Here is a 115,343-nt window from a genome sequence, read left to right on the forward strand (position 1 = left end):
TTTATTACGCTCCAAAAACAAATTTGAGTTTTATTGGCGATAGCAATAATATTGGAAAAAGCACCTTTACATTTGAAGATTTAATGCGTTTTCAAGGCGGTATGAGTAGCTTTTTATCAGAAAGAAAATCGTTGACAAATTTATTTTCTTTTACAAATGATAATTCAGATGTAACACTAAATAAATCTCAATTTAGTGCACTGAATTTTAGTTTTGATACTTCCCCTAAGCTTTCAATTTCTGGATTTGGTATCTTTTCAAATGTATTTATGCGGTCTCAAACGGATAGTAAAAATGAATATTTGCAAAATAGCGCCATAGCTTTTGAAAATAGATTTCAAAAAAATGATACTAAAACAATATTAGGAATTGCAAATATTAAACTTGATTATTCGCCAAACACCAAGGAAAAATGGTATTACAATTCGCAGTTCCAATCGGATTCTAACAATATGTATAATGAACTAAATTCGATAACAAATTTAAACTCAAATACTTTTGAAACTATAAGTAAAACAGATAATGTGTCATTAAAACAATATATTGAATGGCACAAAAGTTATAACGAACATCACACAACAACCCTTGTCGTCAATCAATCGTATGAAAAAAACACACCACAAAATCATTGGTTTACAGACCAACTTTTTTTAGCGGGATTAATTCCACTGCAAACAGATTCAAATTACACAATTGAGCAAATTAAAAAGATAAAAAACAATACAGTTGATGCATTATTTAAGCATTATTGGATAATTAACAACTTTAATCATCTTTATACCAATTTAGGGAACAACTTTATTAATTCAAATTTTGAAACTTCAGAGCGACAAGTGTTGACAAATGGTTCTATTAATGATTTTTCGACTGCAGGTTTTGGGAATGCTGTAAAATATCAAATAAACGATGCTTATATCGGCATAGAATATAAATTCAAAATAGGTAAATGGACAAATAAACCAGGTATTTATATGCACTGGTATCATTTGAATACGTTACAAAATGTCAGTACCTTTTCAATTTCAAAAACACTTTTACAACCGCAATTCAATAGTAATTATGAGTTTAATAAATCGGAAACATTAGATTTTAATTATAAACTCACGAATGATTTCCCTGAAGTAACTCAACTGGCAAATCAATTTACGTTGCAAAGTTACAATGCGGTTTTCAAAGGAAATGCATTATTAGAAAACGAGCAATTTCATACTGCGAATTTAAGGTATTCTAAAATGAATATGTATCGAGGGGTAATTTGGAATGCGATGACGAGTTTTAATAAAAAAGTGAAAACCATAAGAAACAACATTGATTTGTCTGGAATTAATCAATATGCAACTCCCATTTTGACAGATAACCCAGAAACCACTTGGCGTTTTAATGGTTCCGTTAGCAAAAGAGTTTATCGCTTTAGTTTGAAATTTAATTCTAATTTGAATTGGTTCAATTATGTTCAAAAAATAAACAATACCACAGTTATTAATGATAGAAACAATCAAAATGTTGGATTCGCTATTAAAACGGCTTATAAAAAATGGCCTGATTTCAGTATTGGATATAAAAAAGGTTACAGTCAATTTAAAGGAATTGCAATAAGTAATTATCAATCCGACGAATTTACATCGGAAGTAGGATTTACTTTTTTAAAGTTTTTTATTTTCTCATTTGATTATGAAAACTTAAAAAACACGAACAGTTCCAATCAATCTAATTATTATGATATTGCCAATTCGTCTTTGCGATACCAAAAGAAGAATAGTCCTTTTGGTTTTGAACTTTTAGCGAATAATCTTTTTAATAATAAAGTTAAAAATGATTATTCTTTTTCGGATTATATAATTACCGAAAGAACAACTTTTGTTTTGCCAAGGGTATTTATGTTTTCCATTAATTATAAATTATAATTGATATGTCTGCCAAAACACTTAAATTCGAGTAACATAATTCTCTACGAATCGTCTTATAAGATTAAGTTAAATTTAGTTTAAATTGCTAAAAAAAGTTAAATTTGCAGTTGCAACAACCGATTTAGAATTCAGTATTTTATGAAACAAACAATTATTAGTAAAACCATATTCTTTTTTCTGCTTTTTTTAGGTTTGCTTTCTCAAGCACAATCCAAAAAATGGACTTTAGAAGAATGTGTTAATTATGCCATCAAGAATAACATTTCCATTAAGCAATCGGAATTGGATACAAAATCGGCTTCCATTGAAAAATCGGCAGCTGTTGGAAATTTCCTCCCTAGCTTTAATATCAATGGTTCCCATTCGTGGAATATTGGTTTGAACCAAAACATTACAACAGGATTATTAGAAAATCAAACAACGCAATTTACTTCTGCGGGAATAAGTTCTAACGTTGCAATTTATAACGGAATGCAAAATCAAAACCGTTTGCGAAGAGCCAATCTTGCCATTGTAGCTTCGGAATACCAACTTTCAAAAATGAAAGACGATATTTCTTTAAACGTTGCCAATGCATTTTTACAAATACTTTTTAATAAAGAAAACCTAAAAGTTCAAAAAGAACAACTTTCAAATAATGAAAAGCAATTGCTTCGTTCGCAAGAATTAGTAAATGCAGGCGTTGTTCCTCGTGGAGATTTATTGGATATAAAAGCTACGGTTGCCACCAATAATCAGGCGATTGTAACTGCCGAAAACGCCTTGTTAATTTCAAAATTAAGTTTGGCGCAATTATTACAATTAGATAATTTCCAAGATTTTGATATTGCCGATGCCAATTATGATGCCAAAGAAAGTTCAACACTTCTTCAAACACCCGCTGCAATATTTGCAAAAGCAAAAGAAGAACGCATAGAATTGAAAATCGCAAAAACCAACTTGGAAATTGCAGAACGTGATTTGAAAATTGCAAATGGCGCAAACCAGCCAAGTTTACACGGATTTTATAGTTTGAGTACAAGAGCTGGATATTCTGACAGAATTGTTGGAATTGATGGAACAGGAAACCCAATTCTTGCGCCAGCACTACCAGTTTTTAAGCAATTTGACAATAATAAAGGACATTCTTTTGGTTTTCAAATGAATATTCCAGTGCTAAATGGTTTTTCTGTTCGTAATAATGTAGATCGTTCAAAAGTCGCATTAGATCGTTCAAAAATTGCGTTTAGCCAACAAGAATTAGATTTAGAGAGGAATGTTTATACGGCTTTTACCAATGCCAAAGGAGCGATGAAAGCGAATGAATCTGCCATAATAACCTTGGAAGCAAGGCAAGAAGCCTATAATTATGCTAAAGAAAAATTTGCCGTTGGAATGATGAATGCCTTCGATTTAAATCAATCGCAAACATTATTTGTAAACGCACAATCAGAAGTCGTAAGAACAAAATACGATTATATATTCCGAGTAAAAGTAATCGAATTCTATTTTGGAATTCCAATCATAAAAAAACAATAAGTAGTATGTCAAAGAAAACAATTTATATTTTATTAGGTTCAGCAGTAGCTCTTGTAGTGGTGTTATTAGTGCTTTCAAAAACAGGCGTTATTGGTAAAAAAGACAAAGGAATGGATGTTGAAATTGCAACTGTAAATGAAATTACGGTCGTGGAAACAGTTTCTGCAACGGGAAAAATCCAACCAGAGACAGAAGTTAAAATTGCATCAATGGTTTCTGGAGAAATCATCGATTTGCCTATCAAAGAAGGTCAAGTAGTTAAAAAAGGAGATTTATTAGTAAAAATAAACCCAGATTTATATACCTCAGGATTGAACAGAACAGTTTCTAATTTGTCAGGCACAAAAGCAGGACTGACGCAAGCGGAAGCGCAATTCAATGAAGCCAAATCAAGCTATGAACGGAATAAAATCTTGTTTGACAAAGGGATTATTTCAAAATCTGATTGGGACAAAGCCATTGCTTCGTTTGAAGTCGCAAAAGCATCTAAACAATCTGCTTTTTATAATGTTCAAAGCGCATCTGCAACCGTTAATGAAGCGAAAGACAACTTAGGAAGAACCATAATTTATGCACCGGCAGACGGAACAATTTCTGTACTAAATGTGGAACTAGGCGAACGTGTTTTAGGAACGCAACAAATGACCGGAACGGAAATTCTTCGTGTTGCCAACCTGAACAATATGGAAGTGGAAGTGAATGTAAATGAAAATGATATTGTGAAAATCAACGTTGGTGATTCTGCAAAAGTAGAAGTTGATGCCTATCTAAAAAAAGTATTTAAAGGAATTGTTACCAGTATTTCAAATTCGGCAAGTACAGCATTAACAGCCGATCAAGTAACGAATTTTAAAGTGAAAATCAGAATTCTTAAAGAATCGTATATGGATTTATTAGAAGGAAAACCAACTACGTATTCTCCGTTTAGACCTGGAATGACTGCTACTGTGGACATTATTACTACTAGAAAAGAAAATGTTATTGGCGTGCCAATTAGTTCTATAGTTGTAAAATCTGATACAACAGCAACTTCTAAAATTGTGGTTGAAGATTCAAAAGACAAAGAAAATAAAATTGCACCAAAAAGCGATAAGAAATTGGAATGTGTATTTTTGAAAGTCGGCGATAAAGCTAAAATCAGAATTATAAAAACAGGAATTCAGGACGACACCAATATCGAAGTGATTTCGGGACTTAAAAAAGGAGATGTTGTAATTATTGGGCCCTATACAACAGTCACAAAAGAGTTGAATTCAGGTGATAAAATTGTGGTGAGTACTGGAATTAAAAAACCAGAAAAGAAGTAATATAGAAATTTCAACTTTACAAAACGTGTCTTACATCCTCAATTTAGAAACAGCCACCAAAAACTGTTCTGTCGCAATTGCAAAAGATGGGGAAACCATTTTATGCAAAGAAATGGCTGAAGAAGGATATTCTCATGCGGAAAGATTACATGTTTTCATTGAAGAATGTTTGCAGGAATTGCAGCTAACTCCCAAAGATTTATTGGCAATTGCAGTAAGTCAAGGTCCGGGTTCTTATACCGGTTTGCGCATTGGCGTTTCGGCAGCGAAGGGTTTGTGTTTTGCACTCGATATTCCTTTGATTGCAATCGATACATTACAGGTTTTAGCTTCACAATTATCAATTTCAGAAGGCCTAATTATACCCATGATTGATGCTCGAAGAATGGAAGTGTATTCTGCAATTTTCAATTCTAAATTATATAAAATAAGGGAAGTTCAAGCGGAAATTATTACAGAAACCTCTTTTTTAGAAAGCACTGAAACTATTCATTTTGTGGGTGATTGTTCTGAAAAAACAAAAACTGTTTTAACGAAGCAAAACTTTATTTTTCATAATGAAATTGTATATCCGTCAGCAAAAGAAATGAGTTTTTTGAGTTACAAAAAATTTCAAGAAAAAAATTTTGAAGATGTAGCGTACTTTGAGCCGTATTATTTAAAAGACTTTATGATTACCGTTTCTAAAAAATAATTTGAATTTCATTAATTACTTTTTCAAAATTTTCTGTTGGGAGTTGGCAAGTTTGGTTTTGACAAATATAAAACAGGGTTTCATTTTCAACAAATCGGTCTTTTAAAAAGGGTAGGGAAGTTGCTACTTTTGTTCCTGAAATCACTAAATTAGGAAAGTAATTCTGATTGATTTTAGTTATATATTCCCATGCTTTTTCTCCACAAACCCCCAATTCTCTATTTTGCTCTGAATAATTCATAAAAACATTCAACCAATTGGAATATCCAGATGGATAATCAATGTTTGGAATGATTTGTTTAAGCATTTTCATGCAAATAGTTTCATAATAGGGATTATGAAAATAGATACTCAGCTTGAATAAATTATTTGCCATCACCGAGTTGGAAGCCGGTATGACATTGTCTTCAGTTTCAAAATGAGTAGTTATAAGAGGCGCATCGACTTTGGATGTAAAGGCAAAAAACCCTGACTTTTCATCATAAAAAGTTTCAAAACAGTAATCAGTTAATTGCTTGGCATTTTGCAGCCATTTTTCATCTAATGTCACTTCATAAAGCGCTATAAAAGCTTCAATTACAAAACAATAATCTTCAAGATAACCGTTTATCGTGCTTTTTCCATTCTTATAATTATGGTATAAATTGCCGTCGGGCGTCCATTGTTTTTCAATGATAAAATTCCCGTTTTTAGTGGCGATTTCTAAATAATTGGCATCGCCCAAAGCTTTAAAAGCATCTACAAAACCTTTTAACATTATGGCATTCCAAGACGTCAATGCTTTATCGTCTAATCTTGGTTTGCTTCTTTTTTCCCGTTCAATGAAAAGCAATTGTTCCCAGTTTTTTTTCTTAGATTGCAATTCAGAAAGCGTTATTTTATTTTGGATTGCAATGGCTTCCAACTCCTGATTTTGAATTAAAACATAATTGCCTTCTTCCCAATAACCAAATTCATTCACATTGAAAACCTGACGAAACAATTCAAAATCATCTTTCAGAATGTTATGTAATGTTGCTTCTTTCCAAACATAAAAAACCCCTTCTTCCAAGTGTTGCTTTTCGTTTAAACTATCGGCGTCTAAGGCACAATAAAAGCCATTTTCAGCATTTATTAATTCTCTTGAAATGAAAGTCAACGTTTTTTCGATAACTTCTTTGTACAAAGGATTTTTCGTTAGTTTATAGGCGTCAGCATACAACGAAACCAATTGCCCGTTGTCATAAAGCATTTTTTCAAAGTGAGGAACGTGCCATTTCATATCGACTGAATAGCGAGAAAATCCACCATCAACGGTATCGAAAAGTCCACCAAAAGCCATTTTTGTCAAGGTAAGATTTACGAAATTCAACACTTTCTGATTTTGTTTTTGATGCCCGTATCGCAATAGAAATTGATAGTTATTGGGCATCATAAATTTTGGTGCGTGTGCCATTCCCCCAAATTCCAAATCGAAACTTTTAATCCATTTTTCGATTAAAGGTTCAAGGCTATTTTGATTCAAAGTTTCCGATGAAATCTCCGCCTTAGACATTCCCAAACTTTCAATTCCGAGGTGTAATTTTTCAGCGTAACCAATCATTTTTTCGGGTTGCGATTGATACAATTCTTGTAGCTGTTCTAATGTTGAAATCCATTCTTCTTTTCGGAAATAGGTGCCGCCCCAAACGGGTCTTCCGTCGGGAAGTGCCACAATATTTAGTGGCCAACCGCCTCGTCCTGTCATTATTTGAACGGCTTTCATATAAACTGCATCAACGTCGGGGCGTTCTTCTCGATCTACTTTTATGTTGATGTAATGTTGGTTCATGGTTTGCGCCACTTCATCATTTTCAAAACTTTCGTGTTCCATAACATGACACCAATGGCACGCTGAATAGCCAATACTAACGATGATAAGTTTGTTGTGTTCTTGGGCTGTAGCCAATGAGTTAGCATTCCATGCTTTCCAATGCACAGGATTGTTTGCGTGTTGTAAAAGATACGGACTGGTTTCGGAATGTAGTTCGTTCATGGTATGTTTTTTAGCCCAGATAGACGTGAAAATCCCACGCTTTTGGGCGTGGATTGAATCAAATAGCTGGAAATCTTCTCGCCGGCAGGCAGGCAGCTCCTAAAAAAAGCGTTTATAAAAAAGCTAATTTGTTACTAATAAAGTTAAGTAGTAAGTGTAATAAAGTGTCGTATTTTAAAATATGTAATTCAATGAAATTGGCTGATTATATATAGTTTTTTAACTATTTCGAGACTTTTGACTTTACGACATTAAACATTCGACTTACTCAGGCGTTTACGGCTTCTACTTTAATGTCTTCGTCTTTCAGCATGTCTTTCAGCATGTTTTCGATTCCACTTTTTAGAGTAAAAGTTGAAGACGGACAACCGTTGCAAGCGCCTTGTAGGATTACTTTAACCCGTTTTTCTTTTTCATCGTAGGAATCGAATAGAATATTTCCACCATCTGCAGCGACCGCAGGTTTTACATATTCTTCCAAAATATTGATAATTTGTTGCGAGGTTGTGTCTAAACTATCGAAGTTTTTAATTTGCTGTTTCTCCTGTTTTGAATCGGTTACCAATAGGGTTTCGTCTAAAACAGTACCGCCATTTTCGATGAATTGCTTGATGAACGAACGCAATTCCAAGGTAATTTCGTTCCATTCGTTGACTTCATATTTGGTTACAGAAATATAATTTTCGTCGATGAAAACTTCCTTTACATACGAAAAATTGAATAGCGCTTTCGCCAATGGTGAGGCTGCTGTAGCATCAATATTTTTGAATTCGATAGCGTTTTTAGTCAACATTTTGCTCACGACAAATTTCAGAGCTGCTGGATTTGGTGTTGTTTCACCATATACTGTGATGGGTTGCTTCTTAGATTTATTTTCGTCAACGGTGATAATAATACCGCCAGTATTAACAAATTGCTCTATTTGTTCCGCAACGGCATCTTGCACATCTTCCCATTCTACGATTGTGTAGCGTTCAATTGCTATGAAATTCCCAGAAATATATACTGTTTTTACAAACGGCAAGTAGAATAATTGTTGGGCGAGAGGAGATGCTTTGGCTTCGTCAATGTTTTTGAACTCAAAACTTTCGTTTTGGGTTATGAAATCTGGAAATTCAAACTTTAGAATTGCAGAATTTTGGGTGCTTTTTATAGTGATTTTTATCATTTTTTGAATTTAATTTTGTTTAAAAACGTGCTACAAAGATAAATAATTCCAATTGAATTAAATTTATATTTAGTAATTGATTTTTTATTCTGGTTCTAAATTAATCTTTAATTCTAGCTTTATTTTTATTTTTATTATAATATTGTGTTAGTTTGATTAATCACACAAAAATTTATATATTTGACAACTATATTATAATATGATATTTGTATACTTGAATTTTAAAAATCATTTTATATAAAAGATTTTTTAAATCCAATACAGATATTTAAATATTAATACATTTATTAAATAAAAATGAAATTTAAAAAACTATATTTATTAGCATTATTATTTATTGCTCAAATTTCATACTCACAAGAAGGAGTTGCAGTATATTCGGATTATTTATCAGATAATTATTATTTAATCCATCCTTCTATGGCCGGTGCGTCTAGTTGCACAAAAATTAGATTGACTGCGCGCAAGCAATGGTTTGAGCAAGATGATGCTCCGCAATTGCAAACCTTAAGTATCAACGGTCGAATAGACGAAAAATCCGGAATTGGGATGATCCTCTTTAGTGACAAAAATGGATACCACTCTCAAAAAGGAGTAAAGTTTACTTATGCCCATCATTTGATGTTTTCAAGAGACGATATAGATTTGAATCAATTGTCATTTGGAATTAGTGGTGTTTTAATCCAAAGCCAATTGGACGAAACTCAATTTAGAAATTCTGGAAATTATGATCCAATAGTAGATGGAACAATTATTCAAAAAGAATCGTATGTAAACTTTGATATAGGAGCTTCTTATAATTATTTAGAATTTTACACTCATTTAACAGTAAAAAATGCAGTTGAAACAAGAAGAAATATTTATTCTGAATATGAAAGCGATAATCTTAGAAAAGTTATTTTAAGTGCTGGATACACTTTTGGCGAGGCAGATACGTTTTTGTGGGAGCCTTCAATTATGTTTCAAAGTATTCAAAAAACAAAAGAAAGTTCAATAGATTTTAACCTAAAAGGGTATAAAAATTTTGAAGACGGAAAAATTTGGGGAGGTTTATCTTACAGAAGAAGTCTAGATGGGGCACAATATATAAATGGCAATGGTATTGCTGAACAAAAACTACAATACGTTAGTCCGATATTAGGTGTAAATTACAAAAATTTTATGTTTGCTTATACTTATTCACAGTTGTTAGGAGATGTTAAATTTGACAATCGCGGTTTTCATCAAATTACAATTGGTTTAAATTTATTCTGTGATCCAGAAAAATACCACTGTAATTGCCCTGCGATTAATTAGACATTTAAAGAGTATAAATACAGTCCCGATTAAATTCGGGACTATTTTTTTAAACTATGTTGATAAAAACTGTAAATAGAAAATCCCCTTCAATTCCAGGAGATTGTTTTGTAGCTGAAAATGCAACGATAATTGGTGATGTTTCTTTTGGTGCTTCCTGCAGTGTCTGGTTTAACGCGGTGATTCGTGGGGATGTAAATTCCATAACTATTGGCAACAAAGTTAATATTCAGGATGGAGCTATCATTCATTGTACCTATCAAAAACACCCAACTATTATAGGCGATAACGTTTCGATTGGGCACAACGCCATTGTTCATGGTTGCACTATTCATGATAATGTATTAATAGGAATGGGCGCTATTATTATGGATAATTGTGTAATAGAAAGCAATTCAATTATTGCTGCGGGAGCTGTTATAACTCAAAACACTTTTGTAGCATCTGGAAGTATATGGGCTGGAGTTCCTGCAAAAAAAGTAAAAGATATTGACCAATCAGATTTTGCTGGAGAAATTGAACGGATTTCGAATAATTACGTTATGTATTCAAGTTGGTTTAAAGTTGAAGAATAATACCTAAAAATCTTTTTGTATTACGGGATATTTATTTTTTAATATATCACTAAGTACTATCGGATTTCCATTTGAATAAAAAAGAGAACTACTTTTTTGAACGGAAGATATCCCGGTTTTATCTTTTAAAACAGCTAGTGTTTGTCTTGCAACTGCTTCTCCAGAGTCTATAATTTGAACGTTTTTGGGAATAATTTTACTTATTTTTGGCATTAGGTAGGGATAATGACTGCATCCTAAAACTAAGTAATCGATATTTTTTTCAATCATTGGATTAATATAGGAATTTAATAATTCTTCCATTTCAGGAGAATCGATAGCCCCACTTTCTATTAATTCTACCAATCCGTGACCAATTTGCTCTATAATTTTTGTATTTTGGTATTGTGCTATTGTTTTATTAAACAACTCACTACTTAAAGTACCCTTTGTAGCTAAAATCCCTATGGTTTGAGTTTTTGAGTTGGAAGCAGCCGGTTTTATTGCGGGTTCTATCCCAATAAACGGAATGTTATACGTTGCCCTAAGTTCCTTAATTGCATTGGTAGTTGCCGTATTACAAGCTACCACTATAATTTTACAATTGAGTTCTAAAAGTAATTCAGTATTTTTTTTACTTAATGAAATAATTTCCTCATTCGATTTTTCCCCGTAGGGTGCATTTTTACTATCTGCAAGATAAATAGTATTTTCATAAGGCATCAACGCATGAAGGGCTCTCCAAATGGAAGTACCGCCAATACCAGAATCAAACAAGCCTATAGGATTATTGTTAATCATAGAAACAAATGTAAAAAAAAACTGCTCAAATTTTGAGCAGTTTCAATTATTTATTATGAGTTAGATTAAAAACCTAATTCTTTTTTAACATCTAAAGTCAAGTTTGGACCATCAGCTAACAAAAGACTTTCAGAATTCAAAACATATTGAAATCCTTTGGCTTTACCGACTTTTTGAATTGCAGCTTTAATTTTTTCTTGAATAGGCTTCATTAAATCAGTTTCTTTTGTTTGCAATTCTTTTTGTGCAGTTTGCCCGTACTCTTGAATTCTTTTTTCCATATCTTGAACCTCTTTCTGACGCTCGATATTCATTTTTTCAGATACAGTAGCAACTTCACCCTCGTATTTTTTTACTTTGGCTTGGTATTCTTCCCCCATAGTTTTGTAAACTGCTTGATATTCAATACTCAATTTTTCTAATTGTTTTTGAGCTTCAAGAATTGCTGGCATTTTTGCCATAATTTCACTTACTTCTACGTGTGCGGTTTTTGATTGTGCGGAAACTTGGTTTGCTCCTAAGAAAAAAATTGTAGCTATTAATAAGCATTTTAATTGTTTCATCATTTTAAGTATTAATTATTAATTTATTGGTTTTAATTTTAATTTTTCATCTTTCGCCTTTTTTGCTGCTTCTCGTTCTTCAAGAATTTTATTTTTTCTATCTTCAACTGCTTTTTTATTATCTTCAAGCTTTTTAGCTCTAAGCGCTATAGCAGCCTGTTTAATAGCTTCTGCTTTAGCTTTGGCATCAGTATTTTTATTTTTTGTTGAATCAATAACAGGATTATTTTCTGCATTTTTCAACGTTTTTTCTAGTGCTATTTTTTTTCTATTTTCTTCGGCAGTTTTTTTCTTTTCTTCGGCTTCGGCTTTTTTATCTTTCGCGTATTGTACTCGTGCTAGTTTTTTATCATCTAAAATTTTTTGTCTTTCTGCTTTTTCTGGATTTTCCTTTGCAAAATCCTCTTTAGCATCTTTTTCTTCTTCTAATTTGATTTGTTTTTTAGTCATCTGCTCTCGTTTCTCGGCTCTGTTTAAAACCCTTAAAACTTGGTCGCTAATATCATATCTTTTTGCCGCAAATAACATTGTTAAGTCTGACGATTTGTCAAAAATAAAGTCGTATTTTTTTGCTTCAGACAAATCCTGAACTATTGTGAATATTTGATCTTGAATAGGTTTAACTAGAATTGATTTTTGAATTATCAAATCTCCAGTTGGTCCAAATCTTTTTTGATTGTATTCTAACAATGCATTTTCTTGAAATGTTATTTCTTCTTGTTTTTCAGCTATTAGTTCTTTTGTTAATAAAACTTGTTCTGTTTTTAAGGCATCTTTAAGTTTTATAATATCATTTTTTTTAATCTCAATTTCCTGCTTCCATATTTGTGCTTTTTGTTCTAATTGATTATTTGCTTCAGCATAACCAGGAAGATTCTGCAATATGAATTCCATATCTATATATCCAATCTTTACTCCTTTTGTTTGTCCAAACGATACAGTAAAAATTAGAATTGTCAAAATTAGTAAAAAATGTTTTCTCATATCTAAATTTTATTAGAAATATTAAATTTTTTAAAATTGCTGCCCAATAATAAAATGTGTTTCCCATCCGTTAGGCTTTGTTAGTCCTTGAATAGGGAGGGCGTCAAAACCGTATCCAAAATCAATTCCTAATAACCCAAATGCTGGCATAAATACTCTTAAACCAAATCCAGCCGAACGTTGCAAGACAAATGGATTATAATTTTTAAAGGTGTCGTATGCCGCTCCACCTTCAAGAAATGATAATGCATAAATTGATGCTGCCGATTTCAAGGTTAACGGATATCTTAATTCCAAAGAAAATTTATTATACACTGTTGCGCCATTCTGAGCACCTCTACTGTCTGAAGGTGTCAACGATTGATTTGGGTAACCCCGCAATCCAATTACCTCTCTTCCATCTAATGCATAATTTGCCAATCCATCACCACCTACAAAAAATCTTTCGAAAGGAACTAAACCGCGATCTTTGTTATAAGCACCCAAGAAGCCAAATTCACCCAAAGAACGAAGTACTAATTTACCATAAATTTTTGTATACCAATCAGCTTTAAATTTTATTTTATAGTATTCTAACCAATTAAATTTTTTCTGATCTACTTTTGATTGGTCTGCATCCGCTTCCGAAAATGTATCTGCTTTCACTTTTGAACTTAAACCGTTAATTACTATTGTTTTGATATAATCACCATTTCCCACCCAATTATTATTTATGTCGAAATAGCCGTCTCCAGTATTCTTTAATTTATAAGCTTCTTCGTTTCCTAAATTGGCATAATCAATCTTGTTAATTAAGGAATAGGGTGGTGAAAATTTTGCTGAAACACTGAATTCAGAACCGTATGTTGGGAATATTGGATTTACACCTTTGTTATTTCGGCTTAATCCTATTGTATATGCAAAATTTCTCGAAGAGCCATTTCCAAAAGTAAATAAACCGGTATTATAATTATTCAAATCATAATATTGGAAGCTAATTGCATGAGAAAGGACAAAATAGGCATCTGGTACTGTTAGTCTTTTAGCCAGTCCTAAAGATGCTGAGAGAATATTAAAACTTTTATCTTTGTCCACCGATCCGGTGCTGTAATTATTTAAAAATTGCTTGCTATAAGATAAAGATGTGCTAAATTGTATTGGTTTTTTACCTCCAAACCAAGGTTCAGAAAATGACATACTGTAGGTTTGAAAATAGGTACTTCCTTGTAATCTCAAAGAAACTTTTTGCCCATCACCCATTGGTAAAGGCTTGTAAGCTTCTTTGTTAAATAAATTACGCATAGAGAAATTGTTGAATGATAATCCCAATGTTCCAATAAAACCACCACCACCATAACCTCCTTGAAGTTCAATTTGGCTAGATCCTTTTTCTACAAGATTGTACTCTATATCAACTGTCCCAGCTGATGAATCAACATTTTTAAATTTTGGATCGATAGCCTCGGGGTCAAAAAATCCCAATTGTCCAATTTCACGAATCGTACTAACTAATTCTTCTTTACTGTATTTTTCTCCAGGTTTTGTTCGTAACTCACGGTAAATTACTTCATCATGCGTTTTATCGTTACCAACAACTGTAATTTTATTAAAATAGGCAACTGGACCTTCAGTTACTCTAATTTCAAAATCAATAGTGTCGTTTGCTGTTTTAACTTCTACGGCATTAATATTAGAGAATAAGTAGCCGCTATTTTGATATAAATTGGTAATATCGTCACCGTCTGGTTTAGATTTGTCTGCAATTCTTTTTTGAAGCAATACTCCGTTATAGACGTCACCTTTATTCACTCCTAAAATACTTTTTAATCCTTGATCAGAATAGGCGGTATTTCCTAAAAACTTAATATTTCCAAAATAATACTTATTTCCTTCCTCAATATTAATATTTATTGTCAAGTCGTTTTTAGCATTATTAAAAATCACGCTATCAGAAACTATTCGTGCATCACGAAATCCTTTTTCTTTATATTTATCAATAACTTTTGCTAAATCAGTTTTGTATTTCTCTTTTATAAATTTTGAAGATTTCCAAAATCTAATTGGATTTTTCTGCTTGGTATCCGACATTACACCGCGAAGGGTTTTATCTGAAAATTTAGAATTTCCTAAAAAGTTTATTTCGCTTATTTTTATTTTCTCACCTTTATCTATCGCAATAACTAATTTAACTCTGTTAATAGTTGCGGTATCTTGAATGGTATTTATATTTACTTTTGTACTATAATAACCGTCTTTTTTGTATTTGTTTTCGATATAATTTTTAGTGGTTGTTAATAAATTCTCATTAACCACTTTACCTGGAGTCAATCCATTGTCTTTAATTAATGCTTCAACTTTATTTTTCTTTATACCAGTGAACTTTACATTGGTAAGTTTTGGCAATTCATTGATATTCAATTCAAGGAAAATACTATCTCCTTTTATCTGATTTACATAAAAATCAATTTCACCAAACAAGCCTAATTTTCCTAATTTCTTAATGGCATTACTGATTTCTTCTCCAGGAACTGTTATTTTTTGACCTTTTTCAAGTCCAGCAAATGTAACCACAGTTTGCTTATTAAAGCTAATTTTACCAGTAACTGCAACATCTCCAAGGAGGTATTTTTTTCCTTGATCAAATGGAACTCTTTCTTGTGCAGCTATTTGAGTACTAATTCCGAATAATATAATCGTAACGAATAATTGGATGCTTTTATTTAACACTAATAATTTATTTAATTTGTTCACTTGTTTTTCCAAACCTACGTTCTCTTTTTTGATAGCTAATAATCGCTTCGTACAAATCGTCTTCTTTAAAGTCAGGCCATAATACATCTGTAAAATATAATTCTGCATAAGCTATTTGCCAAAGCAAAAAATTACTAATTCGATGTTCACCACTTGTTCTTATCAAAAAATCTACCTCAGGTAAATTTTGCGTGTAAAGATGCTGATTTATAATTGATTCGTCTATGCTGTCTATTGAAATTATATTATTTTTAACTTTATTGCTGATATTTTTAACAACATTTATAAGTTCTTCCCTAGATCCATAGCTTAGAGCCAATGTTAAAACCATTCTTGAATTATCTCTCGTTTTTTCTATTACTGTCTGGAGTTTTTTTTGCGCTGATTTTGGCAATAAATCTATATTTCCAATAGTATTTAATCTTATATTATTATCTTGTAATGTTTTAAGCTCATTTTTCAATGAGTTAATTAACAGATTCATTAACAAATCCACTTCTAATTTTGGTCGGTTCCAGTTTTCAGTTGAAAAAGCATATAACGTCAAGTTTTCAATGCCTAACTTTGCGGATGCTTCTACAACAGTTCGCACGGATTTAGTACCATTTTCGTGACCCATTGCCCGTAACAAACCTTTTTGCTCAGCCCAACGCCCATTGCCATCCATAATAATGGCAAGATGCTTGGGTAGATTAGCTGTATTAATGGTTTCTACTAAATTCATTTATTCACACAATAACAGGGTTTGTTTCCAAAGGTGTACGTGAGCGTAAATCCTGAAAAAACATACCAATCATTACTATTTATATCTCCAAATTTCAATGGCGCTAAATTTTTATTTTTTGGATTACTTCCATCTAAATTATCTGTCATGGTATATCTTGTTCCAACTTCAAATGCTAAGATTAAATGGTCTAATACATTTGATTTTATTCCAATTGTCATTGGAATTGCAATGTCACTACTAGCATAATCTTTCTTTTGTACACCGTTAATATAAAAAAATTCATCGTAGGCAAAATAACTTATTCCACTATAGATGTAGGGCGTTACTTTAGGCATAAAATCATGCAAATTGAAATCAAAAAAATTAAATTCAAGCCCTAAAGATACTTCTTTTATGTTATTTTCAAAATTATATCCTCTTTGTGTTCTTCCGGGCGAACTTGCATTTGCATCATTTGATGTAATTTTAGCTTGTGTGTAGGATAATCTCCAAGAATGACGTGGACTTTTATTCCATTTATATAACAATCCAAAAGCCAATTCATTAGGAGCGATGTATGTCGTTGGACCAATATCTCCAATGTAATTACTTCCGCCAAGAAACACACCGATTTCGTGAATTTGGGCATTTATGCTTGTAAAGCCCATCAGACAAAAAAGAAATATACAAATTCTATTCATTGGTTTTTCAAAATAGCTTGCAAATATAACAATTATAGGTTCTAAATAGCTTGCTAAATAGAATTTCTAATAAAATGATACATTGTTTTGATTAAAAAGGAATTCTTCCAATATTCTAATTAAGGGAAAACGAAAATTAGGCAGTTGTAGTATGTTTTTTCTAAAAAAATAGTACTTAATTTCGCTTGTCTTCTCCCCAAAGTAATTTGTTGCGCAAGGTTTTGAAAAAAGTTTCTTCTTGAATTTCAACCATTTTTATTTTAAAAGGGGTTTTCTTAATGGTCAATATCGATTCGTTTTTAACCGATGCAATTCTGGAATCCAAAGAAACCAAATACTGCTCTTCACGACCCGAAATTTTAAGCCGAATTTCGGTATTATCAGGAATTACCAATGGTCTTGCGTTTAAATTATGAGGTGCAATTGGAGTAATTACAAAACTAGTAACATTTGGAGTTAAAATTGGTCCGCCACAACTCATGGAATATCCTGTAGAACCTGTAGGCGTTGCAATAATCAATCCGTCTGCCCAATACGAATTTAGAAATTCACCGTCTAAATAGGTTTCAATTGTAATCATCGAAGTAGTATCTTTTCGACTTACAGAAATTTCATTCATCGCAAAATTAATATCTTCAATTTCGGAAATCTCGGGTGAACTTGACAAACTAATTAAGCTTCTTTCAGAAATAGTGTATTTTTTTTCAATCACAAATTGAAGAAACTGTGCAATTTCATCTTTTTGAACCATTGCTAAAAATCCTAATCTTCCAGCATTTATTCCCAAAATTGGAATCCCAGAATCACGAACTAATGTAGCGGCTCTCAAAATAGTTCCGTCACCACCGATGCTTATCATTATATCAAAACTCGAATCTAATTCTTTATAAGAATGAAAGGTTTTATATTCTTTTTTTACAATTTGCTTGTCATATAAAAGCTTTAAAAACTCGGCTTCAATAATTATTTCAACATTATTCTCATTAAAAAAAACAAAAATATCTCGGATAATTGGTTCCGTACTGTTTTGATAATATTGTCCGTAAATCGCTACTTTCATTTGTTATAATATTTATTTCTAGTAAATTTAGATCTAAGTAATGAACGTGATAAAATGTCGTGTTTTAGAATATGAAATTAATTGTAATTAGCAAATTTCACATTTTTTTTACCGTTTCTAGACTTTTGACTTTAAGACATTAAAACTTTCGACTTTCTTACATATTTAAATATTTGTCCAAATAATCAGATCGTTCTTTCAAATTCGTAAGGTAAACATCTTCCTTATGTTCCGAAATAATTTCATATCCATAACGCCTAAAAGACTGAATTATCTCATTCATTCCGCCCAAAACAATCTTAATTGTAACTTGAATGGTGTCGGTTGTAGCTCCAGAAACATACAAACCTAAAATCTTTCCTTCGTTGCTTTCAACAATTTGTACCGCTTGACTCATCGAGAAATCAATGATTGGTTTTTCAACAATTATAATGCAGCCAACTTCATTTACAAACGGCGTTTCATAGAAATTTTTTATAACATCGGTAATTTCATAATAACCAACATATTTGTTCAAATCATCAAGAACGGGAATTACATTGGTATTATTTCTTGCGAAAATTTCTAAAACATCAATCCAAAACATACTTGTTCTTGCAAAAAAACCTCCCAACGCATAGCGATAATCTATAATTTTTTTATTGGAATCAAAAGTTTCCACATCATCAGAAGCAATACTACCAATATAAATTCCTTCTTCAATCACTGGAAAGTGAGAAAAATGAATTTCATCAAAGAAATCTTTCACAGTTTCGATGCCTTGCAAACTGTCAATTGCCTTGAAATCATTGTTAATATATTCGGTAATTTCTAACATAGGTATTTAATGTTTAAACGACTGCAAAATAATCAAAATTTAGCATAAATCAACTTGTTTTACTTTGTATTTTTGTCAAGAATTTATAATAATTCTATTTATAAAATAAGTCAATGACAAAATTAAGCGTTAATATCAACAAAATTGCCACTTTACGAAATGCTCGTGGTGGAAATGTTCCCGATTTATTGCAAGTTGCAAAAGACATACAAAAATTTGGTGCTCAAGGAATTACGATTCATCCGCGTCCAAATGAGCGTCATATTCGCTATCAAGATGCCCGCGATTTGAAGGAAATTGTTTACACCGAATACAATATTGAAGGAAATCCAGAGCGAAATTTCATCGATTTAGTATTGCAAATAAAACCAACGCAAGTAACTTTAGTTCCCGATGCCGACGATGCAATTACTTCAAATGCAGGTTGGAATACCATAAAAAACAAGGGTTTTCTAACAGAAATTGTGCAAGAATTTCAAAGAAACGGAATCAGAACGTCTATTTTTGTTGATCCAACTCTAGAAATGATTCAAGGCGCCGCAATTATTGGAACCGAAAGAATCGAATTATATACCGAAAGTTTTGCCCACGAATACGGTTTGGGAAATAAAAACGGAATTGCACCTTATATTGCCGCTGCAAATTTGGCTAACGAATTGCAATTAGGAATCAATGCGGGACACGATTTGAGTTTGGAAAATATTCTCTTTTTCAAGCAAAAAATCCCGAATTTACTGGAAGTTTCCATCGGACACGCCTTAATTTGCGAAGCGCTATATCTCGGTTTGGACAACGTTGTAAATATGTATTTGCAAAAATTAAAATAATAATTTGGGCGTGACCACAAGGGTCGGGCAGTCCGTTGCAATCCACGCCCAAAAGCGTGGGATTTCCACTTCCGTCCCTCACGCAAATCCGAACAGATAACATAATTTCGTTTACAAAATTGAATTTTATCAAATGTCAACATCAACAATATTAAATAGCATTATTATGCCACCGGTTTCAGTTCCCACTTCGGGGGTTAAATCGCTTTTAATTCTCCACGGATTTCTCGGAATGGCAGACAATTGGAAAACCCTTGGAACGCAATACGCACAAGAAGGATTTCAAGTGCATCTCCTTGATTTACGCAACCACGGACGAAGTTTTCACTCTGAAACTTTCAATTATGAAGTCATGGTTCAAGATGTTTTAGACTATTGCAAAGCCAATAATTTAGAAAAAATTGATTGTATCGGACATTCAATGGGCGGAAAAGTAGCGATGCTTTTGGCAACAAAATTTCCAGAATTGATAAATAAACTGATAGTTGCAGACATTGGCCCAAAATTTTATCCGCAACACCATCAATCTATTTTGGAAGGTTTGAACGCAGTAGATTTTTCATTAAAACCAATTAGGGGAGAAGTTGAGGAAATCCTATCTAAATATATTTCAGATTTCGGTACCCGTCAATTCCTATTAAAAAGTTTGTATTGGGTTGAACCAGGACAATTGGCATTCCGGTTTAATTTGGAAGTTTTCAACAAGCAAATCGACCAAATAGGAACTGCACTTCCAGAAAATGCACGATTTGAAAATCCAACATTATTTATACGTGGTGGCAATTCAAATTACATTTTAGAGTCTGATTTTGAAGCTATAAAACAACATTTTCCAAAAGTTGAATTCGATACCATTTCAAATGTTGGGCATTGGCTTCACTCCGAAAAACCGCAAGAATTTTTAGAATTGACCTTGAAATTTTTAAAACAAGCTTAAGAATCAATTTTATTTCATAAATTTATATCTCCTTTAAACCCATTTCAACTATGAAAATTCTTTTTAAAATACTGATTACTGCACTTTTGGTAATGCTAATTTCTCATTTTATGAAAGGCGTTCACGTGGCAAATTTTTCAACTTCTATAATAGTTGCAATAGTTTTAGGGCTGTTAAATATATTTGTAAAACCAATTTTAATCTTATTTACACTTCCCGTAACAATTTTTACTTTAGGATTATTTCTCTTGGCAATAAATGCGATTCTCATTTTATTATGTTCTGAAATTGTTGGTGGTTTTACTGTAGACTCTTTTTGGACAGCGCTACTTTTCAGTGTTATACTTTCAATTTTGCAGTCAATAATGTACGGTTTTTCAAAGGATGAAAAATAATTTTCTTTCTAAAACTTAATATATGAAACACCTCAAATTTGCTAGTGTTATTTCCTTTTTAATTCTATTGAGTATTGCTTTTTATTCATTTGCAACAATCGGCAACAAGAGTAATCCAACTTTTCAACAATCGCCATTTGCCTATTTGCCAACTTCAACCACGCATCAAATTATTAAACATACCTACTATGCGCTTTCGTATAACGAAAAATACGAACAAGCAGAATGGGTTTCTTATTTTTTAAGAAGTTCGGATGAAGGAATTGGACATTTCAAAAGACCAAGATTTATTGATGACCCAAAAGTGAGTTCTGAGTCTGCTTCATCCGATAATTATAAAAAATCCGGATATGATCGAGGTCATTTGTGCGCTGCCGCAGATATGAGATTTTCTGAAGATACTTTTAAAGAAACTTTTTTTACATCAAATATTTCACCTCAAAAACATAATTTCAATGATGGAATTTGGAAACAATTAGAAGAAAAAACAAGATATTGGGCACAAAAATACAATGGGATTTATGTGGTAACTGGAGGAATTCTTCAAAAAGGATTGCCTACAATTGGTTTTGAAAAGGTTGCGATTCCTAATTATTTTTATAAAATACTCTTTTGTAATTATAAAGGGAAGTATAAAATGGTTGCTTTTTTAATGCCGAGTGTTAAAAGCAAAGAATCTTTAAATACGTTTGTGGTTTCTGTAGATGCAATTGAAAAAATTACGGGAATTGACTTTTTTCCACAATTGAATGATGCTATTGAAAATGATTTAGAACGGAAAAGCGATTATAAAGCATGGGCATTTTAAAGAAATAATTATAATTTTTGAAGTTACGCTTCAAATAGTATAACACAGATTTCACTAATTTTCACAGATTTATTTGTGTAAATTTGTGAAATTTGTGTTTTACTTTTGTGTTATTTATCTACCACTCATTCACTTTATTGGCATCCATTTTTAGAAAGATAAATAATAAAATCGTGAAACCCCAAAGTCCCGAACCTCCATAAGAAAAGAAAGGAAGCGGAACCCCAATAGTTGGAAAAATACCTGCAACCATCGCAATATTCACAAAGAAATGGATGAATAAAATACCTGCAACACATTGTCCGTAAATCCTACTGAATTTTGTTTTTTGCCGTTCTGCAAGGTAAATTATTCTCAAAAATAGTCCTAAAAACAATCCGATTACTAGTAGAGAACCGAAGAATCCCCATTCTTCTCCAACGGTTGTAAAAATATAATCCGTGTGTTGTTCTGGGACAAATCCTCCTTTGGTTTGTGTACCTTCAAGAAATCCTTTTCCAAACCAACCTCCAGAACCAATAGCAATTTCTGACTGATTTGTATTGTAACCAATACCTTTCATATCGACTTCTTTCCCCAATAAAATATTGAAACGGTCTCTGTGGTGTTGTTTAAAAACGTGGTCAAAAACATAATCTACGGAAAACACAAATCCTGAAATCATCACAAAAATTAAGGCACTTGCAATGATATTTCTATTTCCTAATCTGCTTTTAATATAGATTATACAAATCACAATTAAAGCCATTAAAGCGACTGCCCAAGGTTCAAAAATTAATGATAAAACAAATAACAAAATTGCTATAAATCCAGTCCAAACATACCAAGAAGGCAAACCCTCTCTATATAAAACTAGAATAAAAATACTATAAATCAAGGCGCTTCCTGGATCGGGTTGCGGTAATATTAGCATTACGGGAAGGAAGACGATAACTAACGCTTGAATTTGTCTGTTTACATCTTTTAAATTGACTTGAACGTCACTTAAATATTTGGCTAAAGCTAATGCTGTTGCGGCTTTTGCAAATTCAGACGGTTGAATTGTAAAGCCTCCAATCGCATACCAACACCGTTGCCCCGCAATAGTTTTTCCAGCTACAAATAATCCCGCTAACAATACTAAAGCCCCGCCGAAAATTACACTTGAATATTTTTCGTAAAATTTTCCGTCGATTGCTAAAATCATAAAAATAAGTGGGACGGTAAAGAAAATAAACATCATCTGCTTGCCGTAAATCTGACTAAAATCAAATAAAGAGGCGTCTTCAACAGAAGAAGAAAGGGAAGAGGAATAAATGTTCAACCAACCTAATATTACTAAAATAATATAGATAGTTACGCTAATCCAATCTAAGTTACTCGTTACGCTTTGGTTTTTCATCGTTATTTAGTCTTCAATTCAGAAATTAGTTTTCTGTATTTTCTTCTGTATTCGCTTCCGTTTTTGGAATCAAAAGAGAATCTACACTTGATTTGAAATATTTATCGTACTCGCTTTGTAAACTTTTGTTCAACATTTTTGTTTCCAAATCGGTTCTGGTGATTTTCCCTTTTAAATATTTTTCAATCATCAAACTTGCAATTGGGCCTGCATTTTGAGCTCCAAAGTGACCGTTTTCAACCAAAACGGCTAAGGCAATTTTAGGATGATCTTTTGGTGCAAAAGCAACAAATATTGAGTGATCTTGAAGTTTTACTCGCTTTCCATTTATTTTAGCAAAATTTTCGGCCGTTCCAGTTTTTCCACAAATATCTATACCTTCGACTTTGAGAGCAAATGCAGTTCCCAGGTTATAAACATCGAAAAGCCCGCTAATCATAGGTTCAAAATATTTTCTATCAATAGTAGTTTTATGTTTAATTCTAAACTTTGGGTCGATTTCTTCTCCTTTAATTTTTTTGATGATATGAGGCGTGTAATAATAACCACGATTTGCAACCGCCGCCATCATATTTGCCAATTGTATTGGCGTCATTAAAACCTCCCCTTGCCCAATAGCATTGGAAACAATTGTTTTGCTGTCCCAATTCCAACCAGGATACATTCGTTTGTAGGTTTTGGAAGTGGGAACTTTCCCTTTTTTACCCGTTGGTAAATCATAACCCATAAATTGTCCGAGTCCAAAACTTTTCACGTGATTACTCCATATATCTACTGCGACTGAAGGTTTTGTATATTTATTTATAGTTCTCATATATACATTTGCAAAATAGGTATTACAAGAATTATAAATACCATTGTGCAATTGATGAGGTCCCGAGCCGTGACATTTCATAAATCGACCTCGTGCATAACTAAAACCGTGGTTACACATAAAAGTGGTTTGTTCGTCAATAACACCTTCTTGTAAACCAATAAGTCCTGTTAATATTTTGAATGGGGAACCCGGTGGATATTCTGCTAATAATCCTCTGTCATAAAGTGGTTTTGCTAAGGAATCATTATATAATCTGGTGTAATTTTTTGAACGCTGTCTTCCAACAAGGATTGCAGGATCATAAGATGGGGCAGTTACCAAAGCTAATATTTCGCCCGTAGAAGGTTCAATAGCCACAATTCCCCCACGTTTATTTACCATTAATTCTTCTCCATATTTTTGCAATTCTGCCGAAATAGTCAAGTTAATATCTTCACCTTGAACGGCAATCGTATCGTATTTTCCTTCTTTATAAGAACCAATTTCTCGGTTGTACTTGTCTTTTTGAATGTATTTTACCCCTTTTACACCACGTAATGTGATTTCGTAACTTTGCTCGACCCCTTGTTTTCCAATAAAATCACCGCTATTATAGTACGGATTTTTTGCAACTTCTTTTTCGCTTACTTGTGTTATAGAGCCGAAAACATTGGCTCCAGCAGAAATTTGATAATCTCTTAAAGAACGTTTTTGAATATAAAAACCTTCAAATTTTCGTATTTTTTCTTGAAAGGCAGCATATTCTAACTTATTCAATTGCGGCAAAAAAACTGACGGAAGTCTTGGGCTGTAAATTTTTGCCTTTGCCATTTTTTCAGTGAAATAGTTCTTTGTAATATTTAATAATTGACAAAATTCAGTCGTGTCAATTTTTTTTAAGTCACGCGGAATGATCATTATATCATAAGATGGCTGATTGGCAACCAATAATTTTCCGTATCGGTCATAGATATACCCTCTTTCTGGATAATCGTATTTTATCTTGATGGCATTATTATCCGATTTTAATTTGAAAGTATCATTGACAACTTGAAGATAAAAAATACGTATCAAAAGCATGGACGTTGCAATGATTATAATTAAGGGCAGTAATGCTTTTCTCATCTTCGACTTGGCTTAAAAACATAAATTAAGACGATGCACATTAGCAATGTAAATAGGGTTCCAAGAATGGTTCTAAGTAGAATATCCCAAAGGGAACTCAATTGAAAAACTTCTAAAATAAATAGTGAGAAATGATGCACAATTACAGCAAGTAACAAAAACGAAAATCGTTCTGGCGTCAACACATCATTGATTCTAACGGTTTGATATTCATAACTTAATCCGAATGCAAATTTAAAAAGATACGGTCTGGAATACGCCAATATCAAACAAGAAGCTGCGTGGACTCCGCCAGAATTACTGAATAAATCCATTGTGATTCCCAACAAAAAACTTGAAATAATCAGCATTGGTTTATTTCCGTTTACGGGATATAAAATTATGAAAAGGATATATGGAAATGGGTTTATATAGCCAAATAAATCAATGTTATTGAAGATAACGATCTGTGCGGTAAGCAACAAGAAAAACCGAACGAAATTCATAATTACCGCGCTATTCATTTTTTGTTTTATTTTCTAGATTGATAATTTCTTCCCGATTTTTACTTTTTATGATATAAACATGCCCTAAATTAGTCATATCATTAAATAATTTCACATTAAGAGTATAATAATTGGTTTGGTTGTCAATAAAAATTTTGTCGATTGTACCAATATTTATGTTTTCTGGAAAAATAACCGATTGACCACCAGTTACAATGGTATCTCCTTTTCTAATAGCTGCCAATCTGGGAACATCAATTAACTGAACAAATCCAGTACTTTTTCCATCCCAAATTAGAGAACCAAAATGATTTGTTTTCTTGATTTTAGCGTTGATTTGTGATTTGCGATTTAAAATACTTACAATTGTAGCGTAATTTTCAGAAGTATAATCTACAATTCCTATAATTCCTAAGCTATTTATAACGCCCATATCTGGTTTTATACCCGCTTTTTCACCACTGTTTATGGTGATGTAATTTTCATAGACATTGTAAGAATTATGAATCACTTTTGAAACAATAATATTTACTTTATCCACACCTTTTATACTGTCGATTTTAGGAACCAAAGTGGAATCTTTGATGTTGAATAATAAGATTTTCAAACGCGCATTTTCTGTTGCAAGAATTTCATTTTGAGTTTGCAAATTTAAGTATTCACTTACACGATTTATTCTTTCGTACACACCACCACTAAGGAAATTTGCAGATGAAATGACCTTGCTTCTGTGAAAAGAATGCGATTGAATTGTTAAGATTAATGAAACTAACAAAAGCAGCAAAAACAGCAAGCGATTACTGTTTTTAAATATAAAATTGAATATTTGCTGCATCTATATGCGTATTATTTTATTAAAATACTTCTAAATCTTGGAATGTCTTTCAACGCCATTCCAGTTCCTCGAACAACGGCTCTTAAAGGATCTTCAGCAATATAAACTGGTAAATCTGTTTTTTGAGAAATTCTTTTATCCAATCCACGCAACATAGAACCGCCACCTGCAAGATAAATACCTGTATTGTAAATATCGGCTGCTAATTCTGGAGGTGTTTGAGATAATGTTTCCATTACCGCATCTTCAATTCTTTGAATTGATTTGTCTAATGCTTTTGCAATTTCTCTATAAGAAACAACAACTTGTTTTGGTTTTCCTGTCAATAAATCACGCCCTTGAACAGAATAATCATCTGGCGGAGCTTCTAAATCTTCTATTGCCGCACCAATTTCAATTTTTATTTTTTCAGCTGTACTTTCTCCAACAAATAAGTTGTGTTGCGTACGCATATAATATACAATATCATTTGTGAAAACATCACCTGCAATTTTCACCGATTTGTCGCAAACAATTCCTCCAAGTGCAATTACTGCAATTTCAGTTGTTCCTCCACCGATGTCAACAATCATATTTCCTTTTGGTTGCATAATATCAATCCCAATACCGATAGCGGCTGCCATTGGTTCGTGAATTAAATATACTTCTTTTCCGTTTACTCTCTCGCAAGATTCTTTAACAGCGCGCATTTCCACTTCTGTAATTCCAGATGGAATACAAACTACCATTCGAAGAGCAGGCGTAAACATTCTTTTTTTCAACGCAGGAATACTTTTGATAAACATACTTATCATTTTTTCCGATGCATCAAAATCTGCAATAACGCCATCTTTTAAGGGACGAATGGTTTTTATATTTTCATGGGTTTTACCTTGCATCAAATTGGCCTCTTTTCCAACAGCAATAATTTTGCCTGAAATTCTATCACGAGCAACAATGGAAGGGGAATCAATGACAACTTTACCGTTGTGAATGATTAATGTGTTTGCGGTACCAAGGTCTATCGCGATATCCTCAGTCATGAAATCAAAAAATCCCATAAGTCTTTTAAGGGTTTAGTTAGTTTAAAAAAAAATTGTTTACAAAGTTAAACAAATTAATGTTTAAAATGACGCGTTCCTGTAAATACCATTGCAACTTTATTTTCATTGCAATAATTGACACTTAATTCGTCTTTTATAGAACCTCCGGGCTGAATAACGGCTGTAATTCCAGCATGTTTTGCAATTTCCACACAATCAGGAAAAGGAAAAAAAGCATCGCTTGCCATTACGGCGCCATTCAAATCAAAACCAAATGTATTTGCTTTCTCAATTGCTTGTTTCAATGCGTCAACTCTTGAGGTTTGACCTGTTCCCGAAGCGATTAATGTTTTGTTTTTTGCGAAAACAATTGTATTAGATTTTGTGTTTTTACAAATTTTAGAAGCAAATATCAAATCTTCAATTTCTTGAGAAGTTGGTGCTGTAATTGTAACCGTTTTTAAATCAGATTTAGTATCCGTAATGTAATTTTTATCTTGTACCAAAAGTCCATTCAAGCAAGTTCTAACTTGTTTTTTAGGTAATTCAACTTCATTTTGGACTAATATAATTCTGTTTTTCTTTTGTTCCAAAATAGTGATTGCTTCCTCATCAAAACTTGGCGCAATAACCACTTCGCAAAATAAGGCATTAATTTCATTTGCAGTAGCAACATCTATTTTTCCGTTTGCAATTAAAACACCACCAAAAGCGGAAGTTGGGTCGCAAGCCAATGCTGCTAAATAAGCTTCTGTCATTGTATTTTTCGTAGCCAATCCACAAGCGTTATTGTGTTTTAATATTGCAAATGTTGGATTTTCATCCTTAAATTCTAATATCAAATTTACCGCGGCATCAACATCTAATAAATTATTATAGGACAATTCTTTTCCGTGTAATTTGGTAAACATGGCATCAAAATCTCCAAAGAAATACCCTTTTTGATGTGGATTTTCACCATATCTCAACACTTGTCCGTTGGCAATACTTTCTTTATAATAGGTTTGCTTCGCCTGTTCGCTATCGCTCGAGTCATCTGTATTGAAATAATTAAAAATTGCGGTATCATAATGAGAGGAAATGTGGAATGCTTTTGTAGCAAATAATTTTCTATCTTCTAATGTAGTTGCGCCATTTTGATTGGTAATTAAATCTAAAAGTTGGCTGTATTCATTTACAGATGCAACAATTACGGTGTCTTTGAAATTTTTTGCGGCAGCACGAATTAACGAAATTCCACCAATATCAATTTTCTCAATACTATCTGCTTCAGAAGCACCCGAGGCAACCGTTTTTTCAAAAGGATATAAGTCAACAATTACCAAATCAATCTGTGGAATGTTAAATTCTTCCATTTGTTGCACATCGCTTTCAATGTCTTGACGGTTTAAAATTCCACCGAAAATTTTTGGGTGCAATGTTTTTACACGGCCACCAAGAATGGATGGATAAGAAGTAACATCTTCAACAGGAACTACTGGAATCCCTAAGTTTTTTATGAAATCTTCGGTTCCTCCAGTGGAATAAAGTGTTACATTTTGTTGGTGTAATTTTCTTACGATTGGCTCTAATCCGTCTTTTGAGAAAACTGAAATTAAGGCAGATTGAATTTTTTTTGTAGTGTTCATTGTGTAGTTAGATTTAAAAGTGCAAAAATAGTTTTTTTATTAGATTTATTGGTAATTTAACGATTAGAAAACAACAACTTATTTCTAAATTTACGACTCAAATTTTTTATGATTTATATGAATTCATAATTTATAACTTATAATTAGTTCCATTAGGTTATTGAGAAAAAAATATGGAATTTTACACTATTAAAACACACACAATATGATTGTTTATCTGCGGTTGCTGAAAGAGAGTTTTAGTTTTGCTATGAATGCGTTGCGAAACAACAAATTGCGAACGTTACTTTCATTATTAGGAGTTACAATTGGTATTTTTTCTATCATTGCGGTGCTTGCTGCGGTGGATTCATTAGATAGAAAAATCAAAAAAGATTTAAGTAGTTTGGACAAAAACACGATATATTTAATGCGTTTTTCTTTCGGTCCTTCTGAAATTCCACAGTGGAAAAGAGAGCAATTCCCGAATGTGAAATACGACGAATACGAATATTTGAAAGGTTCAGTAAACCACACAAACCAAATGTGTTATCAAATGTTCACGGGAAGTCAATCGATAAAATTTGATGCAAATGTGGTCAGCGATGTCAATGTTGTGCCCGTTTCTCATGAATTTATAGACATCCAAGGATTAGAATTTAATGAAGGTCGATTTTTCAACGAATCCGAATCCAATTCAGGAGCTGCTTTAGCCGTTTTAGGATACGAAGTTGCCCAAGGACTTTTTGAAGGCAGTGATCCAATTGGTAAAAAAGTTCGTTTATACGGGCAAAAATTTACGGTTGTTGGGGTTTTGAAAAAACAAGGTGCTGGAATGTTTGGTGATAATAATGATACTTCGGTTTATTTGCCAGTCAATTTTATCCGAAGATTATATGGTGATAATAATGCTACTATGACTCCCGTAATTCTAATCAAGCCAGAAAAAGGCATAGATATGGAAGCTTATAAAGCAGAACTTACCCAAAAACTTAGAAATTATCGAGGAATGAAAACGGGAGACATTGATAATTTTTTCATTAATGTTTTATCAGGATTTACCGATTTGATTGACGGGATTATTTCTAAAATGAATCTCGTAGGTTGGATAATAAGTGGATTCTCATTGTTGGTTGGTGGTTTTGGAATTGCCAACATTATGTTTGTTTCCGTAAAAGAGCGTACGAATTTAATAGGAATTCAAAAATCTTTGGGAGCCAAAAACCGATTTATATTATTCCAATTTCTATTTGAAGCCGTTATTTTATCTGTAATAGGTGGATTAATTGGATTGTTTTTGGTTTGGATAATCTCTATTATTTTAACCAATGTCTTGGATTTTGAATTTGTATTAGGTTTTGGGAATGTCCTTTTAGGAACTGGATTAGCCGCATTAATAGGATTAATTTCAGGAATTTTACCCGCTATTTCGGCATCTAAATTAGATCCTGTGGAAGCGATTAGAACGGGAATGTAGTTGGTCAAAACACAAAAAAACACAAAGCATAACTTTGTGTTTTTTTGTGTCTTTACGATAAAAAAATCTACCTCACATTTATATTCTGAATCAAATCAAACTATGAATTCATCTTATTTCAATGTATTTTTCGATCTAATTTTATGTTTGTTATGGGATGATAAACTAAAGGAATTTGCTCTATTTCAACATCGGATTTTTCCAAACCAAATGCTTTTTCGTCGCTTAATCCCATACGTTTTAAAAGAAAATAACCTTTTAATAGCAATCCTTCGCGTAAAGCAAATTCGTTTTCGATGGATAAAAATTTCTCAATTACAACAAACTTAAAGTCAGGTTCATTGTTGTATTTACTTGAGCCATCGGGACGAATATGTAAATTAAGCTCTTTATTTGCTACTAATTCTTTGACAATATTTTTGAAATAAAGCTCCGTTTTTGGTTGTATTCTAAAACCAACATTGATATTTATTTTTATTACCTTATCATCAACTAATTCTGAAACATCATACGATAACGTGAATGGGTCTTCTGTTCTATTAATGTGTAAAAACCAATAAACATCTGCGCGTTTTGGTTTTTTCGCAAAAATAGATTTGATTATTTTTTCTTCAATTTCATGTCTTCGATTTGCTTTAGACAAATAGATTAAATGCGTTGCAAATTTTGGAATAGCGTCATCTTCGCTCAACTCAGTTAATTGATTACTATATTTACCTAATTCTATAAATTTAATAAAATTATTATTGATTTTTCTGGCATAATACCAAATGTACATCACAGAAAATATAAATAACTCAAAAAACAAGAACATCCAACGTTCTTTAATCTTGGCTACATTGGCAATAAAAAAAGCGATTTCTATAGTTCCAAAAACGGTCAGAAATAGGAAAACCTTAATTCTATTCCATTTCAATCTGTACTTGATAAAATAACTTAAAAGTAACGTAGTCATAAGCATCGTTATAGTGATTGAAAACCCATAAGCGGCTTCCATGTGAGCACTTTCTTTGAAGTAAACCATCATTAACAAACAACCAAACCAAAGAATACTATTTACACTAGGAATATAAACTTGTCCTTTACTATCACTAGGTTGCTTAACTGTAACTCTAGGCCAAAAATTAAGGTTCATTCCTTCACTGATTAAGGTAAAACTACCGCTAATTAATGCTTGTGACGCGATTACTGTTGCGAAAGTTGCAATGATAATACTTGGCAGTAAAAACCAACTTGGTACAATTTCAAAAAACGGGTTTCTGCCATTCAATAAAGTAGCTCCTTGGTGCATCAACCAAGCAGCTTGCCCCAAATAACAAACAACTAAACTTATTTTGACATAAATCCAAGTGATACGAATGTTTTTAATGCCACAATGTCCTAGGTCGGAATACAATGCCTCTGCTCCCGTAGTACATAGGAAAACTGCTCCTAAAAGCCAAAAACCATTTGGATAGTTTACCAAGAGATTATAGCCATAATACGGGTTTAATGCTTTGATAATATCAGGATGGATTGCAATTTCGTGTATTCCAATAATTAGAAGCATTGAAAACCAAATTGCCATAATCGGACCAAAAAACTTGCCTATTACCTGTGTTCCAAATCGTTGAAAAAAGAACAATAATGACAAGATGGCTACAACAATACCAATAGTTAAAGCATTTCCTGCGACGATTGTGTTTTCAAATCCATGAACCATTCCTAGACCTTCTATTGCAGAAGAAACGGAGATTGGAGGAGTAATAATTCCATCGGCAAGTAGTGTAGTTGCACCCAATATTGTTGGTATTACTAATTTTTTCCCATAACGTCTAACTAATGCATATAGTGAAAAAATACCACCTTCTCCATGATTATCCGCTCGAAGTGTGAGCCACACATATTTTATAGTAGTTTGAAAAACAAGTGTCCAAAAAATACAAGAAACACCACCATATACGAGCGTGAGGTCTATTGGTCTATTGCCTATAACAGCTCTTAATGCATATAAAGGGCTTGTTCCAATATCGCCATAAATAATCCCAAGAGCTACTAAAAGGGAGGCAGCAGTAACTTTGTTAACCACACTATTTTTTGTTGTATTCATTATGTAAATTGTTAAAAATTTTAATGATACAAAGTTCTATAAAAGGATATTTGTAGAATATAAAAATGTGGGGACTTGCTATAAAGATTTTATAAAGATTAACTAAAACGATATCCAACACCGCTTTCCGTAATAATATATTTGGGCTGGTTTGGGTTTTCTTCTATTTTTTTGCGCAATGTACCGACAAAAACCCTCAAATATTGTGTTTCTGTTTGATAGCCAGTTCCCCAAATTTCTTTTAGGATGTATTGATGTGTCAAAACCCGACCTTCATTTTTCATAAACAGCGCTAATAAATTATATTCGGTTGCGGTAAGTTTTAGCATTTCGTCTTTTTGTTTTATGATTCTTGCTCCAAAATCTATTTGTAAATCTCGGCAAGTAAATATACTGCAATCATCATTGGTTTGATTTCTGCGAATTACCGAGCGAATTCGTGCTAAAAGTTCGGCACTTCTAAAAGGTTTTGTTAAATAATCAGTTGCGCCATTATCAAGTGCCTTCACAATATCCTCTTCACTATTTTGGACAGATAGAATTATTATTGCTTTATTGTACCAAGTTCGAAGTTCCTTCAGTATTTCATGCCCACTTTTATCAGGCAAACCTATATCTAACAATATTAATTCTGGTGGATGATTTACAGCCATTAGTATTCCTTCTTTTCCCGTTTCGGCAAGCCAAACTTTATAGTCGTTACTTTCTAATGTTATTTCTAATAACTTTCGGATTGGCGCTTCGTCATCAATAACTAATATTTCAGCTTTATTCATTTTTAAGATTGTTTAAATAAGTCGTTTCGGTTGGAATTTTTATAGTGAAACATGCACCTGAATTTATATTAGAGTCTAATTTTATGGTTCCATTAAGGGCTTCAATAAATCCTTTTACAATTGACAATCCAAGTCCACTTCCGCCAGTTTTTGTATTTGGTAATCTATAAAATTTATCAAAAGCAAATTGAATTTCGTTTTCTGGAAACCCATTTCCGTTATCCGAAACAGAAATAATACAAGTATCAGATTCATAAGTTGCATCAATATTTATAATTGTATTTTTTGGAGTATATTGAATTGCATTAGTTACTAAATTTTGAATTACTTCTTCTATCAATCCAGAATCTAACTTTAATAACGGCAATTTTTCATTTGGAATGAAACTAATGATATGATGATTTTTTACCGGCGTTATTTTTTGAATTACCGTAAATATGAGTTCATTTATATCACACCAATCTTGTTTTGGTTTTAACATTCCCGTTTCTAATCGACTCATATTTAACAAATTTTCGACTTGTCTGTTCAGTCGAATACTTGCTTTGTCAATTTCTTCAAGAAGTTCATTTTCATTTGTTTCTGAAAGTTTGGTTTTATTTTCTTTAAGGGTGTCAATCGCTCCAATTATTGTAGATATTGGTGTTCGCAACTCATGAGATAATGAATTGAGTAATGTATTGTAGAGTTTTATTGTTTTTTCTTTTTCGTCTTTATCTCGTGCTTTACTTTCTGCTTCTCGTATTTTGAATGTTAAAACTGCATTTACTAAAGCTATAATGAAATACATTAGAAACAATAAAATGTCCTCAGTATTTGTAATATGAAATGTAAATAGAGGTTGAATAAAAAAGAAATTTAAAATCAAACCACTTAAAACAGCAGTTAACAAGACTGGTAAAATATCAAAAACCATCGCAACAAGAGAAACTGTCATTAGAAGAATTAATGCCGTTATTCGATAATCAATATATTTTGAAGTAATAAAACAGATAATTGACACTATAAATACCATTACAATACTAATAAAGTATTGCATTGGCATTGAATATTTTTTTGTTTTAAATTTTCTCAAAATCGAATTTGTTGCTTGATACAGCAAAAGTAATTGAATTCTTCAAATATTTCTAAAACAGCATCTTTAATCTCTTTAGGTTTAACTCCTCGAAGCGCTGCTTCATTTTTTTCCACAGATTCACGGATTAAAAAGATTTTTGAAAATCTGCGGCTGTTATTTCGTTAATACTTCTGGGGCTATGCCGCGAGGGAGTTTATGGATTAAAAAAGTAAGCAGCCTTGATATAAAATTTCCAATTCGGTATTATTTTCCATAAAAAAAACACAAAGCATAACTTTGTGTTTTTTGTGTCTTTATGATAAAAAAACCTATCTCACATTTATATTTTGAATCAAATCAATATATAAATTAATTTTATCTTTCAATTCTTTTCTTGGAGTAATAAAATCTAGAAAACCGTGTTCCAAAACAAATTCGGCAGTTTGAAATCCTTCTGGCAAATCTTTTCCAGTGGTATCTCGCACCACTCTTGGTCCTGCAAATCCAATCAAAGCGCCTGGTTCAGAAATATTAATATCACCTAACATCGCATAAGAGGCAGTAGTTCCACCTGTAGTTGGATCAGTACATAAAGAAATATAAGGAATTCCAGCATCGGCTAATTGCGCTAATTTTGCTGATGTTTTTGCCAATTGCATTAAAGAATAAGCAGCTTCCATCATCCTTGCACCACCTGATTTTGAAATCATTACAAATGGTGTTTTGTTTTTTATAGCGTAATCAATTCCACGAGCAATTTTTTCTCCCACAACAGCTCCCATAGAACCTCCAATAAAGGCAAAATCCATACAGCAAACTACCAAGTCTTTTCCTTTTGATTTTCCAACACCTGTCCGAACCGCATCTTTCAATTTGGTTTTTTCCATAGCATCTTTTAATCGATCGGCATATTTCTTGGTATCTACAAAATGCAAAGGATCTTTGGAAGTCATTTTTGCATCTAATTCTTTGAATTCGTTGTTGTCGAATAAAATTTCGAAATATTCTTTACTTCCAATTCTAACGTGAAAACCATCTTCAGGGCTTACCCAAAGGTTTCTAGCTAATTCTTCGGCATCGATAATTTTCCCTGTTGGGGATTTATACCACAATCCTTTCGGAACATCTTTTTTGTCCTCTGTTGCTGTAGTAATTCCTTTTTCTGTTCTTTTAAACCAAGCCATATTTTTAATGGATAATGGATAATTGACAATGGATAATTATTAATTGTCAATTATCATTTGTTAATTACAAAGTGTTCACGTTATTCAAATCTGCGAAAGCTTGTTCTAATCTCGCATTGAATGTCATTTCTCCTTCACGAACCCATCTTCTTGGGTCGTAATATTTTTTATTTGGTTGATCTGATCCTGCTGGATTTCCGATTTGAGTTTTCAAATAATCAATATTTTTAACCATATAATCACGAATTCCTTCTGTGTATGCAAATTGTAAATCGGTATCGATGTTCATTTTTATAACACCATAACCAATTGCTTCTCTAATTTCTTCAACCGTAGATCCTGAACCTCCGTGAAATACAAAATCAACTGGGTTTTTCCCTGTTTTGAATTTTTCTTGCACATAGTCTTGTGAATTTTTCAAGATTTTTGGTGTCAATTTCACGTTTCCGGGTTTGTAAACTCCGTGTACATTTCCAAAAGACGCTGCAATTGTAAAACGAGGGCTTACTTTCAACAATTCTTCATAAGCATACGATACTTCTGAAGGTTGTGTGTATAATTTTGAACTATCAACATCTGAATTGTCAACGCCATCTTCTTCGCCACCTGTAATTCCAAGTTCGATTTCCAATGTCATTCCCATTTTGCTCATTCTTGCCAAGTACGTTTTACAAATTTCAATGTTTTCTTCAATTGGTTCTTCGGATAAATCAATCATGTGAGAACTATAAAGTGGTTTTCCTGTTTCAGCAAAATGAATTTCACTTGCGTCCAATAAACCATCAATCCAAGGTAATAATTTTTTCGCACAATGATCAGTATGAAGAATCACGGTTGCGCCATAAGCTTCAGCTAAAGTATGAACGTGTTTTGCCCCTGCAATTCCACCCAAAATAGCTGCTTTTTCATTTGCATTTGACAATCCTTTTCCAGCATTAAAAACACAACCTCCATTAGAAAATTGAATAATTACAGGTGCATTTAGTTTTGCAGCGGTTTCCAAAACTCCATTTATTGTGCTTGAACCCGTTACATTTATTGCAGGAAGTGCAAATCCTTTTTCTTTGGCGTAGCTAAAAATTGCTTGTACTGAATCTCCAGTTGCAACTCCAGCTTTAATGTTGTGTGACATTTTGTGTTGTTTAAAAGTTTAAGCAGGCAAAATTAATAATTTATAAGCTTAGAACGGGTAATTAATTCCAATATTTACTACAGAATTCGCAAAATTGTAATCTCTGAACCATCTCTTGCTTTCTTCTTCGGCTGGATTGTAGGTTTTAAAACCAAAATCCAAACGAATTACGAAAAAATTAAAATCATATCGAAGTCCAAATCCCGAACCAACAGCACTATTTTTCAGAGAATTCAAATTTTTAAACACCGATTTTTCATCGTCAACATTGTCCAAAACATTCCAAATATTTCCTGCATCTACAAATAAAGCGCCGTTTAACTGCCCTATCATATTGAATCGAAGTTCCGCGCTAAATGCTAATTTTAGATTGGCTTCGTTGAAATCATTCATTCCGCCACTCGCTCCTGGACCTAATCCGTAGGACTGCCAAGCTCTATTGTCATTGGTTCCGCCAGCAAAATAACTTCTTGAAAAAGGAATAGTATTAGAATTTCCATAAGGAATTGCTATTCCTGCAAAACTTCTAATAGCAAGAATTCTTTTGCGATGTAAATCCCATAATTTTATAAATTCGCCTTCTGCTTTTAAATATTGAGAATATTGAACTTCAAAAAATTTATTGTTTTCACCTTGATTTTTCAGTTGTTTTGAAGTGTTCGCAAGCAATGATAATAAGTTTCCAGCCGATTCTATTTTTCCTCTAAAAATCATAAAATCATTGTCGTTTTGATCTTTTTTTGTGGTTTCAGAATAGCTATAACTTGACGAAACAATCAAATCATTTTCCGTTAAACGACTACGACGTTCTTCAATACTTCGGATGGTTTTGTAATCGGCAGCACTTGGAATTACAGTAGGATTTGCTCCTAAAATATCATTTAAAAATCCATTGGTTCCGCTTTCAATAATTAAATTATGTACGCTATTAAAATAACTTGGATTTACACTGTAAGTTGAATTTTGCGCCAATGAATTTAATACATTATAGGAAGATTTATAGATATTGAAGTAATTGCTTGTATTTACATTTTTTACAAATTGCACATTCAATAATTCAAAACGGGCTTTGATATTTTGCCTCGGATTCCAATTATAATTCATAGAACTCGTAAAATTTTGCTTGTCTAAACCAATGTTTTCTTGCTTGGCATATCCAATAGCAAAACTCGTAAAGGGCAACATACTTTTCGGAATAATTCTGTCGGTTTTTAATGGAAAGAACAAACTAGGAAAATGCAATTTCATATCCACACCATACTCAGAAACATTGAAAAAGTTGTTTTTTATGTTGGCAACTTCTTTGGATGAACCAATATTTCCTCTCGCAGCAATTTCTAATGTTTCGGCACCACGGAAAATATTTCTAATGGAAACCGAAGTGCTTGCCGTAATTCCGATATCCTGAATGGCAGAATGTGTTAAATCAAAATTATATCCAAAGCTCAATTTCTTCCTTGGCGATAAATAAATGTTGGCAATTAGCGAATTTGCAGTTGCGTCTTTCGGGTCAACAGTATATTGAATTGACGGATAATTAAAAACCCGTAAATTCCCCAAAGCCCTTGATGTCAAAGTTGTTTTTGTATCGGAAAAAATACTTCCTTTAGTAATAAAAACAGCGTCTGTAATTGCTTTTGGTCTGAATTTTAATTTTGATTTGCTAAATAAATTGAAGTTATTATACGTAATACTATCTGTGATTTTTGACTTGTCTTTTGAAGTTAAATTATCTGTATAAATATTAATGTCGCTAATTTTATACAATTTAAATGGCGAAATTTTTGTAGAATCACCTTCTCTGACAGATTGATTTTCAATATTTATGTCAATGTTCGCTTTGTTATTCGAATTCAGAGTGTCAATTGCATAATTTACATAATTTTGTTGAAAATAATAGGCGCCATTGTTTCTGAAATCTGCAGTAATTCGATTTCTTTCAGCATCAAAATCCAGTTTTTTATATTGTTTTCCCGATTTAAGAAATGTCAATCCTTTATTTATTTTATATAAAGAATCCAATAAAGGCGTGTTTATTTTTACTAAAATGGTATCTAAAAGAAATGGTTTCCCAGTTGAAATGGTATAGTTTACGCTGGCTTTCTTTTTGCTTACGGAATCAATTTTAAATTCCCCTTTTATATTGAAATACCCTTTGTCAAAATAATAAGATTTTAATCTTAGCAAAGAACGATTCGTACTTTTATCGTCTAAAATTACAGGTGCTTCACCAGTTTTTTTAAGAAAGGTATGAATTCCAGAATAGTAGAACGAATTTCCTAATCGATCGACTTGTTTTTTGGAAAGCCATTTTGATAATTGGGTATATTTCTCAGGATTTTTAATGTATTTCGACTTATAAATAGAATCGGGATTGGGAGTCGCCAAATTAAAAATATTCAACCGCAGTCGATAACCAAGTAACGAACTATTTGGTTTTTGATACAACTGATTAGTTATGTCCTCATTACTTTCCTTTTTGCTGTTTACTAAAATTTCATTCTTTGTAAGTAGCATTTTTCCGTTTGGAACCCTTTTCAAAGTGTTACAAGCAGATATAATTAACGCAATTAAAATAAATAATGATATTTTTGTAGTCTGGTTTCTCAAAGGTTGTGAAATATTTAATTCAAAAGTACATTATTTCTATGGTTAGTAAAAACCAAATAAAGTTAATCTCGAGTTTGCAACAAAAAAAGTTCCGTTTTGCAAACCAATTATTCTTTGCTGAAGGCGTAAAAGTAATTCAGGAATTGTTGAAATCCAACTTTATATTGGAACATTTATACACAACCGAACCCCTTTTTGATGCCGTTAATGCCGATTTTAAAACCCTAATTTCAGAAAGTGATTTAAAGAAAATAAGTGCGCTTTCAACTCCAAATAATTGTTTAGCAGTTTTTAAAATCCCTTTGGTCAAGCCAATAATTGAGCAGGGATTAATCATTGCTTTAGACGACATTCGAGATCCGGGAAATTTAGGCACCATTTTGAGATTATGCGATTGGTTTGGAATTTCACAAGTAATTTGTTCAGAACAAACGGTTGATATTTACAATCCAAAAGTCGTGCAAGCCACTATGGGTTCTATTGCGAGAGTAAATGTAAGCTATGTAGATTTGAATTTATTTCTCCAAAAAACAACACTCCCAGTTTTTGGAACTTTTATGGATGGCTCCACTATTTATCAAGAAACCCTACCAAAAGAAGCGGTAATTGTGATGGGAAATGAAGCAAATGGAATTTCTGAAAGCATCGAAAAAACTATAAAAAACAGATTGACAATTCCTCGTTTTGGCGATTTGCAACAAACGGAAAGTTTGAATGTAGCAACTGCAACTGCAATTATTTTGAGCGAATTTAGAAGGTTGACTGTGTCGTAAAGCCATTCAAAACACAATAGAAAATTAAACACAATAAAATAAAATAGTTATCTTTAATTAATATTTTAGAAAAAGTATTCAGAACCGCCATGATTTAATTCAAATGTTCGGGTTTAAAAAAATATTAACTCAATAAATAAATCATGAGAATTAAAAATTTATTAAAAAGCATTTTAATTTTATGCTTTACAATTATTACAAATGCACAAGAAAATTCAAAAACATTTCAAAATCAGCAATATGAAAAAATAGACAATCAATGGAAAGTTTTGAACACTTCAGATTTAACATATTATCCTATTCAAAATAATTTGGTATCTATTAAATTTGTTCTAAACACCAGCCAAGAAACAATTTATAGTTTTGCTTCTCAAAATAATTTAACTTTTATAAGAAAAGCAATTACCGGTTGGTGTGATTTTCAAATAAATGACGTTTCTAATGACGTTTTCTACAAATGCACAACCATGAAAACAGTAAATTCAAATATCATTGATAAACTTGAAATTCCAACTCAAGGTTTATATAACACTTCTCCAAATGACCCAAGCTATTCAGCTCAATGGCATTTAAACAGAATTAACGCAAGTGATGCTTGGAACATAACAACAGGAAACCCAACGGTGAAAGTTGCAGTAATCGACTCAGGAACAGACTGGACACACAACGATTTAGGTCAAGGAAATGATACTTTTCAAAACATTTACTTAAACAGTGGAGAGGATGCTTGGTCAAACCCTTATAATCCCTCAACTGGTAACGGTATTGACGATGACGGAAATGGATTAATTGATGATTGGAAAGGCTACAATTTTGACTTAAATAATAATAATTCAAGAGGAATAATCCCACATGGAACGCACGTTGCAGGAATAATTGGCGCGAAAACAAATAATAATCTTGGGGTAGCTGGTGTTGCAGGAGGATTTAATAATGAAGGTGTGAAAATTTTACCAGTTGGTGTGGGTCAAAACGCGCCAAATTCTATAGCAATTGATGATGCTATTTTATACGCTGGCGCCACGGGTTGTAAGATAATCAACTTAAGTTTAAGTATTGGATATAGCCAAGCAGTAAATGAAGCTATTGATTATGCTTACAATGTTTATGGCTCAATTATTGTTGCTTCGTCTGGTAATTATGGATTACAAGTATTGCAGTTTCCATCTTCCAACCCATCCGTAATTTCTGTTGGTGCCACAACACAAAACGATACTAGATTGTTAGGTTCAAATTATAGTGAAAATCTATTCATTACAGCACCAGGAATTAATATTCTTACTACCACATTAAATAATAATTATACAAACTTTGGGCTCACTTCAGCTTCAGCCCCTATAATTAGTGGAGTCATTGCATTGATGTATTCAGTGAATCCTTGTTTAACACAAGAACAGGTAAAAAATATTTTAAAAGAAACTGCAGAAAAAGTGGGTGGATATAACTATCAATGGAATCCAAATAATTTAGGACATTCATTAGAATTAGGTTATGGTCGTGTAAATGCTTTTCTAGCAGTACATGCAGCACAAGGTTTAAATCCATATATTTTAGATTTAATGATCAGAGATGAAATCGATGATATTGGAATTGAGCCAAACACAATTACTAACTACTTTTGGGCAAGTCCAGACATTTGGATTAGGAAGAATGATGATAATGGTTTGGAACATCAAAATCCAGAATATCATCCTACTATCCCAAATTATGCTTACATTAGTGTAAAAAACAAAAGTTGTATTCCATCTAATGGAGATGAAATTATTACCTTAAACTGGGCAAAAGCAGGAAGCTCATTATCATGGCCAACTTCTTGGAATGGTCAAAATTTTTTTCAACCACCAAATGATACCGTAAAACTTGGTGACTTAGCCGGATCAGTTGAAATTCCTGTTTTACAACCTGGGCAGGAAACCATTGTAAAAATTCCATTTTATGTTCCAAATACACAAAATTATAGTTGGTTTCAAGGCTGGGAGCAATGGCATTTTTGTTTGTTGGCAAGAATTGAAGCAATAAATGATCCATTAACAGAAACTACAGATTTAGTTGAGAATGTTATAAATAATAATGGTATAGCTTGGAAAAATATTACAATTGTAGACGTTGAATCTAACTCAACTAGTGGAACAATAGCTGTAGGTAATCCTTCTGAAGCATCTCGAACCTTCTTTTTAGAATTTATAGTTGAGAATTTAGAAACTGGCAAGCCTATTTTTGAAGAAGCTGAAGTAGGCATAAAAATGGACGATATTTTATATGAAGCTTGGGTAAGAGGTGGTAATATATCAGAGCATTTAGATTCCACTTCAGATGTAAAACGAAAAATTATAAAAGGGAATAATGTAATTCTGGATAATATTGCTTTCAATGCAAATGAAATTGGATCACTTACTATTAACTTTAATTTTTTAACTCAAGAGTTAACCGAAAAATCTAATTTCCGATATCATGTTATTCAAAAAGATGCTTTAACAGGTAAAATTATTGGAGGGGAAACTTTTGAAATAAAGAAAAAATCAAGAAGTTTATTTGTAGCTAATGCTCCTGATTTAGAAGTAGATTTACATGAACCAATAACTATAAGCGCTCAAGATATAAATGAACCAGCCATATACAATTGGTATGATAATCAAGGTGTGTTAATTTTTCAAGGCAAAGATTTGCAAATTGCAAGTGCTATTGCAGAAAATTATAAATTGGAAGTAATTTCAACCACGGACGGATTTAAGGATTATAAAGAGGTTGAAGTAAGTTTAAAACCGAGTATTTTAGAAAGTATAACTCCAAACCCAAGTAATAACAATGCAAATATAAATTATAAAATAAATGGAGCAAATTCGGCTTATTTAATGGTAATTGGCTTATTAGGAAACAGCGGAACGTCAAACAATTATATTTTAGATTTAAATTCAACCGAAACCAACCTTAACATCAGCACTTATCCGATTGGATTTTACACCGTAGCACTTATTGTAGATGGTGTAATAACCGATGCAAAAACATTATTTAAACATTAAAAAAAGTAACACCACAACTTTGGCGTGGTTATTTTATTAACTTTAATAATAAAAACTATGAAATTAACAACGTTCAAAAACAAAAGTAACAATTTTTTACTATTTCGTAAATCATCCATTTTATCATTTATTTTATTTTTTATGTTACTATCTTGTAGTAATAATAATGAAGAACCAATCCCAAGTTTTACCCCACAAAACATTCCTTTTACTTTGATTGGAAAAAATCACATGTATAGTCAAACAAATATTCCACAGCAGAATACTATAATTACTAATCAAACACAGTGGACTAATTTACTTAATCAAATGAATCCGTTGATTTGGGATCCATTTACAACAACTACTATTGACTTTACTACTGATATTTTAATTGTAGTAGTTGACATGGATTTAAGACCAAATACTAGTTACGCAATTACTATTAATTCAATTGCTGAAAATCAAAATAATATTGTCGTTAATGTTTCTACTAGCGGCTCTATGTTTGGTTATAATGCAGGAATTCAGCCGTATCACATTGTAAAAATTCCTATACAATCTAAACCATTTGTTTTCCGATAAATACTTTTATTGAGCCCAAGCTGGTGAGCTATTACCTTGTTGTTTTCCGGTTAAAATGAAATTGAAAAGTAAAATAATTCAAAACGTTAAAATAGAATTAGTTGCAACTAAACTGTTACAAGGTTAAATGTGAGCTATGTAGATTTGAATGTATTTCTCCAAAAAACAACACTCCCAGTTTTTGGAACTTTTATGGATGGCTCCACTATTTATCAAGAAACCCTACCAAAAGAAGCGGTAATTGTGATGGGAAATGAAGCAAATGGAATTTCTGAAAGCATCGAAAAAACTATAAAAAACAGATTGACAATTCCTCGTTTTGGCGATTTGCAACAAACGGAAAGTTTGAATGTAGCAACTGCAACTGCAATTATTTTGAGCGAATTTAGAAGGTTGACTGTGTCATAAAGCCATTCAAAACACAATAGAAAATTAAACACAATAAAAATAAAATAGTTACGTTTATCAATTAATGAAAAACATTTTTATCATATTTATTGCTTTTTATTCGATGGGAACGATAGTATTGCCTTCGAGTGATTTTTCTATTATTGGAAATTTGCCAAAAATCTATGAACATTGCAAAACTACCGAAGATAAAGACATGACACCAATGGACTTTATTACGGATCATTTAATGAATATTGACGGGATTTTTGATAAACACCAAAACGGAGACGAACAAAAACCGCATAAATCATTAGAGTATAATATTCACCATTCAACTTTTGTATTTATTCAAGAATTTAAGTATTTTGAATTCAAAAACAGTAATGAATTTGTGTCGCCCGACCAAATAAAAATTTCAAATTATAAAAACACATTGTATTCCTATAATGCTGTTTTTTCAATCTTTCGACCTCCAATAGTTGCTTAAGTAAGTCGAAAGTTTTTAATGTCGTAAAGTCAAAAGTCTCAAAATAGTAAGAAAATAGATAAAATCAGTCTATCACAATAAATAACCTATTTTAAAATTCGACACTTAATTATACTTACTACTCAATAGATAATAAAACGTATCTCATAACAGAGAAAAAAAGAAATTATTTTTAAAATTTAATTAAGCAAAAATGAAAAATTTATTTTTGGCAATCGCAATTGCCTTCAGTGTAACTATGGTTGCACAATCAGAAAAAAAATCAAAAAAAGTAACAGTTCCAGCAACAGTTACTGAAATGTTCAAAAAGGAATTTCCCAACAAAAAGGCAAAATGGGGAATGGAAGATGGAGATTATGAAGCCGAGTTTAAGATAAATGGTTCAGATGCTTCTGCTGTATATAATGGCGAGGGTCATCGAAAAGCACTTGAAATAGACATTAAAATATCGGAACTTCCTGCAGCGGCATTGGAATATTTAAAAAAGAATTATCCAACAAATAAAATAACCGAATCAGCCAAAATAACTGACGACAAAAATGTTGTAACCTATGAAGCTGAAATAAACAAAGATGGTAAATCGTATGATGTATTATTGGATGCCAACGGTAAATTTATAAAAATTGTTGAGGGGGATTAATTATTTGGATTAGTTACAGGGCAATCAAAAATTGATTGCCCTTTTTTTGAATACAAATAACCATAATTTTTTTTGATACAGCTTATTTCATCTAAATAGTTGAAATAAAAAGACTTGACAAAGTAATCCTAATGAAAAGTAAAGTTGACAAGAATGGCTCTTGTTTTTAGCGATTCTATATTCGATGTCCAAGGACTATTTGGGTCATTATCTCGAACTAATTCATCTTTCAAACCAAAAACTCCTCGAATGGAAGGTGAAAATTTGAAATATTCAAAATATAAATCAATACCAAAGCCAATTTCATAATTTGTTGACCATTCTTTCATTCTAAAACGCTGTTGCAAATTGTCATCAGTAGATTTTGAATTACTGCCTAAATTTAAAGTTGCAGAAAGCCCACCTTCAAGATAAGGACGCACATTTCCGGTTCTTAAAGCCGAGAATTTCAGCAATAATGGAAAATGAATATACGTTGATTTCACGTCTCTGAAATAATCTAATTCTCGCGTGAAATTCGGAAAAGTTAGATTTCTTTGTGTGTAATACAATCCGGGTTCAAAACGCAAATTGATGTATTCCTGAATTCTCACATCCCCAACCAAACCCACATTAAAACCCGAGGTATTCTCAACTTCTATATCTTTTTGTTGAAAATTTTTATAATCAATCTTAAATCCATAAGAATTAAATCCTAAAAAATAACCCCAATAAACGTTGCTTTTGTCAAAATTTTCTAAATTCACAAGCGGGTCATAACTGAACATTCCTTTGGTTTGGGAATGTCCAACGCCTGCAAATGCTAATAAAAGTAAAACAACTATTTTTTTCATATTGATGCTGAACAACCTCAGTATTATTTTTTTGAAGCAGAATAAATTGTGGCAACACCAAATGTTTGTGGCATCGATACAACATCTATAAACCCAATTTTTCTCAAAATATTGTTTAAAGCTTCTCCATAAGGAAAAACAGACGCTGATTCTGATAAATATTGATACGCAGAATCGTCTTTTGAGAATAATTTTCCAATTAATGGAAGTATGTTTTTTGAGTAAAAAGTATAACCTTGTTTGTAAGGTGTTTTTTCTGGAACCGAGGTTTCTAAAATCACAAAAACTCCGTTAGGCTTTAGAACACGAAGGATTTCAGCCAATCCTTTTTCTAATGTTTCAAAATTCCGAACTCCAAAAGCAACGGTAATGGCATCAAATGTATCGTTTTCAAAAGGCATATTTTCTGAATCAGCCAAGATCATTTCTATTTTATCAGAAAGTTTTTTTGCTTCAATTTTTTTCCTTCCCACATCAAGCATTCCTGCAGAAATATCCAATCCCACAATTCTCTCAGCACTTGTTGCCGTCATTAATATAGCTAAATCGCCAGTTCCTGTAGCAATATCTAAAACGGTTTTTGGATTTTTATCAGAAACCAATTGCAGTACTTTTTTACGCCATTTTATGTCAATTCCAAAAGAAATTACTCGGTTTAACCCGTCATAATTGCCAGAAATAGTGTCAAACATTTGTGCTACTTGCTCTTTCTTTCCTAATTCTGAATCTTTATAAGGAGTAATATTTTTTGACATTATTTTTTAATTTTGGCAAAGGTAACGATTATTTTAATTTTTGAAATTTCTTTCCAAACCAAAGCTTCTATTTATTGTAATCTTACATAAGTCTGAAAACTGAAATCGTGCCCGTGTTTTTCGTCTTTTGAATGAAATTCTTCATTGGTAAGTTTCCATTCAGAAAAATCAATTTCCGGAAAGAAGGCGTCCGCTTCAAAAGTGTCGTTTATAAAAGTGAGTTCAATTTTATCTACAAATGGAAGTCCCAATTTATAGATTTCTGCACCGCCAATTAAAAAAACATCTTCATTTTTAGGGCAAATTTCAAATGCTTCTTCGATACTATTAACGACAATACAGCCTTCGGGATTGTAGTTTTTTTGTCGTGTAATTACAACATGGGTTCTGTTTGGAAGTGGTTTTGGAAAACTTTCAAATGTTTTTCTTCCCATTATAATATGGTGTCCCGAAGTTAATTCTTTGAAACGTTTGAAATCATCAGGCAAATGCCAAATGATTTTATTGTCTTTTCCAAGGGCATTGTTTTGGGAAGTAGCGGCAATTAATATTCTCATTATATAGTTGTATTTTTTGAAAAATCACTTTCAACTTTGGATTGAAATTCATCGATTTTTTTTTCTTGTTGGGCAATCAATCGTTCAATTTGAGTTCTTTCCCAGTCTTTATTCATAAAACGTTTGGTTATAAAAACATTTATAAAATGAAGAATAAAAAGAAAAAACCAAGTGGAAGAAACCCATAAAAACCAATTATTAGGCTCGCCAATTTTAAATATTTTATTGACCACAAGCATGAATAAACTGCTTATTAAAAACAATACAAAGTGAAAATACAATCTTTTCTTTTGTTTGATTCTAAGACGGGCATATTCATAAAGTTCATGAGGTGTTGTTCCCATAATAAATATAATTAGTCAAATTGATTTTTATTAAGAAATACAAAGTTACGATTTAGCTTTGCAGAAATAGTATTTGTTTTAAATTTTTATACTCGATTCTCTAGCAATAATATTCGTTTGTAATTCTATGATTTTGGGTTTAAATGGCAATTCTTCTTTTCGACATTTCATTTCCTCTAACAATAAATTAAAAGATACAACCCCCATTTCATAACTTGGCTGATCAACGCTGCTCAATTTTGGAGTAATTACTTTGGACATAAACCAATTACTAAATCCAATTACTGCAATGTCTTTTGGAATATTTATTTTTTTTTCATTGAAATAAGTTAGCACCCCAACAGCAACTAAATCGGTAATTACAAAAATTCCATCGACATCAGGATGTTCTTCAACTATTTTTTTAGCAAAGAACAAACCTTCTTCAAAGGTTACATTTTCGCAGGTATAAACCAAACTTGAGTCAAATGGAATTGCATTTTTTTCTAACGCTTTTTTATACCCAATGAATCTATCAATTGCATTTTGTGGATTTATAGGGCCGCGTATGTGCGCAATCCGTTTGCAACCGTTATCAATAAGATGTTGAACTGCTTCCATTGCAGCTTTTCGGTCATTTATTATAACTTTTGAGCTTGGAATTAATTTTGAAATTTTATCAAATTGAACGAACGGAATTCCCCGACGGATAATTTCCTTTAAATGTTCATCATCATTTGATTCGTTAGAAAGCGACATCACAATTCCATCAACTCGTTTGTTTATTAAAAGTTCGACTTGCTTTTTTTCTAACTCTAAAGATTCATTAGATTGCAAAATAATCACGAGATAACCATTTTTTTCTGCTTCGGCAATAATACCATTTATAACATTAGAAAAAAAGTGATGAACGACTTCAGGGACAATTAATCCTATTGTTTTTGACTCTTTTGTCCTTAAATTTACAGCAAAACTATTTGGAGTATAATGAAGTTGTCCTGCTAATTCAAGAACCTTTTCTTTGGTTTTCGAACTAACATCAGGATAGTTTTTTAATGCTTTGGAAACGGTAGTAATCGAAATTCCTAAAGTCTCAGCTATCTGTTTTAAGGTTATTTCTTTCATACTACAAATATCATAAAAAATTAAATATAAAATCGAAAACGTTTTCGGTATTATCGAAAACGTTTTCGGTACTATTTCGTAAAAAAAAGTTGGAATTAAAACTAATTTCGTAAAACTATTAACAACAAATTATTAATCATTCAATTTTAAACTATGAAAAGAATTACTTTACTGAAAAAGTTTGGATTATTGATGGCGCTATTGTTTGCCAATTCAATGTTTTCACAAAATGAAACAAAAATGGTCACAGATACTACTAAAACAAACACTCTTGAAGAGGTTTTTGTTACTGGTGTCGTGAATCCAAAAACTAAAATTAAATCGAGTGTATCGATTACGACTTTAGGAATCAAACAAATTGAACAATCGGCTCCAAGATCTACTGCCGAAATTTTCAGAACAATTCCTGGAATCCGTTCAGAATCTACTGGTGGCGAAGGAAATGCTAACATTGCAGTTCGTGGTGTGCCAATTTCTTCAGGTGGTTCAAAATATTTGCAATTACAAGAAGATGGCCTTCCAGTTCTTTTATTTGGAGATATAGCATTTGCAACAGCAGATATTTTTACAAGATTTGATGGAAATGTAGCTAAAATTGAAGCTATTCGTGGAGGTTCAGCATCAATTTTATCTTCCAATTCTCCTGGCGGAATCATTAACTTTATTAGCAAAACGGGTAAAGTTGAAGGCGGAACAATGAGCACCAGTTTTGGACTAGATTATAACAATTTTAGAACCGATTTAGATTATGGTGCGAAAATTGGAAATGGATTATATTTTCACGCAGGTGGATTCTATAGAGCTGGTGAAGGAGTAAGAAATACTGGATATACAGCAAATAATGGGGGTCAAGTTAAATTTAATGTCACTAAAGAATTTGAAAAAGGAAGTGTAACTATTTATGCAAAATTCTTAAACGATAGAGCGGCAGCTTATATGCCGATGCCAGTTCAAGTTTCTGGAACAAATTCTAATCCTATTTGGGGAAATGTACCTGGATTTGATGCAACAAAAGGAGCTTTACAATCTGTTTTTTTATCTCAAAATGTAGGTTTAGGTCCTGATGGACAATTGCGTAGAGGTAATGTTGCTGATGGAATGCATCCAGTTTCAAAATCATTAGGTATTAATGCGGCTTTTGACCTAGAAGATGGATGGAAAATTACTGAAAATGGAAGATTTACTGCCAATTCGGGTGGATTTATTTCTCCATTTCCTTCCGAAGTTGGAACGGCTTCAACTATTGCAAATTCCTTTGGTGCAGGTTCGACTTTGTCGTATGCAAATACAGGAACTCCTTTTAATACGGCGAATGGCTTAGTTGCAAGAATTCACATGTTTGATACCCAACTAAATGACTTCAATAATTTTATGAATGACTTAAAGTTAACTAAAAAATTCGACAAAGTTGGGGTTACCGCCGGTTATTTTAAATCAATTCAAAATATATCAATGTCCTGGATGTGGAACTCCTATTTACAAGAAGTTTCAGATTCAAACCCTCGTTTGCTAAACGTAACAAATGCGTCAGGAAGTTCATTGTCTGACAATGGTTTGTATGCTTACGGAGTTCCAGCTTGGGGCAACTGTTGTACCAGAAACTACGATACACAATATAATGTTTCTGCACCTTACTTAAATGTTTCGCTTGAAGCAAATGATAAACTTTCTTTAGAAGGTGGAATTCGTTACGATATGGGTAAAGTTACAGGATCGTTTGCAGGGAGTTCCCAATCTTCATTTGATATAAATCATGACGGAATTATCAGTGCACCTGAAAGTAGCGTTTCAGGAATTAATCCAGCTAAAACCACAACAGTTCATTATGATTATAATTATGTTTCTTATTCATTAGGTGCAAACTACGCATTAAGTAATAGTCAGTCATTTTTTGTGAGATATAGCAAAGGAGCTTCTGCAAAAGCAGACCGTATTTTATTTGAAAGACCTAAAGCATCTTATTTAAATGGGGATTTGATTAATTCATTAGATTATCTTGCTCAAGGAGAATTAGGATACAAACAAAAATTCTCAAAAGGATATGTCTATGGAACTTTTTTTTATGCTAAAACAGATGAACAATCAGGATTTGAAGCAACGAATCCAACAATTTTAACCGAAAATAATTACAAATCTTTAGGATTAGAGTTGGAAGCATCATATAAAGTTAGCAAAGATTTTGATTTACGAGGAGGTTTAACATACACTAAAGCAGAAATTACTTCAGGAGCAAATGCAGGAAATGCACCAAGACGACAACCTAAATTAATGTATAGTTTCATTCCTACTTATAAATTCTCTAAATCAAATTCTCTTGGATTAAGCTTTTTAGGACAATCAAAAGCATTTGCTCAAGACAGCAACCAATTGGTTATGAATGGCTTCGTTTTAATTAATGGTTTTGTTGAATTTGGAATTACTAAAGGATTATCGTTAAATGTTTCTGGAAATAATCTTTTGAATACTTTAGCAATTACTGAAGTTGAAGAAGGAAGTATTACTGAAAACACAGTGAATTATGTAAGAGCAAGACCTTTCGCAGGAAGATCACTTTCTATGGCATTGTCTTATAGATTCTAATAAAATTTCATTTTTGTTTTTGTTAGAGCAATTCCTGTACTTTTATAGTATGGGAATTGTTTTTAATATTATTTCTATTTGAATATGAAAAAATTAACTTTCTTATTTTTGTTTTTTCTAATAATGTCTCAATTCAATTTGAACGCTCAAGCAATTGTAAAATCTGAAAAAAGTATCGAAAAAACAAAAAAAACAATCTTTATTTATGGAAGTTCAGATTGCCATTTTTGCATCGCTACAAAACAAAAATTAATTGAAAATAAAATAGATTTTGTTTTTTACGATATTGACACCGATAAAGTGGCACTTAGTGAAATGCTTTCTAAGTTAAAAAATGCAAATATTAGCACTAATAATTTAGGAATCCCAGTTATTGATAAATATGGAGAAATATTTACTAATAATGCCGACTTTAATGACTTCTTAATTAAAATAGTAAAATGACAAATTTAAATAAAGTAAAACTCAATTTTTGGCAAATCTGGAATATGAATTTCGGGTTTTTTGGAATCCAATTTAGCTTTGGTTTGCAACAAAGTAATATGAGTGCTATTTATAAATATTTGGGTGCTGACGAAGCAAGTTTACCAATGCTTTGGCTTGCTGGTCCAATAACTGGTTTGTTTTTACAACCTATTATTGGAGCAATAAGTGACGGAACATGGTCGCCAAAATTCGGACGCAGAAAACCCTTCTTTTTAATAGGCGCTTTAATTTCAAGTGTTGCATTAATTGCAATGCCATTCTCAAGTTCAATTTTTATGGCAGCCAGTTTACTTTGGATTTTAGACGCTGCAAATAACATCGCAATGGAACCCTATCGCGCCTTTGTAGCCGATAAATTACCGAGTAAGCAATTCTCAATTGGGTTTTTAATGCAAAGTTTTTTTACAGGATTAGGAAGTACTTTATCCAATTTCACACCTGCAATTTTAGTTTCTTTCGGATTTCTTGCTATTACAGATAAAATGAATAACGGAATTCCAACCTACACCTATTGGGCATTTTTCATAGGTTCTTTTGCGGCAATAATTTCCATTTTGGTTACTGTTTTATCCACAAAAGAATTTCCGCCAACAGCTGAGGAATTGGGGGAAATGGAAATCGAAAAAAGTAAAGGAACTATTTTATATCGTATTTATAAAGACATAAAAAATGCCTTTTTAGAAATGCCGTTAACAATGAAGCAACTCATTCCAGTAAAGTTTTTTACTTGGTATGCCATGTTTTGTTACTGGCAATATATTACTGGAGCATTATCAATTTCACTTTTCAATACTTCCGATGCAACTACTTCCGGCTATGCAAAAGCGCAAATGTTGACAGGAAATTTGAACGGAACGTACAATATTATTTGTTTTATGATTGCTTTTGCATTAATTCCATGGGCACACAAAATTGGTGCAAAAGGAGTTCATTTTGTTGCATTAACATTGGGCGGTATAGGCTTACTCGCTATTCCATATTTGAATAATGAAACGACCCTTTTTATGATGTGGAACCCTTTCGGAAATGCAATTAAAACAAGCACCATATATTTGTATTCATTTGGTTTAGGAACTGCTTGGGCTTCAATGTTAGCAATGCCGTACCAACTTTTAGCAGGCTCAATTCCAAAAGGTAAAATCGGAATTTATATGGGTATTTTTAATATGTTTATTGTGATTCCAATGATTATACAAATTGTCACAATGCAATATTTTGTCTTTGATTTATTGGGTAAAAACCCTATAAATGTAATTCGATTGGGAGGATTGTTCCTCATTCTTGGTGGAGTTTTCACGCTTTTTATTACAGTAAATAAGCAAAAAGAAAGTATTGACTAATGGAGAATATAAGTTATAACAAAGCGATAGAATTGCTTCAAAGATGTTCGTCTTCTGATGGATTTCTTGCAAGCGCAGAAAATACGTCAAATTACAAAAGAGTTTGGGCTCGTGACGGTGTGATTTGTGGTTTGGCTGCTTTGGCATCAGGCGATGAAAAATTAATACATACTTTCGAAAAAACATTGGAAACATTAGCCAATAATCAACACAAAAACGGCACAATTCCTTCTAATGTTTTGGTTACTGAAAACGAAACACAAGTAAGTTATGGCGGTTTAGCAGGTCGTGTTGACGCTGTTACTTGGTTTGTAATTGGAATTTGTCAATTTGCATATTACAAAAAAGACAGTTCTTTTGTTTCAAAATATGATTCCAATATTCAAAAATGTTTACGCCTTTTAGAAGCTTGGGAATTTAACAACCAGCATTTGGTTTATGTGCCACTTTCTGGAAATTGGGCTGACGAATATATTACGGATGGATATGTTTTATACGATCAATTATTGAGGGTTTGGGCTTTGAGAAGTTATAATTACTTCAAAAAAAGCGATGAAATTACTTCTAAAATTCAAAAGACAGAACATCAAATTGTAGTCAATTTCACTCCAAATGAAACTTTTCCTAAATATCACGAAAGAGCCTATAAAGAAGTAGAATTTAAAGGTTTTATGCCGTGTTCCTTTTCGCCAGCTGGATATAAAACGCAGTTCGATGCTTTCGCAAATGCTTTAGTTCTACTACTAAATATTGGTTCTGATGGCTTTCAAAATAAAATTTTAAAGTCTTTTGAAACTATTAAAAATAAAACCAGCTTAAAGCTAATTCCTGCTTTTTGGCCGCCAATTCAAGAATCCGATTTAGATTGGAATTTGTTGAAAAACAACTGCAAATATGAGTTTCGTAATTATCCTTATGAATTTCATAATGGCGGAAGTTGGGCAATGGTGAATGGTTTTTATGGCTTGGCTTTGCTATCGAAAAATCAAAGAGAAAATGCAACGCAAGTTTTATATTCAATTAATAGTGCGAACGAAAAAGAGAATTTTAGTTTTTTTGAAAATTTCAATACTAAAACTTCAAAGCCTAACGGAGTTGCCTTTTGCGCTTGGAGTGCAGCCGCAGCCGTTTTCTTGCATCAAAATATACATACTAATTTTAAATTTTTATCTTAATTGAAAACTTTAATAGACATAATTTGTGTTGGCGAAGTTATTATCGACTTCATAGGTCACGAACTCAGTACAATTGAAAATACTAAAAACTTTCAACGTTTTTTAGGCGGTTCTCCTACAAATGTAGCAGTTAATGCTACCCGTCTTGGATTGAATGTGGCACTTGTAGCAACAGGTGGGAATGACGGTTTAGGGGATTTTATAGTAGATAATTTAGAATCTAATAAAGTGAATACCACTCATTTTAGAAAATCAATCACACAACCATCTTCCGTAATATTTATTTCTAAATCAAAAGAAACGCCAGAATTTATCCCTTTCCGACATGCAGACTGCGAAATTTTAGAAGAGCAGCTGCCACTTGAATTGTTAGAAAATGCAAAAATTTTCCACACTACTTGTTTTGCTTTGAGCAAAGAACCAGCACGAACTACTATTTTAAATAGCGCTAAAATAGCTAAAGAATTAGGGCTTCAATTGAGCATTGACATTAATTTTTCTGAAAAAATTTGGGATAGTCGAACAGAAGCATATGCGACTTTAGTTGAATATTTGGCTTTAGATCCATTAGTTAAACTTAGTGATGATGATTGTTTTAGATTATTTGAAGAAACTAAATCCGATGAATTTATTTTTGATTATTTCCATAATCTAGGAGTTTCGACCGTTTGTTTAACAAAGGGAAAAGATGGTGTAAAATTATCAGATAAAAAGCAAGGGATTTTTTTTCAAAAAGCACTTCAATTGGAAGAAATTAAAGACGTAACCGGTGCGGGGGATGCGTTTTGGGCAGGATTTTTATTTGCAATATTAAAAAGCAAGCGTTTTGAAGAATGCATTACGATTGCTCAAAAATTGGCAAGCATCAAGCTTCAAAACATTGGTTCTTTGCCTGATAATAGAGACATTGTTTCAGAATTAATGTAGATTTAAACCGCTACAGTTCCGCGAATTAATGGATGAGGATCGTATCCTTCTAGAGTAAAATCTTCAAATTTGAAATCAAAAATATTTTTTATTTCAGGATTTAATATCATTTTGGGCAATTCTTTTACGTCTCTCGAAAGTTGTAATTCGATTTGTTCAAAATGATTATTATAAATATGAGCATCTCCAAAAGTATGGATGAATTCGCCAACTTCTAAATCACAAACTTGTGCAATCATCATTGTAAATAAAGCGTAGGAAGCAATGTTAAAAGGAACTCCCAAAAATATATCGGCGCTTCTTTGATACAATTGACATGATAATTTACCTTCAGAAACATAAAATTGAAAAAAGGCGTGGCACGGTGGCAAAGCTACTTTTCCATTGGCTACATTCTCTGCAAAAGATTTTGTAGTATCTGGCAAAACACTCGGATTCCAGGCCGAAACTAACATTCTACGACTGTTTGGATTGGTTTTTAAAGTGCCTATTAATTCTGTAATTTGGTCAATTTCTTCACTGTTCCAATTGCGCCATTGGTGTCCATAAACTGGACCTAAATCGCCTGATTCATTTGCCCATTCATCCCAAATTTTAACGCCGTTTTCTTGAAGATATTCAATATTTGTTTCGCCTTTTAAAAACCAAAGCAACTCATAAACAATAGATTTTAGATGTAATTTTTTGGTAGTTACCATCGGAAAACCTTGACTTAAATCGAAACGCATTTGATACCCAAAAACGCTTTTTGTTCCTGTTCCTGTGCGGTCTCCTTTTTGTGTTCCGTTATCTAAAACGTGTTGTACTAAGTCTAAATATTGCTTCATCAGCGGATTATTTTAATATGTTTGAATTCGATTTTATGACAAAGTGTTATGATTTATTTTTTGTAAATCACTCCGTCTTTCATAACAAAAATTACATTTTCTAATGTACTTATAGTGACTAATGGATTTTCATTAACTGCAATTATATCGGCTAAAAATCCCTCTTTTATCTGACCTACTTCATTATCAATTCCTAGGAGAAAAGCATTAGTTGTTGTAGCTGCCTGAATGGCTTCAATAGGCGACATGCCGCCATTAACCATATAAGTAAATTCTTTAGCATTGATTCCGTGGGCGAAAACTCCTGCATCGGTCCCAAAAGCAATTTTAACACCTTTTTTATATGCTTTAGAAAAAGTAGCTTGAATTTTAGGGCCTATTTCTCTTGCTTTTGGCACCACTATTTCAGGATAGAAACCACTTATTTCTGCATTTTTTTCAACCTCTTTCCCAGCGGTTAAAGTTGGAACCAAGTAGGCATCGTATTTTATCATTAGATCCATAGATTCTTCACTCATGTAAGTACCGTGTTCGATGGTTTTAATGCCCCCTAATATAGCTCTTTGGATACCTTCGTCACCATGTGCATGAGCTGCTGTGAGCATATTATAATCTTTTGCAGTAGTTGTGATGGCTTTTATTTCATCTATTGTAAACTGTGGATTTTTGCTATTTTTTGCTACACTAAGAACTCCGCCAGTAGCTGTTATTTTTATAACATCAGCTCCTTCTTTGTAGCGTTCCCGAACAGCTTTTACAGCATCTTCAGGAGAGTTTATCACCCCTTCAAGAGGTCCTGGATCGCCAGCAAACTTTCTATTACTGCCATTTGTAGGGTCGGCATGGCCTCCTGTTGTGGCAATTGATTTACCGGCCGTATAAATTCTGGGTCCTTTAATGATTCCTTTGTTAATTGCATTTCGTAAAGAAATATTAACACCAGTTCCCCCTAAATCACGTACGGTTGTAAATCCTGAAAGTAGTGTTATTTCTGCTGAATGAACTGATCGGAAAGCAATATCTGCTTCATTATCGACATATTTTGAGATGTAACTGTGGCTGTCGTATTCGCCTTCAATGTGAACATGGAGGTCAATTAGTCCCGGGAGGATATATTTATTTTTAAGATTAATTTCAATATCTTCATCTTTAGCTTTGGAAATGAAACCGTTTTCAATTTTTATAATTTTGTTTTTTGAAATAACTAGTGTTTTATTTTTCAATTCCGCACCATTTTTAGTATCAACGATGGTACCACAATGCAAATAATAATCTTGAGAAAATGAAATTTGACAAACAAATACAATTAGTAGATTAAGGAGGTGTTTTGTTTTCATAATTGGTAATTAATATATTAAATTTTTTGAAAAGGGGTTGTTTATTCTCTTTTTGAAATTTCGTCTCTAATTTTTGCTGCTTCACGATAATCTTCTTTTTCTACAGCGGCATCTAACAAATCTGTTAATTCCGTCATGCTATTTTTGGAATAAATGCTTCCGGAAGCCGCTTTATCTTCAATTCCAAAAGTATCTGGATTTGACAAAACATCATCAATTTCTTGAGAACTTCTGTCGTTGTCTAATAAATTGTTTTTTAAATAAATTCCCGCTTTATCTAGTATGTTTTTATAGGTAAATATTGGTGCGTTGAAACGCAAAGCCAAAGCAATTGCATCGGAAGTTCGGGCATCAATAATTTCTTCAATTTTGTCTCTTTCGCAAATAATACTCGAATAAAAAACACCGTCAACTAATTTATGAATGATAATTTGTTTGACAACAATATCAAAACGCTCCGCGAAATTTTTAAATAAATCGTGCGTGAGTGGGCGAGGGGGTTTGATTTCTTTTTCTAAAGCAATGGCAATAGATTGTGCTTCGAAAGCCCCAATTACAATTGGAAGTTTTCGATCGCCATCTACTTCGTTCAAAATCAAGGCGTAAGCGCCATTTTGAGTTTGACTATATGAAATTCCTTTTATTGATAGTTTTACTAAGCTCATAGTTGCAAAAGTACAATGTATTGTATAAAGTTACAAAGAAAATGCGGTTATAAAACCAAAAAAGGTTGTCTAAATAAATAATTTATTCAGACAACCTTGTATTTTTTAGTGTTTTAAACGATTTAATTATTGGCTTTGAAAGCTTTTAATTTTTCGATTAATTTAGGTACGATTTCAAATGCATCACCTACAACGCCATAATCTGCAACTTTGAAAAAAGGTGCTTCGGCATCTGTATTTATTACTACTTTCACTTTTGAAGAATTAATCCCAGCAATGTGTTGTATGGCTCCAGAAATTCCAATAGCAATATATAAATTTGCCGCAACGGGTTTTCCTGTTTGCCCAACGTGTTCTCCGTGAGATCTCCAACCCAAATCGGAAACTGGTTTTGAACAAGCAGTTGCAGCTCCTAAAACCGAGGCTAATTCTTCAATCATTCCCCAATTTTCAGGACCTTTTAATCCTCGACCAGCAGAAACTACAATATCTGCGTCGGCAATGGTAACTTTTCCCGATGCTTTTTCAACTGAAACTACTTTCACTCCAAAATCAGCATCGTCAATTGTTGGATTGAAATCTTCTTGTGTTAATGAGGAAGCATTTTCGAAAATTCCATACGAATTTTTTGAAATACTCAATACTTTTATAGCGGTTGCTATTTCAGTTGTATTGAAAGCTTTGTTTGAAAATGCAGCTCTTTTTACTTGAAATGGCGAAATGCTCACCGGAAGCCCAACAACATTGGAAGCGAAACCAGCTTCTAACGCCACAGAAACTAAAGGCGCCAAATACAAACTATCAGTTGTTGATGACAATACTATAATTTGTGCATTTTCTTTTTGTGCCGCTTGTTTGATGACATCTGCATAAGCTTTTGCTGTAAACCCTGATAATTTATCGTTGTTTACTTTCAAAACTTTATCGACTCCATAATTTGATAATTCAGAAACATCACCAGCATTTATAGTAATTGCCGTTACAGTTGTCCCTAATGATTCCGCTACTTTTTTAGCATAAGAAGCCAATTCGAATGCTACTTTTTTAAATTTTCCTTCTGCAGATTCTGCGTAAATTAATATTGACATAATAATTTTAGATTTTTCCTCTCCCCAGCCCTCTCCAAAGGAGAGGGTGCCAGAACGAGAATGTTACTTTGTTTTTATTTGTTTCTAGTTCCCCTCCTTCGGAGGGGTTAGGGGAGGCTTTTTTTAGATAACTTTAGCCTCGTTGTGTAATAAATTTATTAATTCGTCCAAATTATCGGCACTTACTAATTTCACCGCTGATCTTGGTGCTGGTTTTTCAAATTTTATTGCTTTTGTTTCTGATGAAGCTGCAACAGGTTCTAAAATACTAAGTACTTTAGTTCTTGCTGTCATAATGCCTCTCATATTTGGAATACGCAAATCTTTTTCTTCAACCAATCCTTTTTGTCCTCCTATAATTAAAGGTAAAGAAGTGGAAACAGTTTCTTTTCCACCATCGATTTCTCTTGATGCTGTCGCAGAATTTCCTTCAAAGGTAAGGCTCACGCAAGAATTTAGGAAGTTATATCCCAATAATCCTGCTACCATTCCCGGAACCATTCCTCCATTATAATCTAAGGATTCTTTTCCTGCAATAATCAAATCGTAACCGCCATTTTTAATGACTTCGGCTAATTGTTTTGCAACAAAAAATCCGTCGGTTGGATTGGCATTAATACGAATTGCTTCGTTAGCTCCAATCGCTAATGCCTTTCTTAAAGTTGGCTCGGTTTCTGGGCCGCCAACATTTACAACTGTAACCGTTGCTCCTTGTTGTTCTTGAAACCAAATGGCACGCGTTAAACCAAATTCATCATTTGGATTAATTACAAATTGAACGCCATTGGTGTCAAATTCAGAATCGCCATTTGTAAAATTAATTTTTGAAGTAGTATCAGGAACGTGGCTGATGCAAACTAATATTTTCATTTTTTGTATGTTTTAAACAGTGTTTTTTCAGGGCACTAAATTACTAATTAATTTTCATTTATTTTACTATGCACGCATAATATTTTTAATAAAAATTTCAATACTATATCGATTTCGTAGCCCTGATTGCAACGGCATCCCCCGCCCTTTGCGGGGATAAAGTGGAAAGCAGGAAATAGCTCCAAATAATTTAAAAGAAATTTATGCAAATAAGTGGTATTAAATTTTTATTTTTGCATTAGAAAATTAAAAAAAAATATATAAATAGATGAGAACTATACAATTTAGAGAAGCCATTTGTGAAGCGATGAGTGAGGAAATGCGTCGTGATGAATCAGTATATTTAATGGGTGAAGAGGTTGCCGAATACAACGGTGCCTACAAAGCTTCGAAAGGAATGTTAGCTGAATTTGGCGAAAAACGTGTTATTGATACGCCAATTGCCGAACTTGGCTTTGCTGGAATTGCTGTTGGTTCTGCAATGAATGGTTGTCGTCCAATTGTAGAATATATGACGTTCAATTTCTCTTTAGTAGGAATTGACCAAATAATAAACAACGCAGCAAAAATGCGTCAAATGTCGGCGGGACAATTTCCAATGGCAATGGTTTTTAGAGGTCCTACAGCCTCTGCGGGTCAACTTGGAGCAACACATTCACAGGCTTTTGAAAGTTGGTTCGCCAATACACCAGGATTAAAAGTGGTAGTTCCATCAACGGTTTATGATGCAAAAGGATTATTGAAAGCTGCAATTCGTGATAATGATCCTGTAATTTTCATGGAATCGGAGCAAATGTATGGCGACAAAGGAGAAGTTCCAGATGGCGATTATATCATTCCTCTTGGAGTTGCCGATATTAAAAGAGAAGGTTCTGATGTAACAATTGTTTCTTTTGGAAAAATTATCAAAGAGGCTCATATCGCTGCTGACGAATTAGCAAAAGAAGGAATTTCTTGCGAAATTATAGATTTGAGAACGGTGCGTCCCTTAGATTATGAAACGATATTAACGTCCGTTAAAAAAACAAATAGATTAGTAGTTCTTGAAGAAGCGTGGCCTTTTGCAAGTGTTGCTTCAGAAATTACATATATTGTTCAAGAACGTGCATTTGATTTCTTAGATGCTCCAGTTCAAAGAATTACAACTGCCGATACACCAGCGCCTTATTCTCCAACATTGTTGAAAGAATGGTTGCCAAATGCAGGCGACGTAGTAAAAGCGGTGAAAAAAGTGATGTACAAAAAATAAATTATAAACATAAATTCTTGAAAATTTATGCAATTGTAAATTTAACAGTCCGTAAAACTAAAAATTACAAAATTTGAAATTCATCAATATTATTTGATGAAGTTTTTTTTGACTTATGAAACACACATTATTTACAATCATATTAACTTTATTAACAGGATTTACTTTTGCTCAAACTAAAGTAAGTGGCATGGTTGTTGACAATGAAAATCACCCAGTCCCGTATGCAAATGTTGTTTTCAAAGGAACAATCGAAGGGGTTGTGACCAATGAAGACGGACGTTTTTACTTAGAATCGCAACGTACATATAAAGTTATTGTAGTTTCTTTTGCAGGCTTTGAAACCAAAGAAGTTACCTTGCCTAAAGCGGTCAATTTTGATTTTAAAATAAAAATTAGTGATGGAGTAAAATTGAATGCAGTGGTAATTTATTCCGGAAAAACCTCAAAAAAAAACAATCCCGCAATAGATATTCTTAGAAAAATTTGGGAACACAGACGTAAAAATGGTTTGCGTCAGTTCAATCAATACCAAATGGAAAAATACGAAAAATTGGAATTTGATATGAATACCATTGACAGTGCTTTTATGAAAAGTAAAATTTTCAAGGGAATGGAATTTATTTTCAAACAGGTTGATACCTCCAATGTTACAGGAAAAACCTATTTGCCAATTTTTATTAACGAGGCTCTTTCTAATGTATACGGCGATAATGTGCGTGGGAAAGTCAAAGAAATACTGAAAGCCAACAAAAATTCAGGATTTAATACGAATCAGCAAATCATTGAATTTATCAAAGACCTATATAATGAGAATGATATCTATAATAATTATCTTAATTTCTTCGATAAGAGTTTTACAAGCCCGCTATCAAGAACAGGAATCGATGTTTACAATTATGTATTAAGAGACAGTTCATTTATTGACAAAAAATGGTGTTATAATATTGTATTCTATCCAAGACGAAAAAACGAATTGACGTTTAAAGGGGATTTTTGGGTTAACGACTCTACCTATTCCGTCAAAAACATCAATATGGCATCTACAAAAAGTGCTAATATCAACTGGGTAAAGGATATTTATATAGAACAAGAATTTGAGGTTTTGAACGATTCGATTTTCTTATTAACTAGAGATTACATGATGACCGATTTTGCTTTAAGCAAAAAAGAAACTTCTAGAGGTATGTATGGCAAACGTACTAGCCTTTATAGAAATCATCAATTTAACATAAATAAACCAGCTGATTTTTACAAAGAAGAAACTTTTGATAAAGAGGAATCTATATTTACTAAACCAGATGAATTTTGGGAAGAAAATCGTTTTGAAAACTTAAATAAAGATGAAAAAGGTATATATAAAATGCTTGATACTTTACAAACTAATCGAAAATTTAAGCAATTATATAATGTTATTACAATATTAGGAAGTGGCTATTATAATTATGGAATTATTGATTATGGACCTGTTTTATCTACTGTAGGTTATAATAATGTGGAAGGATTTCGATTGCGTGTGGGTGGGCGAACTTATTTTGGACGCAATGACCCTTGGAGAATTCAAGCGTACACAGCCTATGGGTTTAAAGATAATAAATTCAAATATGGAGTTTCTGGAAAATGGCTTTTAAATCGAAACAACCGATTTATTATTGAAGGTGGAACAAGACGTGATGTGGAACAAATTGGCGCAAGCCTTACCACTTCTAATGATGTTTTAGGACGTAGTTTTGCTTCGTCATCATTATTCGCAGGTGGCAATAATGGTAAATTAACTAATGTAAATTTTAGTTCATTTGCCGTTGAACTAGAACCAATTAAAAATGTGACTTTATTAGCTGGATTTTCTTACAGAACTTTAGTTTCCGCTTCGCCAGAATTCAAATTGGACTATTACACCACTTTGCCAGATGCTTTTGGAAATGGTGGAATTACAAGAGCCGACTTAAAACAATCGGAAGTTAATTTCCAAATTGATTATACTCCTGGAAGAAAAACAGTAGGATATGCCGTTGAACGACAAATAGTGAGCAGTCCTTATCCTAGATTTTATGTCAACTTTAGCCAAGGAATAAAAGGGTTTTTAGGCAGTGATTTTGATTATAAAAAAGTACAACTGTATTATAAACAACCTGTTATTATTGGCCCACTGGGAGTGTTAAACTCAACTATTGAGTTAGGAAAAACCTTTGGCGCCGTGCCCTTGGGACTGATGAGTATTATTCCTGGAAACCAAACTTATTTCTCCATTAGAAATACCTTCAACCTTTTAAATTTCTACGAATTTGAAGCCGATCAATATGCAACACTTCAGCTGGAGCACAATTTTGGGGGTCGAATTTTTGCTAGAATACCTTATTTTAGAAAATTAAATTGGAGAGAAACAATAGGCTTTAGAGGGGCATACGGAACAATTTCTGAGGATAGTAGAGCTTTAAACGCCTCAGGAATAATCTATAGAGCTCCAGAAAATGTGTATTGGGAATACAATGCAGGAATTGGAAATATCTATAAAGTTTTCAAAATTGAATTCAGTTGGAGAGGTTCATATATAACTCCTCAAACCAATAATTTTGGAATAAAAGGCTCGTTTGGAATCTATTTTTAGAAGCTATTCCAGCTATTCATTACAAGTCCTCATTCAAAAAGTTGTTTTTTTAAGCCTAAAAATGAGCTTCCTTCCGTCGCTCTTTTTCGGCAAGAAAAACTAACTTTTTTCATTCCGGGCTTTCCATTTCTATCTGGGCTAAAAACGTTTTTAGTATTCATTTACATTTAAGTGTAAGATAAATCGGTGGTTTAAAACTATAATTTGTCAAGCCCCTTGTATTGTTATAAAGTATCAAAGTGACTTTTTTTCCCAAAACCAAAAGGTTATTTGACCGTTAACGAATTAGAACCAAAAATTCTAAATTTTTTTAATGGCTTCAAAAACGTGAATTTTTGCTAAAACCAGAGTGTTTATTTAGATATTGAATGGAGTAAAACGTAAATGAGTTAGTCGAATAAATAGCAACGAAATCAAAAAATTTAATTTCACACAGCAAGAATATTAAATCAATCTTAAGAATAAAATTGTTTTCATAATATTTAAACGTCATACTTTTAAACAAAAATATGAAGTCATTTAAATTACTTGTTTTTGCAATGCTTTTTGTTACACCAACCTATATTTTTAGTCAGGAAATTACTAAAGAAAATGATTTTACAGTTCATTATTATCCTTCTAAAATAGAATTGGAATTTGACAAAACAAATATTCCGTCGTACATTAAAGTAATTAATTTAATTACAAATAATGAAAAAATGGTAGTAAAAAAAACCGATTACCCATTAATTCTCTCACTTGATGAAGTTCATCCATCCGATTTATACAAAATAGAATATATCTTAAATAACAACAAATCTTCAACTCTTTTAACTACTTATATTGCCGCTAAATCAGCTTCTACAGGAACTATAACGGTATATTTCAACCATCCTGTAGACATCTCTTTTGCACAAACCCAGCAAGCAATAAATTTGTCAAATACTATTGTAAACATGCTTATTACATATATAAATAATTGTGTAGCGACAATGGATATAGCAATATATGATTCCTATTCTCCTTCTTCCACAACCGGTATCGCAGGAGCAATTAATGCAGCTTATGCCAGAGGGGTACAAGTAAGAGTTATCTACAACGGAAGTACCAGCAATACAATGATTGCTTTACTAAACAGTGCAATTCCAAGACTTACTAGTCCAACCTCTTCTTCATATGGAATCATGCACAATAAATTTGTTATTTTTGATGCTAACAATACCGATGCTAATCTTCCATACGTTTGGACTGGATCTACAAATTGGACTTCTGCTCAAATTAATGGTCCAGATAAAAATAATGTCATTATACTTCAAGACCAATCGTTAGCTCTTGCATATAAAATTGAGTTTGAGGAAATGTGGGGCAGTTCTACTTTAACACCAAATAGCACTAATTCAAAATTTGGACCATACAAAACAGACAATACACCTCATAATTTCATTATTGGAGGTAAAACAGTTCAAAACTATTTTAGTCCATCAGATGGGACTACTGCAAAAATAATTTCTGCTATTAATTCAGCAAATACAGATATAGAAGTCGCTGTAATGGATTTGACTCGCACAGATTGTAGTAGTGCAATTATTTCAAAATATAATGGGGGTGTTAACAGTAATGTTTTAGTTGATATTAATAATCCAACTGGAAATCAGTTAGTGACATTACAATCTGCCTTACCAGCAAATCATGCTAAGGTATACAATGGTACTGGTATTATGCACCATAAATTTATGGTGGTAGATAATTATAATTCTGCTTCAGACCCATTAGTGCTAGTGGGATCACACAATTGGAGTACTTCTGCAGAAACTAAAAATGACGAAAACACCTTAATAGTTCATGATGCCAATATTACCAATCAATACTATCAGGCTTTTGCATACCTTTTTCAGCTTGCCGGAGGGATAATTACCCCTTCTCTATCAACAACTACCTCAACCTATCACGATGGTTTATTAAAAATATATCCAAATCCAAATCATGGATTGCTATACCTTTTTGCAAATCAAACTATCGATCATTTAGAAGTTATTATGTATAATATTTTAGGAGAAAAAATTATAACTACAAGGTATGACTCATTTGCTCAAAACACAATAGATATTAGTAACCAACCAAGAGGAATATATTTTATTGAAGCAAATATCGCAGGAAGTGTACAACATTTTAAAATTATAAAAGATTAGTTTGTCTATAGCATTTTAAGGAGATAACAAAAAGATAGTTAGGTAGTTCTCCAAGATTTGAATCCTATTAAAAGAAATTTTGAAAAGCAAGCTAAGCCATATTTGAATTCACTTACTTCTCTTTTGTCATTTAGTTTTATTATCTGGATATTTTATCTAAATAGATGCCAATTTTATAGCACTAAACTAAAGCTAGCATAATTGAGTTAGAATAATTTTTCTGATCTTCCTAAGCCATTTACAAGAGTATCTTCTTTATTAAATCAACTGCTTCTTAATTCCCCAAAACGACTTTGAATTTACTTAAGTTTATACTTAAATTCCATATTTTCATCTCTATCAATTTTTAACTACTATAGGAATAACATTAGTCCGTTTAGCTCTATTATTTTCGAATAGCGATAAAATTTTTGACTTTACTTATAGTATTTCACAAGGGTTTAATACTATTACAAAAAATACGCATTAAAAAAACCAAATCCCTGTTTTTTCTATCGAATTAATATCAAATACACAACCGTTTTTTGTGACAAAACTTATTTTTCTTTCTTTAATTTTACAATCTGAATAAAAGTTAAAATAAAATACAATGGCAAATCCAAAAACATTCGATGTTTTAATCGAAATTCCCAAAGGAAGCAGAAATAAATACGAATATGATTTCGATTTAAAGAAAATCAGGTACGACAGAATGTTGTTTTCTTCGATGATGTATCCTTCCGATTACGGATTTATACCTGAAACCCTTGCATTGGACGGAGATCCATTAGACGTTTTGGTTTTAGTAACCGAACCTACTTTTCCGGGTTGCGTAATGGAAGTGAAGCCAATTGGTGTTTTCTTTATGGCAGACGACAAAGGGTCCGATGACAAAATTCTTTGCGTTCCCATTTCAGATCCAAATTGGAATAAACTAGAAGATTTATCAGATATGAATCCGCATTTACTAAAAGAAATTGAACATTTCTTCCAAGTATATAAAGATTTGGAAAATAAAAAAGTAGATGTTGGCGGTTGGGGCGACGTTCATAGAGCCAATCAAATTATAGAGGAATGCATTGAGAGATTCGAAAAAATAGAGAATAAAACCGACGGACTCTTCAGTATAAAGTAATAAAAATATCAAATATTCAAAAAAGCACTATTCTAAACGGAATAGTGCTTTTTTATTTGTTAAGGTTTTGTTACATTTGCAACCAATTATTTAGTAACCAATAAGTAGAATATGGAATCATTGATGATTTATGTGCCAATAGTGATGGCGTTAATCGGATTAACGTTTATGTTAATCAAAAGAAGCTGGGTTTTAAAACAAGATGCTGGAGATGGTAAAATGAAAGAAATTTCAGATTATATATATGAAGGAGCATTAGCTTTTCTTAAAGCAGAATACAGATTATTAGCAATATTTGTTGTTATAGCAAGTATTGTTTTGGCTGGAATGTCATTTGTATTCCAAACAACTAATATATTAATAGTAGTAGCTTTTGTTTTTGGTGCCTTCTTCTCTGCTTTCGCTGGAAATATGGGAATGAAAATTGCAACAAAAACCAATGTAAGAACAACTCAAGCGGCTCGTACAAGTTTGCCACAAGCCTTAAAAGTTTCTTTTGGTGGTGGAACAGTAATGGGATTGGGAGTTGCTGGTTTAGCCGTTTTAGGTTTAACAGGTTTCTTCATTATCTTATATAATTTATTTATGGGTGGCGTTTGGACTTCTACAGAAGATATGACCAAGGTCTTGGAAACATTAGCTGGTTTCTCTCTTGGAGCAGAATCTATCGCATTGTTTGCTCGTGTTGGTGGGGGTATTTATACTAAAGCTGCCGATGTTGGAGCTGATTTAGTGGGTAAAGTGGAAGCGGGTATTCCAGAAGATGATCCAAGAAATCCTGCTACAATTGCAGATAATGTTGGTGACAACGTAGGTGATGTTGCTGGAATGGGTGCCGATTTATTTGGTTCATACGTAGCAACTGTTCTTGCTGCAATGGTTCTTGGAAACTATGTGATTAAAGATATGGGTGGAAACATTCAAGACGCTTTCGGTGGAATTGGACCAATTTTATTACCAATGGCAATTGCTGGTTTCGGAATTTTATTCTCTATCATCGGAACTATGGTTGTAAAAATATCGGATGACAATGCTAAAGAAGCACAAGTTCAAAAAGCATTAAACATTGGAAACTGGATTTCTATTGCATTAACAGCAATTGCTTGTTATGTTTTAGTAAAATATATGTTGCCTGAAACAATGAAAATGAGTTTCTTCGGAGAAGGAATTAAAGATATTTCTTCAATGAGGGTTTTCTATGCTACAATCGTAGGATTAGTTGTTGGAGCTACCATTTCATCTGTAACAGAATATTACACCGGATTAGGCACAAAACCAGTTATGGCAATTGTTCAAAAATCTTCAACAGGAGCAGGAACCAATGTCATTGCAGGTTTGGCAACAGGAATGATTTCTACGTTCCCAACCGTACTTTTATTTGCAGCAGCAATTTGGTCTTCTTATGCATTTGCAGGATTTTATGGTGTGGCTTTAGCAGCTTCAGCAATGATGGCTACAACAGCGATGCAATTAGCAATCGATGCTTTCGGACCAATATCCGACAATGCTGGTGGAATTGCTGAAATGAGTGAATTGCCTAAAGAAGTTCGTACCCGTACAGATATTTTAGATTCAGTTGGAAATACAACTGCCGCCACAGGAAAAGGTTTTGCAATCGCTTCGGCGGCATTAACTTCATTGGCTTTATTTGCGGCCTATGTAACGTTTACAGGAATCGACGGAATCAATATTTTCAAAGCACCCGTTTTAGCAATGCTATTCGTGGGCGGAATGATACCAGTAGTTTTCTCTGCATTAGCAATGAATTCTGTGGGAAAAGCTGCAATGGATATGGTGTATGAAGTACGTCGTCAGTTTAGAGAAATTCCAGGAATTATGGAAGGTACAGGGAAACCTGAATATGCGAAATGTGTTGATATTTCTACAAAAGCCGCTTTACGCGAAATGATGTTACCTGGAGTTTTGACTATTGGTTTTCCAATCGCAATCGTACTTTTAGGCAAATTAATTTATTCTGATAACAACCAATTAATTGCTGAAATGTTAGGGGGTTATATGGCTGGAGTTACCGTTTCTGGTGTGCTTTGGGCTGTTTTCCAAAACAATGCTGGTGGAGCTTGGGACAATGCTAAAAAATCTTTTGAAGCAGGAGTTCTAATTAATGGTGAAATGACATACAAAGGTTCAGACGCGCACAAAGCAGCTGTAACTGGAGATACTGTTGGAGATCCATTCAAGGATACTTCAGGACCTTCAATGAACATTTTAATTAAATTGACTTGTTTGATAGGATTGGTAATTGCACCAATTTTAGGAAATGGAACGCACGAAACTTCAATTGTGTCGGTACAAAAAATGGAATGTGCAGAAGGAGCTATGATGGGCAAATGCGATATGAGCAAATGTGCTGAAATGACGGCAGCCGAATGTGCTTCAATGTGCGACAGTTTAAAATGTTCTCCTGAGCAAAAAGAAATGTGTCTTTCGCATTATGATGCCGCTGGAAAATTCATAGCTTCTCAGGAAAAAATGGAATGTTGTGCTAAAAAAGGTAATTCCAAAATAGTAAAAGTTGAAGTAACGAATACCAACGGAAAAGCAAAAGCAACCGTTATAACCTCCGATAAAGGAAATACGAATGTTCAAGTATTTGAAGGTTCATTAGAAGAAGTTAAAGCGAAAGTTGAAGCTTTGAAATAGATTTTAAATATCCTTTTCAAAGTTTAGAACTTTGACAAAGGTTGCTATTAAAAATGCCTCGCAAGTTTTTGCGAGGCATTTTTGTTACAAATAATTTTTTTTACACGCGGGAGTTAAATGTGTTTTGTTGATAACTTCTCTGTATTTCTACTTCAAAAAAACTTAAATTTGAAGTTCAATTAATTTCCAACTACAAATAATATTTTATAGTTTTTAGACTTCAAAAGTTTGAAAACGTCGAAAATTTATTTGAATTTTTATAAAATATGTACTTAATATTCGATACTGAAACCACTGGATTGCCAAAACGCTGGGATGCACCAATTACCGATACTGGAAACTGGCCTCGTTGCGTTCAAATTGCATGGCAATTGCACGATGGAATGGGAAAACTTATCGAACATCAGGATTATTTAGTCCAGCCTGACGGATATAATATTCCTTATGATGCCGAAAGAATTCACGGAATATCAACCGAATTGGCTCAAGCCGATGGAATATCATTATCTGAAGTTTTAGAAAAATTCAATGTTGCTTTAAGCAAATCAAAATTTATTGTAGGTCAGAATTTGAAATTTGACATCAATATTATGGGTTGCGAATTCCACCGTTTGGGAATTGAAAGCCAAATGAGTTCTATGCCAGTTTTAGATACTTGTACGGAAGTAATCGCATCTTTATTGAAATTGCCAGGAGGACGAGGGGGAAAATTCAAATTACCAACGCTTACAGAATTACACAGTTATTTATTCAACAAACCATTTGCAGAAGCGCATAATGCCACTGCCGATGTAGAAGCAACCACGCGATGTTTTTTTGAATTGATTCGTACAGAAATCTTTACTTATAAAGAACTTCAAGTCGAACAAGATTATTTTCAAGAATTCCAAAATTACAATTCGGTGCCAATTCAGCTTTTAGGATTGCAACACATCAATCTTAAAGAAGCTTCTGAGAAAATCAAACAGCAATTTGGTGAGCTAAATGTTGTGCCAGTTTCAAAAGTGACGCTTTCTGAAAACAAGCAAGTCCTAATTGATACTGATTTTGTGCATTTGCATAACCACACTCAGTTTTCTGTTTTGCAATCCACAATTAGCGTTGCGGCTTTAGTGAAAGCAGCATCTCAGAATAAAATGCCCGCGGTTGCAATTACAGATCATGCCAATTTAATGGGTGCTTTTCATTTTGTACGTGATATTTTATACCATAATAAAGCGGCAGAATATAAAAATGCTGCGGCTGTTGCCAATGGTGAAGAAACAACAGAAGTGGCTATGAAACCGATTGTTGGATGTGAGTTTTTTGTTTGTGAAAACCACAAAGATAAAACTCGAAAAGACAACGGGTACCAAATTGTATTTCTCGCAAAAAATAAAAAAGGGTATCATAATTTAGCGAAATTATCATCACTTGCGCATACTGAAGGATTTTATTATGTTCCCAGAATTGACCGATCTTTAATAGAAATTTATAAGGAAGACCTTATCGTTTTGTCGGGAAATTTATACGGTGAAATCCCAAATAAAATTTTAAATCTAGGTGAAAACCAAGCCGAAGAAGCTTTGATTTGGTGGAAACAACATTTTGGCTCTGATTTATATATTGAGGTAATGCGTCACAATCAAGAGGACGAAAACCGAGTAAATACGGCGTTAATTTCATTGGCAAGAAAAAATGATGTCAAAATTGTGGCGACCAATAATACTTTTTACATAGAAAAAGACAATGCCAATGCGCACGATATTTTGCTTTGTGTACGCGATGGTGAAAAGCAATCTACGCCAATAGGACGTGGTCGTGGGTACCGATACGGAATGCCAAATCAGGAATATTATTTCAAGTCGGGTGAAGAGATGAAAAAACTTTTTACAGATTTGCCTGAGGCGATTGCGAACGTATCAGAAATTGTAGCTAAGATTGAAATCTATGATTTGGCGCGTGAAGTTTTATTGCCAAAATTTGAAATTCCACAAGAATTCGTAGTTTCTGAAGATGATAATGATGGGGGAAAACGAGGTGAAAATGCTTTTTTGAAACACCTAACTTTCATAGGTGCTAATAAAAGGTATGCTGAAATTACAACTGAAATTCAAGAACGCATCGACTTTGAATTATTGACCATACAAAATTCGGGATATCCGGGTTACTTTTTAATTGTACAAGATTTCATCGCCGAAGCCCGAAAAATGGATGTTTCTGTTGGGCCAGGGCGTGGTTCTGCTGCGGGTTCTGTTGTGGCATATTGTCTTGGAATTACCAATATTGATCCTTTATTATACAACCTGCTTTTTGAGCGTTTCCTTAATCCAGACCGTGTGTCGTTACCCGATATCGATATCGATTTTGATGATGAAGGTCGAAGTCGCGTGATGGATTATGTAATTAAAAAATACGGTTCAAAACAAGTTGCGCAAATTATCACGTACGGTACAATGGCTGCAAAATCGGCAATTCGTGATACAGCACGTGTATTGGATTTACCGCTTTTTGAAGCGGATAAAATAGCCAAATTAATTCCGGCTTTAATTCCTGCGAAATGGAGTTTGGCACGATTTCTAAAAGAGTCAGAAGCCGACATTAAAAAAGTGCTTAAACCTGAGGATTTTGAAAAAATTAAAGATTTAATTGCGATTTCGAAGGACGATGATTTACTTGGCGAAACTATTCAGCAAGCTCAAATATTAGAAGGAAACCTCAGAAATACAGGGATTCACGCTTGCGGTGTAATTATTACGCCAAGCGATATTACCAACTTTGTACCAGTTGCAACTGCAAAAGATTCTGATTTGTATGTTACGCAATTCGACAACTCTGTAGTTGAAAGTGCGGGTTTGTTAAAGATGGATTTCTTGGGATTGAAAACCCTAACCTTGATAAAAGATACGGTGAAATTGGTAAAATACAGATCAGGAATTGTGCTGGATCCGGATACTTTTCCAATTGATGATTTGAAAACGTATGAACTTTTTCAACGTGGGGAAACAGTTGGGATTTTTCAATATGAATCTGCGGGAATGCAGAAATATATGAAGGAATTGAAGCCCACAGTTTTCGGAGATTTAATTGCAATGAATGCCTTATATCGTCCAGGACCAATTGCTTATATTCCGAGTTTTATCAAACGAAAAAACGGAGAAGAAACCATTGTTTATGATATTGATGCCTGCGAAGAATTATTGAAAGAAACCTATGGAATTACCGTTTACCAAGAACAGGTAATGCTTTTGTCACAAAAATTGGCTGACTTTTCAAAAGGTGACGCCGATGTTTTGCGTAAAGCAATGGGAAAAAAGCAAAAAGATGTCTTGGACAAAATGAAACCCAAATTCATCAGTCAAGCAGTAGCAAAAGGTCACACAGAAGATAAATTAGAGAAAATTTGGAAAGATTGGGAAGCGTTTGCCGAATATGCGTTTAACAAATCACATTCTACTTGTTATGCTTGGATTGCTTATCAAACCGCCTATTTGAAAGCAAATTACCCTGCGGAATATATGGCAGCAGTTTTATCTAATAATATGAGTGATATCAAGCAAGTCTCCTTTTTTATGGAAGAATGTAAACGAATGGGATTACAAGTTTTAGGCCCTGATGTGAATGAGTCATTTTATAAATTCACCGTTAATGAAAACTATGCCGTTCGGTTTGGAATTGGTGCTGTAAAAGGCGTTGGAATGGCAGCCGTTCAAACCATTGTAGATAATAGGAAAGATGGAAAATACAAATCAATATTTGATTTAACAAAGCGAATTGATTTGCGTTCTGCAAATAAAAAAGCGTTAGAAAACTTAATTCTTGCGGGTGGTTTTGATTCGTTTCAAGGAGTTATAAGAGCACAATATTTCCACGATGATGGCGATGGAATTACATTTTACGAAAAAGCAATTCGCTATGGCGTAAAATTTCAGGAGAATGAAAATTCATCGCAAGTAAGTTTGTTTGGCGAATCGAGTGATGTTCAAATTGCAGAACCCGTTGTTCCGCCTTGTGAAGATTGGTCAACAATGGAAAAATTAGCCAAAGAAAAAGAAGTCGTTGGGATTTATCTTTCAGGACATCCGCTTGATGATTTTAAAAATGAAATGAAATATTTTTGTAATTCGAGATTAGAAACTCTAAGAGATTTGGTTTCACATGTGAATAAAAACTTATGTTTTGGAGGGATAATTACGAATGTTCAGCATCGAGTTGCTAAGAATGGAAAAGGTTGGGCGACTTTTGTTTTAGAAGGATATGACGAAAGTTATGAGTTTAAAATCTTTGGTGAAGAATACATGAAAAGCCGACATTACCTAATTCCGAATAGTTTTACTTATATTAAAGTGTTGGTAAAAGAAGGATGGCCAGATAAAGAAACAGGGAAAAAAGGGGAGCCAAGATTGCAATTTATGGACTTTAAAATACTTCAAGATGTTTTGGGAATATTTGCAAAAAAATTGATTATTCATATAAATATTAACGATTTGCACTCCGATTTTATTCATCGGTTGAGCACAGTTTTTCAAGAAAATAAAGGGGACAATACGGTTGTTTTTGAAGTAATGGAATTGGAAAAGATAAATCATCAAGTTGAGGTTGTTCCTCAAATTGTTGCTGTTTCGGATGAGGTTGTTGAAGACGTAGTTTTTGACGAAGAAAATCCTCAAGATCCTGAAATTGAATTGATAACAGAAATTGAGGAAACAAAAGTGATCACGAAATTGGAAATGCCAAGTCGGAAATTAAAAATTAAAATCTCTAACGAATTGTTATTCGAGTTGGAAAAAATGCAAGTTGATTTTAGATTGAATTAATAACTACACATATAAATGAAATTACTAAAAATAAAGCCTTCCAAAAGTTTAAACAAAGCGTATTACAAGCAATCACTAACGCGTGAACAAATTGAACTTTTCAAAAAAGAACTGCAAAACACGTTTCATCATATTGATGAAAAGCAAGACGAAGAATACCATAAAAATGTTATTGCCGACTTGTTTAAAAACGTGTATTGCAAAGACAAATACCTTGTAAACGTTAATAAAAAAGAAGATTTAGTAATACGTTTAGGAAACAATACAACTGATGATGTTGGTGTTTTATTAGAGTTTAAAAAACCAAAAGAAACTAGAGATATGGTTTCGGCAGAAAATGCCAATGTAAAAGCATTGCAAGAAACGGTTTTATATTATTTGCGCCAAACCGTTGATAATGATAATCATAAAATAACCAATCTTGTGGTTACCAATATCTATGAGTGGTTTGTTTTTGATGGCGTTTGGTTTGAAAAAAACATTTTTAGAAACGCTAAACTCAAAAAAGACTATTTAGCTTTCAAAACTTCGGGACACGATACTAAATATTTTTATGATACTATTGCGGCTAAATACCTAGCAGAATTTACAGAAGAAGTCCCTTGCACTTATTTTAATCTATTAGATTATAAAGATAAAATCACCAACGACAATCCAAATGACGATGACGATTTAATTGACTTATACAAAATTCTTTCGCCAGAACATTTGTTAAGCAAAAAGTTTGTAAACGACAGCAATTCCTTAAATACCGATTTTTATAACGAATTACTTTATATTATTGGTCTTGAAGAAAGCAAAGACACCGCCAAAAAACCATTCGTAGAATAAATGAAGCCGAACGCAACGAAGGTTCGCTTATTGAAAACACGATTTCGAAACTTAAAACAAAAAAATATTTTGGGTATGAAAACAATGAGGCAACCGAAAATCAATATTACGAAGTGGCACTGGAACTGTGCATTACTTGGTTAAATAGAATTTTATTTCTTAAACTTTTAGAATCTCAATTAATAAAATACCATCGTGGCGACAAGGAAAATTATTCTTTTTTAACGAGTTCAAAAATTAAAGAATTTGATGATCTCGAAGAATTATTTTTTGAAGTCTTGGCAGAAAAAATTGCCGACAGAAAATCTTCCGTTGCAACTAAATACGCAGCCATTCCTTATCTAAACAGTTCGTTGTTTGAAATGACCGATTTGGAAAAAAACGCTTTGTCTTTGAGTAATTTAAAAGACCGATTAGAGTTTCCGGTTTATAAAAAATCAGTTTTAAAGAAAGGTACAAAAGACGCAATCAAACCTAAAACCAGTTTAAACTATCTTTTAGATTTTCTTGATGCCTATAATTTTGCCAGCGAAAGCAATGCCAAAATTCAAGAAGAAAACAAATCTATCATTAACGCATCGGTTCTTGGATTGATATTCGAAAAAATTAACGGTTATAAAGACGGTTCGTTTTTTACACCAGGTTTTATTACGATGTACATGTGTCGCGAAACCATTCGCAAAGCGGTTGTGGAAAAGTTCAAAACCAATTTTCCGTATTGTCAAGATATTACAGACTATGAAGAATTAAAAGACAAAATAGATTACACCAATAAAGCTCAACGACTTGAAGCTAACAAGCTCATAAACGACATAAAAATTGTAGATCCAGCCTTAGGTTCGGGACACTTTTTGGTTTCGGCACTTAATGAAATGATTGCTATTAAAAGCGATTTGCAAATTCTTTCTTATACCAATGGCAATCGTGTTTTGGGTTACACCATAACGCTTGATAACGACGAATTGATAATTCAAAATCAGGAAACCGACAAGCTTTTTGAATACACATTAAATCAAAACAATAAAATCATACCCGACTTGCAAGATTTGCAAGAATGTTTGTTTACAGAAAAGCAAACCATTATAGAAAACTGCCTTTTTGGTGTGGATATTAACAAAAATTCGTAATGATTTGCCAATTGCGTTTGTGGATTGAATTATTAAAAAATGCTTACTACGTCACTGCGAGGAACGAAGCAGTCTCAACGAAAGATTGCGTCGTTCCTCGCAATGACGGTCTTCAACTTCAAACCTTACCTAATATTGACATCAATATTAAAACTGGAAACTCATTAATCTCAAAATTTGCTATCAAAGACAATGTTTTTGAGCGCATTACTGGTTTTCAGAAGAAATTACAAGAATACAAAAATTGGGTACATATTTATAAAAACACGAACGACAAGAAAGCCAAAAACGTTTTAAAAAATAATTTAAAACTCTTTAAAGACGAATTTAAATTGGCCGATTTGCGGGTAACCAAGTTGCAAAACGACCTGCGAAAATTGAACGGTGAATTTTACGATAAATACCAAACGCACCAGTTTTTTACTAGTGAATTAACTGATAAAGAACAGAAAGCCAAAGAAAAACTAGAAGCAGCAATTAACGACAAACAAGTAGAACTACAAACCGTAAAAGACAACCCCATTTATGAAAATGCGTTTGAATGGCGGTTTGAATTTCCAGAAGTTTTAGACGATAAAGGAGGTTTTGTTGGTTTTGATGTAGTGATTGGAAATCCGCCGTATGGAGTTGCTTTAAGCAATTCTGAAAGAACAGAAATCGGTAAAGTTTTGGGTAAAGTTCCAGATTTTGAGATTTATTATTTTTTCATAAATCTATCTAAAAATTTATTGTGCAAAAACGGTTTAAAATCGTATATCATACCAAACACAATCTTATTTAATGTGTTTGCAAAAACTTTTAGAGAAACATTATTTGATAAATGGCAAATTAATTCAATTTTAGATTGTACAAATTTCCCAATTTTTGATGGCGCAACGGTGCGATGTATTTTAACTCAATTCCAAAATAAAGCATCTTTAGATATAATAAATTATAAGCCAACTGCTGATGCTAAAACTTTTGAAGAATTAATAGAAAGAAAAACAGAAAACGTTTCTAAAAAACAATTATTAGAAAACAATCAAAATTGGGGATTGGTTTTTAAATTATTTTCTGAAACTTTAAATATTATTTCAAAATTAAAAATTAAAAAAAATACTCTTTCGTATTATTTTCCTTATTTTACACAAGGTATAATAGCTTATGATAAATATAGAGGGCAAGACGAATTTACTATTAAAAATCGTATTTATCATTCTAATGATTCTACTTTAGGATGGAAAAAATGGCTTTGGGGTGAAGATATTAATCCATATTCAGTAAAATGGAATGCAAAAGAATTTATAAATTATGACGCAAATATAGCCAATCCTAGAGACCCAAAGTATTTCATCGGAGAACGTATATTAATAAGAGAAATCACTAATCCTAAAATTTTTGCTGGATTTACAAATGAAGAAAGCTACAATGACCCTTCAATTATAAATATTTTAAAAAATGAAAAAGGTGAAATAAATATTAAATCTTTGCTAGCTATCATTAACTCAAAACTAGCAACATTTTATCATTTTAATTCATCGCCAAAAGCAACAAAAGGAGCATTTCCAAAAATATTAATAGAAGATATTAAAAACTTTCCAATTCCAAAAATTGACAAATCAAATCAAGACAAATTAACAAATCTCGTCGACCAAATTCTAACCTTAAAAAAAGAAAATCCCAAAGCTGATACAAGTGATTTAGAAAACGAGATAGACGAATTGGTTTATCAATTGTATGCGTTAACACCAGAGGATATTGAGGTGGTGAAGGGGAGTTAAAACAAAAAAAGCCACTCGAAAGTGGCTTTAAATTTTTATTTTTAGATATTACATTGCAGAAATAATAACTCGTTGTACAAAATCGTTGGTGTTTAAGAAAGCAATTTTTGATTTAAAAACATCTAACGTTACGATGTCTTTTAGTTTGCTGAAACATTCGTTTGCAAATGAGTTCGTAACTACATCAACACCCTCAAAATCTAAATATACTTTATCGTTGGTATTGATTTTTTCAATAATATCCAAACGTATTTTAGCCCCTAAATCTCGAGTACCAAGACTTGGGTTTATTTCTCTAAATAGGATTGTGTGTGTCATTTCGTTTATATTATAGTGCAAAGTTATTATTAAATGGTTGATAAATAACGTAATATTTTGTTATTTATTTTTATTTTTTTAAATCATTCAAATAAATTTTCAAAAACCTGCTTTTTGTAATCATAAAAAGGGCTTGTAAATTCAGTGTAATCAACAGAAACATTAGTGTTTATTCTTATATATACACAAGTGCCTTGCCATCCATCAATATTTTTTACAATGGTGCCTTTTTCACTAACATTTAGTTTTTTGTTTCCCGAAAACAAACTCAGCCAACCTTTGTTTAATCTAACAAACGATGCTGTTGCAAATAATCCATGACCTTGTCCTTTTCCATTGGTAACGCCGCTTTCAATACATTTTGAAATCGCTTCTTCTTCGGTAAAACTAAATTTTTGATTTAATGAAGCGTGAATTCCCATTCCAAAATCACAAACAATTAATCGAATTGAATTTATGTTTTCAAAATATTGTGCTACAACCCAACCAACTTTTTCATCTGTGTGATTTAATACATTATCCAGAATTTCATTGAAACAATAATCTAAACTTGCATAAACATTATCATCTAAAGAACTTTTTTCTTTTAGCACTTTTAAAATGCTATTTAATACCTCTGTCTGATTTTCGGATGTGTATTTTTGTATTTGTACAGAATTATGGGGGTTAATTTTCGGAATTGAAATAGGCAATTCTACATTTAGATTTTCAAAGAAATTCATTTTTGCCAAGTAGCTAACTATTTCTGTATTAGTATCTAATTTAATTGTGCCTTTCACCTCAATTCCTAAATTCTCAATATGTTTTATTGAGCAAAGTAATAAAATAGCATAATCTGGATATATAAAGTTACAATCAGAGAAATCAATAATTATTTGGGTGTTTGGTTCGGCTTTATATTGGTTAACCAATGCTTTACAAACAGCAATTGTTTGCGTATGTGATTTAGAAATGTCCTTAATTAATAGTGTATATGTTTGCATGGCATTTATTTGTTAATCAAAAATAGACAATTAATTTAAACAATAATTTATTTGATGAATTTCTTTTGAATTGGAGAAAATGCAAGTGAATTGCAAACTGAATTAATTCCATAAATCCCTAGCCCTGATGGAAGGGAAAATCCTTTTTTATTGTGAGGCACGAACAATAACAAAGATTGGAATGACTGCAGGATAAAGCTCCAAAAGAAATAAATACCGGTTAATAAATTATCACAATACCTTTATAATCAAAACTAATTTCGGAATTGTGTTGGAATGGTTTTTAATTGTTAAATTTGCCGTACATAAAACTAAATTAATAAATATAAAATATGGCATTAGCAATAACAGACGCTACCTTTGATGAGGTAGTTTTGAAGTCAGACAAGCCAGTAATGGTAGATTTTTGGGCGGCATGGTGCGGACCTTGTAGAATGGTGGGGCCAATCATTGACGAAATTGGATTAGAATTTGCTGGAAAAGCAGTAGTTGGAAAAGTAGATGTTGATGCAAATCAAGAATTTGCTGCTAAATACGGCGTTAGAAATATCCCAACGGTTTTAGTATTTCACAACGGAGAAGTTGTAGGACGTCAAGTGGGTGTTGCTCCAAAGCAAACGTACGCAGACAGTTTGAACGCTTTATTGTAACAAGTACAATTCAAATAGTATTAGATTTAAGGTTTGGCGAAAGTCAAGCCTTTTTATTTAAAATGAATTTTATTTCAGTTGCTATATTTCCAATCTTTTAATTTTTAAATCGTTAAATCTTTTAATACATTTGAAAGATGAAAATTGATTCACAAATAGAGAAAATTTCGAGCTTTCAGCATCTGGAATTGTTGGCAAATCAGATTGTGGAAGGATTTATTTCTGGAATGCATAAAAGTCCGTTTCATGGATTTTCTGCTGAATTTGCAGAGCATAAAGTTTATAATCCTGGGGAAAGCACGAAACACATTGACTGGAAATTGTTTGCCAAAACTGACCGACTCTACACCAAAAGATACGAAGAAGAAACAAATTTACGATGCCATTTAATTATCGATAATTCGTCGTCGATGCATTATCCAAAGTTGAAAGACGGGCAGTTGTTTTATGAAAATAAGATTGGTTTTTCAGTATTGGCGTCAGCGGTTTTGATGAATTTACTTAAGAAACAACGAGATGCCGTTGGGTTGAGCGTGTATTCTGATGAGTATGAATATTATGCGCCCGAGAAAGGAAGCGATCGCCACCACCGAATGATTTTGAATAAATTGGAATCCTTATTAGAAAAGCAAAAGAGCACGAAAAATACGGATACTGTCGCATTTTTACATCAAATTGCGGAAAAAATTCACCGTCGCTCGATGCTAGTTTTATTTACAGATATGTTTCAATCTGGAAACGAAGAAGCTTTGTTTACGGCTTTGCAGCATTTAAAACACAACAAGCACAAAGTAGTTTTATTTCATGTATTTGATAAAAAAACAGAATTAAATTTTGATTTTGATACTGCACCCAGAAAATTCATAGATTTAGAATCGGGCGATGAGATTAATATTTTTGCCGATTCTGTAAAAGAGGTTTATGAAGCACAAGTTTCAAATTATTTTAAAAAAATAGCATTGACTTGTGCTCAGAACAAAATTAAGTATGTTCCTGTGTCTGCTGGTGCCGATTTCGAGAAAATTCTCATGACATACCTTGTTGAAAAACAAACCTTTGGATAATACAGTTTTAGTTTATTGAAATTTTTATCAAAAAACACTTGCGAGAGTCGAAATAGATTGTATATTTGCACTCGCTAATAAAGTTTTCTAGTACTCTAGAAAATCAACTTTAGCGAAACAATAAAGCGCTGGTTTGGTAGTTCAGTTGGTTAGAATACATGCCTGTCACGCATGGGGTCGCGGGTTCGAGTCCCGTCCAGACCGCTTGTTCCGATAGCTATCGGAAGGGAGAAGCACTTCAGAAATGAAGTGCTTTTTTGCCCCAAAAAAGGTTTTTAAGACTGTTGTGTTGTTTTGCTACGACTTTGTAACTCGTAGCCGGTTTAGTAGTTAGACCAATGAAAAGCTTTCTCGTTTTATAACGAGATGGCTTTTTTGATTTATACCTAAAAAATATGTTTTATATTTATATATTATTCTCAAAATCTAGCAATATATATTATAAAGGGTTTACAGAGAATTTAAAAAAAAGAGTGGAAAATCATCTTGCGGGACGAAGTAAATATACTTCAACCAAAAATGATTGGGTACTAGTTTATTCTAAAGAATTCGAAATTAAAAAAGAAGCTTTAATAGAAGAGAAAAGATTAAAAAAACTAAACAGAGCTTCCCTTGAGAAATTAATTTACAATTAATTATTGCCGGTTTAGTAGTCTCGTCTTTTTGGACGAGATGAAAAGCTTTCCGTTTATTCTGAATTTATTTCAGAATTTAAGGATAGCTTTTTTGATTTTATAGAGGTTTGCAGTATCACAAAACCTATTAATTATGTTATATAAAATATTTTATACCTGTATAACTTGCAATATCAAACACAATTCACTTACTTTGTACCGTTCTTAAACGTACTGATTGTTATCACGAAAGCCCGAGGGATTAGACCCGTTGAAAGCTTAGCAACCCTTTATGCGTAAAGAAGGTGCTACATTCTATTCCGATTTATCGGAAACAGATAACCCGAGATTTTCTCTCCCTTTCCACATAACATTTTTTATTTTTTTGAAGCAAATTTTTAGGCTTTCTAATACTTCGTATTCCCGTTTTCCGTTGCAATCTGCTCTAAAAAGAGCAGGATTTCCACTACAACCGGGGCTAAAAATGTATTCGTTTGAACTTTTGGAACTATTAATCAAAAAAACAAATCACCATAAATAGCGTGATTTATAAGTAATAAAATATGTCAAATATTTCAAAACACTCAGAATCAACTCCCCCTTCGGGGGTTTGGGGGGCAATCAATAAACGAATTCTTATTCTCGACGGAGCAATGGGAACCATGTTGCAACGCTATAATTTCTCGGAAGAAGATTTCCGAGGTGAGCGTTTCGCAACTTTTCCCTATTCCCTAAAAGGAAACAACGATTTACTTTCGTTAACACAACCAAATGCAATTCGAGATATTCACGCACAATATTTAGAAGCAGGTGCCGATATTGTAGAAACTAACACCTTCTCAGGAACAACAATAGGAATGGCAGATTATCATCTCGAAGACATTGTTTACGAACTTAACTTTGAATCTGCCAAAATTGCACGCGAAGTAGCCCATGAATTCACAGCAAAAAATCCTGAAAAACCCCGTTTTGTTGCGGGTTCAATAGGGCCAACAAACAGAACCGCAAGCATGTCGCCCGATGTAAACGACCCAGGCTTCAGAGCCGTATCATTCGACGATTTACGAATTGCTTATAAACAACAAGTCGAAGCCCTTATTGATGGTGGCGTAGATTTGCTTTTAGTGGAAACCATTTTCGATACTCTAAATGCCAAAGCAGCACTTTTCGCCATAGAAGAAGTCAAAGACGAACGCAAAATCGACATTCCAATTATGGTTTCTGGAACCATTACCGATGCTTCTGGAAGAACACTTTCCGGGCAAACCGTAGAAGCTTTTTTAATTTCAATTTCACATATTCCATTGTTGAGCGTAGGTTTCAATTGTGCTTTGGGAGCACACCAACTGAAACCGTATTTGAAACAATTGGCACACAATACATCTTTCAATATTTCGGCACATCCTAATGCAGGATTGCCAAACGCTTTCGGGCAATACGACGAAACGCCCAAAGAAATGCAAGCGCAAATCAAAGAATATTTAGACGAAAATTTAATCAATATTATTGGAGGATGTTGCGGAACAAATCCAGACCACATTCGATTAATTGCTGAAGTGGCGAAGGATTATAAACCAAGAAAAGTTGTCGGTTGATAGTTGATGGTTCTTGGGAAATCCATCCAATAAAAATTAATTTATCAATTTACAAAAATCAACAATAAATATGGAATACAATAAACTTGAAGTTTGGATTGAAGCAAGAAAATTGACAAATTTAATTTACGATTTATCTAAAGTTTTTCCAAAAGAAGAGATTTACGGATTGACAAATCAAATGAGAAGATGTTCGGTTTCAATTCCTTCCAATATTGCGGAAGGTTGCGGAAGACAAACTTCAAAAGATACAATTAATTTTTTGCACATATCAAGAGGCTCATTATATGAATTAGAAACACAATGTTATGTAGCTCTTGACCAAAAATATATTGACGAGAATAATTTTAATATTGTTTTTAACCAGATGCAATCTTGTAAAAAACTATTAAATGGATTTATAAATTATTATAAAAAGTTGTTATGATTATAGATACGGCCAACAACCAACAACCAACAACCAACAACTATTTAAAGTTATCAGGACTTGAACCACTAATAGTGACTCCAGAAACCAACTTCGTAAACGTTGGTGAACGAACTAATGTAACCGGTTCCCGAAAATTTTTGCGTCTTATAAAAGAGGAAAAATACGCCGAAGCACTTGCTGTGGCTCGTGACCAAGTAGAAGGTGGCGCACAAATCATCGATATTAATATGGATGAAGGAATGCTTGATGGCGTTTATGCAATGACCACTTTCCTAAATTTAATTGCTTCCGAACCGGATATTTCTCGTGTTCCTTTGATGATTGACAGTTCAAAATGGGAAATTATCGAAGCCGGTTTGAAAGTGGCTCAAGGAAAAAGTGTGGTGAATTCAATTTCTCTAAAAGAAGGGGAAGAACAATTTATTCATCATGCCAAATTAGTAAAACGATACGGAGCGGCTGTAATCATTATGGCATTTGATGAAAAAGGACAAGCCGATAATTACGAACGACGAATCGAAATTTGCAAACGCTCGTACGATATTTTAGTTGACGTAGTTGGTTTTCCGGCTCAAGATATTATTTTCGATCCTAATATTTTCCCAGTTGCCACAGGAATGGACGAACATAAATTGAATGCTTTAGATTTCTTTCGAGCCACAAAATGGATTAAAGAAAATCTTCCACACGCCCATGTAAGCGGTGGCGTGAGTAACGTTTCGTTCTCTTTTAGAGGAAATGATACGGTGCGAGAAGCAATGCATTCCGCATTTTTGTATCACGCTATCCAAAACGGAATGACAATGGGAATTGTAAATCCCGAGATGTTATCTATATATGATGAAATCCCAAAAGATTTATTGGAACACGTTGAAGATGTTTTATTAAACAGAAGGGACGATGCAACCGAACGATTATTAGACTTCGCTGAAAATGTAAAAGGCGATTTTAAAGTAAATGAAAAGGCAATCCAAGAATGGCGTTCTGGTAAAATCCAAGAACGATTAACGCATTCTTTGGTAAGAGGAATTGATGAATTTATAGAATTAGACATAGAAGAAGCAAGACTTGCAGCTTCAAAACCAATCGAAGTTATCGAGATTAATTTGATGACAGGAATGAATGTTGTAGGTGATTTATTTGGGAGTGGAAAAATGTTTTTGCCACAAGTAGTTAAATCGGCACGAGTTATGAAAAAAGCCGTGGCTTATTTACTTCCATTTATTGAAGCGAGCAAACAGGTTGGTGACAAACAAGGGGCTGGCCGCATTTTGATGGCAACCGTAAAAGGTGATGTCCATGATATTGGGAAAAATATTGTTTCCGTGGTTTTGGCTTGTAATAACTATGAAATCATTGATTTAGGTGTAATGGTTGCACCCGAAAAAATTATTGCAGCAGCTATTGAACATAATGTCGATGTTATTGGTTTAAGTGGATTAATCACGCCTTCATTAGATGAAATGGTTTATTTGGCTAAAGAATTAGAAAGGTTAAATATTAAAATTCCAATAATGATTGGTGGCGCAACCACTTCTCGTGCACATACCGCAGTGAAAATTGCGCCACAATATAACAGCACTGTAGTTCACGTGAATGACGCTTCGAGAGCGGTAACAGTTGCGGGAAATTTATTGAATACCGAAACAAAATTAAAATACACAACTGATATTCGATTAGAATATGACGAATTGCGTGAAGGATATTTGAACCGAAGTCGCGACAAAAATTTCTTGACAATTGAACAGGCTCGTGCCAATAAATTAAAATTAGATTGGGATAATTTCACACCTGTAAAACCAAATTTTATTGGTTCAAAAACCATAGAAGTTGATTTGGATGTTTTAGTTCAGTATATCGATTGGACACCATTTTTTAGAACTTGGGAATTGTTTGGAAAATATCCAGCGATTTTAACAGATGAAGTGGTTGGCGAACAAGCAACTTCAGTTTTTGCTGATGCTCAAGAAATGTTGAAAGTAATTATCAAAGAAAAGAAATTAACTGCTAAAGGAATTTATGGAATATTTCCAGCGAATCAAGTTAACGATGATGATATTTTGGTTCAACCAACCAACAACCAACAACCAGCAACATTTTTAACTTTGCGTCAGCAATCTCAAAAAACGGCAGGCGCACCAAACATAGCTTTAGCCGATTTTATTGCACCTAAAGACAGTGGGAAAACTGATTATATGGGTGCATTTTGTGTAACCACTGGTTTTGGTGTTGACGAATGGGCAACTGAATTTGAGAAGAATTTAGACGACTACAATTCGATTATGGTGAAAGCTTTGGCAGACCGATTTGCGGAAGCATTCGCCGAATATTTACACGAAAAAGTACGTAAAGAAATTTGGGGTTATGCAACTGATGAGGTTTTAACTACTGAAGAATTAATTGGCGAAAGCTACAAAGGAATTCGTCCAGCGCCAGGGTATCCAGCATGTCCAGACCATTTAGAAAAGCCAACGATTTGGAAATTATTAAATGTAGAACAAGAAATTGGAGTAAAATTAACTGAAAGTATGGCAATGTGGCCTGCGTCATCGGTTTCAGGATATTATTTTGGAAACCCAGAAAGTAAGTATTTTGGGCTTGGGAAAATAAAAGAAGACCAAGTAATTGATTACGCAAAACGCAGAAGCATACCAACGGAAGTTGCCAATAAATGGTTGAATCCAAACATAGCAGAGTAAGCCCCCTAACCCCCGAAGGGGGAACTCCAATCTTTATAAATAAATTGGGGTTGGGCAAAATGTTAACTTAATTAAACATAAAGAATTTTGAAAAATTATATAATTATTAACCAAGTTGTGTCTTCTGTATTAGGCGCAACTGCAATTCCCCCTTCGGGGGTTAGGGGGCTATGAAAGTAACACAACATATCGAAGACGCAAAAGGAACTACATTATTTTCTTTTGAAATTATCCCGCCACAAAAGGGGAAAAGCATACAAGAATTATACGATAATATTGACCCATTAATGGAGTTTAAACCACCATTTATTGATGTAACAACTTCTCGCGAAGAGTTTGTTTATATCGATAAAGGAAATGGATTATTGGATAAAAAACTCACAAGAATGCGTCCCGGAACATTGGGAATATGCGCATCCATAAAACATAAATACAATGTGGATACCATTCCACACGTGCTTTGCGGTGGTTTTACTAAGGAAGAAACGGAGTATCTATTGGTAGATTGTCATTATTTAGGAATTGATAATGTGATGGCTTTGCGTGGCGATGCAATGAAAGATGAAAAATATTTTATCCCAAAAAGTGGTGGAAATGACCATGCGATTGATTTGGTGAAACAAATTAAACTCTTAAATGATGGTAAATATTTACACGATTTATTAGACGTGGATAATAAATCAGATTTTTGTATCGGAGTTGCAGGTTATCCTGAAAAACATTTGGAATCACCTTCATTGCAATCGGATTTAAGAAGACTTAAGGAAAAAGTAGATGCTGGGGCAGATTATGTTGTTACTCAGATGTTTTTCGACAATTCAAAATACTTCGAGTTTGTTGATAAAGCAAGAGCAATGGGAATTACAATTCCTATTATTCCTGGTATTAAACCAATTGCCGTAAAAAAACACATGCAACTTTTGCCACAAGTTTTCCGAGTAGATTTACCTGAAGATTTGATTAGTGCCATCGAAAAATGCAAATCATCTGCCGAAGTTAAAATTGTTGGTGTTGAATGGGCAATTCAGCAATCTTTAGAATTAAAACAAGCGGGAGTTCCAGTTTTGCATTATTATTCTATGGGTAAATCTGAAAATATTAAACAAATAGCGAGTAAGGTATTTTAAGTAATTCAGACCTGACAGGTTTTTAAAACCTTTCAGGCATTTTTTTCGTCACAACCACTCAACTACTTCGTAATCTCCCTAAAAACAGCTTCCAGATTTTTATTTTTCTGATTGAGTTGTAAGGTTCTCAAACCATGGGCATTGGCAAAATCAAAAACCGTTGGTCGCATATCGGTTTCGGACTCAAAGGTTAGTTCCCAAATCATATCATGGGTATTTTTATAGGATTTCAAATGAGGTATTTTTGCAATTGCCTCTTCTTCAATTTTATAATCAAATTCTACTTCAATAACTTGTTCTTTATCGGCAGAAATTAATTTGTCTAATTTTTTATCAGTTACAATTTTACCATTATTGATAATAATTACTCGATCACAAATGGCCTCAACCTCTTGCATAATATGCGTAGAAAGGAAAACAGTTTTGTCTTTTCCAACATTTTTAATCACATTTCTGATTTCTACCAATTGATTTGGATCCAATCCTGTGGTAGGTTCATCCAAAATTAAAACGTCTGGATTATGTAATAATGCATTCGCCAAACCCACACGTTGACGATACCCTTTTGATAATTGTCCTATTTTTTTATGGCTTTCTGATAATAAACCTGTCAATTCAATAACATCGTTAATTCTGGATTTCGCAACCTTATATACATCGGCATTAAAAGCCAAATACTCTCGAACATACAAATCCAAATACAAAGGATTGTGCTCTGGCAAATAACCAACTGACAACTGAACCGCTTTTTGATTTGAAATTACATCAAAACCATTCACAACTGCAGTACCTTCATCGGCACTAATGTACGTTGTTAATATTTTCATTAAAGTTGATTTTCCAGCTCCATTTGGGCCTAAAAACCCCACGATTTCTCCTTTATTTACAGAGAAAGAAACTGCATCCAACGCTTTTTGGGTACCGTAACTTTTGGAAATATTTACAACTTCAATTGACATACTATTTGATTTTGAACAAAAGTAAGGAGAAAAATTCTGTTTTTACTATAATGTAGATTGCAAAATGGGAAGCACTTTTAATTGGGATTTTAAATATTTTCAAAAGGCAAACCAAACTTCAAATTTATTCAATTGAAGCACAATTGGTTAAACATGAATAAATCTCAATTTCAATAGCTTTTAACGATAATTTGATAAATTTAGTTAGTTCAATTTGAGAAATTCCTTTTAATTTAAAAAATTAAATTTTTTATAGTGTTTAAACAAATTTAATCTATAAATTTGCTAAACATTAATGGACAAAAATGAACAATAATTTCAATTTTACGCATTCTTATTATTTCTTCTTTAATAGAAGTAAGGATTGTGCTGTGGTTGTTTGAAACAAATAAAAAAACAAATAAAAGCTATACAATCCTGATGAAAATCAGGATTTTTTTTTGATTATATATGATACAAAAAGTTGCAATACAAGGAATAAAAGGTTCGTTTCACCATCAAGTGGCATTGGAATATTACCACCAAGACGTTGCCATTGAGGAATGCATGTCATTTGAAGAATTGGTGGATAGCCTTTTGTCAGGGAAATCGAATCAAGCGGTTATGGCAATTGAGAATTCAATTGCGGGTTCAATTATTCCAAATTATGCGTTGATTGACAAGAATAATTTACATGTGATTGGTGAATATTACATGGATATTCATCAAAATTTTATGGCGTTGAAAGGACAAAAAGTAGAGGATATTTCAGAAGTACATTCGCATCCAATGGCATTATTACAATGTATGGAATTTTTAAAAAAACTCCCGAATATTAAAGTTGTCGAGGATAAAGATACCGCTGAAACTGCCAGAAGAATTCATCAAAATCAATTGATGGGAATTGCAGCAATTGCAAGTAAAACCGCTTCAAACATGTATGATTTAGAAATTTTAGTTCCAGAAATTCAAACCATTAATAATAACATGACTCGTTTTGTTATTCTAAATAAAGAGAATTCATTTGTTCCAAAACAGGAAATAAACAAAGCCTCTTTGAAATTTGAATTGGATCACAAACGGGGAAGTTTAGCGGCGGTTTTGAACGTAATGAGTGATTGTAAATTGAGTTTAACGAAAATTCAGTCGTTGCCAAAAATTGAAACGCCGTGGAAATATTCCTTCTTTGTGGATGTAACTTTTGATGATTATGATGATTATTCCAAAGCAAAATCTTTATTGGAAATTATGGCGGAATATTTCAAAGTTTTAGGAGAATATAAAAACACAAAGCCAAGCCCTATAACAGGGAATTAGTAGAGCAGCAAATAGTTATATTTTTAGCATAAATAACAATAAATAAATTGGAAAATTTAAAAAATAGCACGATTTCTTCTTCGGCTCCCTCTCCTTCGGGGAGGGCTGGGGTGGGGCTTGCAAAACGTATCGCCATAGTTGAAGAATATTATTTCTCATCAAAATTGAGAGAAGTTCGACAACTCATTTCTGAAGGAAAACCGATTATCAATATGGGAATTGGCAGTCCAGATATGGCACCTTCTAAAAGTGTTATTGAAGCAATTCAAAATGCCGTGACCGATGAAAATGCGCATCAATATCAGAGTTATCAAGGGCTTCCGGAATTGAGAAATGGAATGGCTGATTTTTATAAAAACAACTTCCAAGTTGAATTGAATTCTAATTCTGAAATTTTACCTTTAATGGGTTCAAAAGAGGGAATTATGCACATATCATTGGCTTTTTTGAATGAAGGCGATGTCGTTTTAATTCCAAATCCTGGGTATCCAACCTATACTTCTGTAACAAAATTAGTAGGTGCAACACCTGTTTTTTATGATTTAATTGAAAATAATAATTGGGAACCTGATTTTGAAAAATTAGAACAACAGGATTTGTCCAAAGTAAAAATAATGTGGATTGGTTATCCGCACATGCCAACGGGCGCAACTGGAAGCTTGAATTTGTTAAGAAAAATAGTTGCTGTCGCCAAAAAACATAATATTTTAGTAATTAATGACAATCCCTATAGTTTTGTATTAAATGGAAATCCAATTTCAATTTTGCAAGTTGACGGAGCAAAAGAAGTGGCTTTAGAATTGAATTCGCTATCCAAAACATTCAATATGGCAGGTTGGCGAGTGGGAATGGTTTCTGGAAAATCTGAATTTATCGATGCCGTTCTAAAAGTGAAAAGCAATATGGACAGCGGTATGTTTTATGGCATTCAAAAAGGAGCAATCGAAGCGTTGAAATTAGATAAGTCTTGGTTTGATGCACAAAATCTAATTTATCAAAAACGAAGAAATCTCACCTTTGAATTGGCGAAAAAATTAGGTTGTACGTATGATGAAAATTCGGTAGGATTATTTGTTTGGGCAAAATTACCAGTTGGAATAGTCTCAGCAGAAGATTTTGTAGATAAAATATTATATGAAAAAGATATTTTTATTACACCTGGAACCATATTTGGAAGTAATGGAGAAGGTTATATTCGGTTTTCACTTTGTGTTAAAGAAGAAAAAATACAAGAGGCAATTTCGAGATTTTAGAAATCAATTTGATTAAATTTAGGTAGAAAAGATGAATGTATATATAATAGGAGTTGGATTAATTGGTGGTTCGATGGCGTTGGACATAAAAGCTAATTATGATAATGTGACCGTTTTTGGGATTGATACCAATGAAAATTATATAGAAGAAGCTTTAAATTTGAATAGTATCGATAAAAAAGCATCGATTTCTGATTTGGTTGATGCCGATTTTGTGATTCTTGCAGTGCCAGTTGATATTGCTTTAGTAATTTTGCCAAGTATTTTAGATGTGATAAATGAAGACGCATTGGTTTTTGATGTGGGTTCTACAAAATTTCCTATTTGCGAATCAATTTTGAATCATTCAAAAAGGAGAAATTTTATGGCAACACATCCTATTGCGGGAACAGAATTTTCGGGACCAACCGCAGCGATTTCAGGATTGTTTCAAGGCAAAACAAATATTATTTGTGAGGTTGAAAAAACAACATTTAAATTGCAGCAAAAAGCATTAGAATTATTTGACAAATTGGGAATGCGAATTCGATATATGGATGCAAAATCCCATGATAAACACATTGCCTATGTTTCTCATTTGTCTCATATAAGTGCATTTATGTTGGGTAAAACAGTAATTGAAAAGGAAAAAGACGAGCGAGATATTTTTGATATGGCGGGAAGTGGATTTGAAAGCACGGTTCGATTAGCCAAAAGTTCACCGGCAATGTGGACGCCAATATTCAAACAGAATAAGAAACACGTGGTTAAAACATTGGGGGAATATATTTCTAATTTATCGAAATTTAAAGAATTATTAGAAAGCGATAATTATGAAGCTGTTTATGATGAAATGCAAAGTGTGAATAAAATAAAAGAGATTTTAAATAATTTCAACAAGCAATAATAAATAATAGATTAAGCAAAAATAGATTAAAATGGAGAACAAGAAAGAAATGAGAACGTGGTTAGATGAATTCAATTTGACACATCCGTTAGTGATTGCAGGACCTTGTAGTGCAGAAACAGAAGAACAAGTTTTGAAAATTGCACACGAATTAAAAAATTCGGACGTTAGTATTTACAGAGCAGGAATTTGGAAACCAAGAACGCGTCCAGGTGGATTTGAAGGTGTTGGTGCAATAGGATTGAAATGGCTTCAAAAAGCAAAGGCAGAAACGGGATTGTTGATGGCGACAGAAGTTGCAAATGCAGCTCACGTAAAGTTGGCTTTGGAACACGATATTGATGTTTTGTGGATTGGTGCAAGAACGACCGTTAATCCGTTTGCCGTTCAAGAAATTGCTGATGCTTTACAAAATACAGACAAAATCGTATTGGTAAAAAACCCTGTAAATCCTGATTTGGCTTTGTGGATTGGTGGCGTGGAGCGTTTATATAATGCAGGAATCAAAAAATTGGGACTAATTCACAGAGGTTTTTCTACGTATGAAAAAACGAAATACAGAAATATTCCCGAATGGCAAATTGCAATTGAATTGCAAAGTCGTTTCCCAGATTTGCCTTTAATTTGCGATCCTTCGCACATTACAGGACGTCGTGATATGATTCAAGAAGTGTCGCAGCAAGCATTAGATTTGAACTATGACGGATTGATTATCGAAACACATATTGATCCAGACAATGCGTGGAGTGATGCAGCACAACAAGTTACTCCAACAGCTTTGAAACAAATTTTTAATGATTTACGAATTAGGAAAGTTACTATAGAAGAAGACGATTACAATACCGAAATGATTAAGTTGAGAGCAAATATTGATATTGCGGATGCTAAATTATTAGAATTATTGGGCAATAGAATGAAAGTTGCAGAACAAATTGGCGCGTTGAAAAAATCTAAAAATGTGGCTGTTTTACAAAATAAAAGATGGAATGAAATCCTTGGAAAAATGGTCCTTGATGGCGAAGAAAAAGGATTGAGCGAAGAATTTATCTTGAGATTGTTCAAGGCAATTCACCAGGAAAGTATTGGTCACCAAGAGAAAATAATAAACAGCTAGAATCTCAATTACATAAATAATAAAGCAAAGACCAATTATTAATTTAGTTGGTCTTTACTTTTAAAAATAATAATAAATGATTCTCCGAATAAACTTTATCTTTGCCAAATGACAGGACTCGTTTATAAATCTACTGGAAGTTGGTACACTGTAAAATCGGAACAAGGTGATTTTATAGAATGCCGTATGAAAGGGAAATTCCGAATCAAAGGAATTAAAAGCACCAACCCAATAGCAGTGGGTGATTGGGTAGATTATGAGCTCGAAGAATCTTCCGATACAGTAACAGGTACGATTCATAACATTCACGATAGAAAGAATTATATCGTTCGGAAATCAGTGAATTTGTCACATCAAATGCATATTATTGCCTCTAATATTGATAGGGTTTTTCTATTAATTACAATAAATAATCCACCTACAACGACTAATTTCATTGATCGTTTTTTGGTAACTGCCGAAGCATACGGAATTGAAACCGTTTTGATTTTTAATAAAATAGATACTTTTGATGAAGCTACTTTAGACGAACAATTGTATATGCAGCATATTTACCAAGAAATTGGCTATCAATGTTTGCGAGTTTCATCTACAGAAATGAAAGGAATTGAGGCATTGAAAGAACTTATGATTGGAAAAGTAAGTATGTTTTCGGGGCATTCTGGCGTTGGAAAATCAACATTGGTAAATGCGATGGAGCCTAATTTGCATTTAAAAACTAAGGTTATTTCCGAACAAAGTAAGCAAGGGCAACACACAACAACTTTTGCAGAAATGTACGATTTGAGTTTTGATGCCCGAATTATTGACACACCAGGAATTAAAGGTTTTGGGATTGTAGATATGGATGCAGCAGAAATTAGCGGTTATTTTCCAGAGTTTTTTAAGTTGAAAGATCAATGCCGATTTAATAATTGTTTGCACAAAGACGAGCCACATTGCGCTATAAAATCTGCCTTGGATAAAGATGAAATCCCCTGGTCTCGTTATAAAAGTTACCTTAAAATATTAGAAGGAGACGAAGAAAATTTCCGTACGGATATTTATAATGAAGACAGAATTGCAAGTGATGAAACGAGGAATAAATAGTATTCAGTGTTCAGTTGTCTCAAACTTTTCATTTTATTGTAATTTCAAAAGTATTCAGTATTTAGATTTTTCAATTTATAATTCATAATTAATTTGAAAGTAATTTTACAAAGAGTTTCTTCGGCATCGGTAACTATTTCAGAAAAAATAGTAGCCCAAATTGACAACGGACTTTTAGTTTTAGTTGGAATTGAAGATGCAGACACACAAGAAGACATTCATTGGCTTAGCCAAAAAATTGTAAACCTTCGGATTTTTGGTGATGAAAAGGGCGTTATGAATTTATCTGTAAAAGACGTTGATGGCGATATTATTGTAGTAAGCCAATTTACATTGCATGCCAATACCAAAAAAGGAAATCGACCGTCCTATATAAAGGCATCTAAACCTGAAATTGCCATTCCTTTATATGAGAATTTTGTTCAACAAATGGAATTGGAATTAGGAAAAAAAATCCAAACAGGAAAATTTGGTGCTTATATGAAAGTAGCTCTTGAAAATAATGGTCCGGTTACAATAATTATTGATAGTAAGAAAAAAGAATAAAACTATTGTATATTTTTTGTTTATATTTGGTTATTATTAACTTTTACATGCCTTATTTTGAAACCAAAAATACTAGTAATATTATTTTTTTTCCTTTCAGGATTTTTATATTCTCAAAAAAATCAATATTTGGCATCCAAAATAGTTGATAGTTTAACGACAAATGCCAATGCTGTTGTACGTTTAATTCAATTGGATATTACCATTTCCTCTCAAAGAAATATGACCGTAAATATCAAAAGGATTGTTACGGTATTAAATAAAAATGGACTAGGAGCAATAAATGCCATTTCAGGTTATGACAAAACATCCTCAATTAATACCATCGAAGCCATTGTTTATGATGCTTTTGGAAATGAAATAAATAAAATAAAAAGAAAAGATTTTAAAGATCAAAGTGCAGTTGACGGAATTACACTTTTTTCAGATAACAGAGTAGTTTTTTTAGATTATACCCCTATAACGTATCCTTTTACTTTAGAATTTACATGTGATTCAGAAACATCAAATACAGCAGCTATTCCAAAATGGATGCCAATTGCGAATTATTTTACAAGTGTAGAAAAAAGTATTCTAAATGTTTATTACCCAAGTAATTTAGGATTCAAAAAGAAAGAATTTAATTTTTTGAATTTTCAGATTAAAAAAACCGTTGATACTTCATCACAGTTATCCTATACCGTGGAGAATATTGTAGCACAAAAACCAGAGGATATGAGTCCCGATTTTCAAAATATTTATCCAAAAGTCATCATGGGATTGGAATCCTTTAATCTTGAGGGCGTTGATGGAACTGCAAAAAACTGGAAAGAATATGGGCAATGGTTTTCTGAAAAGATCCTTTCAGGTACAAATAACTTGCCTGAGGAAACGATTTCTAAAATTAAAAACCTTGTTGGTGCTGAAATAGATCCAATTAAAAAAGCTAAAATTGTATATAAATATGTTCAAAATAAATCAAGATACATAAGTGTTCAAGTTGGAATCGGCGGATTTAAACCAATGCTTGCAAATGATGTAGACAGATTGAGTTATGGCGATTGCAAAGCGTTATCAAATTATACAAGAGCACTTCTGAGTGCTGTTGATGTTCCATCTTATTATACGGAATTATATGGCGATTCAGATAAAACGGATATAGAATCTGACTTTTCATCTCTTCAAGGAAATCATGTAATATTAGCTGTTCCTAATAAAAATGAGTATGTTTTTTTAGAATGTACAAGTCAAGACACTCCCTTTGGATACCAAGCAAATTTTACAGACGATAGAAATGTTGTAGTTATAAAACCGGAAGGTGGGGAAATTATACGAACAAAAAATTATGAAGCAAAAGACAATACTCAAATTAGTAAAGGAAATTATTCAATATCTGAAATAGGCGATTTTAATGGGAATTTGTCAATTGTTTCCGAAGGCACTCAATATGGAAAAAAATACTATTTAGAAAAACTTCCTCCAACTGAAAATGAAGCTCATTACAAAAGCTACTGGGACAATATCAATAATTTAAAAATCAATAAAACTTCTTTTTCAAATGATAAAGAAAAAATTGTATTTATCGAAAATGTTCAAATTAATGCTGAGAATTATGGGGCTATTTCAGGAAATAAAATTTTATTTATAGTAAATGCTTATAACCAATATTCAGGAAATCTAAAAAAAATCAGAAACAGACACAATCCATTTGAAATTGAAAGAGGGTTTTTGGATACTGATGAAATTAATATTGTTTTGCCAAACGGTTTTACAATTGAAGCACTACCGGACAATGTTGAATTAACCACTAAGTATGGTATTTATAAAACAGAAATTATCAAAAAAGACGTGGTAAATCTTATCTACAAAAGAAGTTTTTTATTAAAAAAAGGACTTTATCCAAAAGAAGAGTATGAAGAATTCCGCCTTTTTATTGAAAAAATAAAAAGAAATGATAACTCGAAAATTGTAATAACAAAAATTTAAATTAAAAAACCATGAAAAACCACAAACTACTTATTCTAATAATTCTAACCTCTGTTTATGCTGGATTTTCCCAAAAAAAACTTGAATTGGGAAAGGTTACAGTAGAAGAATTAAACGAAAAAATGCATCCAATAGATTCTTCGGCAGTAGCGGCAGTACTTTTTCAAGTGGGAAGAACCTTTTTTGAATATTCAGATATTAACGGTTTTGGAATGATCACAGAAATTGACACCAAAATAAAAATCTATAAAAAAGAAGGTTACAGCAATGCCAATCAAGCTTACAGTTATTTTACTGGAGGATCACCCGCTGAAACAGTTTCTTTTTCAAAAGCGATGACCTACAACCTTGTTGATGGTAAAATTCAAAAAGCAAAACTAAAAAGCGATGGGGAGTTTACGGAAAACAAGTCTAAAAACTGGTTTCGAAAAAAAATCACACTTCCGGATGTAAAAGTGGGTTCCATTTTAGAATATAGAGTTGTAATCCGTTCACCCTATTTTTCAACTTTGCCAGAGTGGTATTTTCAAAAAGATATTCCTGTAAATTATTCGGAATTTTTAGCGTGTATACCAGAGTATTATATTTATAACGTTAGAAATAAAGGGTATGTTTTAATAACAACTACGGTAGATAGCAAAGGTAGAAGTATCACATTTACTAATAAGGACAAAGGGGAAATTAGCTATGATAAATTAGAATATTCGGAAATTCAGACCAAATATGTGGCTGAGAATGTCCCTGCTATGAAAGACGAGGCCTTTGTTAATAATATTGACAACTACACATCCTCAATAATTCACGAACTATCAGGAAAAAGAATGCCGCAAAGCACCTATGAAAATTTTTCTTCCGATTGGGATGGGGTTGTAAAGAAGATTTACAATGCAGATAATTTTGGGGCTGAAGTTGAAAAAACAGGATATTTTGAAAAGGATATTGATATTATTCTAAATGGATTGGTAACTTCTGATGAAAAAATAGCAGCTATATTTACCTATGTAAAATCAAGAATGAATTGGAATAACGATAATAGTTACTATTGTGACGAAGGGGTTAGAAAAGCCTATAACGATAAAACCGGAAATGTTGCCGAAATAAATTTGATGCTTGTTTCCATGTTGCGCTATGCAGGAATAGATGTTAGTCCAGTATTGTTGAGCACTCGTTCAAACGGAATTACTGTTTTCCCCACTCGAACTGCTTTTAATTACGTGGTTGCAGGAGTTGAAAGCAATAATAACTTACTACTTTTAGATGCTACACATAAATATACATTACCCAATATTTTGCCATTTAATGCTTTGAATTGGGTAGGAAGAATCATTCGAAAAAACGGGACCTCTGCAGAGGTTGATTTAATGCCGAAAGGGAATTCTAAAGATGTAATTAATTTGGTAGCAAGTATTGAAAAAGACGGAAAAATGACAGGAAAAGTCAGAGAAAATTATTTGGATTATAATGCGTACGCTTATAGAGAACGGTATAATGCAACCAATAAAGAAAGCTATTTGGAGCAGCTTGAAAAAAAATATCCAGGAATTGAAATTGGCGAATATGAAGTGCTTAATAAAACTGATTTATCAAAGCCGGTTATCGAAAATTATTCCTTTACACACAACAATGCAGTTGAAATAATAGGAGATAAAATGTACTTTTCTCCCATGTTTTTTTTAGCAGAAACCAAAAATATTTTCACGCAAGAAAAGAGAGAATATCCAATTGATTTTATTTTCCCACATCAGGACAAATACAATATAAGTTTCACTATTCCAGAGGGATATGCTGTAGAAACAATTCCGCAATCAAAGTCAGTAGCCATGATGGACGGAATAGGTAGTTTTAAATACCTAATTTCTAACAATGGAAATCAATTTCAGATAGTATACACTTTAGACATTAATCAAGCAATTGTTGGTTCGGATTATTATGATGTGTTAAAAAATTTCTTCAAAGAAATAGTTGATAGACACAGTGAGAAAATTGTTTTAAAGAAATTGTAACTTGCGCTCTTAAGTTAAATAAACTGCAAGAATCTATGAACCTGAAAAACTCACAACTCGAAGTTGACAATTGGATAAAAGAACACGGCGTTCGTTACTTTAACGAACTTATAAGCGGGGTTTTAAAAATCTAAATTATGAGCAATATAAAATTATTTGAAGACAAAAAAGTAAGGTCGCTTTGGAACGAAGAAGAAGAAGAATGGTATTTTTCTGTAGTTGATGTAATTCAGGTTTTGACGGATTCTATTAATCCTACAGATTATTTAAAGAAAATCAGAAAGCGCGATATTGAATTAGGAAACTACATAGGGACAAATTGTCCCCAGGTAACTATGTTGTCAAATGGTAAAAATCGTAAAACATTAGCTGGAAATTCAAAAGATATTTTCCGAATAGTACAATCCATCCCATCGCCAAAAGCAGAGCCATTCAAACTTTGGTTAGCCAAAGTAGGAAGTGAACGATTGGACGAAATTGCCGATCCCGAAAAAGGAATTGATAGATTAATGGAAACCTATCTCAAAAAAGGGTATTCCAAAGAATGGGTAAACCAGCGATTAAAAAGCATTGAAGTCCGAAAAGATTTAACCGATGAATGGGAAAATAGTGGTGTGAAAAAAGGACAAGAATATGCTATTTTAACCGATGAAATCACAAAGGCATGGAGCGGACTTTCGGTTAAAGAGTATAAAAATCTTAAGGATTTAAAAAAAGAAAATCTTCGAGATAATATGTCAAATTTGGAATTGGTATTGAATATGCTTGCTGAAGCCACAACAACTGAAATCAGCAAAGAAAAAAAACCTAAAACCTTTTCTCAAAGTAAAACAATTGCCATTCAAGGCGGAACCATTGCGGGAAACACCAGAAAAGAAATTGAAGCCAAAACAGGCAAGAAAATAGTAAGTCCTGTATCCGCTAAAAAACTATTAAATACTAAAAATAATGAAGAATGAACCTAAAAAACTCCCAACTCGACGTTGACAATTGGATAAAAGAGCACGGCGTTCGTTACTTTAACGAGCTTACAAATATGGCGCAACTGACGGAAGAAGTAGGGGAAGTAGCCCGAATTATTGCTCGTCGTTATGGGGAACAATCCGAAAAAGAATCAGATAAAAATAAAGACCTTGGCGAAGAACTTGCCGATGTGGTTTTTGTGGTTTTGTGTCTCGCCAATCAAACAGGAATCGATTTGCAAGCCGCTTTTGATAAGAAAATGGATTTGAAATCTGTTCGCGACAAAGACAGGCACAAAAATAATGAAAAATTAAAATAAATTAAATCTCTTTGTACCTTTGGGGTTTCCGTGAAAAAATAAAATATGAATTTACTACTGAAATCTAAAGCATTATATCTTAACGCTGAAATTAAAATCACAGGTTCTAAATCGGAGACCAATCGGTTGTTATTGTTACAGGCATTGTATCAAAATATTACTTTAGAAAACACTTCCAATTCTGACGATTCAGAGGTAATGAGTAGCGCCTTGTCAACCAAAAACCAACAATCAACAATCAACAACCAAATAATAGACATTCACCACGCAGGAACAGCAATGCGTTTTTTAACTGCCTATTTTGCATCACAAGAAAATAGAATTGTGACCTTAACGGGTTCTTCAAGAATGAAAGAACGTCCAATTAAAATTTTGGTTGAAGCATTAAAACAACTTGGCGCCAAGATTGATTATCTTGAAAATGAGGGCTTTCCGCCAATAAAAATCACAGGTCAAAAACTCACAAACAACAAAGTTTCGCTTCCAGCAAATGTAAGCAGCCAATATATTTCCGCACTTTTATTAATAGCACCAAAACTTCAAAACGGCTTGGAATTGACATTAATAGGCGAAATTACGTCCATTCCATATATCAAAATGACCTTAAATTTGCTTGAAGAAATTGGAGTTGAAACGGCATTTATTGGTAATGTAATTATAGTAAAACCTAAGAATCAAGACGAAAAACTTAAAACTCTAACCGTAGAATCCGATTGGAGTTCCGCATCTTATTTCTATTCCATAATTGCACTTTCAGAGGTTGGTTCACAAATAACGCTTTCAAGTTACAAGAAAAACAGCTTGCAAGGTGATTCCGCATTAGTAGAAATTTACAAAAAACTGGGCATTGAAACCCATTTCAATGGAAATAAAATGAAATTGGTAAAACAACCCAATTTCAAACTTGACCCGAGCGATAGCGAACAGGCGAAGCAAACTTTAAACCTTGATTTAAATAACACGCCCGATATTGCGCAAACCATTGTGGTAACGTGCCTTGGATTAGGATTTGGATGTCATTTGACAGGATTACACACCTTGAAAATCAAAGAAACTGACCGTTTGGAAGCCTTGAAAACAGAACTTTCAAAACTCGGAGCTTCAATTTCAGTTACCGACGAAAGCTTGACATTAGCACCTTCAAACACTATTAATCCGAACCAATCCATCGCAACCTATAATGACCACAGAATGGCAATGGCTTTTGCTCCGTTGGCATTGAAAACAAATATTAATATAGAAAATGCTGAAGTAGTTTCTAAATCCTACCCCGATTTTTGGAATGATTTAAAATATTTAGGATTCGAAATTTCGTAACAAACCCCTAATTCATTGGTTAAAAAGATGCTTTTCTTCTCCCTCTCCTTTGGAGAGGGTTGGGGTGAGGATAAATAAACATCAAAACACTTGACAACGCCTATCTCACAATCGTATATTTGCACTCGATTTTAAATTACGAGCAGCAAATTCATAATTTATAATTCATAACTTATAACTTCCTTAAAATGAAATTATCCCATTTTCAATTCAATTTACCGAAAGAACTTCTTGCGGAATACCCAGCAGAAAACAGAGACGAAGCTCGTTTAATGGTTATCAACCGTGAAAAGAAAACTATTGAGCACAAAATGTTCAAGGACGTTATTGATTATTTTGATGATGGCGATGTAATGGTAATCAATAATACCAAAGTTTTTCCAGCCCGTTTATTCGGAAATAAAGAAAAAACTGGAGCAAGAATCGAGGTTTTTTTACTTAGAGAATTGAATGCCGAACAACGCCTTTGGGATGTTTTGGTAGATCCAGCTCGTAAAATCAGAATTGGAAACAAATTGTATTTTGGCGACGACGATTTGTTGGTTGCAGAAGTAATCGACAACACCACTTCTCGCGGAAGAACCTTGCGTTTTCTTTACGACGGACCTTACGATGAGTTCAGAAAAAAACTAACAGATTTAGGAGAAACGCCTATTCCAAAATACATTAATAGAGAGGTAACTCCAGAAGATGCTGAGCGTTACCAAACAATTTACGCAAAAGAAGAAGGCGCTGTTGCAGCTCCAACTGCTGGATTACACTTCTCAAAACACTTGTTGAAAAAATTAGAAATCAAAGGAATTCAATTTGCCGAAGTAACCTTGCACGTTGGTTTAGGAACGTTTAATCCAGTTGAAGTAGAAGATTTATCAAAACATAAAATGGATTCGGAAGAGTTGAAAATCAACCAAGAAGCCTGCGATATTGTCAACAACGCTAAAATCAGAAAACAGCGTATTTGTGCCGTTGGAACCACTTCAATGCGTGCTGTTGAAAGTGCTGTTTCGTCCCAAAGAACCCTGAATACATTTGACGGTTGGACAAATAAATTCCTTTTTCCACCCCACGATTTCAGTATTGCAACGTGTATGATTACCAATTTTCACACACCAAAATCAACATTATTGATGATGGTTTCAGCATTTTGTGGGCATGATTTAATGAAAGAAGCCTACGAAATCGCCATCAAAGAAGAGTACAAATTTTATTCTTACGGTGATGCGATGCTAATTATCTAATTACAATTCAGTTCAAATTATACCAAAAATCTCGTCAGCAATGGTGAGATTTTTTTGTTTATTTATTTTCCATTTTTAAAACTCACTGTTATAATTTCTATTATTTTCACTATTTTTACACCACTAAAAAACTAACAATGACATTCCAAAACACCAAAGAATTTGCACAAGAATTGGATAAACAAGACGAACTTAGTTCCTACAGAAATGAGTTTAGTTTTCCACAGGTTAATGGTAAAAACGTAATTTATTTCACAGGAAATTCACTTGGATTACATTCAAAAAGAGCAAAAAAATATGTAGATGAGGTAATGACCGATTGGGAAAACCTCGCTGTTGAAGGTCATTTCTATGCCGAAAAACCTTGGTGGGATTACCACGAACGTTTTGCAAATCCGTTAAGTAAAATTGTAGGCGCACTTCCATCAGAAGTTACCGTAATGAATACATTGACAGTAAATCTTCACTTGATGATGGTGACTTTCTACAAACCAACACCAAAAAGATTTAAGATTCTTTGCGAAGCCAAGGCTTTTCCAAGCGATCAATATATGATTCAAAGCCAAGTTAATTTTCACGGATTAAATTCTGAAGATGCCATTGTTGAAATTCAACGTCGAGAAGGAGAACATAATATCCGACTTGAAGATATTTTAGCCAAAATTGAGGAAGTCGGTGACGAATTGGCTTTGGTATTAATTGGCGGAGTAAATTACTATACGGGTCAAGTTTTTGATATGAAAACCATCACCGAAGCGGGGCACAAAGCTGGAGCTTACGTGGGTTGGGATTTGGCGCACGCCGCAGGAAACATAAAATTAAATTTACATGATTGGAATGTTGATTTTGCTGCTTGGTGCAGTTATAAATATATGAATTCAGGACCTGGAAATGCTTCGGGTTGTTTTATTCACGAGAAACACCACAACAATACAAGTTTATCTCGTTTTGCAGGTTGGTGGGGACATAATAAGGAAAGACGTTTCAAAATGGAACCTACTTTCGACCCAGTTCGTGGTGCTGAGGGATGGCAAATTAGTAATTTACCAATTCTATCACTCGCTCCTTATTTAGCATCTGTGGAAATGTTCGATGAAATTGGAATGGAAGCGTTGATTAATAAAAGGAATAAAATTACGTCCTATTTAGAGTTCATTCTACAAGAAATCAGCAAAGAAGTAAACGGTTCATTCGAAATCATTACTCCCAAAAATCAGGAAGAACGAGGCTGTCAACTTTCTGTGTTTCTTCACGGCGAAGGGCGTCCCTTGTTTGATTATTTGATGAATAGCGGCGTAATCACGGATTGGAGAGAGCCAAATGTTATTCGTTTAGCACCCGTTCCTTTATATTGTTCTTTTGAAGACATGTACAATTTTGGTCAAATATTAAAAAAGGGAATTCTAAAATAATTTAATCTTAAAACACTTTTTCAAAACCTGTTCATTTTTAGGAACAGGTTTTTTTATTTCTCATTTTCCAAAAATGGCATTATCAAATTTTTAATTTTTAATTTATATTTTAACTTACCCCTAAAATTTATGGGGTGTAAATTGTAATATGATAAAAATTATATATTTTTTGATATTTTTTTAGGGGGTATAAAATATTTTTTTACTTTTATTCCGAATTTAAATCAAAAAACAATGAGAAAAATTATTTTAAGTGTGATTCTAATCACGATTTTGGTATTATCCATTTTTTCAATTTATTTATTTCCTGAAAGTACAGTTTTAGGAGAGCATGTTGTGCCTCTTAAATTAGATACTGGAGATACCGCTTGGATGCTTGTAGCTACAGGACTAGTATTATTAATGACTCCTGGATTAGGGTTCTTTTATGGTGGAATGGTTGGTAAAAAAAATGTAATTAGTACAGTATTACAGAGCTTTATGGCGATGGTAATCGTAACTGTATTATGGGTTGTAGTTGGATTTGGATTGTGTTTTGGACCGACAATTGGTGGTTTCATTGGGGACCCAACGTCAAATTTGTTCTTTAATGGAGTAAGTGCAAATTCTGCTTGGGAATTAGCACCAACAATTCCATTTATACTATTTGCTTTATTCCAAGCAAAATTTGCAATTATCACACCAGCTTTAATAACAGGAGCTTTCGCAGAACGAGTTCGATTCTGGGCTTATTTGTTATTCATGGTTTTATTTATAATTTTCGTTTACGCACCACTTTGTCACATGACTTGGCATCCTGATGGAATATTCTTCGGATGGGGAGTTTTAGATTTTGCTGGAGGAACGGTAGTTCACATGAGTGCGGGTTGGGCTGCATTAGCTGGAGCTATATTTTTAGGAAAAAGAAAAGTACAAAAAGCAAATCCTGCTCGTATTACTTATGTATTATTAGGAACAGGATTATTATGGTTCGGTTGGTTCGGATTCAATGCAGGTTCAGCTGTTGGCGCTAGTAGTCTTGCTGCTCAAGCATTAGGAACTACAACAGTTGCTGCTGCTGCTGCTGCAATGGGTTGGGTATTTTTAGACAAAATACTTGGACACAAACTTTCAGCAATGGGGGCTTGTATTGGAGCCGTAGTAGGATTGGTTGCTATTACTCCTGCTGCTGGTTTCGTAACAATTCCTTCTGCCTTAGCAATTGGATTTATTGCAAGTATAGTGAGTAATGTTGTAGTTAGTAAATTCCCAAAAGGCAAAGTTGATGATGCTTTAGATGTTTTTGCGTGCCACGGCGTAGGCGGAATGGTGGGAATGTTATTAACAGGAGTATTTGCTTCAAAATCTGTAAATGCAATTGTTGGTGATAATCAAGGGTTAATTTATGGCGATGCGACTTTGTTTTTAATTCAATTAAAAGCATTAGTTATTGTTTCTATATTTGCATTCACTGTTTCTTATGCCTTGTTCTATATTGTAAATAAAATTACTCCTTTAAGAGTCAGTGAAGAAAAAGAAGAACTTGGTTTGGATATTTCTCAACATGGTGAGTTTCTATAAAAAAATAGTTTTTAGTTTCGGTACAAATTTTCTGATTATTGCGGTATGCGTTCGTATTCATTTTTTTAAAATTTGTTCCGAAATAGAATCAATTTATCAATCAATTTATTAATTAATAAAAATTAACAACAATTAAACATGAAAAAAAGTATTATTATTTTAGTTACTGCTTTAACCACTTTATTCTCTTTTGCTCAAGACTCTCCATTGGAAATATCAGGTTCTGCCGATCTTTATTACAAATATGATTTTGCCAAAACCGCTAATATCCCTACTAGTTTTGCAACAGATCAAAACTCAGTTTCATTAGGTATGATAGATGTAGTTTTAAAGAAAAAAACAGGTAAAACATCTTTTGTTGGAGAAATTTCTTTTGGGCCTAGAGGTGCAGGACAGTCTATTCCAGACGTTGCAGGTCAATCGTTTCACATTCAAAACTTATATGTTACTTATGCTTCTACTGATAAATTAAGCTTAACAGCAGGATATATGGGAACCTTTATTGGGTATGAAGTAATTTCACCTTTATCGAATTTTCATTATTCGACTTCTTATTTATTTACGAATGGTCCTTTCCAAAATGCTGGAGTCAAAGCGAATTACTCCATCTCTAGCAAAGTAGGTTTAATGTTAGGTTTATTTAACGATCAATGGAATACGTACCAAGCAGATGCTAAATTGGGTTTAAATGCTACTGGGGCTCAGTTAACATTGACTCCAAGTAAAAGTTTTACAGCTTATGTTAATTACTTGCATGGGTCTGCTAGCGGAACTATTGTTGATTTGACAGCTGCCTATCAAATTTCCGAAAAATTTAAATTAGGAGTTAACGCAGCGGATTATTCAGGAACTTTAAGTGGAACAGGATATAAAGGGTTTGCAATATATCCATCTTATGCAATATCTAATACTTTTGGAATAGGCTTACGCGCGGAGTCTTTTAAATCTAAAATTTCAGATGTATTAGTAACAGCTTACACTATATCAGCTAACTTAAAGTCAGGTGGTTTAACATTTATTCCTGAGTTTAGAATGGATAGCGGTTCTGATAAAATATTTGTTAATTCAAGTGCTGTAGCTACAAAATCAGCTTCACAGATTTCATTTGCTATGGTGTATGGATTTTAGATTAAAAACACACAATAATGAGTAACACTATTTTTTGTTTTTTAAAGACCCGATTTGTCGGGTCTTTTTTATTAGTAAAGAATTAATTATGTCTCGATTATTAGCAAAAAAACAACCTCTTAATTGCTTAAGAGGTTATTTTTGTGGAATCGCCGGGAATCGAACCCGGGTCCAAACAAGCAACTAAAAAACTTTCTACACGCTTATTTCCTGATTGAATTTTCGATGTTGTGTTTGACCAGAAACAGTCGCACAACACGTATCTTCTTAATTTCGAAATCCACCCGAAGCTCATGGAAATCTAGGTTTAAATTTACGATTCACCTTTATCGACCGCTATAAACCAAAGCTTTCGTGGTGAATCCTGCTTTCCTACCTTGTAGGACGAGGCTAATCTTACTTTAATTCAGATTATGCAGCAAGAGCGTAGTTTCCTTCGCCGTGTATGTGTTTTGAAACCTTTTATTAGCGAGAATTGTCCCAGTTCTCGACGTGCTTACTTCTCAATTCGACTTGCTGTCAAAACCAGTCGACCCCAAATTAGACTACAAAGATAGTGTATAAATTAATTGTAAATTAAAAATCATAAAAATTGAAAAACTTTTATTCGATAATAATTCTCTTAACTACTTTTTTATCTCCATCTTGAACTGTTACAAGATAAACTCCGGATTGAACATGATCAAGTTGAACGTTTTGAGAGAACAATCCAGTATTGCTATATTTATTATTCAATATTGTTCTTCCTCTCATATCATGAACAGAAATTGCTATTTCATTATTCGAAGATGAATTGAATTGAACCGTAAAGTTACCTTTATTTGGATTTGGATACAAAACAAAGTTCGATAATGAATTATCAACAACAGCCATGATAGCTTGACTTAACGAACAAATATTTAAACTCCAGCTATTTATTGTTCCACCATCTTGATCGTAAGGATCTAAAACTTTTAATTTCCAATTTCCACTTATAGCTTGTCCATTAAAAGCAGACAATAGTTGTAAAGGTTTAACAGTTCCTGAAATTGCAGGATTTGTAGCGCAAACTACTGTGCTTCCAGAATCATCAAAAGTTGCCGTTATATTTAATAGTGAAGCATTTGTACAAGGTCTTGCAACTAATTGAATTTCTGTTCCGTTAGGACTAATTACTGAAATAGTCATATCATTAACCCAAGTATGGCTTATGTCAACAGTGACATTTACATCAGAGACTATATTTTGAGAAACCATTGCTATAGTTGATATAAATGGAACTGTATTGGCAATTATAGGTATGTCAATAGGAGTATCCGTTGCAGTATTTGTTAAACAAACTAGTTGACCCGTGGTGAATCTATAACCTATACTATAGGCGCCTGAACAAGCGGGGCTTTTAGGAAGTACTCTCCAATAATAATTAGTAGCTTCAGATAAGCCAATTGGGGAGTAGGAATTTGTACTTACTGTTGCTGTCCTAATAATCGTTGAAAAATTCGCATTTGATGCTATTTGCACATCGTAAGAAGTTGCTGCAGGATTTAATGTCCAAGTTAAAACTACTGATAATGGATTTATTGTTGTTGTTAAATCGGCAGGACTAGTTAAAGTTTGTGTTCCAAAATTAGAATTAAATATTTCTAAATAAAATGAAGCATTTTTAATGACGGCACCCGAAGTTGCTATTACTGTCAATGGAATTAATCCCGCTGATGTAGATGCGGTTGTGGTCACGGTCATAGTCAAAGTACCACTTGCAGTCATTGTTGTTGGTGAAAATGTAGCTGTAATACCTGTTGGCAAACCAGTTGTTGTAAAAGTTGTTGCTCCCGTAAATCCAGCATAAGCAGTATAAGGAATTGTAAAAGTTGCACTACCTCCTAGACATGCTTGTTTATTTTGTTGTTCTGCTACTCCATTATAGGCGATTGCAAAACTTGAAGTAGGTGCCGAGATAACAAAATCTGCATTAGAAATATCAAAAAAGATATGGTTATATCCTTTAACCATTATTCTGTTTGAAGTTCCTGCATTATTTGGCACAGTAATGATAGAACTACCGTTATTTGGAACCTTACTCGCTAATTGAATTGGGTAAGTATAACCTCCATCTGTTGAAAGAAATATATCTACAAAAGCAGCATTTATTCCATTAGCAGTTGTACCGGCAACATTCCAAGTCACCGTTTGATTAGTACCTACAACCCAAGAAACCATTGTATTTGGTGAACTTACAACAAAAGGACCCGCAGTTGAAATAACATTAACAGCCATATCAGCGTAGGCCGTTTGACCCACTTTCACTGGGGCAACTGGACTGTAAGGGGCATTGTCTCTTACAGTCAATCTAAAGTTTAAAACTCTATCAACTGAACTTAATGCTTCAGATAACATACCTGCATCTCCGCCAACCTGACTGGTTGTATATGAACTTGCTATTACTGATTCTAATTTTGGAAAATATCTTAAAGGGGAAGCTGTAGGACTCCACGACAGAAAATTTGGACCTATTGTTTTGGTTTCACTAGCACTACTATTTACACCTGTAGACGCACCACCATCATCATTTTGTTCCCAACAATACGTTAGTACATCAGTTGTATTAGCATCGGTTGCAACACCTTTGAGCACAAATGGAGTACTAAATGGGATACTATAGTTCCCAACTGCTTGAACTATTGGAGTAGCATTAGCAGTTAATGGCGTAGTAATTGGACATGTTTTAGTTGCTAAATTATTTTGTATTTGTTCAATAGATGCTTCGTGATAAATATCAATTGAATGAGGTGCTAAATCTTGACTAGTTATTCCGGCATAACCCATAATAGTAATCCCAGAACCTACTTCTTTATTTACACCACTTCCTTCATTTGAATTAGAAAATGTATGATTTGCTCCCATTTGATGTCCCATTTCATGAACGACATAATCAATGTCAAATGAATCTCCTGACGGTATCCCATTTGCTGGAGAGGTGATTCCAGAACCTTTGTTTAAATCCGTTAAACTTGATGTGTCATCTACGCATACACAACCGATACAACCCGCATTTCCACCACCACCGGTTTTACCAAACATATGACCTATATCATACGCAGCATTATTATCTGCTAAAGACGTCCCAGCACCAGTTAAAGTAGAGCTTAAAGTGTTTTGCAATTGTTTGTTCCAATTGGCTAATGTAGTGTAAGGATCTGTACTGGCAACATAATAAATAACGTTAGTTGTACTAGCAACTAAGTTTAAGTGTAACGCTAAGTCTTTTTCGTAAACGCCATTACAACGAGTTAATGTAGCGTTAAAAGCTGCTAAAACTAATGCAACTTGAGTAGCACTTGTGGCGCCAAAATAATTCGCATATTCACCATTACAAGAAAGCGCTAAACGCATCGTTTTTAATTGGCCAGCGCTAGATTGAATTGTGTTATTGTTTATTACCGATTTTGAAGTTGATTGGATTACAGAATTTTCTTGAACAGTTGAACAGGCCCAACCTGAATTCTTGTTGTTTCTTTGAGATTTAAAAACAGCATAAACGGAATGATCTTGAGAATAGGCCTCAATGAATTCATTTTCTTTATCGGTTCTAAAAACCATAGTTTGAATTCCCTGTGGAGAAATACTTAACTTTAATGTGGCATATTTATCTGTAATTCCTTTGCCAGAATACGCTCTAATTTCAGGAAACTTTGATTGTAATTCCCCATCAAAATTAGGAGCGTCATTCACTTCAAATTGTTCGATTTGTCCATCTGAATTAGGTAAAGAAATTATTGTAGAGTGTTTCCCAGTTGAATCTTTTATCAATGAAAACAGTTCTTGTCTTAAGAGAGTAATATTTAAATCGTATAATTTAAATTCTTTTGGGTAATTGTCCCTTGCTACTGATTTATCAGTTATAATTTTATTTGTATTCAAATTAGGTACAGTCCAATACGTTTTATTTTGTCCATTGACATTACAAAAAAAGAGTATTGCGGTGAAAATTAATAGTAATTGTTTATTCATTTTAGGGGTTTTTAGTTTATACTTTAATTTTTTCCAAATATATAAAAAAAGTAGGTATTTTTTAATTAATATTCATTATTTAACATCAAAATAAAAAAAAGTGAGTGATTTAAACTTAAAAACTCAAAAGCGCCAAATTCTTAAGATTTATAATTATTTTTAAATATTTTAAAAGAAGATAGTATAAATTTGCAACTTTATAAAACTCATTTGCTTGAAAACTTTTCATTCTATAAACGATTTCAAATCAACAAAGAAAACCATTGTTACAATTGGTACATTTGATGGTGTTCATGTTGGGCATCAAAAAATTATTGAAAAACTAATTCAAAATGCATCAGAATACAACTACGAAAGTTTAATTCTCACTTTTTTTCCTCACCCGAGAATGGTTTTGCAAGAAAGTTCGGGCATAAAACTTTTGAATACAATTGATGAAAAGAGTATTTTACTTGAAAAGTTGGGTGTAGATAATTTAATTATACATCCTTTTGATAAAGTATTTTCAAGGCTTACTGCTGAAGAATTTGTAAAAACAATTTTGGTTGATATTTTTAACATCAAGAAAATTATTATTGGTCACGACCATCGCTTCGGGAGAGATAGAACTGCAAATATTAATGATTTGGAACTTTTTGGGAAACAATTTGGCTTTGAAGTAGAACAAATTTCTGCTCAAGAGATTAACGCAGTTGCTATCAGTTCTACAAAAATTCGCAACTCAATTATTGATGGAAACATGGCTGTAGCCAATGAATATCTGGGTTATAATTACCTGTTAACGGGAATTGTAATTGAAGGAAAACAACTTGGCAGAACAATTGGTTTTCCAACTGCCAACCTAAAAATGGTAGAAGAATACAAACTTATTCCGAAAAATGGGGTTTACATCGTGAAAAGTACCATTAATCAAAAAACAGTTTTTGGGATATTGAACATTGGAATAAATCCAACTGTAAATGGAGAAAAATTATCTATTGAAGTCCATTTTATTGATTTTGATAGCGATTTATACCGCTCAAAAATAACTATTTCTGTTTTGGAAAGAATTCGAGAGGAACAAAAATTTGATTCAATTGAAATATTAAAAAACCAAATCCAAAAAGATAAAGATTTGGCTATTTCTTATATAATAGAACATAGCTAAATCTATAAACTAGCATTATTTACCATTTTATAATCGCACTTGCCCAGGTAAATCCACTTCCAAAAGCCGCTAAAACAACAGTGTCCCCAGATTTAATTTTGCCTTGTTCCCAAGCTTCTGTCAAAGCAATTGGAATAGATGCAGCCGTCGTGTTTCCATATTTTTGAATATTATTAAAAACTTGACCGTCCGTTAATCCAAATTTCTTCTGGATAAACTGTGATATTCTCAAATTAGCTTGATGTGGAATCAACATATCAATATCTGAAACCTGCAAATTATTGGCTTGCAATCCTTCATTTATAACTTCGCTAAAACGCACAACGGCATTTTTAAATACAAATTGACCATTCATATAGGGGAAATAACTTTCGTCATTTGGATCATTATCAGTGATAATATCCGTAATCCAACGCCCTCCCATTCCTGGAGCTTTGACCACTAATTCCTCCGCATGTTGACCTTCAGAATGCAAATGAGTAGATAAAATTCCTTTTGTCAAATCTTCTTCCCGGCTTAAAACCGCCGCTCCTGCTCCATCGCCAAAAATAACAGAAACGCCTCGCCCGCGAGAAGTCATATCCAATCCTGTAGATTGAATTTCGGAACCAATTACTAAAATATTTTTATACATTCCTGTTTTAATGTATTGATCTGCAACGGATAATGCATAGACAAAACCCGAGCATTGATTTCTGACATCCAATGCACCAACGGTTCTCAAACCTAAATCACGTTGCACTAAAACTCCAGGTCCAGGAAAATAATAATCGGGACTTAAAGTAGCAAAAACAACAAAGTCAATGTCATCATTAGCAAGACCTGAGCGTTCAATGGCTATTTGAGCCGCTTTTACTCCCATAGAAGTCGTAGTATCTTTTCCTCTAATGATGTGACGGCGTTCTTGAATCCCAGTTCTTTCTTGAATCCAATCGTCATTTGTATCTATAATTTTCGATAAATCATCGTTTGTAACTCTGTTTTCAGGAACATAAAAACCCAATCCTGAAATTTTAGAATGATACATATTTAGTAGTGTTAATTAGTATTATTTGAATGCTAAATTAAGGATACTTTTTAGCAATAGTGACACAATCTGAAATTAATTTAATCTTAAAGTTCTAAAGCAACTTCTGTATTAAATTCCAATTCCGAAATATGATCAAAGAAAACGACCGTTCCATTAGCAACTGCCTTAATCAAGAAATGACTTCCTTTGAAATAGCATTTTTTTACAATGACTTTAAATATTCCATTTTCGACTACTTTCAATTGATGTGGATAGCGTAAAATTAGTACATCGTCACCATCGATTTCCTTGAATTGCGATAATTTTAATTCATTTACTTCACCAAAAAGCGAGGCAATGTATTTATTTGATGGGTTTTTATACAATGCTAAAGAGTCGGCTTTTGCTATCAATTTTCCCTCTTGCAAAACGATAGTTTCATCGGCAAAGGAAAGCGAATCCGTGCTATCGTGTGTGGCAACTATGCAGGTAATTTCATTTAATTTTAAATAAGCAAACAAATTTCTTCGCAATGCATTTTTTCTGAAATTATCAATTTGACTGAACGGCTCGTCTAACAATAAAACTTCAGGCTCCAATGCCAAAACTCTTGCCAATGCTACTCTTTGTTGTTGTCCGCCACTAAGGTATTTCGCCTTTATGGTAGCGAATTCTGTCATTTCAACGATTTCTAATAATTCATTTATCCGATGTTGTTTTTTCTCTAAATTAACATTGGACAGATACTTTCCTACATTCTCAGCAACGGTAATATAAGGCATCAAATCAAAATCTTGTGACAAGTATTTCATAAAAGACATACCTGGAACTAAGTTGGATTTTGTTCCCAAAACTTCAGTTTCTCCCCAAAAGATTTTTCCTTCATCTAAATCGTACAACCCATAAATCAATTTCAATAGCGTACTCTTCCCACAACCGCTTTCGCCAATAATAGCTATATTTTGACCTTTATTTATTGTAAAATCTATTTGCTTTATGACACTTTTATCATTGTAACCAAAGGTGATATTTTGAACTTGAAGCATAGTTTAAATAAGAAATGAATTCGAAAATTTATGGTGCAAAGATAGATTGAAAGTATAAAAAAAGCACGTAGTTTTTAGAATAATACCAATTAATTATTGCTGGTTATTTAACTATTTAAGACATATAAAATGTTTATCGAATTATCATTATGCAAGTTTACGAACATTATACTTCATACTATTTGTATATTTAAAATAATTACTTATCTTTGACGTTAGTACTGTAAAGCGTGAATTGTGATAAAAAGTTTTGGAGATAAAGAATCAGAGAAAATTTGGAATGGAATTCAGTCAAGAAAGTTACCTTCTGAAATTCAAAATGTTGCGAGACGAAAATTAAGAATGATTAATAACGCTCAAAACGTAATTGATTTAAGAATTCCACCAGCAAATCATTTAGAAAAATTAAGCGGCAATTTTTCTGGTTTTTACAGTATTAGAATTAACAATCAATGGCGGATAATTTTTAATTGGGAAAATGACAATGCCTTCGAAGTACAAATTATAGATTATCATTAAAAAATAGAATTATGGAAAATTTGAGAAACATACATCCTGGTGAAGTTTTAAAAGAAGAATTTCTTGTGCCACTAGAAATAAGTGCTTATCGTTTGTCTAAAGAAACTTTTATTCCACAAACTAGAGTTAGTGAAATAATAAAGGGCAAACGCAGAATTACCGCCGATACAGCGTTACGACTTTCTATATATTTTGGAACTAGTGCTAAATTTTGGCTTGGACTTCAAGACGATTACGATTTAGAGGCAGAAAACAATTCAAAGAAAGACGAATTGAAAAATATTAAGCCAATGAAAAATCACGCAGCATAAAACGAGAAAACTAAAGACTGATTTATATTTGAGTCAAGTTTAGAAACGTGATTCACTATTTTTCCATTTCAGGTATCCAAAAATGCTTGTCGAAATCTATAATTTGATTATCAATGACTTCAATTCCCTCGCTTTCAAGTAATTGTTGCATGAGATTGGTTCCGTCAAAATGGTGTTTTCCTGTGAGTAAACCTTTTCTATTCACCACGCGATGTGCGGGAACATCTTCCAAGTTATGTGAGGCATTCATTGCCCAACCCACCATTCTTGCCGAACGAGCGGCCCCAAGAACTTTAGCAATTGCAACATAGGAAGTGACTTTTCCGTAAGGAATTTGTCGGGCAACAGCATAAA

General features: G+C 33.0%; 93 protein-coding genes, 1 tRNA gene, 1 other RNA gene, 3 pseudogenes and 1 riboswitch (1 of these 99 running past the window's edge). Of the genes and pseudogenes, 57 read left to right on the top strand and 41 right to left on the bottom strand.

The annotated features are described in order from the left end of the window. From AC9UEH_RS02285 to tsaB, 4 genes are all read left to right on the top strand, one after another. The coding region (locus AC9UEH_RS02285) for a TonB-dependent receptor (RefSeq protein ID WP_509528037.1) at positions 1–1,904 on the top strand (1,904 nt) is incomplete at its 5' end. Between the two features lie 141 nt (positions 1,905–2,045). Next, positions 2,046–3,425 carry a TolC family protein gene (locus AC9UEH_RS02290; RefSeq protein ID WP_509528038.1) on the top strand — a complete coding sequence of 460 codons (1,380 nt, stop codon included), beginning with the start codon at positions 2,046–2,048 and terminating at the stop codon, positions 3,423–3,425. Positions 3,426–3,430: 5 nt separating this feature from the next. After that, complete coding sequence (locus AC9UEH_RS02295; RefSeq protein WP_509528039.1) at positions 3,431–4,732, top strand: efflux RND transporter periplasmic adaptor subunit; 1,302 nt, start codon at positions 3,431–3,433, stop codon at positions 4,730–4,732. A 25-nt stretch (positions 4,733–4,757) separates the two neighbouring features. Further along, positions 4,758–5,426: a tRNA (adenosine(37)-N6)-threonylcarbamoyltransferase complex dimerization subunit type 1 TsaB gene (gene tsaB, locus AC9UEH_RS02300; protein ID WP_509528041.1), complete on the top strand. Its 669-nt coding sequence runs from the start codon at positions 4,758–4,760 to the stop codon at positions 5,424–5,426. Here the strand turns inward: tsaB and AC9UEH_RS02305 are convergent. Both AC9UEH_RS02305 and AC9UEH_RS02310 read right to left on the bottom strand, forming a co-directional pair. Beyond that, positions 5,416–7,440 (bottom strand): thioredoxin domain-containing protein, encoded by a 2,025-nt coding sequence (locus tag AC9UEH_RS02305; RefSeq protein ID WP_509528042.1) that lies wholly within the window; start codon positions 7,438–7,440, stop codon positions 5,416–5,418. The genes tsaB and AC9UEH_RS02305 overlap by 11 nt on opposite strands. A 268-nt stretch (positions 7,441–7,708) precedes the next feature. After that, positions 7,709–8,608 carry a NifU family protein gene (locus tag AC9UEH_RS02310; RefSeq protein WP_509528043.1) on the bottom strand — a complete coding sequence of 300 codons (900 nt, stop codon included), beginning with the start codon at positions 8,606–8,608 and terminating at the stop codon, positions 7,709–7,711. A 297-nt stretch (positions 8,609–8,905) separates the two neighbouring features. On the opposite strand from AC9UEH_RS02310, the gene AC9UEH_RS02315 reads away from it, so the two are divergent. Together AC9UEH_RS02315 and AC9UEH_RS02320 are read left to right on the top strand one after the other, a co-directional pair. Next, positions 8,906–9,904, top strand: a complete 999-nt coding sequence (locus AC9UEH_RS02315; protein WP_509528044.1) for a PorP/SprF family type IX secretion system membrane protein — start codon at positions 8,906–8,908, stop codon at positions 9,902–9,904. A 56-nt stretch (positions 9,905–9,960) separates the two neighbouring features. Next, entirely contained in the window at positions 9,961–10,479 is a 519-nt protein-coding gene (locus AC9UEH_RS02320) for a gamma carbonic anhydrase family protein (protein ID WP_509528046.1), read from the top strand. Positions 10,480–10,482: 3 nt separating this feature from the next. On the opposite strand, the gene murI is transcribed toward AC9UEH_RS02320, so the two are convergent. The 8 genes from murI to AC9UEH_RS02360 all read right to left on the bottom strand — a co-directional run bounded on the left by murI (position 10,483) and on the right by AC9UEH_RS02360 (position 18,820). Beyond that, on the bottom strand, positions 10,483–11,259 hold the full coding sequence (gene murI, locus AC9UEH_RS02325; protein WP_509528047.1) for a glutamate racemase: 777 nt from the start codon (positions 11,257–11,259) through the stop codon (positions 10,483–10,485). A gap of 65 nt (positions 11,260–11,324) precedes the next feature. Then, a complete protein-coding gene (locus tag AC9UEH_RS02330) occupies positions 11,325–11,822 on the bottom strand; it encodes an OmpH/Skp family outer membrane protein (RefSeq protein WP_509528172.1) in 498 nt (165 codons plus the stop codon). Positions 11,823–11,840: 18 nt separating this feature from the next. Continuing rightward, positions 11,841–12,806, bottom strand: a complete 966-nt coding sequence (locus AC9UEH_RS02335; protein WP_509528049.1) for an OmpH/Skp family outer membrane protein — start codon at positions 12,804–12,806, stop codon at positions 11,841–11,843. Between the two features lie 30 nt (positions 12,807–12,836). Next, a complete protein-coding gene (gene bamA, locus AC9UEH_RS02340) occupies positions 12,837–15,623 on the bottom strand; it encodes an outer membrane protein assembly factor BamA (protein ID WP_509528174.1) in 2,787 nt (928 codons plus the stop codon). Further along, the gene (gene uppS / locus AC9UEH_RS02345; protein WP_509528050.1) at positions 15,520–16,260 is read right to left on the bottom strand and encodes an undecaprenyl pyrophosphate synthase; all 741 of its coding nucleotides are present in this window, start codon (positions 16,258–16,260) and stop codon (positions 15,520–15,522) included. Before uppS ends, bamA begins: the two co-directional genes overlap by 104 nt. Next, positions 16,257–16,943: a type IX secretion system protein PorG gene (gene porG, locus AC9UEH_RS02350; RefSeq protein WP_509528051.1), complete on the bottom strand. Its 687-nt coding sequence runs from the start codon at positions 16,941–16,943 to the stop codon at positions 16,257–16,259. The genes uppS and porG overlap by 4 nt, the downstream gene beginning before the upstream one ends. A gap of 175 nt (positions 16,944–17,118) precedes the next feature. Further along, the gene (locus AC9UEH_RS02355) at positions 17,119–18,003 is read right to left on the bottom strand and encodes an NAD kinase (protein WP_509528053.1); all 885 of its coding nucleotides are present in this window, start codon (positions 18,001–18,003) and stop codon (positions 17,119–17,121) included. A gap of 157 nt (positions 18,004–18,160) precedes the next feature. Beyond that, positions 18,161–18,820, bottom strand: coding sequence for a CBS domain-containing protein (locus AC9UEH_RS02360; RefSeq protein WP_509528055.1), 660 nt, complete (start codon positions 18,818–18,820; stop codon positions 18,161–18,163). Between the two features lie 113 nt (positions 18,821–18,933). On the opposite strand from AC9UEH_RS02360, the gene AC9UEH_RS02365 reads away from it, so the two are divergent. The 4 genes from AC9UEH_RS02365 to AC9UEH_RS02380 all read left to right on the top strand — a co-directional run bounded on the left by AC9UEH_RS02365 (position 18,934) and on the right by AC9UEH_RS02380 (position 21,787). Further along, on the top strand, positions 18,934–19,647 hold the full coding sequence (locus AC9UEH_RS02365; protein WP_509528056.1) for a pyridoxine 5'-phosphate synthase: 714 nt from the start codon (positions 18,934–18,936) through the stop codon (positions 19,645–19,647). 166 nt (positions 19,648–19,813) lie between these two features. Continuing rightward, positions 19,814–20,584: an alpha/beta fold hydrolase gene (locus tag AC9UEH_RS02370; protein ID WP_509528175.1), complete on the top strand. Its 771-nt coding sequence runs from the start codon at positions 19,814–19,816 to the stop codon at positions 20,582–20,584. A gap of 50 nt (positions 20,585–20,634) precedes the next feature. After that, complete coding sequence (locus tag AC9UEH_RS02375; RefSeq protein WP_509528057.1) at positions 20,635–20,979, top strand: phage holin family protein; 345 nt, start codon at positions 20,635–20,637, stop codon at positions 20,977–20,979. Between the two features lie 22 nt (positions 20,980–21,001). Further along, on the top strand, positions 21,002–21,787 hold the full coding sequence (locus AC9UEH_RS02380; RefSeq protein ID WP_509528058.1) for a DNA/RNA non-specific endonuclease: 786 nt from the start codon (positions 21,002–21,004) through the stop codon (positions 21,785–21,787). 118 nt (positions 21,788–21,905) lie between these two features. Here AC9UEH_RS02380 and rodA read toward each other — a convergent pair whose 3' ends face one another. The 6 genes from rodA to purH are packed head-to-tail and all read right to left on the bottom strand — an operon-like array spanning position 21,906 to position 29,059. Then, on the bottom strand, positions 21,906–23,168 hold the full coding sequence (gene rodA / locus AC9UEH_RS02385; RefSeq protein WP_509528060.1) for a rod shape-determining protein RodA: 1,263 nt from the start codon (positions 23,166–23,168) through the stop codon (positions 21,906–21,908). A gap of 25 nt (positions 23,169–23,193) precedes the next feature. After that, positions 23,194–25,089, bottom strand: coding sequence for a penicillin-binding protein 2 (gene mrdA / locus AC9UEH_RS02390; protein WP_509528061.1), 1,896 nt, complete (start codon positions 25,087–25,089; stop codon positions 23,194–23,196). Then, positions 25,086–25,592: a rod shape-determining protein MreD gene (mreD, locus tag AC9UEH_RS02395; RefSeq protein WP_509528063.1), complete on the bottom strand. Its 507-nt coding sequence runs from the start codon at positions 25,590–25,592 to the stop codon at positions 25,086–25,088. The genes mrdA and mreD overlap by 4 nt, the downstream gene beginning before the upstream one ends. Further along, the gene (gene mreC / locus AC9UEH_RS02400) at positions 25,585–26,409 is read right to left on the bottom strand and encodes a rod shape-determining protein MreC (protein ID WP_509528065.1); all 825 of its coding nucleotides are present in this window, start codon (positions 26,407–26,409) and stop codon (positions 25,585–25,587) included. The genes mreD and mreC overlap by 8 nt, the downstream gene beginning before the upstream one ends. A gap of 11 nt (positions 26,410–26,420) precedes the next feature. Then, the gene (locus AC9UEH_RS02405) at positions 26,421–27,449 is read right to left on the bottom strand and encodes a rod shape-determining protein (protein ID WP_509528066.1); all 1,029 of its coding nucleotides are present in this window, start codon (positions 27,447–27,449) and stop codon (positions 26,421–26,423) included. A gap of 56 nt (positions 27,450–27,505) precedes the next feature. Further along, complete coding sequence (gene purH / locus AC9UEH_RS02410; RefSeq protein ID WP_509528068.1) at positions 27,506–29,059, bottom strand: bifunctional phosphoribosylaminoimidazolecarboxamide formyltransferase/IMP cyclohydrolase; 1,554 nt, start codon at positions 29,057–29,059, stop codon at positions 27,506–27,508. A gap of 205 nt (positions 29,060–29,264) precedes the next feature. On the opposite strand from purH, the gene AC9UEH_RS02415 reads away from it, so the two are divergent. Further along, positions 29,265–30,515, top strand: coding sequence for an ABC transporter permease (locus AC9UEH_RS02415; protein WP_509528070.1), 1,251 nt, complete (start codon positions 29,265–29,267; stop codon positions 30,513–30,515). Positions 30,516–30,633: 118 nt separating this feature from the next. Here AC9UEH_RS02415 and AC9UEH_RS02420 read toward each other — a convergent pair whose 3' ends face one another. The 6 genes from AC9UEH_RS02420 to tamL all read right to left on the bottom strand — a co-directional run bounded on the left by AC9UEH_RS02420 (position 30,634) and on the right by tamL (position 39,363). Beyond that, positions 30,634–32,604 carry a KUP/HAK/KT family potassium transporter gene (locus AC9UEH_RS02420; protein ID WP_509528072.1) on the bottom strand — a complete coding sequence of 657 codons (1,971 nt, stop codon included), beginning with the start codon at positions 32,602–32,604 and terminating at the stop codon, positions 30,634–30,636. Positions 32,605–32,702: 98 nt separating this feature from the next. Then, a complete protein-coding gene (locus AC9UEH_RS02425) occupies positions 32,703–33,380 on the bottom strand; it encodes a response regulator (protein ID WP_509528074.1) in 678 nt (225 codons plus the stop codon). Then, a complete protein-coding gene (locus AC9UEH_RS02430; protein ID WP_509528075.1) occupies positions 33,373–34,419 on the bottom strand; it encodes a sensor histidine kinase in 1,047 nt (348 codons plus the stop codon). Before AC9UEH_RS02430 ends, AC9UEH_RS02425 begins: the two co-directional genes overlap by 8 nt. Positions 34,420–34,766: 347 nt before the next feature. Further along, positions 34,767–35,621: an acetyl-CoA carboxylase, carboxyltransferase subunit beta gene (accD, locus tag AC9UEH_RS02435; RefSeq protein WP_509528076.1), complete on the bottom strand. Its 855-nt coding sequence runs from the start codon at positions 35,619–35,621 to the stop codon at positions 34,767–34,769. Positions 35,622–35,685: 64 nt separating this feature from the next. Next, the gene (gene fbaA, locus AC9UEH_RS02440; protein WP_509528077.1) at positions 35,686–36,753 is read right to left on the bottom strand and encodes a class II fructose-bisphosphate aldolase; all 1,068 of its coding nucleotides are present in this window, start codon (positions 36,751–36,753) and stop codon (positions 35,686–35,688) included. Positions 36,754–36,801: 48 nt separating this feature from the next. Next, on the bottom strand, positions 36,802–39,363 hold the full coding sequence (gene tamL / locus AC9UEH_RS02445) for a translocation and assembly module lipoprotein TamL (RefSeq protein WP_509528078.1): 2,562 nt from the start codon (positions 39,361–39,363) through the stop codon (positions 36,802–36,804). 38 nt (positions 39,364–39,401) lie between these two features. Between tamL and AC9UEH_RS02450 the strand changes: the two genes are divergently transcribed. From AC9UEH_RS02450 to AC9UEH_RS02475, 6 genes and pseudogenes are all read left to right on the top strand, one after another. Further along, positions 39,402–40,136: a TrmH family RNA methyltransferase gene (locus AC9UEH_RS02450; RefSeq protein WP_509528080.1), complete on the top strand. Its 735-nt coding sequence runs from the start codon at positions 39,402–39,404 to the stop codon at positions 40,134–40,136. 143 nt (positions 40,137–40,279) lie between these two features. Continuing rightward, the gene (locus AC9UEH_RS02455; RefSeq protein WP_509528081.1) at positions 40,280–43,156 is read left to right on the top strand and encodes a S8 family serine peptidase; all 2,877 of its coding nucleotides are present in this window, start codon (positions 40,280–40,282) and stop codon (positions 43,154–43,156) included. 57 nt (positions 43,157–43,213) lie between these two features. After that, entirely contained in the window at positions 43,214–43,720 is a 507-nt protein-coding gene (locus tag AC9UEH_RS02460) for a hypothetical protein (protein ID WP_509528082.1), read from the top strand. 111 nt (positions 43,721–43,831) lie between these two features. Then, positions 43,832–44,128, top strand: a pseudogene (locus tag AC9UEH_RS02465) (TrmH family RNA methyltransferase); the annotation flags it as partial. A gap of 64 nt (positions 44,129–44,192) precedes the next feature. After that, positions 44,193–44,597, top strand: coding sequence for a hypothetical protein (locus tag AC9UEH_RS02470; protein ID WP_509528083.1), 405 nt, complete (start codon positions 44,193–44,195; stop codon positions 44,595–44,597). Positions 44,598–44,790: 193 nt separating this feature from the next. Then, positions 44,791–45,237, top strand: a complete 447-nt coding sequence (locus AC9UEH_RS02475; RefSeq protein ID WP_509528085.1) for a PepSY domain-containing protein — start codon at positions 44,791–44,793, stop codon at positions 45,235–45,237. Positions 45,238–45,365: 128 nt separating this feature from the next. Here AC9UEH_RS02475 and porT read toward each other — a convergent pair whose 3' ends face one another. The 5 genes from porT to AC9UEH_RS02500 all read right to left on the bottom strand — a co-directional run bounded on the left by porT (position 45,366) and on the right by AC9UEH_RS02500 (position 48,830). Beyond that, positions 45,366–46,070 (bottom strand): type IX secretion/gliding motility protein PorT/SprT, encoded by a 705-nt coding sequence (gene porT, locus AC9UEH_RS02480; RefSeq protein ID WP_509528086.1) that lies wholly within the window; start codon positions 46,068–46,070, stop codon positions 45,366–45,368. Positions 46,071–46,093: 23 nt separating this feature from the next. After that, the gene (gene ubiE, locus AC9UEH_RS02485; RefSeq protein WP_509528087.1) at positions 46,094–46,825 is read right to left on the bottom strand and encodes a bifunctional demethylmenaquinone methyltransferase/2-methoxy-6-polyprenyl-1,4-benzoquinol methylase UbiE; all 732 of its coding nucleotides are present in this window, start codon (positions 46,823–46,825) and stop codon (positions 46,094–46,096) included. Between the two features lie 71 nt (positions 46,826–46,896). Then, positions 46,897–47,382: a dihydrofolate reductase gene (locus AC9UEH_RS02490; RefSeq protein WP_509528088.1), complete on the bottom strand. Its 486-nt coding sequence runs from the start codon at positions 47,380–47,382 to the stop codon at positions 46,897–46,899. Next, positions 47,382–47,726: a 2TM domain-containing protein gene (locus AC9UEH_RS02495; protein WP_509528090.1), complete on the bottom strand. Its 345-nt coding sequence runs from the start codon at positions 47,724–47,726 to the stop codon at positions 47,382–47,384. The genes AC9UEH_RS02490 and AC9UEH_RS02495 overlap by 1 nt, the downstream gene beginning before the upstream one ends. A 78-nt stretch (positions 47,727–47,804) precedes the next feature. Then, positions 47,805–48,830: a LacI family DNA-binding transcriptional regulator gene (locus AC9UEH_RS02500; RefSeq protein ID WP_509528092.1), complete on the bottom strand. Its 1,026-nt coding sequence runs from the start codon at positions 48,828–48,830 to the stop codon at positions 47,805–47,807. A 153-nt stretch (positions 48,831–48,983) separates the two neighbouring features. Between AC9UEH_RS02500 and AC9UEH_RS02505 the strand changes: the two genes are divergently transcribed. The 5 genes from AC9UEH_RS02505 (at position 48,984) to AC9UEH_RS02525 (ending at position 55,338) form a co-directional block, all read left to right on the top strand. Next, positions 48,984–51,410 (top strand): TonB-dependent receptor, encoded by a 2,427-nt coding sequence (locus tag AC9UEH_RS02505; RefSeq protein WP_509528094.1) that lies wholly within the window; start codon positions 48,984–48,986, stop codon positions 51,408–51,410. A 123-nt stretch (positions 51,411–51,533) separates the two neighbouring features. After that, the gene (locus AC9UEH_RS02510) at positions 51,534–51,854 is read left to right on the top strand and encodes a glutaredoxin family protein (protein WP_509528095.1); all 321 of its coding nucleotides are present in this window, start codon (positions 51,534–51,536) and stop codon (positions 51,852–51,854) included. After that, positions 51,851–53,236 carry an MFS transporter gene (locus AC9UEH_RS02515; RefSeq protein WP_509528097.1) on the top strand — a complete coding sequence of 462 codons (1,386 nt, stop codon included), beginning with the start codon at positions 51,851–51,853 and terminating at the stop codon, positions 53,234–53,236. The genes AC9UEH_RS02510 and AC9UEH_RS02515 overlap by 4 nt, the downstream gene beginning before the upstream one ends. Next, a complete protein-coding gene (locus tag AC9UEH_RS02520) occupies positions 53,236–54,411 on the top strand; it encodes a glucosidase family protein (protein WP_509528098.1) in 1,176 nt (391 codons plus the stop codon). Before AC9UEH_RS02515 ends, AC9UEH_RS02520 begins: the two co-directional genes overlap by 1 nt. Beyond that, positions 54,412–55,338 carry a carbohydrate kinase family protein gene (locus AC9UEH_RS02525; RefSeq protein ID WP_509528100.1) on the top strand — a complete coding sequence of 309 codons (927 nt, stop codon included), beginning with the start codon at positions 54,412–54,414 and terminating at the stop codon, positions 55,336–55,338. A 2-nt stretch (positions 55,339–55,340) separates the two neighbouring features. On the opposite strand, the gene AC9UEH_RS02530 is transcribed toward AC9UEH_RS02525, so the two are convergent. The 5 genes from AC9UEH_RS02530 to AC9UEH_RS02550 form a co-directional block, all read right to left on the bottom strand. Further along, positions 55,341–56,165 (bottom strand): thymidylate synthase, encoded by an 825-nt coding sequence (locus tag AC9UEH_RS02530; protein WP_509528102.1) that lies wholly within the window; start codon positions 56,163–56,165, stop codon positions 55,341–55,343. 53 nt (positions 56,166–56,218) lie between these two features. Beyond that, on the bottom strand, positions 56,219–57,502 hold the full coding sequence (locus tag AC9UEH_RS02535; protein ID WP_509528103.1) for a metal-dependent hydrolase family protein: 1,284 nt from the start codon (positions 57,500–57,502) through the stop codon (positions 56,219–56,221). 41 nt (positions 57,503–57,543) lie between these two features. Further along, complete coding sequence (locus AC9UEH_RS02540) at positions 57,544–58,167, bottom strand: bifunctional nuclease family protein (protein ID WP_509528105.1); 624 nt, start codon at positions 58,165–58,167, stop codon at positions 57,544–57,546. Positions 58,168–58,289: 122 nt separating this feature from the next. Further along, positions 58,290–59,255, bottom strand: coding sequence for an electron transfer flavoprotein subunit alpha/FixB family protein (locus AC9UEH_RS02545; RefSeq protein WP_509528107.1), 966 nt, complete (start codon positions 59,253–59,255; stop codon positions 58,290–58,292). A 123-nt stretch (positions 59,256–59,378) separates the two neighbouring features. Next, positions 59,379–60,125 carry an electron transfer flavoprotein subunit beta/FixA family protein gene (locus AC9UEH_RS02550; RefSeq protein WP_509528108.1) on the bottom strand — a complete coding sequence of 249 codons (747 nt, stop codon included), beginning with the start codon at positions 60,123–60,125 and terminating at the stop codon, positions 59,379–59,381. A gap of 268 nt (positions 60,126–60,393) precedes the next feature. On the opposite strand from AC9UEH_RS02550, the gene AC9UEH_RS02555 reads away from it, so the two are divergent. Together AC9UEH_RS02555 and AC9UEH_RS02560 are read left to right on the top strand one after the other, a co-directional pair. Next, on the top strand, positions 60,394–61,374 hold the full coding sequence (locus AC9UEH_RS02555) for a pyruvate dehydrogenase complex E1 component subunit beta (protein ID WP_509528109.1): 981 nt from the start codon (positions 60,394–60,396) through the stop codon (positions 61,372–61,374). 115 nt (positions 61,375–61,489) lie between these two features. After that, on the top strand, positions 61,490–63,982 hold the full coding sequence (locus AC9UEH_RS02560) for a DUF5686 and carboxypeptidase-like regulatory domain-containing protein (RefSeq protein WP_509528111.1): 2,493 nt from the start codon (positions 61,490–61,492) through the stop codon (positions 63,980–63,982). A 29-nt stretch (positions 63,983–64,011) separates the two neighbouring features. On the opposite strand, the gene AC9UEH_RS02565 is transcribed toward AC9UEH_RS02560, so the two are convergent. After that, positions 64,012–64,143: a hypothetical protein gene (locus tag AC9UEH_RS02565; RefSeq protein WP_509528113.1), complete on the bottom strand. Its 132-nt coding sequence runs from the start codon at positions 64,141–64,143 to the stop codon at positions 64,012–64,014. 348 nt (positions 64,144–64,491) lie between these two features. On the opposite strand from AC9UEH_RS02565, the gene AC9UEH_RS02570 reads away from it, so the two are divergent. From AC9UEH_RS02570 to AC9UEH_RS02595, 6 genes and pseudogenes are all read left to right on the top strand, one after another. Further along, positions 64,492–66,150: a phospholipase D-like domain-containing protein gene (locus tag AC9UEH_RS02570; protein ID WP_509528114.1), complete on the top strand. Its 1,659-nt coding sequence runs from the start codon at positions 64,492–64,494 to the stop codon at positions 66,148–66,150. Positions 66,151–66,739: 589 nt separating this feature from the next. Then, positions 66,740–67,264: an inorganic diphosphatase gene (locus tag AC9UEH_RS02575; RefSeq protein ID WP_509528115.1), complete on the top strand. Its 525-nt coding sequence runs from the start codon at positions 66,740–66,742 to the stop codon at positions 67,262–67,264. Positions 67,265–67,375: 111 nt separating this feature from the next. Next, positions 67,376–69,925: a sodium-translocating pyrophosphatase gene (locus AC9UEH_RS02580; RefSeq protein ID WP_509528117.1), complete on the top strand. Its 2,550-nt coding sequence runs from the start codon at positions 67,376–67,378 to the stop codon at positions 69,923–69,925. A 266-nt stretch (positions 69,926–70,191) separates the two neighbouring features. Further along, positions 70,192–74,721 (top strand): DNA polymerase III subunit alpha, encoded by a 4,530-nt coding sequence (dnaE, locus tag AC9UEH_RS02585; protein WP_509528118.1) that lies wholly within the window; start codon positions 70,192–70,194, stop codon positions 74,719–74,721. 15 nt (positions 74,722–74,736) lie between these two features. Beyond that, positions 74,737–76,679, top strand: a pseudogene (locus tag AC9UEH_RS02590) (type IIG restriction enzyme/methyltransferase). After that, complete coding sequence (locus tag AC9UEH_RS02595) at positions 76,679–78,439, top strand: Eco57I restriction-modification methylase domain-containing protein (protein ID WP_509528119.1); 1,761 nt, start codon at positions 76,679–76,681, stop codon at positions 78,437–78,439. Before AC9UEH_RS02590 ends, AC9UEH_RS02595 begins: the two are co-directional and overlap by 1 nt. 48 nt (positions 78,440–78,487) lie before the next feature. Here AC9UEH_RS02595 and AC9UEH_RS02600 read toward each other — a convergent pair whose 3' ends face one another. Beyond that, positions 78,488–78,757 carry an STAS-like domain-containing protein gene (locus AC9UEH_RS02600; RefSeq protein ID WP_509528121.1) on the bottom strand — a complete coding sequence of 90 codons (270 nt, stop codon included), beginning with the start codon at positions 78,755–78,757 and terminating at the stop codon, positions 78,488–78,490. 83 nt (positions 78,758–78,840) lie between these two features. Beyond that, a complete protein-coding gene (locus tag AC9UEH_RS02605) occupies positions 78,841–79,740 on the bottom strand; it encodes a hypothetical protein (protein WP_509528123.1) in 900 nt (299 codons plus the stop codon). 332 nt (positions 79,741–80,072) lie between these two features. Here AC9UEH_RS02605 and trxA point away from each other — a divergent pair, with 332 nt between their 5' ends. From trxA to metF, 8 genes are all read left to right on the top strand, one after another. Continuing rightward, the gene (gene trxA, locus AC9UEH_RS02610) at positions 80,073–80,390 is read left to right on the top strand and encodes a thioredoxin (protein WP_509528124.1); all 318 of its coding nucleotides are present in this window, start codon (positions 80,073–80,075) and stop codon (positions 80,388–80,390) included. Positions 80,391–80,527: 137 nt separating this feature from the next. Further along, entirely contained in the window at positions 80,528–81,454 is a 927-nt protein-coding gene (locus AC9UEH_RS02615; protein WP_509528125.1) for a DUF58 domain-containing protein, read from the top strand. A gap of 130 nt (positions 81,455–81,584) precedes the next feature. Beyond that, positions 81,585–81,658: transfer RNA gene (locus tag AC9UEH_RS02620), tRNA-Asp, on the top strand. A 191-nt stretch (positions 81,659–81,849) separates the two neighbouring features. Next, complete coding sequence (locus AC9UEH_RS02625; protein ID WP_509528127.1) at positions 81,850–82,089, top strand: GIY-YIG nuclease family protein; 240 nt, start codon at positions 81,850–81,852, stop codon at positions 82,087–82,089. 217 nt (positions 82,090–82,306) lie between these two features. After that, positions 82,307–82,413: riboswitch (SAM riboswitch) on the top strand. Positions 82,414–82,631: 218 nt separating this feature from the next. Continuing rightward, the gene (locus AC9UEH_RS02630) at positions 82,632–83,663 is read left to right on the top strand and encodes a homocysteine S-methyltransferase family protein (protein WP_509528129.1); all 1,032 of its coding nucleotides are present in this window, start codon (positions 82,632–82,634) and stop codon (positions 83,661–83,663) included. 70 nt (positions 83,664–83,733) lie between these two features. Further along, the gene (locus tag AC9UEH_RS02635; RefSeq protein WP_509528131.1) at positions 83,734–84,090 is read left to right on the top strand and encodes a four helix bundle protein; all 357 of its coding nucleotides are present in this window, start codon (positions 83,734–83,736) and stop codon (positions 84,088–84,090) included. Continuing rightward, positions 84,087–86,792 carry a methionine synthase gene (gene metH, locus AC9UEH_RS02640; RefSeq protein WP_509528132.1) on the top strand — a complete coding sequence of 902 codons (2,706 nt, stop codon included), beginning with the start codon at positions 84,087–84,089 and terminating at the stop codon, positions 86,790–86,792. The genes AC9UEH_RS02635 and metH overlap by 4 nt, the downstream gene beginning before the upstream one ends. Before the next feature lie 170 nt (positions 86,793–86,962). After that, positions 86,963–87,919: a methylenetetrahydrofolate reductase [NAD(P)H] gene (metF, locus tag AC9UEH_RS02645; RefSeq protein WP_509528133.1), complete on the top strand. Its 957-nt coding sequence runs from the start codon at positions 86,963–86,965 to the stop codon at positions 87,917–87,919. A 62-nt stretch (positions 87,920–87,981) separates the two neighbouring features. Here metF and gldA read toward each other — a convergent pair whose 3' ends face one another. Beyond that, entirely contained in the window at positions 87,982–88,878 is an 897-nt protein-coding gene (gldA, locus tag AC9UEH_RS02650) for a gliding motility-associated ABC transporter ATP-binding subunit GldA (RefSeq protein WP_509528135.1), read from the bottom strand. A gap of 450 nt (positions 88,879–89,328) precedes the next feature. On the opposite strand from gldA, the gene AC9UEH_RS02655 reads away from it, so the two are divergent. From AC9UEH_RS02655 to AC9UEH_RS02730, 16 genes and pseudogenes are all read left to right on the top strand, one after another. Beyond that, positions 89,329–90,174, top strand: a complete 846-nt coding sequence (locus AC9UEH_RS02655; RefSeq protein ID WP_509528137.1) for a prephenate dehydratase — start codon at positions 89,329–89,331, stop codon at positions 90,172–90,174. A 110-nt stretch (positions 90,175–90,284) separates the two neighbouring features. After that, positions 90,285–91,427 carry a pyridoxal phosphate-dependent aminotransferase gene (locus AC9UEH_RS02660; protein WP_509528177.1) on the top strand — a complete coding sequence of 381 codons (1,143 nt, stop codon included), beginning with the start codon at positions 90,285–90,287 and terminating at the stop codon, positions 91,425–91,427. 31 nt (positions 91,428–91,458) lie between these two features. Next, complete coding sequence (locus AC9UEH_RS02665) at positions 91,459–92,313, top strand: prephenate dehydrogenase (RefSeq protein ID WP_509528138.1); 855 nt, start codon at positions 91,459–91,461, stop codon at positions 92,311–92,313. Between the two features lie 31 nt (positions 92,314–92,344). Then, complete coding sequence (locus tag AC9UEH_RS02670) at positions 92,345–93,427, top strand: chorismate mutase (RefSeq protein ID WP_509528140.1); 1,083 nt, start codon at positions 92,345–92,347, stop codon at positions 93,425–93,427. A gap of 108 nt (positions 93,428–93,535) precedes the next feature. Further along, positions 93,536–94,516: a ribosome small subunit-dependent GTPase A gene (gene rsgA, locus AC9UEH_RS02675; protein WP_509528141.1), complete on the top strand. Its 981-nt coding sequence runs from the start codon at positions 93,536–93,538 to the stop codon at positions 94,514–94,516. A 93-nt stretch (positions 94,517–94,609) separates the two neighbouring features. After that, the gene (gene dtd / locus AC9UEH_RS02680; RefSeq protein ID WP_509528143.1) at positions 94,610–95,062 is read left to right on the top strand and encodes a D-aminoacyl-tRNA deacylase; all 453 of its coding nucleotides are present in this window, start codon (positions 94,610–94,612) and stop codon (positions 95,060–95,062) included. A gap of 129 nt (positions 95,063–95,191) precedes the next feature. Then, positions 95,192–97,027 carry a DUF3858 domain-containing protein gene (locus AC9UEH_RS02685; RefSeq protein WP_509528144.1) on the top strand — a complete coding sequence of 612 codons (1,836 nt, stop codon included), beginning with the start codon at positions 95,192–95,194 and terminating at the stop codon, positions 97,025–97,027. 11 nt (positions 97,028–97,038) lie between these two features. Then, positions 97,039–99,030, top strand: a complete 1,992-nt coding sequence (locus AC9UEH_RS02690) for a transglutaminase family protein (RefSeq protein ID WP_509528145.1) — start codon at positions 97,039–97,041, stop codon at positions 99,028–99,030. Between the two features lie 35 nt (positions 99,031–99,065). Next, positions 99,066–99,140: pseudogene (locus AC9UEH_RS02695) on the top strand (pyrophosphatase); the annotation flags it as partial. 27 nt (positions 99,141–99,167) lie between these two features. Next, the gene (locus AC9UEH_RS02700) at positions 99,168–99,989 is read left to right on the top strand and encodes a BRO-N domain-containing protein (protein WP_509528146.1); all 822 of its coding nucleotides are present in this window, start codon (positions 99,168–99,170) and stop codon (positions 99,987–99,989) included. Continuing rightward, complete coding sequence (locus tag AC9UEH_RS02705) at positions 99,986–100,312, top strand: nucleotide pyrophosphohydrolase (RefSeq protein ID WP_409207910.1); 327 nt, start codon at positions 99,986–99,988, stop codon at positions 100,310–100,312. The genes AC9UEH_RS02700 and AC9UEH_RS02705 overlap by 4 nt, the downstream gene beginning before the upstream one ends. Positions 100,313–100,357: 45 nt before the next feature. Further along, positions 100,358–101,629 carry a 3-phosphoshikimate 1-carboxyvinyltransferase gene (gene aroA / locus AC9UEH_RS02710; protein WP_509528147.1) on the top strand — a complete coding sequence of 424 codons (1,272 nt, stop codon included), beginning with the start codon at positions 100,358–100,360 and terminating at the stop codon, positions 101,627–101,629. 188 nt (positions 101,630–101,817) lie between these two features. Beyond that, entirely contained in the window at positions 101,818–102,867 is a 1,050-nt protein-coding gene (gene queA, locus AC9UEH_RS02715; RefSeq protein WP_509528148.1) for a tRNA preQ1(34) S-adenosylmethionine ribosyltransferase-isomerase QueA, read from the top strand. 137 nt (positions 102,868–103,004) lie between these two features. After that, on the top strand, positions 103,005–104,279 hold the full coding sequence (gene kynU / locus AC9UEH_RS02720; protein ID WP_509528149.1) for a kynureninase: 1,275 nt from the start codon (positions 103,005–103,007) through the stop codon (positions 104,277–104,279). Between the two features lie 234 nt (positions 104,280–104,513). Next, positions 104,514–105,839 (top strand): ammonium transporter, encoded by a 1,326-nt coding sequence (locus AC9UEH_RS02725; RefSeq protein WP_509528150.1) that lies wholly within the window; start codon positions 104,514–104,516, stop codon positions 105,837–105,839. Between the two features lie 138 nt (positions 105,840–105,977). Further along, positions 105,978–106,967 carry a porin gene (locus tag AC9UEH_RS02730; protein WP_509528152.1) on the top strand — a complete coding sequence of 330 codons (990 nt, stop codon included), beginning with the start codon at positions 105,978–105,980 and terminating at the stop codon, positions 106,965–106,967. Between the two features lie 141 nt (positions 106,968–107,108). On the opposite strand, the gene ssrA is transcribed toward AC9UEH_RS02730, so the two are convergent. Next, positions 107,109–107,504, bottom strand: a transfer-messenger RNA (tmRNA) gene (ssrA, locus tag AC9UEH_RS02735). 66 nt (positions 107,505–107,570) lie between these two features. After that, on the bottom strand, positions 107,571–110,957 hold the full coding sequence (locus AC9UEH_RS02740) for a zinc-dependent metalloprotease (protein WP_509528154.1): 3,387 nt from the start codon (positions 110,955–110,957) through the stop codon (positions 107,571–107,573). A gap of 214 nt (positions 110,958–111,171) precedes the next feature. Between AC9UEH_RS02740 and AC9UEH_RS02745 the strand changes: the two genes are divergently transcribed. Then, positions 111,172–112,104 (top strand): bifunctional riboflavin kinase/FAD synthetase, encoded by a 933-nt coding sequence (locus AC9UEH_RS02745; protein ID WP_509528155.1) that lies wholly within the window; start codon positions 111,172–111,174, stop codon positions 112,102–112,104. 19 nt (positions 112,105–112,123) lie between these two features. Here the strand turns inward: AC9UEH_RS02745 and AC9UEH_RS02750 are convergent, their stop codons facing one another. After that, positions 112,124–113,131, bottom strand: coding sequence for a 3-oxoacyl-ACP synthase III family protein (locus AC9UEH_RS02750; protein ID WP_509528157.1), 1,008 nt, complete (start codon positions 113,129–113,131; stop codon positions 112,124–112,126). Between the two features lie 86 nt (positions 113,132–113,217). Continuing rightward, on the bottom strand, positions 113,218–114,159 hold the full coding sequence (locus tag AC9UEH_RS02755) for an ABC transporter ATP-binding protein (RefSeq protein ID WP_509528159.1): 942 nt from the start codon (positions 114,157–114,159) through the stop codon (positions 113,218–113,220). Between the two features lie 237 nt (positions 114,160–114,396). Between AC9UEH_RS02755 and AC9UEH_RS02760 the strand changes: the two genes are divergently transcribed. After that, entirely contained in the window at positions 114,397–114,678 is a 282-nt protein-coding gene (locus AC9UEH_RS02760; protein WP_509528161.1) for a type II toxin-antitoxin system RelE/ParE family toxin, read from the top strand. Between the two features lie 11 nt (positions 114,679–114,689). Beyond that, positions 114,690–114,989 (top strand): HigA family addiction module antitoxin, encoded by a 300-nt coding sequence (locus AC9UEH_RS02765; RefSeq protein ID WP_509528162.1) that lies wholly within the window; start codon positions 114,690–114,692, stop codon positions 114,987–114,989. Between the two features lie 55 nt (positions 114,990–115,044). Here AC9UEH_RS02765 and AC9UEH_RS02770 read toward each other — a convergent pair whose 3' ends face one another. Beyond that, on the bottom strand, positions 115,045–115,343 hold the 3' portion of the coding sequence (locus AC9UEH_RS02770) for an MGMT family protein (protein ID WP_509528163.1). It continues 34 nt past the right edge of the window; 299 of the gene's 333 nt are visible here — the last part of the coding sequence; the start codon falls outside the window, past its right edge — the gene reads right to left on this strand; its stop codon occupies positions 115,045–115,047.

The organism is Flavobacterium sp., from assembly GCF_040402835.1.
In the GTDB taxonomy this organism is placed as follows: Bacteria; Bacteroidota; Bacteroidia; order Flavobacteriales; family Flavobacteriaceae; genus Flavobacterium.

What these genes read in the sequence shown, in the direction of transcription:
- AC9UEH_RS02765 (WP_509528162.1), top strand. Translation starts at nt 114,690, where the DNA reads ATGGAAAATTTGAGAAACATACATCCTGGTGAAGTTTTAAAAGAAGAA.
- mreC (WP_509528065.1), bottom strand. Translation starts at nt 26,409, where the DNA reads ATGCAGCAAATATTCAATTTTATATTTAAAAACAGTAATCGCTTGCTG.
- AC9UEH_RS02540 (WP_509528105.1), bottom strand. Translation starts at nt 58,167, where the DNA reads ATGAGCTTAGTAAAACTATCAATAAAAGGAATTTCATATAGTCAAACT.
- AC9UEH_RS02460 (WP_509528082.1), top strand. Translation starts at nt 43,214, where the DNA reads ATGAAATTAACAACGTTCAAAAACAAAAGTAACAATTTTTTACTATTT.
- AC9UEH_RS02530 (WP_509528102.1), bottom strand. Translation starts at nt 56,165, where the DNA reads ATGAAGCAATATTTAGACTTAGTACAACACGTTTTAGATAACGGAACA.
- gldA (WP_509528135.1), bottom strand. Translation starts at nt 88,878, where the DNA reads ATGTCAATTGAAGTTGTAAATATTTCCAAAAGTTACGGTACCCAAAAA.
- AC9UEH_RS02670 (WP_509528140.1), top strand. Translation starts at nt 92,345, where the DNA reads ATGGAGAACAAGAAAGAAATGAGAACGTGGTTAGATGAATTCAATTTG.
- AC9UEH_RS02455 (WP_509528081.1), top strand. Translation starts at nt 40,280, where the DNA reads ATGAGAATTAAAAATTTATTAAAAAGCATTTTAATTTTATGCTTTACA.
- murI (WP_509528047.1), bottom strand. Translation starts at nt 11,259, where the DNA reads ATGATTAACAATAATCCTATAGGCTTGTTTGATTCTGGTATTGGCGGT.
- fbaA (WP_509528077.1), bottom strand. Translation starts at nt 36,753, where the DNA reads ATGTCACACAACATTAAAGCTGGAGTTGCAACTGGAGATTCAGTACAA.
- AC9UEH_RS02655 (WP_509528137.1), top strand. Translation starts at nt 89,329, where the DNA reads ATGATACAAAAAGTTGCAATACAAGGAATAAAAGGTTCGTTTCACCAT.
- ubiE (WP_509528087.1), bottom strand. Translation starts at nt 46,825, where the DNA reads ATGTCAAAAAATATTACTCCTTATAAAGATTCAGAATTAGGAAAGAAA.
- queA (WP_509528148.1), top strand. Translation starts at nt 101,818, where the DNA reads ATGAAATTATCCCATTTTCAATTCAATTTACCGAAAGAACTTCTTGCG.
- AC9UEH_RS02315 (WP_509528044.1), top strand. Translation starts at nt 8,906, where the DNA reads ATGAAATTTAAAAAACTATATTTATTAGCATTATTATTTATTGCTCAA.
- AC9UEH_RS02575 (WP_509528115.1), top strand. Translation starts at nt 66,740, where the DNA reads ATGGCAAATCCAAAAACATTCGATGTTTTAATCGAAATTCCCAAAGGA.
- AC9UEH_RS02365 (WP_509528056.1), top strand. Translation starts at nt 18,934, where the DNA reads ATGACAAAATTAAGCGTTAATATCAACAAAATTGCCACTTTACGAAAT.
- AC9UEH_RS02425 (WP_509528074.1), bottom strand. Translation starts at nt 33,380, where the DNA reads ATGAATAAAGCTGAAATATTAGTTATTGATGACGAAGCGCCAATCCGA.
- AC9UEH_RS02755 (WP_509528159.1), bottom strand. Translation starts at nt 114,159, where the DNA reads ATGCTTCAAGTTCAAAATATCACCTTTGGTTACAATGATAAAAGTGTC.
- AC9UEH_RS02545 (WP_509528107.1), bottom strand. Translation starts at nt 59,255, where the DNA reads ATGTCAATATTAATTTACGCAGAATCTGCAGAAGGAAAATTTAAAAAA.
- AC9UEH_RS02370 (WP_509528175.1), top strand. Translation starts at nt 19,814, where the DNA reads ATGCCACCGGTTTCAGTTCCCACTTCGGGGGTTAAATCGCTTTTAATT.
- AC9UEH_RS02355 (WP_509528053.1), bottom strand. Translation starts at nt 18,003, where the DNA reads ATGAAAGTAGCGATTTACGGACAATATTATCAAAACAGTACGGAACCA.
- AC9UEH_RS02740 (WP_509528154.1), bottom strand. Translation starts at nt 110,957, where the DNA reads ATGAATAAACAATTACTATTAATTTTCACCGCAATACTCTTTTTTTGT.
- AC9UEH_RS02595 (WP_509528119.1), top strand. Translation starts at nt 76,679, where the DNA reads ATGATTTGCCAATTGCGTTTGTGGATTGAATTATTAAAAAATGCTTAC.
- AC9UEH_RS02555 (WP_509528109.1), top strand. Translation starts at nt 60,394, where the DNA reads ATGAGAACTATACAATTTAGAGAAGCCATTTGTGAAGCGATGAGTGAG.
- AC9UEH_RS02405 (WP_509528066.1), bottom strand. Translation starts at nt 27,449, where the DNA reads ATGGGATTTTTTGATTTCATGACTGAGGATATCGCGATAGACCTTGGT.
- porG (WP_509528051.1), bottom strand. Translation starts at nt 16,943, where the DNA reads ATGAATAGAATTTGTATATTTCTTTTTTGTCTGATGGGCTTTACAAGC.
- AC9UEH_RS02730 (WP_509528152.1), top strand. Translation starts at nt 105,978, where the DNA reads ATGAAAAAAAGTATTATTATTTTAGTTACTGCTTTAACCACTTTATTC.
- AC9UEH_RS02290 (WP_509528038.1), top strand. Translation starts at nt 2,046, where the DNA reads ATGAAACAAACAATTATTAGTAAAACCATATTCTTTTTTCTGCTTTTT.
- AC9UEH_RS02470 (WP_509528083.1), top strand. Translation starts at nt 44,193, where the DNA reads ATGAAAAACATTTTTATCATATTTATTGCTTTTTATTCGATGGGAACG.
- purH (WP_509528068.1), bottom strand. Translation starts at nt 29,059, where the DNA reads ATGAACACTACAAAAAAAATTCAATCTGCCTTAATTTCAGTTTTCTCA.
- AC9UEH_RS02520 (WP_509528098.1), top strand. Translation starts at nt 53,236, where the DNA reads ATGGAGAATATAAGTTATAACAAAGCGATAGAATTGCTTCAAAGATGT.
- AC9UEH_RS02560 (WP_509528111.1), top strand. Translation starts at nt 61,490, where the DNA reads ATGAAACACACATTATTTACAATCATATTAACTTTATTAACAGGATTT.
- AC9UEH_RS02360 (WP_509528055.1), bottom strand. Translation starts at nt 18,820, where the DNA reads ATGTTAGAAATTACCGAATATATTAACAATGATTTCAAGGCAATTGAC.
- AC9UEH_RS02490 (WP_509528088.1), bottom strand. Translation starts at nt 47,382, where the DNA reads ATGAGAATATTAATTGCCGCTACTTCCCAAAACAATGCCCTTGGAAAA.
- AC9UEH_RS02380 (WP_509528058.1), top strand. Translation starts at nt 21,002, where the DNA reads ATGAAACACCTCAAATTTGCTAGTGTTATTTCCTTTTTAATTCTATTG.
- AC9UEH_RS02505 (WP_509528094.1), top strand. Translation starts at nt 48,984, where the DNA reads ATGAAAAGAATTACTTTACTGAAAAAGTTTGGATTATTGATGGCGCTA.
- porT (WP_509528086.1), bottom strand. Translation starts at nt 46,070, where the DNA reads ATGAAAAAAATAGTTGTTTTACTTTTATTAGCATTTGCAGGCGTTGGA.
- aroA (WP_509528147.1), top strand. Translation starts at nt 100,358, where the DNA reads ATGAATTTACTACTGAAATCTAAAGCATTATATCTTAACGCTGAAATT.
- AC9UEH_RS02475 (WP_509528085.1), top strand. Translation starts at nt 44,791, where the DNA reads ATGAAAAATTTATTTTTGGCAATCGCAATTGCCTTCAGTGTAACTATG.
- AC9UEH_RS02725 (WP_509528150.1), top strand. Translation starts at nt 104,514, where the DNA reads ATGAGAAAAATTATTTTAAGTGTGATTCTAATCACGATTTTGGTATTA.
- AC9UEH_RS02665 (WP_509528138.1), top strand. Translation starts at nt 91,459, where the DNA reads ATGAATGTATATATAATAGGAGTTGGATTAATTGGTGGTTCGATGGCG.
- AC9UEH_RS02335 (WP_509528049.1), bottom strand. Translation starts at nt 12,806, where the DNA reads ATGAGAAAACATTTTTTACTAATTTTGACAATTCTAATTTTTACTGTA.
- AC9UEH_RS02550 (WP_509528108.1), bottom strand. Translation starts at nt 60,125, where the DNA reads ATGAAAATATTAGTTTGCATCAGCCACGTTCCTGATACTACTTCAAAA.
- trxA (WP_509528124.1), top strand. Translation starts at nt 80,073, where the DNA reads ATGGCATTAGCAATAACAGACGCTACCTTTGATGAGGTAGTTTTGAAG.
- rodA (WP_509528060.1), bottom strand. Translation starts at nt 23,168, where the DNA reads ATGAAAAACCAAAGCGTAACGAGTAACTTAGATTGGATTAGCGTAACT.
- AC9UEH_RS02600 (WP_509528121.1), bottom strand. Translation starts at nt 78,757, where the DNA reads ATGACACACACAATCCTATTTAGAGAAATAAACCCAAGTCTTGGTACT.
- AC9UEH_RS02310 (WP_509528043.1), bottom strand. Translation starts at nt 8,608, where the DNA reads ATGATAAAAATCACTATAAAAAGCACCCAAAATTCTGCAATTCTAAAG.
- mreD (WP_509528063.1), bottom strand. Translation starts at nt 25,592, where the DNA reads ATGAATAGCGCGGTAATTATGAATTTCGTTCGGTTTTTCTTGTTGCTT.
- AC9UEH_RS02690 (WP_509528145.1), top strand. Translation starts at nt 97,039, where the DNA reads ATGAAAAACCACAAACTACTTATTCTAATAATTCTAACCTCTGTTTAT.
- kynU (WP_509528149.1), top strand. Translation starts at nt 103,005, where the DNA reads ATGACATTCCAAAACACCAAAGAATTTGCACAAGAATTGGATAAACAA.
- AC9UEH_RS02420 (WP_509528072.1), bottom strand. Translation starts at nt 32,604, where the DNA reads ATGAATACAACAAAAAATAGTGTGGTTAACAAAGTTACTGCTGCCTCC.
- accD (WP_509528076.1), bottom strand. Translation starts at nt 35,621, where the DNA reads ATGGCTTGGTTTAAAAGAACAGAAAAAGGAATTACTACAGCAACAGAG.
- AC9UEH_RS02320 (WP_509528046.1), top strand. Translation starts at nt 9,961, where the DNA reads ATGTTGATAAAAACTGTAAATAGAAAATCCCCTTCAATTCCAGGAGAT.
- AC9UEH_RS02430 (WP_509528075.1), bottom strand. Translation starts at nt 34,419, where the DNA reads ATGCAATACTTTATTAGTATTGTAATGGTATTTATAGTGTCAATTATC.
- AC9UEH_RS02565 (WP_509528113.1), bottom strand. Translation starts at nt 64,143, where the DNA reads ATGAATACTAAAAACGTTTTTAGCCCAGATAGAAATGGAAAGCCCGGA.
- AC9UEH_RS02570 (WP_509528114.1), top strand. Translation starts at nt 64,492, where the DNA reads ATGAAGTCATTTAAATTACTTGTTTTTGCAATGCTTTTTGTTACACCA.
- AC9UEH_RS02535 (WP_509528103.1), bottom strand. Translation starts at nt 57,502, where the DNA reads ATGAAAACAAAACACCTCCTTAATCTACTAATTGTATTTGTTTGTCAA.
- AC9UEH_RS02495 (WP_509528090.1), bottom strand. Translation starts at nt 47,726, where the DNA reads ATGGGAACAACACCTCATGAACTTTATGAATATGCCCGTCTTAGAATC.
- AC9UEH_RS02450 (WP_509528080.1), top strand. Translation starts at nt 39,402, where the DNA reads ATGGTTAGTAAAAACCAAATAAAGTTAATCTCGAGTTTGCAACAAAAA.
- mrdA (WP_509528061.1), bottom strand. Translation starts at nt 25,089, where the DNA reads ATGAGAAAAGCATTACTGCCCTTAATTATAATCATTGCAACGTCCATG.
- AC9UEH_RS02625 (WP_509528127.1), top strand. Translation starts at nt 81,850, where the DNA reads ATGTTTTATATTTATATATTATTCTCAAAATCTAGCAATATATATTAT.
- AC9UEH_RS02635 (WP_509528131.1), top strand. Translation starts at nt 83,734, where the DNA reads ATGGAATACAATAAACTTGAAGTTTGGATTGAAGCAAGAAAATTGACA.
- AC9UEH_RS02375 (WP_509528057.1), top strand. Translation starts at nt 20,635, where the DNA reads ATGAAAATTCTTTTTAAAATACTGATTACTGCACTTTTGGTAATGCTA.
- AC9UEH_RS02305 (WP_509528042.1), bottom strand. Translation starts at nt 7,440, where the DNA reads ATGAACGAACTACATTCCGAAACCAGTCCGTATCTTTTACAACACGCA.
- AC9UEH_RS02500 (WP_509528092.1), bottom strand. Translation starts at nt 48,830, where the DNA reads ATGAAAGAAATAACCTTAAAACAGATAGCTGAGACTTTAGGAATTTCG.
- uppS (WP_509528050.1), bottom strand. Translation starts at nt 16,260, where the DNA reads ATGAATTTAGTAGAAACCATTAATACAGCTAATCTACCCAAGCATCTT.
- dnaE (WP_509528118.1), top strand. Translation starts at nt 70,192, where the DNA reads ATGTACTTAATATTCGATACTGAAACCACTGGATTGCCAAAACGCTGG.
- AC9UEH_RS02700 (WP_509528146.1), top strand. Translation starts at nt 99,168, where the DNA reads ATGAGCAATATAAAATTATTTGAAGACAAAAAAGTAAGGTCGCTTTGG.
- AC9UEH_RS02605 (WP_509528123.1), bottom strand. Translation starts at nt 79,740, where the DNA reads ATGCAAACATATACACTATTAATTAAGGACATTTCTAAATCACATACG.
- metH (WP_509528132.1), top strand. Translation starts at nt 84,087, where the DNA reads ATGATTATAGATACGGCCAACAACCAACAACCAACAACCAACAACTAT.
- AC9UEH_RS02330 (WP_509528172.1), bottom strand. Translation starts at nt 11,822, where the DNA reads ATGAAACAATTAAAATGCTTATTAATAGCTACAATTTTTTTCTTAGGA.
- AC9UEH_RS02415 (WP_509528070.1), top strand. Translation starts at nt 29,265, where the DNA reads ATGATTGTTTATCTGCGGTTGCTGAAAGAGAGTTTTAGTTTTGCTATG.
- AC9UEH_RS02515 (WP_509528097.1), top strand. Translation starts at nt 51,851, where the DNA reads ATGACAAATTTAAATAAAGTAAAACTCAATTTTTGGCAAATCTGGAAT.
- metF (WP_509528133.1), top strand. Translation starts at nt 86,963, where the DNA reads ATGAAAGTAACACAACATATCGAAGACGCAAAAGGAACTACATTATTT.
- AC9UEH_RS02295 (WP_509528039.1), top strand. Translation starts at nt 3,431, where the DNA reads ATGTCAAAGAAAACAATTTATATTTTATTAGGTTCAGCAGTAGCTCTT.
- rsgA (WP_509528141.1), top strand. Translation starts at nt 93,536, where the DNA reads ATGACAGGACTCGTTTATAAATCTACTGGAAGTTGGTACACTGTAAAA.
- AC9UEH_RS02705 (WP_409207910.1), top strand. Translation starts at nt 99,986, where the DNA reads ATGAACCTAAAAAACTCCCAACTCGACGTTGACAATTGGATAAAAGAG.
- AC9UEH_RS02750 (WP_509528157.1), bottom strand. Translation starts at nt 113,131, where the DNA reads ATGTATCATTCTAAAATTTCAGGATTGGGTTTTTATGTTCCTGAAAAC.
- AC9UEH_RS02630 (WP_509528129.1), top strand. Translation starts at nt 82,632, where the DNA reads ATGTCAAATATTTCAAAACACTCAGAATCAACTCCCCCTTCGGGGGTT.
- bamA (WP_509528174.1), bottom strand. Translation starts at nt 15,623, where the DNA reads ATGTATTATGGCCTGACTTTAAAGAAGACGATTTGTACGAAGCGATTA.
- AC9UEH_RS02615 (WP_509528125.1), top strand. Translation starts at nt 80,528, where the DNA reads ATGAAAATTGATTCACAAATAGAGAAAATTTCGAGCTTTCAGCATCTG.
- AC9UEH_RS02580 (WP_509528117.1), top strand. Translation starts at nt 67,376, where the DNA reads ATGGAATCATTGATGATTTATGTGCCAATAGTGATGGCGTTAATCGGA.
- AC9UEH_RS02510 (WP_509528095.1), top strand. Translation starts at nt 51,534, where the DNA reads ATGTCTCAATTCAATTTGAACGCTCAAGCAATTGTAAAATCTGAAAAA.